Source organism: Lactivibrio alcoholicus, from assembly GCF_055390895.1.
The window spans coordinates 2934395-3048225 of sequence record NZ_AP042471.1 but is presented as its reverse complement, the minus strand read 5'-3'; the positions used below and the strand labels follow the sequence as shown (position 1 = coordinate 3048225).

Genomic DNA, 113831 nt, shown 5'->3' with positions numbered 1-113831 from the left:
TTGCGGAACGCCTCTTCGGGATGTCTGACCGCGGGGTGTGCGCGGTCGTCTGCGAGACGACTCCCGAAAACTACATCGGCCTTGTCAGGAAAAAGATGCCTTCCACGCTGGTCCTTGTCGACGCTATGGACATGGGGCTCGCGCCGGGAGATTTCCGCCGGGTGATACCGGAAGACTGCGCCGGAATCTCCTTTTCCTCGCACGGCATAGCGATTCCGCTTCTTCTCGGTTTCCTGCCGAAAGAGGTTCCCGTCCTCATAATAGGAATTCAACCGGGCGACACCTCGCCCTTCTCGAAGATGACACCGGGAGTCGAGTATGCCGTAAAAGCCGTCTGCACGCACATCAGTGCAGGAAATACCGGAAGCATTCCTCTCTACCACGAAAACCTGTCGCCCAGATAGAATTTCCGGGCGACTTCGCTCTGCGCAACATCGTCGGGCGATCCTTCGATGACAATCTGCCCCTGGTGGATCAGATACGTCCTGTCCGTTATGGCAAGCGTGTCACGGACATTGTGATCCGTCAGAAGGATGCCGAATCCCTTCGCCCTAAGGTTGAGGATGATCTGCTGGATGTCGTAGACCGCGATCGGGTCGATACCGCTAAATGGTTCGTCGAGCAGCAGGAAATTCGGCATGATCGCGAGGCAACGTGCAATCTCCACACGGCGGCGTTCCCCGCCGCTCAGAGCGTATCCATTCGTCGATGCAATCCGGGTCAGACCGAACTCATCGAGAAGGTGCTCGACGACGCTGGAACGTTCTTTCAACTCCGTACCCAATTCCTCAAGAACCAGTTCGAGATTTTCCCGAACCGTCAGACTCCGGAAAACGGAAGACTCCTGCGGGAGATATCCGACTCCGAGTTTCGCCCTTTTGTAGACGGGAAGCTGCGTTACGTCCCGGTCGCGAATGTTCACGGACCCCGAATCGGGAGACACGAGGCCGACAATCATGTAGAACGTCGTCGTCTTGCCCGCTCCGTTCGGACCGAGAAGGCCAACGATCTCCCCCATGTGGACATCGATATCCACCATGGAGACGACAGTGCGTCCTTTGTACGACTTGCAGAGCTTCTTCCCCTGGAGAACGCGGTCCGTCAAGGCTCGGAAGATCCCTTCAGCGGAAAGATGATCTGCGGCTTCCCCACGGCTTCGATTTTTCCCGACGATAAAAAATACACGAGAGATTCAGCTCTCAGGGTTCGATCTCCCTGAACCGCGGTCACTCCGCCTGAAACGACGATACTCCCGCGATCCTTCGAGTAGACGGCGCGCGCCCCCTTTATCGTCGTCGGAAGATCCTTCTTAGGGCTGGACTTGACCACTACTCCGCCACGCGCAGTCACATCCGTGACGGCACCTTTCGCGATATGCCCGTCGATCGACGAGGCTGAGAGAAAAACCCGGAGGTCGTCATCGACGAAGGAACGAACTTTATCGACGGAAAACGCATCTCCGGACAAAACCATGAGATCCGCATCGATCATCCTTTTCCCGAAACGTCCGCGCACACCTCCGGAAAAACGGTAATTCCGCGTCTGTTCGAACCCCGTCGCCACTTCTTCACAGGCCAGTTCGACGACGTCATCGTCCCACTTTCCATCGGCCCGGACATCGCCAATGAACCGCACCCTTTTCCCCTCCATATCGCCCTCGACAAGCCGGGCGACGAGAACAAGCCCAGCGCGCGAAAGACGTACATTGCCCTCTCCGAAAAAAAGCCCTTTCTTCGAGTCGTATCTCATGGAGTCCGCAGTCAGGTTGACCTCGGCCCCGAAGGCGACACCGGCGAGGAGAATGAAAATCACAACGGACGGGACCAATCGAAGCCGCATTTCCAACCCTCCTCGAGGCGCTCTGCTTTGAAGCGTAGATATTGTACCGAAAAGCGTCGTGAACTCAAAGAGAGAACCACTCAGTCTTCATCCGGACCGACGAAGAATTCGGAGAGCGCCCGCACGGCCTCCTCCGCATCTGACGACGCGACCACACACGTTACCTCGCGGGATGATGCTCCGATCATGTCGATGTTGACCCGCCTGTCGGCAAGAACAGAGAACATCCTCGACGCGATCGCGGTTCCTTCGCTGAACTGCTCGCCCGACACGGTAACCTTGGCGATTTCGGTATCGTAGGTGACCCCCTGTGCCTCGATCTCTCCGGCAAATTGCCGCGTAATGTCGATGGCCAGACTGAGGTCTTTCGACCGGACGAGAAAAGCGATGTCGTTTACCTGTCCTCTCATGACGCTCTGGACGATCATATCCGTCGCGACTCCGGAATCGGCCAGTTCGGAAAACAGACGAGAAGCCACTCCGGGAACATCCGGCACTCCCAGAACCGCAATCTTCACGACGCCCCGATCATTCTGAACCGACGTCACGCACGATCCCGCAGGGAAAACCATCCGACGCATTCCTCCAGTCCTGAGGGGATGGTAGAATCCAGCCCCGGAGATGTTTTTCTGAACGGTCGCCCCATGCCTGTCCTCCGAAAGCATGAAGAACCTGGAGCGAACTCCGTTTCTCGTAAAGACGGCGCACATACGCCGTGCCACTTCCTCGGGATTCCGGGAACTGAACGCGATAACACTCGGCCCGGAACCGCTGATCGCGACTCCTGAACACCCCGGAATGCTCCGAACCTCCCGAAGAATCTCCTCCCCTCCCGGGAAGAGCTTCGCACGGAACGGCTGGTGAAGGCGATCTTCCATCGCCCACGGAAGATGCTTCCAGTTGCCGGTCGCCCACGATGCCGCGAGGAGAGCCGAACGACTGAGATTATAGACCGCGTCCTTGAGCGGAACGTATTCCGGAAGGGCCTTGCGGGCTTCGGCCGTACTCACTTCAACGGCCGGAACGGCGACGACCGCCGAAATCGACACAGGCAACCGCGGCATCCGGACATAGCGCAAATCCGTGCCATCCCAACAGCTGACGACCATGCCGCCGATACATGAGGGAACCACATTGTCCGGATGGCCCTCCATGCGAACCATCAGCGTGAGCAATTCATCGAGAGAGAGAGGACGGTCGCGCAAGGCGTTCGCAAGGCAAACGCCGCCGACAACCGCGCTCGAGGAGCTCCCGAGCCCACGACACAGGGGTATCACGTTCAGACAGCGTAACCGCAGCCCCGGAGGCACAAACCCCCATTCGCGACACGCCGTCTCGTAACATTCGATAAAAAGATTTTTCTTCGAACTGCCGAGTTCCCCGCTTCCCTCCCCTACGATCTCGGTTTCGTAGCGACCGGCCGGAAGGAGTTCATCGACATCGAACACGTTGTACAGCGTAAGCGACAATCCGACGGCATCGAATCCCGACCCCAGGTTCGCACTCGACGCAGGCACCCTGATCCGCAGCAGGCTCATCGGGACAGAACCTCCAGGATAGCTTCCCAGCTTCCGGCAACGCTGACCGGCTCGGGGAGATAGTGCATCGGCGCTTCCGGATCCTTCAGACCGTTCCCCGTCAGGACAAGAACGCCTTTCGTACCTCTCTGTATCTTGCGGTTGCGGGCAAGCCTGAGAAAAGCCGCCAGCGTCGCACAGGATGCCGGTTCCGCGAAAATTCCCTCAGTCGAAGCGAGCAGACGCTGCGCATCGAGGATTTCCCGGTCCGAAACGGAGAGAAACATTCCGTTTGTCAGTTCGACGGCGCGTTTCGCCTTGTCCGCGCTCACGGGGTTGCCGATGCGGATCGCCGTGGCAAGGGTTTCCGGCTGAATGACAGGCACTCCTCGAACCATCGGGGCGGCTCCTTCGGCCTGAACTCCGATCAGACGCGGAAGTCTCGTCGATCTCCCCGTTTCCTTGTAAAATTCGAATCCCGCGCAGTACGCGCTGATGTTCCCCGCGTTCCCGACGGGAATCATGAGCCAGTCAGGAGCGTCCGACAAATCGTCGCAGATCTCCCAAGAGGAAGATCGCTGTCCCCAGAGTCGATACGGATTGACGGAATTGACCAGCGTAATACCGAGCTCATCGGCCGCCTTTCTCGCGAACTGAAGGGCGATATCGAAATTCCCTTCGACACAGACAGCTCTGGCACCGAACGCCAAAGCCTGCGAGAGCTTTCCAAGCGCGACCTTTCCCTTGGGCAGAAGCACGGTACACCGGATCCCGGCCGCAGCCGCGTATGCGGCTGCCGATGCAGACGTATTACCGGTCGAGGCACACACGATACCCTTCGCGCCGTCCTCGAGCGCCTTCGCCACCGCGAGGACCATTCCGCGATCCTTGAAGGATCCCGTCGGATTCGCACCCTCAACTTTTGCGTATACCTCGACTCCCGCCTCTTCCCCGACGCGGAGCAGTCGGACAAGCGGCGTCGATCCCTCACATAGGGACAGGTTCGGCGTTTTCGGAGTCACCGGAAGAAAATCACCGTATCGCTGGAGTATTCCTGTTCGCATCCAATCCACCTTCCTGAACGAAAAAACGGCCTCCCTCGACGAAAGCCGGAAGAAGGCCGCTCCTCTCAGGAATCACGATTTCGGAGGGACCCGATCATTCCGTGCGATGTCCGACATCGGGAGGTTCGGATTCAATCCGAATAATCGGCGCCGCTCGTATGTTCCTGCTGAACCATTTCTGGCGAGAACTCGCTTCTCTTGTGCAGAACCTGCCGCTCCGGAGCGGCATTGTCATATCGGCGCCTTCCGATCGTCTCGACAACCTTTTCGGCCGTACCTTCAGCGTGAAACGCCTTCAGGAAGCGCGTCGCCCATTCTTCCGTCTCCGCAACGATGCGATCGATACACGGTTTCGGCTCGTTCATGATCGCCTCGCCAAAAGGCAGATTCGCTTTTTTGTAATCCCCGCTCTTCCGGCTGTATTTCTTTCCGTCGGCCCAATCGACGATCTGGTTCCAAAGGTCCGTGGAAATTCCACGGTCGGTCTCTTTAACGTAGGAGCCGTTCTCGATGACAGCATTCCCGGTATCAAGGTCCATCTTCAGACCGAAAACAATGTTCTGGAAAAGAGTCGCTACGTTCCCTTTGGCGATTCCGTAACGATTGAAACGTGAGACTTTCGCGAGCGGCGTCCCCGAGATGCCATGTTGCGCGATAGACACTCCGTACGGACGAATCGCATTGGCAATCTCAAGCGTACGGTCGAGATCGATCCCCTCATGCTGCCCTGTCGACGTGTCGTACGTTCCGTGCAGACTTCCGTTCGAAATCGCGAGAAGGTCAGGGTTGATCCCCCACGAGTTCAACCCACCGATGAAAAAGAGCGCTTCCCTGACCGTTGACAATTCTCCGGGACCCTTTATTTCTCCAACCTCGACCTCGAGCCCGAGATATGACGGAATGCTCATACAGACATCCCGCGTCGCGCACAGGTTCTCCCAGTCGGCAAGGTGAGATGCGTCCACGGCAAAAGACGTCCAGCCCCTCCGAACGAGATCGGGAATATGCGCAACCGACTTCTGGACATCTTCGGCAGATTTTATGCCATAGTGATCCACGTGAAGCCCGAAAATAACCCCGTGCCCCAGTTCGGCCGAAAATCGGGCGGCATATTCGGGCAGCGACGCGAAGGATCCGTAACAATAAGAATCCTCCGATTTCGCGATTTCGATGTAGACGGCGGCGTTACATGCCTTGGCGGCTTTGAGCACTCCCTTGACCGTCAAAGGACTCCTGGCGTTAGCCGCGAGAACGATCGCTTCATTCTCCCGCGCCGCAGCGACGATATCCCTCCCGCTCACCAGTCCAAGTTTCTCTGACCCCCAAAGCGCCCTGACATTCAGAGGACGCTTCGCGAGCATTTCCCGATATGCGCTTCCTCCCGTATCCATAGAAAAAGCACTTCCCTTCTCCGATAATACGGCGCAATCAGCCGCATTCTGCAACAATAACACGCGAATCGTGTCCGTCAAGAGAACAGGGGAAAAAGTCCGTTCCGCGCCCCTCCGGAATCGAAGGTTGACAGCTTCGTTGAAGGTTATTATAATACCTTCGTTTGCGATCCGGGGCTATAGCTCAGCTGGGAGAGCGCTTGAATGGCATTCAAGAGGTCAGGGGTTCGAATCCCCTTAGCTCCACCATTACGAAAATACTTTCTCTTTTTGATAGCGCCTTCCGACTTTCGCGGAAGGCGCTTTTTTTCTCATCGGAAGCGATCAACGGTATAATTATATTCATTCGTCCAAATCAGCACTCGGAGGAGGGATTTCAATGTCCCCAAAGGGCTTTCATTTCATTGTCGAGGCATCCGGCTGCAGTGCAGTCATCAGTCAGGTCGACCGTCTTCAGGAGATCCTCGTTGAAGCGGCTAAACGGGCAAACGCCCAAGTGTGGTCCGTTTCGTTCCACAAGTTCCCTCCCCACGGCGTGAGCGGTGTAGTCGTCATCAGTGAATCGCATCTTTCCGTACATACGTGGCCCGAAGTGAACTACATGGCGCTCGACATTTACACCTGCGGAGAAAGTAGCCTTCCCGAGGTCGCTGTCAATTACGTTCTTGAGCAAATTGACGCCCAGCACACGCATATCACAGAAATTACAAGAGGGCTCGATGACGGGGACAAAGAGTTCTACCATTCTTTCGTCACGTGGGAAGAGAGAAAGAGATCCTCGTGATAAAGCTCTTCTCCGCAAAAATACGGCAGCGAATAAAAACCACAGATCGGAAATCTGTACGGTGGATGTAGCCGGTCTCGAAACCATAAAAAAAGCGCTCTTCCATCAAGAAGAGCGCCTCTGCTTTTGGTAGCCCCAACGGGATTCGAACCCGTGTTTTAACCTTGAGAGGGTTACGACCTAGGCCACTAGTCGATGGGGCCGCATTTGGCTGGGGAACGTGGATTCGAACCACGATCGCCTGATCCAGAGTCAGGTGTCCTGCCGTTGGACGATTCCCCAGTACCTTCGCAACTGACTTGGGGATATTACCAGACCATAACAGGGATTGCAAGACCAGAGAAATTTTCGGACCTTTCAGTCTTCAATAGACATCTCGGATGGATGCCTCGTGCAAATACGTTACGCCGCAAAAAAAACTTCCTTCATCTTCATTTCTTCGTACATACGGTTGATGATTCCCGAGAAAGACGCTCAAGCAATATCGAGGCGTTTTCAGAAAGAATTCGTTTGAGATCCTCCTCTTCCAAACATGCGCTTTCCCAGAGCGACGCATAACGGTGATACGGAAGTATGGGGAAATCCGAGCCAAAAACGAGTTTTTTCAAGACGCCTGCGCTCCTGATGGTTTTGAGGATCTCGGCTGAATACAGCCAGGGAAAAGCGGCAGTGTCATACCATACATTCGAAAGAATCAGTCGAAGCTCCGGCATCAATTCGTACTGCCACAATCCCCCCCCGAAGTGAGCGAAGACAACGACCGATTCGGGGTGGTTTGTACAGAAAACCGTCGCTTCTTTTGGGCCTACATTCCCTTTCCCGGGATATCCATGTCCAACAGGTTCTGCCGAGTGGAACAAAAGAAACATCCCGGTTTCGTGAGCGACGGAGGCGAGCCTCCACGTCTGTCTCATATCCGTCAGATCGAACCCCTGCCCTTGGGGAAAGAGTTCTCCGATGCCTATCATCCCTGCTTCGCGGCACCTGAAGATCTCGTTCTCACACCCGGTATGAGTTGGCGATACAACAGCGAGTCCCCGGAGCAGATCCGGGAAACGTCTGATCCCTTCGAGAACGTAATCGTTACAGAGACGACATAATCCCTGATCCGCGAACGCAAAACCGAAGATCCACGACTCCGAAATCCCGCTCGTTTTCATGGTACCGACGACATCATCGACCGTCGCCCAACGATGCACCTTGCTTCGAGCGAGCTGCGCGAAATGCTCTTCTCTTTCCGCTATATGCTCCCAGTTGCGGATGATTTCCGGCGGATAGACGTGAACGTGCGTATCACGCATCATCTTTGTTTCTCCTCGAAATGAAAAAGGGCGGCGTGAATCGCCGCCCTGAAGATCGTCTTGCCCGAACCTACTTGACTTCGACTTCCGCACCGGCCTCGACGAGCTTTTTCTTGATCTCCTCGGCCTCTTCCTTGCTGACGCCTTCCTTGACAGCCTTCGGAGGATTGTCGACAAGTTCCTTCGCTTCCTTCAGTCCAAGTCCGGTAAGCTCGCGAACGACTTTGATGACGCCGATCTTGTTGGCGCCGGGAGCCTTGTAAACGACATCGAATTCGGTCTTTTCCTCTTCCGCAGCAGCCGCGGCAGCACCGGGCATCGCCATCATCGGCATCGCCATGGCGGGAGCGGAAGCGGACACGCCGAATTTCTCCTCAAGAGCCTTGACGAGCTCAGAGAGCTCAAGGACTGTCATTCCTTCGATAGCCTGAATCAGTTCATCACGGGTCATGGATGTTCCTCCTTCGAAATATATCCGGTAGCGGTACTATGCCGCTACGCAGCTTTTTCCTTCTGATCCCTGATCTGGGACAGTACCGTTGCCAGAGAACGAATTGGCCCAGAAAGCACGGTAACAAGTCCGGTAAGCGGTGCCGCAATCGTACGAACTGTCATGGCGATCATGACGTCCTTCGACGGCATATCGGCAAGCGCCAGTACCTGAGCCGATGTTAACTGAGCCTTTTCAAGCACACCGGCCTTGATTTCCAGTTCCTTGTTCGCCTTGTCGGAGACGAATTCTTTTAAAGCCTTTGCTACCGCAACGGGGTCACCGTACGCGATCGTGTAAATATTCGGCCCGAGAACGGATTCTTCCTTGAAGGAGGTCATTCCGGCTTCTTTCATCGCGATCTTGAAAAGGGTATTCTTCGCGACTTTCATTTCTCCACCGGCCTGACGGACTTTGGCACGAAGGCTCGTGATCTTTCCCACGGTCATCCCGCGATACTCGGCCACGAAAACCGCCTGAGCCTTCTCAAGCTTTTCACGAAGCTCATCAACCTGTTCGAACTTCACTGTCGCAGGCATTCATTCACCTCCCTTCGCAATAAAAAAACCCGGGCATATGGCCCGGGAGAAAGTACGGCAAGACACCGCTGGTCTTCCCGTAATCTGTCTTCACAGGCCTCGGCGGGGTTTTCACGCCGGAGGCGTCCCGCTGTCTTGAGCCGTGGTGCACAGGAGAAAATATCTGTATACGCTATACAGGCACCGTTACTCTCCGGAAACCTCTTTCGAAGCTGAAGCCGTATCAATCCGGATTCCGGGGCCCATTGTCGGAGCAATCGCCAGACTCTTCACATATGTTCCTTTCACGGAAGCAGGGCGAGCCTTCAGAATGGCGCGGAACAAAGCCTTTGCATTTTCATAGAGTTCATCCGCGCTGAAACGCTTCTTTCCGATGCTGTTGTGAACTATCGCGAACTTATCGACACGAAACTCGACACGACCGGCTTTGATTTCCTTGACCGCGTCGGCGATATCGAACGTGACGGTTCCTGTTTTCGCGCTGGGCATGAGGCCCCGTGGACCGAGCGTTTTTCCGAGACGACCTACTGACTTCATCATATCGGGAGTCGCTATCACGGCATCGAAATCAAGCCATCCCCCCGAGATCCTCTGGACAAGATCCTCTCCGCCCACAAAGTCTGCTCCCGCATCCTCAGCCTCTTTGATCTTCTCTCCCTGAGTGATGACGAGGAGTTTCTTCGAAATACCCGTCCCATAAGGGAGTGCAACGGTGCTCCGCACCTGTTGGTCGGCATGACGAGGATCGACATTCAGCCGGACATGCATCTCCATGCTCTCGTCGAACTTCGCTGTCGCAATCTCCTTGAAAAGATCCACTGCTTCTCTCAAGGTGTAGAGCTTCGCCTTGTCTACCTTGGCTTCAATTTCCTTAAAACGCTTGCTTTTTACGGTCATGTCGCCCTCCTGTGGTCATAGCGAACCGTTTCGGCTCTGCCACGAGTTTTCCGGCTATTCGCCGATTTCAACACCCATCGAACGCGCCGTTCCTTCAACCATTCTCATGGCTGCATCGACATCGTTCGCGTTCAGGTCGACCCGCTTGAGTTCCGCAATCTCCCTGACCTTCGTCCGCGGAAGAGTACCGACCTTTTTCTTGTTCGGTTCGCCCGAAGCATGCTCAAGTCCGAGAGCCTTCTTAATCAGAACGCTCGCCGGCGGAGTTTTCAATACAAACGTAAAACTCCGGTCGGCATATACCGTGATGATTGCAGGAATAATTAGACCTGCCTGATCACTGGTTTTCGCGTTAAACTGCTTGCAGAACTCCATAATATTGACACCATGCTGCCCCAAAGCAGGGCCGACAGGGGGTGCAGGAGTGGCCTTCCCGGCCGGCAACTGCAACTTGATCTGACCCACTACCTTCTTGGCCATACGTCGCTATCTCCTTCCATTTCGTGCGCCTTATAAAAAAGGGTACGGCATATCAGAGCTTTTCCAGCTCTGTGTAGTCTATTTCAACAGAGGTCTCACGACCGAAGACCGTAACGACAAACTTCACCTTGCCCTTGTCGGGATTCACGCCTACGACAGGACCAACCTGCCCTTCGAATGGACCTGTCTTGACTTTGATAACATCCCCCGGCTTGAGACTGATCTCAATCTTCGGCTTTACGTGATCCTTGCCGATCTTCCCCATGATCTCCCTGATTTCGCGGTCAGAGAGAGGGATCGGGTGATTTCCTGCGCCAACAAAACCGGTAACGCCAGGCGTATGGCGAACGACATACCACGACTGGTCGTTCATTTTCATTTCAACGAGAACGTAGCTCGGATACAGTTTCCGGGTAACCTTCTTCGTCTTTCCTTCCTTGACGGAAAGACGCTCTTCCACAGGAACGAGAACGCTGAAGATACATTCGTCCATACCCATCGTGGCAATCCGTTGTTCCAGATTGGCCTTTACGCGATTCTCGTACCCGGAATATGTCTGAACTATATACCAGCGGCGGCTATCATTACCATCCATGCCCAAAAGGGGGTCTTTCGGCCCCCTCACCTCCCAGCCGTTGCAGAGATCGGTGAATCACGCATACAATTCCAACAATGGTATTTCCTATCCAAAGACTCTGGAAAAAACGCCCGTCAGCGCAAGATCTATAAGACCGAGATATGCGGATACAAACAACGAAAAGGCTATGACAACAAGGGTGGAATACCAGACCTGCTTCTTGCCTGGCCACGACACTTTCTTAAGTTCGGCTTTTGCTTCACGAATGAAGCTGAGGATTGACTCCACAATCCAGCCTCCCTTTCATATACAATAAAAAATGGCAGGCCCGGCAGGATTTGAACCTGCAACCCCCGGTTTTGGAGACCAGTGCTCTGCCAATTGAGCTACGGACCTGCGAGCGAGACGTATTCTACACTACTTCGATTCCTTATGCAAGGTGTGTTTTCCACACCACTTGCAGTACTTCTTTAACTCCAGCTTCTTCGACTGCTTCTTCTTATTCACGGTAGTGCTGTAATTCCGTCTTTTGCAGTCCGTACACTGCATTCCAATGATATCGGCCATCCTAAAGCCCCCAATGTATTTTTATTCCAGGATTTTGGTGACGACGCCGGCGCCTACCGTGTGGCCACCCTCACGAACTGCAAAACGCAGCCCCTCTTCCATCGCTATCGGCACTATCAGATCCACCTCGAACGTCGCGTTGTCTCCCGGCATCACCATCTCCACTCCATCCGGAAGCTTGATTCCACCCGTCACGTCCGTCGTCCGGAAGTAAAACTGAGGCTTGTATCCCGCAAAGAACGGCGTGTGCCTTCCGCCCTCTTCCTTCTTCAATACGTACACTTCCGCCTTGAATTTCGTGTGCGGCGTGATCGATCCCGGCTTCGCCAGTACCTGCCCCCGCTCCACTCCCTCCTTGTCGATGCCGCGAAGCAGGATCCCCACGTTGTCTCCTGCCATCGCATCGTCAAGAAGCTTCCGGAACATCTCCAGCGACGTCGCTACCGTCTTGATGATGTCACGCTTCATCCCCACAATCGCCACTTCTTCTCCGGCCTTGACCATCCCTCGCTCGACCCTGCCCGTCACGACCGTCCCTCGTCCCGTGATCGTGAATACGTCCTCTATCGGCATCAGGAACGGCTTGTCGACTTCACGCACAGGCGCCGGGATGTAGCTGTCGCACGCATCCATCAAGTCCCAGATGCACTTGCTCACAGGATCGTCCTTCGTCCCCTTCCCCTCTTCCATGACTTTCAACGCAGATCCGCGTATGATCGGAATGTCGTCTCCGGGGAATTCGTATTTGCTCAGCAGTTCCCGGACTTCCATTTCCACCAAGTCCAGCAACTCCGGATCGTCCACCTGGTCCGTCTTGTTCATGAATACCACGATCGCAGGCACGTTCACCTGACGCGCAAGCAATACGTGCTCCCGCGTCTGCGGCATCGGACCGTCCGCCGCCGATACCACCAGGATCGCTCCGTCCATCTGCGCCGCACCCGTGATCATGTTCTTGATGTAGTCCGCGTGACCAGGGCAGTCGATGTGCGCATAATGCCGGTGCTCCGTCTGATACTCGACGTGCGAAATGTTGATCGTTATCCCCCGCTCACGCTCCTCCGGCGCCTTGTCTATCTGATCGTACGCCGTGAATTGCGCCATGTTCGCCGTCGCCAGACACTTCGTGATCGCCGCCGTCAATGTCGTCTTACCATGGTCGATGTGCCCGATCGTCCCTATGTTCAGATGCGGCTTCGTCCTCTCAAACTTCTCCTTCGCCATTGTTCCGACCTCCCTGCAATGATGAAGTTGGGCCCCTAGGGGGTTGTCTGCCATTCTCGCAGATTGTATCATAATTCACGAATCCATAGAAAAAATCCGGAAGAGTTTCCCCTCCCGGATATTTTCAATAGTCTGGAGCCGACTTCCGGACTCGAACCGGAGACCCCATCCTTACCATGGATGTGCTCTACCTGCTGAGCTAAGTCGGCATCTTTCTTGAAAAATGGTGGAGGGAGAAGGATTTGAACCTTCGTAGGCTGCGCCGGCAGATTTACAGTCTGCTGCCTTTGACCACTCGGCCATCCCTCCACGGGATACTGCGCATTTTCTGGAGCCGGCGAAGCGATTCGAACGCTCGACCTGCTGATTACAAGTCAGCTGCTCTACCTGCTGAGCTACACCGGCTCAACACGGGGATATTATAGCGGCGTTTTCCCGTAAGTCAATAAAGAAATCAGTTCAGCGTCTCCTTCCCCATCGCGAAATTCAGATCGGACCACGACGTCAGAGTGTCGTAGATGGCTTCGACGAGTTGGGTTTTCGCATTGCTCAGTGCAACCCGCGCATCGAGAACGTCAATGTTCGTTCCAAGCTGCGACGCATAGCGTGTCAGTGCCATCCGGTAGTCTTCCTCCGCGCTGGCAACCTGGCTGCGAGCGACTTCGAGCCTCTGCTGCGACGACGTGTAGTTCAAAATAGCGACCGAAACCTCGAGCTGAATCTGTTTTTTCAAGTCTTCGATCTTGTATTTCAGTTCATCCGCCGCAGCCTTCGCCTCGCGGACCTTCGCACGGCTCTCGCCTCCGTCGAAAAAGGCCCAGTTCGCAATGAGCGAGACCCTCCAGTCGTCCATTTTCTCGGGAAAAAAACTGTCGCCGACCTTGTAGGTTTCGCCTTCGAGAACGACATTGGGACCACTGGATGCCGCAGCGGCACGCGACATCGCAAGCGCACAGTGCATGGCCGAATCGAGTGCCTTCATTTCCGGCCGCTGCCGGATCGCCGTCTTCTCGGGATCTGCCGGAAGTTCGACAGGAGAAACGAGCGTTTCCGACGGCGGCAGGCCAAAGACAGCTTTCAGTCGATCGCCGACAGCTCGTTCGAGAGCGCTCCATGCGACATCGACCGCATTGTTCGCGCGTATCCGGTTGAGTTCCGCATCGGAGACCGCAACTTGAACGCGCAGAACTTCGTTTTTTGCGACCACTCCGTTCCTGTAGAAGGCCTCGACCTGCCTCAGATGTTCTTTGGCAAGCCCCAGGGCCTCTTCGACGACAAGGAGCTTCGCACGCGCACGATGAAGATCGTAGTAGGTTTTTCTGACGCCGTTCGCAACCGCCTGACGCGTGCGGAGGCTTTCCGCGCCGACAGACTCGAGCGCGAGCTTTTTCGATACTACCGTGTTCTGAACCGCCCCGCCGCTATAAAGCAGATATGAAAGCTTCAATGCGGCCTTATACGTATCCTGAAATCCGTACTGCGCGAATCCGACCTGATTCCCGCCGATATAGACGGGATACTTCTGTTCCAGATATGAATGCTGGTACAGGATCGTTGCGGCCAGAGTCGGAAGTTCCGCGGCTTTCGCCTGATCGAGGCGTGCCCTTGCCTGTTTTTCCCGTTCCTGTGAGGCCGCAATCGCGGGGTTCTTTTTTTCCGCAAGGAGGAGCGCCTTCTCCACTGTGAGAAGTTCCCCTGCGGCCCACGCATTCCCGATCATCACAAAAACCCCCGCCAAAAGCGAGAAAAACACCGGCATTTTTCGAAGCAACCTCCACCAACTCCAATCTTCAAACTTTTTTCCAAAGAGATGCGCTATAGATTTCCGCCTCGGTTTCGACCGGGGAACGCTGGAAGAGAGAATCTGCACGCATCCCGGAAAGTGTCCCTCGAAGCATTCGGAAACATAACACGGCGCGTCCGTCAGGTCAACAAATACAAAAAAGGCGGGGGCCGTTTCCGGCATCCCGCCTCACCTGCGAAACTCTATCCGCGCCGCGGCAGGTGAATCGCCTCGTTCCGCGAAGCGAGCGCAGCCTCCGCGAGCGCCTCCCCTATCGTCGGATGCGCGTGGACCGTCGTCACGATCTCATCGACGGTCGCCTCGGTTCGTATCGCGAGAGCCCCTTCGACGATGAGATCGGTCGCCCTCGGACCGATGATGTGCAGGCCCAGAATCTCGCCGTATTTCTCGTCGACAATATATTTGACGATTCCGGAGACGTCGTTCATGATAATGCTCTTGCCGTTGGCAGAGAGAGGGAATCGTCCCGTTCGCACGGAAAGTCCCTTCGCGATCGCCTGCTTTTCCGTCATCCCGACCGAAGCAACTTCCGGCGATGTATATATCGCGCTCGGGACCGTCCGGTAATCCATCGCGACATTTCCACCCATAATGTTTTCTGCGGCGACCTCTCCTTCCCGGGAGGCGACGTGCGCCAGCATGATCGGCGACGTGCAGTCCCCGACAGCATAAATCCCGGGGTGCGTCGTTCGCATGTGACTGTCCGTGACGATGCGTCCGCGTTCGACCGCCACTCCGGCCTTTTCGGGAGCGAGGCCGGAGGTGTTCGGGCGTCGTCCGACGCAGACGAGGACTTTCTCGACCGTGATCTCCTTCGGTCCTTCGGGCGTTTCAACCGAGACGACCAGGCCATTCCCCCCCTGTCGCACGCCGCTCACCTTCGACGAGGTGTGGATTTCCACACCTCGCTGGAGAAGCGATCCCTTGAGAATTCCCGTGATTTCCTCGTCGATATTCGGGAGAATCTCCGGAAGCATTTCTATTATCATGAGAGCAGTCCCGAAGCTCGAATAGGCTGAAGCAAACTCGACGCCGATGATGCCGCCTCCGACGATGACCATCGATTTCGGAACCTCCGGAAGCGACAGCGCCTCGGTGCTCGTGATGACGCCCGGAAGATCGAATCCCGGAACCGGCGGGATAAAGACATCCGATCCGGTCGCGATAATCGCCGCATCGTGGCGTACGATCTCTTCCCGCCCTCCGGCGGAACGAACTACGACGTCCTCGGCGGAAAGAAACGATGCCTCTCCTTCGAGAACACGAACTCCATTGGAGCGGAGGAGCGCCGAAACGCCGCCTGTGAGGGTTTCCACCGCCATCTCTCTGCGTTTCTGTACGGCACCCCAGTCGATCGAGGCTTCTGGAACAACGATGCCGAGATCCCCGGAATGTCTGATTTCCGAGAGGAGGTCGGCCGTATGCAGCAGAACCTTCGTCGGAATACACCCGACGTTGAGGCAGGTTCCGCCGAGAGTGCCTTTCTCGACGAGCGTCACTTCAGCGCCGAGCTGCGCCGCCCGGATCGCCGCGACGTACCCGCCCGGGCCGCCTCCTATGACGGTGATGCGCTTCTTCCCGTCGAGACGGTTTCCCGATACTTCGTGCATTTTTTCCGCAGGCGGGACACCCCGCAGAGGTTCCTCGGACTGTTCCCCCTGAGCTCCGAGAAGTGCGATCGGTTCGGAAACCGAAACCGTCCTGCCGGCCGGGACGAGAATCTTCACAAGTACTCCGTCTTCCTGGACCTCGACGTCGAACGTCAGCTTATCGGTTGCGACGACAAGAAGGATCTCCCCTTTGCGGACAGGATCTCCGACCTGTTTCCTCCATTCTGCGACGCTTCCCTCGGTCATCGTCAGGCCGAGTTTCGGCATAAGGATCTGGTGCGGCATGTATTCGCTGAACCTCCTTGATTCGAGAGTCGTCACAAATGAACGAGCGGGCTTACGCCAGAAGCAGGTACGGGTTCTCCATGAGCTCCCTGACGCGGGAGAGGAATCTTGCGGCATCGACGCCGTCGATGATCCTGTGATCCGCAGTGATTCCGATCACCGTCATCGGACGAACGACAATCTGCCCCTCTCTGACGACGGGACGGTCCACAATCGCATTCATGGCCATGATGCACGCCTCCGGGGGATTGATGATCGGCGTGAAGTCGTTGATTCCGAACATCCCGAGGTTCGTGATCGTGAACGTCCCCGCCTGCATATCGGTCATCTGGAGCTTTCCGGAGCGCGCTTTTTCGACGAGAACCTCCGTATCCCTCGCGATTTCCGAGAGCGTCTTCGTCTGGACGCCCTTGAGATTGGGAACCAGAAGGCCCCCCTCGACGGCGACTGCGATCCCTATGTTGACGTCGTCGTGCAGCACGAATTCGTTTCCGTCGATCGAGGCGTTCGCCATTGGCATTTCGGCGAGAACCTGCGCACAGATCTTCATGAGGATATGCGTGAACGACAGGCGAATCCCATTTTTCGAGAACGGATCCCGGAGCGCGTTTCTCAGAGCGGTTATTCCGGTGCAGTCGGTCTCCATGTTGTAGGTCACGACAGGAATCGAACGAGAACTCTCCGACATCCGGTCGGCGATCACACGACGCATCGGAGAAACCGGGATCCGCTTCGTAACGCCTGGAAGCCGCGGCTCTTCTCGCGGAAGCGGCGCGGCTTCCAGGACATCAGCCTTCATGATTCTGTCTTTCCGCGCGAGCGACGCAACATCCACTCCCAGGTCTTCGGCGATCCTCTTCGCCACCGGAGACGTCTTGACGCGCGACGCCGACTGGTGTGCCAGTTCGACGTCCCTGCGGACGACCATCCCATCCGGCCCCGTTCCCTTGATGCCCACGAGCGTCACTCCCGTTTCGCGGGCGACCTTCTTCGCAAGAGGAGAAGCGGAGACCCGTGTCGCCCCCGGGGCAACGCCCTTTGCCGCCCCGTTCGGAAGCTCGTCGCGGAGGACTTCGGTGACCGTTTCAGGAGTGGAATCCGCAACGGATCCCACAAGCTCCCCCTTTTCGCCGAGATACGCAAGAAGTGCACCGACCGCGACTTCCTTCCCCTCGGGAACCAGAACCTGAAGCAGCGTTCCACCTTCCTGGACCTCGACTTCAAACGTGAGTTTATCCGTCGCGACGACAAAGAGAATCTCTCCTTTCGCGACGGTATCCCCTTCCTTTTTGCGCCATTGAGCGACGGTGCCAGCGGACATCGTCAGACCCAGCTTCGGCATCGTGACCGCAAACGCCATGGGAAACCTCCTTCTCGCCTTGAGAATCGTCTTTAGCCGAGCTTTAACAGTGTCGGCAGGAATGTCGTAATTGCCGGAAACACCGTTATGACGCCGAGCGCGATAACAGACGCGATAATCAACGGGATCGCAGGTTTCGCGATCTGTTCCATCGTGAGTCCGCTGATGTTCGCGCCGACATAGAGATTCACCGCTACCGGCGGCGTCACCTGTCCGATCGCGAGGTTGATCGTCATCATGACGCCGAACCAGATCGGATTCCATCCGAAATGCGCGATGATCGGTAGAAGAATCGGAAGGAATACGTAAAAGATCGATATAGCGTCGAGCAACATACCCGCAAAGAGTAAAATGATATTGATCATAAGCAGCACGATCCGGGGATCGGACGAAACGCTCAGGAGTACCTTTGCCGCCTTATCGATGAGGCCGACTGTGGCACCTACCCAGGAATACAGTCCCGCACAGGTCACGACTATCATGACCACGGCAGTCCCGACGACAGTCGAACTGAGTATCTGGTAGAGAACCTTGACTGTTATCGTCCGGTACACGAAGACGCCGACGAACAATCCGTAGAAAACCGCCACAGCGGCCGCCTCTGTTGGTGTGAAGATGCCGCCGTAGATTCCGCCGAGAATGACGACGGGCGTGAAAAGCGCCCAGAGGGCATCCCGAAAAGCCTTCCAGAGAGCTCGGAAGTCGCCCCTTGGCTCTCCCCTGTAGCCTTTTTTCCGGGAATGAAGGTAGACAGCGCCCATGATGAAAAGGGCAACGACAATCCCCGGAATGACTCCCGCCGCGAAGAGCGCCCCGACGGAAACCTGGGCGAGATCGCCATATACTATGAACGCGATGCTCGGAGGAATGACGATGGCGAGTCCGGATGAAACGGAAACCACAGCCGTCGCAAACGGCTTGTCGTACCCTCCCTGAACCATTCCGGGAATCAGAATGAGTCCTATGGCGGCGACCGTCGCGGGCCCCGAACCACTCACCGCGCCCCAGAATGTCGCGACGGCCACTGTCGCGATAGCCAGTCCGCCCGTAACGTCACCGACGATTTCCTTGATGAACGTGATGATTCTCTCTGCAATCCCGGCCTTTTCCATAATGACTCCGGCAAGGATGAAGAATGGAATCGCAAGCAGCTGGAACTTCGCGATACCTGCGAAGAAATTGTATGACACCATCGGGAATCCGAGCCCCCAGTACCACGCGGTGACGAATGACGCACCTCCGAGAGCCACGGCTATCGGGATCTTTATGACAAGAGGGCACAGAAAGAGAATAAGCGTCCAGAATGCCGGATCAGTAAAGAAGTCAGTCATTGCCGGCCCTCCTAATAGTCATTTTTTCGAATCGTCGCTACCGCCGCTTCGAGAATGCGTATGACGATCAGCGCGGAGACGAGCGGGGTCGCAACGGTATAGAAATACACGGGTATGCCGAGAGACTCGGTAATGACCCCAAGGGCGACTTCATCCGCGACCTCGAGATATCCCATGTATGCCAACACACCAAAGAAAATAATCGAGGCGACTGTTGAAAGGATGAAGAGGAGTTTTCTTACGGATTTCGGGCAAAGATCGTAAAACATCGTCAGGCTCAGGTTCGCTCCCTGTTTGAACGCCATGGCGGTACCGAGGAGGACGCACCAGACGAACAGGTTGACTTCGAGTTCTTCGGAGAACGAAAAGGAATATGATGTCAGATACCGGACGACAACGTTCACAAAAGCCACGGAGACCATCACAAACACCATGATCGATCCGATAAGCTCTTCAAGGTGATCCCAGATCTTCTTCAGCATGGCTCAATATCCCCTTCTCCGAAGGCGAGGGATTCCTCCCTCGCCTTCATGCAGTATCGTGCTACTTTACGCTCGCCATATCCTCCTCGGCGGCCTTGATAAGCTCTTCGCCGAGTTCCTTGCGCCACTTCTCGGCAACCGGCTTCGTCTTCTCGGCGAACGCCTTGATCTGTTCGGGCGTCAGCTTCGTGACAGTCATTCCGGCCTTCTCGAGCGCCGCATACGGATTCGTGATCTCGGGAACCTTGCCGATGCTCTGAAGGTACTTGAGGGAAATATCGCCGTCGAGGCCGACCCGTGCGATCGCGATCTGATACTTCGACGCCAGATCAACGCACTCCTGAAGCATCTTCCGATCCTGCTCCGGGAAGGATTTCCAGACATCGGGGTTAACGCAGAGCAGAAGCGGATCGATGACATAGTGCCAATCGGTCACAAATTTGTGGTATTCGTAAATCTTGAGCGGGAAGAAGATGCTGATTGGATTTTCCTGACCGTCGACGACGCCTTGCTGGAAGGCCGTCGTGGCCTCCGCCCAGTTCATGTTGATCGGGTTCGCGCCGAGTGCGTTGTAGATGTCGATGTAGATCGGGCTTCCGACGACCCGGATCTTCAACCCCTGGAGGTCAGCGGGGGAAGTGACGGGGCGTTTGCTGTTCGTGAGTTCGCGGAAACCGTTTTCACCCCAGCCGAGGAACTTGACGCCCTTTTTCTCGATGGCGTCAATAAGCATCTTCCCTGATTTCCCCGCCTTGATCGCATCGACGGCTTTGAAACGATCGGGACGCGATGCGATGAAGAACGGCATAGCGGTCAGGTTGAGTTCCTTAACCTGCGGAGACCAGTTGATGACGGACTGCAGCGCGAAGTCGATCGCTCCGTTCCTGAGAAGGAGGAACGCTGACGTCTGCTTTCCCGCGGAGAGCTGGGAACCGAAATAGACCTTGATGTTGATCTTGCCGCCGGACTTCTCTTTCACGAGATCGGCGAAATACTGCGCTCCCATGCCCCACGCCGTTGCAGGTCCCGGAACAACGTCCATCTTGTACTCGTCCTTGTATCCAGCCGCGACCGCCGGCACTGCGAGCGCGCACAACAGAGCCGTTGCAATAACCAGAGCTATTCCCTTCCGCATAGTGATTCCCCCCTGTGATGAAATAGATGGTGTTCGCCTTGCTTTGCGATTCAACGCATCCTCTTCCCGCGCATCACCTCCGGTTTCCTTTGAAAACGGAGTGCCACCGCCAGGTTTGTTTTTGGACGCACCTGAACGAAATATCCCGAACGCGCTTTACGCAAAAACCTTGCGAACCCCGGCAACGATCGTTTCGGCGGTAACGCGGTATTCCTTTTCCAGAATCCTCGCAAACGGCACCGGAGTGAACGGCGACCCGACGCGGACGATCGGAGCGTCGAGGCAGCCGATCGCCTTCTCGGCGACGATCGCAGCGATCTCGGCACCGACGCCGCACCGCTTCACCGCTTCGTGCGCGATGACAAGCCGCGTCGTCTTCGCCACAGATGTCAGGATCGTCTCTTCGTCGATCGGAGAGACGCTCCTGAGGTCGATCAGTTCGACCGAGATTCCGCCCTTTTCCAGTTCGTCCGCCGCCTTGATCGCGTGGTTCATCATCATCGAGTACGAGACGAGCGTGACGTCCTTTCCCTCCCGAACGACGTTCGCCTTGCCGATCGGCGTGACGTAGTCCCCGTCCGGAACGTCGCCTTTCATCGAGAAGAGTCCCTTGTGTTCGAAGTAGATGACCGGGTTGTCGTCCCGGATCGCAGCCTTGAGCAGTCCTTTCGCGTCCGCCGGGTTGGACGGAATGACGACTTTGAGGCCCGGGATGTGCGCGAAGAACGCCTCGACGGATTGCGAGTGCTGCGCCGCAGCCTGGTTGATCATTCCGTCCGGCGCCCGGAGGACCATCGGGATGCTTTTCTGGCCCCCGAACATGTAGTGGATTTTCGCCATCTGGTTGAAGATTTCGTCGAAGCACACGCCCATGAAGTCCGCGAAGTGCATGTCCGCCACCGGCCGCATTCCCGCGAGCGCCGCCCCTATCGCCGCGCCGACGATGGCCGTTTCGCTGATTGGCGTGTCGATGACCCGCTCTTTGCCGAATTTGTCCGGCAGTCCCTTGAATTGTCCGAAGATGCCTCCCTGCCGCGCGATGTCTTCTCCCATGACGAAGACGCTTCCGTCGCGCGTCATTTCCTCTTCCATCGCTTCGAGCGTCGCCTGTGCGAATGATATCGTTCTCATTGTCGTTGTCTCCGTTTCACCGTGTCTCTGCGCCCGCAGGGGCCGGAACGTAGAGGTCCGTGTAGAGTTCCGACGCGTCGGGTTCCGGGGATTGCCGCGCGTATTCGATGGCTTCGCCGATTGTCCTGACCGCTTCCGCTTTCATCGCGTCGAGGTTTTCCCGCGTCATGACGCCCGCTTCGAGGACTTTCTTTTCGAATGTCGGGATCGGGTCGGTGGCGTCGAAGACGTTCTGCACTTCTTCTTTCGTCCGGTATTTCTCCGGGTCGCCGACGAAGTGTCCCTTGATCCGGTAGGTTTTCGTTTCCAGGATGGCCGGGCCTTCCCCTCGCCTCGCCCGTTCGATGAGGTCGCCCGCCGCTTCGTAGACCGCGAAGACGTCGTTGCCGTCGACGATGACTCCGGGGATGCCGTATCCCTGCGCCCGGTCCGCGATGTCGTCGACCGAGGTGGTGGTCCGGTAGGGCGTCGTGGATGCGAACTGGTTGTTTTCGCAGACGAAGAGCACCGGCAGTTTCCAGACGGCCGCCATGTTGATCGCTTCGTGGAAGGTCCCGCGGTTCGACGCTCCGTCTCCGAAGAAGAAGACCGAGACGCCGTCCGTTTTCTGCATTTTCTGCGCGAGCCCCGCTCCGGTGACCATCGTGAAGCCGCCTCCGACGACGCCGTTCGCCCCGAGCATTCCCACGCTGAAGTCCGCGATGTGCATCGAGCCGCCCTTGCCCTTGCAGTAGCCCGTCTTTTTCCCGAAGATTTCCGCCATCATCCGCTTCGGGTCCGCTCCCTTGGCCAGCGTGTGTCCGTGCCCCCGGTGCGTGCTCTGGATGTAGTCCGTCTTCCGGAGATTCCCCATCACGCCCGTCGCCGTGGCTTCTTCACCGATGTACAGATGCACGAATCCAGGGATCTCCCCCGCAAAGAAGTTCTCTTCGACCTTCAGCTCGAAGTTCCGGATCAGCACCATCGTCTCGTAGAACCACCGCAACTTCTCCGCCCCATACTCCCCGAGCGGAACCTGCGGCCTTCTCCATTCCCCTTTCGCGCACATCGTCGCCCTCTCCTTTCATTTCCGTCGCCCGCCCGAGGCGAAGCGATATCGAAAAAAACCGGCGCCCCCGAAGAGATGAGCTTCAGGAATGCCCCGGAAAATCCTCTCTCAATTGTTCATGTTCCTGCCAGAAAAGAATGTTGGCTTTCCCTGTAAGCAGATGCTGGTGCATCGCGGCGGCAGCCCGGTCCGGGTCACCGCGGCGCAATGCGTCGGCGATGGCGCAATGCTCCTGAAAGGATCTCCGGACCGAACCGCTACACCGGAGAACATTCAGCCCAACAGAAAAGAATCGTTCGCGAATGCGACGGGCGACATTGTTGATGAGGGAATTGGCGTACCTGTCCAGAAAAAGATCGTGGAACGTCCGGTCGTGGACGAGGTACTCCGTCACATCGGAACGTGCCATCGCTCCCTTCTGAAACTCCAGGTTCCTGTCGATACGGTCCATCCATTCGGCCGGAAGGGTTCGGGCTATCTCTCTGACGACGAATTCTTCAAGAGCCATCCTCAAGGCGAATGTTTCGTTCACCTCGCGGATGGATACGTCCGGAATCACGATTCCCCTGTTCGGAAGAATATCGATGAACCCCTCCGCCTGAAGCTGGAGAAGAGCTTCCCGGATCGGGGTTCTGCTCATGTTGAGCTCGACTGACAGAGAATTTTCGGAAAGTCGGGATATATCTATTCCGGGATTCTGCAACAGCCTCTCTTTGATCCACTCGTATGCGAGTTCTTTTTTTCTTTTGATCATGAAAACTTTCATCCTCCCGTGGGGGGTGTATACAAGTAATATACAACCTCCATACAATAAATGTATAAATAGCGCGTCTTTTTGTCAACCGCTTCTTTTGAATCAGAGGTGAGAAATGTGGCGGAGGAGAAACTTCAAGTCAGTTCTATCTGGAGATATCTGCTGCGGTCTTTCCGGAGGCGTCTTTCCTGTTCAGTCGGTTCAGGGTTTTTCCGATTTCCATGGATTTCGCTTCAAGCGCGCGAAAGGCATCGACCTCTTTCTCGTATGAAGCGCGCGGATAGTCTCCTCCGTGGCTTTTGTCCGCAAGTCTGCCGCAGATGTCCGAAAGCGCCAGGATCGCCTCGGAGAGCGAGGAACAATAGGCTCGCAACGATATCAGGAACCGGCCGTTCTCGGTGTCCCCTTCCGGCTTCATGCCCCTGATGCGCGTACGTATCTCCAGCAGTTCTTCCGAGAGTTTCCGTAACGCGTCTCGTCTCTCGTCGTACGGAACGGGACGATAGAAGCCCGGAATTCTGATGATTTTTCGCATCGTAGGCCGAAAGAGCTCATCCTGAATCGACATATGAGTCTTGAGAACATCAAACACGTCACGTGCGCATTTCCGAGTTTCCGGATTCATTTGTGTTCGCCCAGTCCTTCCGTTTTCGGAATATCGCCGCTGGTCGTCTCGCGAAGCACCGCGACGACGTGTTCCGCGGCGACACGTTCGGCAGGACTTCCGACGGCTTTTTCAAGTGCTTCGAGCGCGATTTCGAGGTTTCGCAGCCCTTTCTCGACGGTTCGACGATCGTGCGAGGGAAGTGATTCAAGTGATGATCGTACGGAATTGCAAAGCTCGCGACCGAACGACAAAAGATACTCTGCCTCCGCTGATTTTGGAGCCGGTGAGCGTTCCTCTTCAGGGCGACTCCGGAGCCAGGCAAAAACCAGAATGAGAATGAGAACGGAGAGCGCCGCTCCTGCCGACGCAGTCCGTCCTCTGACGATTCGCAGCCTCACGTCGACTGCTCCGAAAAATTCAGAGACATGGTCGGGCGTCCCCGTTATGCGAAACGGCGGGCAATCTTTCCCCATCCCGGTTCCGTCGTGATCTTTCCGTTCGCGAACACTGTCCTGCCCCGAACGATCGTCCGCTCCGGCTTTCCGAAGACCCTCCATCCGTCGAAGACGCGCGCGCTCGCGCGGCACCGGGTGAACATCTCGTCTTTCGAGATCGTCTCTTCGCGTTCAGGATCGATCAGGACGAAATCCGCATCGGCCCCGAGCGCAATGATACCCTTTTTCGGATAAAGCCCGAATACCTTCGCCGGGTTCGTGCAGATCAGCTCGATCATACGCCGCAGAGATATCTTCCCTTCGCGGACAGCCGTGTACATGAGCGGAAGGCGAGTTCCGAGCCCAGGAAATCCCGCAGGAGGAATGAAGATGTTTCCATCCCCCTTCAGTTTTTCTTCCTCAGTGTACGGCGCATGATCGCTTCCGATGAAGTCGATGCTGCCGTCGCGGACGAATTCCCACATACCCTTGCGCTCTTTCTCGCTCCGGACCGGGGGGTTGCACTTGGCGAACGGACCGAACCGGTCGAGTGCGTCCGTGTTGAGAAACAGATACGACGGACACGTCTCGGCAAACGCGCGGACTCCGCGTGCACGCGCCTCGTTCACAAGCTCGACAGCGCGCGGGGTGGAAATGTGACAGATCTCGACGGTCGCTCCGGTTTCCTCGGCAAAGAGCAGAACCTTCGCCGTGGCTTCGATCTCGCAGATCGGAGGACGGGAACGTTCGTGGTCCTTTGGAGTCGTCTGTCCCGCGGCGGTCATGTTTCGGATGTTGCGCTGGATCATGGCGTTGTTTTCCGCGTGAAAGGCGCCGATACCTCCGGATTCCGCGATTTTCCTCATGACCTCATAGAGATCGGGCGTATCGGGCGCGGTCAGGCCTACGAACTCGGCTTCGCGTCCTTTCGGCGCTTCATGGAGAAAGGTCTTGAAGGCGACGATTCCCGATTTCGAACACGGAACGATCGAATCGATCCGATCCATTCCCGCCGCGCCGAAAAACGCGACATCGACGACGGATTCCGATGCGGCCAGGCGCATACGCGCCTCGACAACTCCCGGCGAATAGGGAGGCGGCGAAGAGATCGGCATCTCCATGATCGTTGTGACGCCGCCAGCGGCGGCATCGCACGTTCCGGAGTGGAACGTCTCTCGTTCATCGTGTCCGGGAGCCCTGATATGAACGTGCGGATCGACGGTTCCGGGAAGAACCATCTTTCCTTCGGCATCGATGATTTCTCTCCCTTCGATGTCGTCGAGCGTAATAGCCGCCACGACACCGTTCCGGATTCCGAGGGAACAGACAACCGGGGCATCTTCGCCCAGACAGACGGCGCCTCTTCTGACAACGAGATCGAACATTCGCAGCCTCCTTCTTCAGGACCGGGTCGAGGGGGACGCCAGTCGTTTCGCTACAGCATAGCAAACCTTCGTTCCGACCGATAGACCTGTCGCTCCCGCCGGGGAATCACTCCCGGACGTCTCCGCCGAGCACAAGACTGAGAAGCGCCATACGGACCGCAACACCGCACGCCACCTGATCGAGAATCAGAGAATCGCCGCAGTCGGCGACATCACCGGAGAGCTCGACGCCCCTGTTTATCGGGCCCGGATGCATGACGAACGTTTTCTTTCCCGTCCGGCGCAGACGGTCCGAAGTAATTCCCCATTGCCGATAATACTCCTCGAACGAAGGAATTTCAGCCTCGCACATGCGCTCTTTCTGGACACGGAGCAAAGAGAGGACATCCATTCCGGGAAGCGCTTCCTCAAGCGTATGGAAGACACCTTCGACACCCCACTCTTCTCTGAATGCTCCGGGAAGAAAAGCGGACGGCCCAGCAAGATACACTCTGGCGCCGAGTTTCCGGAGAATGCACGCCTGTGACGAAGCGACGCGACTGTGAAGGATATCACCGACGATTGCAACCTTGAGGTCCTCGAGCGTTCCGACGCGTTCCTTCAGGGCAAGGGCGTCGAGGAGCGCCTGAGTCGGATGGGCGTGCGTCCCGTCCCCTCCGCTGATCACGGATCCGTCGAAGTACTCCGTCGCTTTCCGGGCGCTTCCGTTGACGGGATGCCGCAGGACAAGGACATCGACGTTCATGGCATTTACCGTTCTGAGAGTGTCCTCGAATGATTCTCCCTTCGAAAGGCTGCTCGCGGGGGCGTTGAAGTCGATGGCGTTCATCCCGAGACGCTTTTCCGCGAGTTCGAACGAGATTCGCGTCCGCGTGCTGTTCTCGAAGAACATGTTGACAGCCGTGAATCCCTTCAGAGTGTCGTGATGCGGGGCCGGTTTGCGGTTCATCGCTTCCCTGCGGTATTCGCCAGCAACACTGAGAACGGTCAGGATTTCTTCCCGCGACATGCTCTCGATCGTGACGACATGCTTCCGGTTCCAGGTCATATGTTCTTTCAGTCTCCTTCGTCAGTTCCATACGCTTCCCTCAGAACGGAAGCGACCACAGTCCCGGGCAGAAAGACGGGACGGGATACGATTCGCGCCACTCGTCTCCTCATCGCGACGGTAAATCCCAGACAGTCGAGGACGACCGCATCGATCCGGCCGCGCAACGACTCTGCGGCTTCGTCAAGAAAAACGGGATCCCCGTAAGGGGATCCCGTCGTGATCAAAAGCTCTCGTCCTTCCCTCTCCCACTCTGTTTTCTTGAGGGCCTCCTGTTCCCTGACTGGGACGATGACCCCGAGACGCCCGGCGGGCAAAAACGCGTCCACGATACCTCTGACGAGTTTCATGGGATGGAGGAGATTCATTCCGGGGAGAGCCGCCTCGCGATACTCTCCCTGACAGAGAATCAACGCCGTCGAGAGGCCCTCGTCACGAATCTTTCCGAGCGTCGACCGCAGCATCGCGACGATGTCGGATTTCACCATCCGTACCGAACGTCCGTCCCGAAGACGCGTCACGTACACCACCGCTTCCCTCGGACATTCCGCCGTCTTCGAGAGATGAGAGAGCCTTTCCTCGGTCGCGTCGTCGAGGAGACCGTACTCCACGAGAGACACTCCCTCTTCGAGGATTTTCCTCATCGGGGTGGTGATCTCGGTTCTGGGAGACTGCCCTATCGTGACAGCGGCGATCCGGATCATGCGCGCGTCTTCCTCGCCCTCGGAAAGAACTACTTTCGCTCTTCCCACGCCGGGGCGGGGTAGATCACGTCGTTCTGCTTCGACTCTTCCGGGTACACCGTAACGAACTTCCCCTTCTGGATCTGGATCGCGGGGTGAATCGTCTTGATGTTCTGCCCCTTCTCGTCGAACTTGACCCCAGGCCACGTCGAAAGTTCGAGATCCATGCCCCTGAGCGCACCTCGAACCTTGTCGGTCTCGATCGACCCGGCCTTCTCAACGGCAAGCTGCAGCAGGCTTCCCGCCGCGCTCGCGCTCGCCGCGTGGTAGCCCGGCGTATACGTCTCGCCGAACATCGCGCGGCATGCTTTGACGTAGTCTTCAGTCGTCCCGAACACGGGATCCTTCAGCTTCATGGCGGGAATCCACCACTCGCCCTCGATCGCGTATTCGGCATCGGCGCCGAGTTCCTTGATGAATCCCTCGACCATGACGCCCACCGAAATCGCGTACATCTTCGGATTGAGCTTGAGCTCCTTGCTCTGCCGCATGAGCATCAGAGAATCGGCAGTATACCCCGCCAACCCGAGAATATCGGGATTCACAGACTTGACCTTCGTCAGGAGACTCGATATATCGGTCGCGCCCGCGGGATACTTTTCGAAAAGCACGACCTTGATTCCGGCCTTTTCGAGCGAATTTTTGAAGCCTTCGGCGCAGCTCAGCGGGAAGAGATCGTTGGCGGAAATGATCGCAGCCGTCTGCGGTTTCGGGGTCACCTTCTTCGCGACCTCGGCGATCGGGTCCATCAGCAGCGTCGCCGGAGGAAGGATCGAGAAGATGTTTTTGTACCCGCGTTCATAGATCTTCGTCGCGTTCGCTTCGGGCGCGATCGTGATAATGCCGTACTTTTCGCCGATGGCGCTCGTCGCGAACGTGACTGCGCTCGAATACGGCCCCATCAGGAACTGCACCTTGTCTTCGGTGATCAGTTTTTCGGTCAACTTCGCGCCGCGCACCGCGTCGCTCTCGTCATCGAGGTAGATCATATGAACCTTGTAGCGCTTCTCTCCGACCTTGATTCCGCCGTTGTCATTGACGTGTTTCTCCCAGACCTGGTACCCCATCTTGACCTGCGTTCCTTCGTATGCAAGCTTCCCGGTCATCGAAACGGCCACGCCGATCCTGATGACATCCTCCGCGAACACCGCCCCGATCGCCACAAAAAGGAACGCGCACACTACAGCCAGAGTCAGAACCTTTCTCATCACACTCTCTCCCTTCTTTTTCCGCGTTGTCCTTCTCTTTCAGGAAGGTCACGCAATACCAAGATATGCGGCCTTGACGTGACCGTTGCACCCGAGGTTTTCGCTGGTGTCTTCGAGCGTGACTCGCCCCGATTCTACGACGTATCCTCGGTCAGAGAGATCGAGCGCGACCTGGACATCCTGTTCGACGAGCAGGATGCCGATTCCGCGTTCCCTCCTGAGCGCCGAGATGATCCGGATCAGGTCGTCGACGATCACGGGCGCCAGCCCGAGCGACAGTTCGTCGATGACGAGAAGTTTCGGGCGCGCCATGAGCGCGCGACCGATCGCGCACATTTGCTGTTCCCCTCCGGAGAGATTTCCCGCAAGCCGGTTTCTGTGGCTGGATACAGCTTCGAACACCGAATAGACATAGTCCAGGTCCTCGCGGACCGAGGAGTCGTTCGGACGCTGGTAGGCTCCCATAAGGAGATTGTCCTCGACCGAGAGACCATAGAAGAGATGTCTCCCTTCCGGAGCGAATCCCATCCCCATCGCGACCCGCTTCGGTCCCGAAAGCCCCGTGATGTCAGTCCCGGCGAACGATATGCTTCCCGACCATGCAGGAACCATCCCGAGAAGCGTGTTGAGCAGCGTGCTCTTTCCCGCGCCGTTCGCGCCGACGACACACACGATTTCTCCTTCGCGGATGTCGAGATTTACATCCCAGAGCACCTGGATCGCCCCGTACCCCGTCGACAGATTCCGGACACTCAGAAGTGTCTCTCCGGTCATATCCCGCATTTTCCCGCGTACCTCTTTCCAAGATAGGCTTCGACGACCCGCTGGTCGGAGACGACCTCCTGCGGCGTTCCCTCGCTGATCTTCTCGCCGTGGTGGAGCACGATGATCCGGTCCGACATGTTCATGACGGCCTTCATGATGTGCTCGATATAGACGATCGTCAGGTTCTTTTCCGTCCTGAGCCGCTTGACGAGCTCTCCCGCATCGCTCACTTCGGCCGGGTTGAGCCCCGCCATGACCTCGTCGAGAAAGACGACTTCCGGCTCCATCGCGAGCACCCGTGCGAATTCCATCCGCTTGAGATCCGGCAGCGTGATGGCGTTGACCGGGAAATCCTTCTTCTTCTCCAGCCCGACGAGCGAGAGAATGTCTTCCGTCCTGGCGACCGCGCTCGCGACATCCCGCTTGCGCCCGTCCCCGCCGAACAGGGCTCCGACGATGACGTTCTCCGCGACCGTCATTCCCTGAAGCGGCTTCACGACTTGGAATGTTCTCGCGAGTCCCTTCCGCGCGATCTGGTACGGCTTCAGACCGGTGATGTCCTCTCCCTTGAGGAAAACACTCCCGGATGTCTTCGGAAGCGCTCCCGTCACCAGATTCGTGATCGTCGTCTTTCCGGCGCCGTTCGGGCCGATCAGACCGACGATTTCCCCTCGCCGCACCTCGAAGCTCACGTTGTTCGTCGCGCGCAGCGCGCCGAAATCCCTGACGAGAGAATCCACCCGAAGAATCACGGAATCCCCGATCACAGCGATCCCCCCTCCGCTTTTCCCTCGAGCCTCTTCCTCCGGAGCTCGGCGAAGCGCCCCACGCATCCGTTCGGGATCAGCGCGACGATGACGATCGTCGCAATCCCGAGGACCGCGAGGTGATAGTGGCCGAAACTGCTCCACGCGACTTCGGAAACGAACTGGAAGAGAATCGCTCCGACTGTGGGACCGAGCACGGTTCCGAGACCGCCGACGAGCAGGATTACGATCGCGTTCACGGCGATCATGACATTGAACATTTCGTCCGGGGAGATGAACGACATCCAGTACGCGTAAATCGACCCCGCGAGGCTCGTGATCGCGGCGCTGATGCCCCAGTTGACGACCTTGCAGAGCGTCGTGTTGATACCCATGGAGTTCGCCGCATCCTCGTTCGCCCTGATCGCCCGGATTCCGAACCCGAAGCGGCTTCGCAGGATCAGGGCCGTTGCGGCGTTCGCAAGCACGAGAAGAACGAGCATCGCGAAGTAGAAAAAGACAGACGCCTGCGCCGGCGTCGCGTTCAGGATCGGCAGCGTCGTCCCCATCGCGCCTCCCGTGAACTCAACGTTCTGCACGACGGACATCAGCGCGCCGGAGACTCCGATCGTCGCCACGGCGAAGTAGTGCCCGCGGAGCCGTAAAACCGGCAGTCCGATGAGAATGCTGATCGCGACGCTGACCGCCGTTGCGATCGGAAGCGTCAGGAAGAACGGAATTCCGGCCCCCATGGCGACAGCCGTGCCATAGCCGCCGACCGCGAAGAACATGGCGTTTCCGAACGGGACGTACCCCATGAACCCGGACATCAGGTTGATGCCCTGGGCGATGACTCCGTACATGAACATGACCGTGAGAACACGGGCCCAATACCCGGAGAGAACCACCGGGAGCGAAACGAGGAGCGCAAGCGCACCGATCAGGACCGGAATGTGCTTTTTCGTCATCGACGTCACCGCCCCGACCTACGCGAAGAACTTCCTGCCCAGAAGACCGTACGGCCTCCAGAGCAGCACCGCGACCATAATGACCATACCGAGGGACTCCTGCCATTCCGCGCCGAAGAACGAGACGCCAGCGGTTTCGGCGATGCCGAGGAGAATTCCGCCGGCCGCGGCTCCCCAGATATTCCCGAGTCCGCCGAGAATCGCGATGATGAACACCTTTCCGACAATCATGCCGACAAGATGCGGCGAGAAGCTGTAGATACTGGCCCACAGCGCCCCCGCCCCGCCTGCGAGCGCGGATCCGAGCGCGAAATTCACGAGATACATCCGCTGGATGTCGATTCCCACGGCCTGCGCCCCGACCCGATCGAGCGCCACCGCCTGGATGCCTTTGCCGGTCTTCGTCCGTTTCATGAACATGTACAGCAGGAAGACCGTAACCATGGCGACGATAAAGGCAAGCAGCCTGACGAGCGGGATGTGGGCACCGAGGAAATCGAAGCTCACGCCTCCGTAGGGAACCCTGATCGTCCGATAGTCGGCCGACCAGAGAACGAGCATGAAATTCTCGAGAACCAACCGGACGGCGAAGGTGAGAATGAGCGTGAACACCATGCCGCCGCGGCTCAGGGGTTGCAGGATCCCTCTATAGATCATCGCCCCGAGGACGAAGAGCACCAGACCGGACAGGGGTATGCCGAGAAACGGATCGACGCCGAACGCGTTGAAGAGAACCATCGAAAGATACGAGCCGAGTATGACCATGGCCCCGTAGGCCAGGTTGATGATGCCGCTGATGCCCCACTGCAGGGAAAAGCCCGCGCCCATGAGCGCATAGACTCCTCCGAGAAGCAGTGCGTTACAGACAAGCTGCAGCTCCACCGGGAGCCACCCCCTTCACCGGGTATCCCGCACGTGTGCGGGTCGCCACGGACCGGTGAACGCCCGTGGCGGTCGAAAGCTGAAACTCGTACTCCGGGAATACGAGATCAATACTTCAGTTGCCTGCTCCCGGGCTTGACGAGCGCCAGTCCCTGCCGGCACAGGGGGCAGTCCGCCGGATCGAAGACCGGGAACGACACCTTGCACAGCGAGATCGGGGGCTCCTTGAGGACGAGCCGTTTCCCGGCGCTTCTGTCGACGATGCAGGCCGTGGCGAGCCACTCCGCCCCCTTCTCCTGAAGCAGGGTGCCGACCTCGAGAACGGAGCCGCCCGTCGTGATGACGTCCTCGACGACGACGGCACGCTTGCCCTCGAAGAACGGGAAACGCCGCAGCTTCATGTGATTGTCCTCCCGCTCGCAGAAGAGAAAGGGGACGTCGAGATACCGCGCCACTTCATGTCCGATGATGACGCCGCCCATCGCGGGCGACACCACGATATCGGGTTTGAACGCCTCGAGACGCCTTGCGATCTGCTCGCCCGTATAGGCCGCGTTCCGCGGATACCGAAGCAGGAGAGCGCACTGGAAGTAAAACGGACTGTGAAGCCCCGAGGTAAAAAGGAAGTGCCCTTCGAGAAGCGCTCCGCTCTCGCGGACGAGTTCCAGCGTCTTTTGCTCTACATCCTTTTCCGACATGAAAATCCCTCCCGTATGTCTTGTGCGATCTTCGCTATCATTTCGTTCCTGTCCGCCGCCCCGAGGATGGGTCGCCCGACGACGAGATAATCGGCGCCGGCGGCGATCGTCTCGCGCGGCGTTCCCGTCCGGGACTGGTCGTCGCCTCCCGTTTCGAAACGAACGCCCGGAACCACCGTTGCGATTCCGTATCCCGCTGCGGCGCGAACGACCGGAAGATCCGACGGCGAGCACACGATCCCGTGCATTCCGGCATCTCTTGCGCACGAGGCGCGCCTCGCGAGCGCGTCGCTCATGGGGCACCCCGGATGAACCTCGCTCCATTCCCCTTCGTCGAGACTCGTGAGGACGGTCACGCCAAGCAGCATCATGTCGACGCCTTTCGCGTCCACGACGTCCCGCGCAGCACGCATCATCGAACGTCCGCCCGAACTGTGCAGCGTCAGAGCCCAGAGCCCCTCGCCGGCAAGGACATCGACGGCCATCCTGACGGTATTGGGGATGTCGTGCAGCTTGAGATCGAGGAAGACGCGATATCCGCGCCGCATGACATCACGGACGAAGGGCAAACCGCCGAGCGCGTAGAGCTGATGTCCGATCTTGATATGGGACAACGCGTCGCCGATTTCGTCCAGAACGCCAAGTGCCGAATCCGGCGTCGCGACATCGAGAGCGAGTATGAGCGGGACACGTTCCGTCATCTGTTCTCCTCCTCTTCAGCGGCCTCCGGGCCGCGCCATTCCCACGATCGAACCGACGTCGTCGAGACCGCGAGAGTCGAGATATTCCTCAATGCCGCGACAGATTGTTTCCGGGGTATCCATCGAACGGAAGATCGCGGCCCCGATCTCGACTGCCTGGGCGCCCGCCTGAAGCATGGCGATGGCGTCATCCGGCGTCGTAACGCCGCCGCATCCGATTATCGGGATTCTGGCATACCCTGCGATCTCCCAAACCAATCGGAGCGCGAGCGGAAATATGGCCGGACCCGAAAGACCGGCAAACACCCTCCGGAAAACCGGCGTTGCCCGCTCGACGTCGATCGCCATACCGAGCCATGTGTTCGCGACGACCAGTGCATCCGCCCCGGCGTCTTCGACAGCTTTCACGATGTCGCGGGGTTCGCGCATCTGCGGCGTCAGCTTGACCCAGAGAGGACCCTGCCAGGACTCGCGGGCGGCTTCGACCGCACGCGACGCGCCGTCGGCGGAAACCCCCCAGCTCATGCCGCCACATGCGACGTTCGGACACGAGATATTGAGCTCGATGCCCGGGATGTCCTCGCGATGGTCGGATAGAAGCCCGAGCGTATGCTTTACCTCGTCTTCCGTCTCCATGGCGACATTGACGAGAAATGGTATTCCACTTTTCGATATCATCGGAAGATACCGGTCGAGAAAGACATCGACGCCGCAGTTCTGCAACCCGATGCTGTTGAGGACGCCGCATGGCGTTTCCCAGACGCGGATCCCCTCGTTGCCCGAACGCGGTCGGGCCGTCACGGCCTTCGTACAGACGCCGCCGACGCCGGAAAGCGTCTCCCGATCCCAGAGCCACGGATCGAACGGCCAGACCCCCGAGCAAATCAGAACCGGCGACGAAAGCCGGACGCCTCCGACGATTCTCTCAATCCTCGTCCCGAGGGACATCCCACTCAACCTCCCCCGCTCGGAAAACCGGGCCGTCGACACAAACACGCTTCCTGCCGTTCCGGGTCGGAACGGCGCACCCGAGACACCCTCCCATGCCGCATGCCATCCGTTGCTCCATGCTCACCAGGATATCTCCCGCCCTGTCCGGGTACTTTTTCACCAGCGCAGCGAGCATTCCTCTCGGGCCGCACGCCCAGACATCCGTATCCCGCGGAAGGACATCGGGCAAGCCGTCGAGCGCGGTTCCTGATCTTCCGAAGTGTCCGTCCTGGGAGAACACCGCGAGCGACGGAATCTCGCCGCTCATCGCATCGGCGAACGCCTGCCACGAAACGTCGGGAACTCCGAGGATGATACCTGCCCTCAGTCCGTCGGGCGTTCCGCGATATGCCGCAAGAATCGACGCGAAACCGGTTGTTCCCGCGACGAAGATCCGTTTTCTGCCGGAATCCATCGGGAATCCGTTCCCAACCGGTCCGCGGATGGAAAGTACCGTTCCGGCCTGAAGCAGCGAGAGCTCCCGCGTCATTCGTCCGACGATGCGGAAGAGAAGACGAATGCGCCCAGGTTCACTCTCCGCGATGGCGAGAGGCCGTCCGAGAAGGGGGTCCATCCGGTCGGGAAAGCGAAGCAGCACAAACTGCCCGGGGATGACGTCGCCCTCGAAGTCCCACTCGAGACGAATGGAGAAGAGACGTTCGTCATATCCCAGAATCGAAAGGACGGCACCACGACGATCCGCAATCGATTCGCTATGCATTCGCATCACTCCGGTCCGAAATGATCACGCGGTCCTGTCCGTCGATCTCCGTGACCTGGACATCCACGGACTCGCTCCGCGATGTCGGAATGCTCTTCCCTATATAGTCCGGCTGGATCGGAAGTTCGCGATGCCCGCGGTCGATCAGGATCACGAGCTGCACGATCTCCGGACGTCCGAGATCCATAATCGCATCGAGCGCCGCCCGCGCCGTCCGCCCAGTATACAGGACGTCGTCGACGAGAATGACGCGCTTCCCCGTCAGGTCAGCAGGGATCGATGTGCTGTGAAGGACGGGCTGATCGCGGAGCATCGCGATATCATCCCGGTAGAGCGTGATGTCGAGTTCCCCCGTCGGAACCCTGGCTTTTTCCGTCTGTCGGAAAATATCGCGAAGCCTGTGGGCAAGCGTCACTCCGCGACGCTGTACTCCGAGCAGGACCACGTCCGAAAGCCCCTTGTTTCTCTCGACGATCTCGATCGCAATCCTTCGGAGGACGCGCTCCATATCGTCGGCTTCCATAATGACCGCCTTCTCGTGGACCGTCACACGACATCCCCTCCGTACAAAAAAACGGCCGGCCCGACAGAGGGCGTGGCCGTTCGACCATCGCGACGAATACGAAGGGAAAGCTTCTCGCGGATGACGCTTTTCATTGCCGCTCTCTCCCTCCCGGAATCTCACGCGGACGAGTGTACCATGGAGAGCATTTTTATGCAAGCGGTTGCATTATCCTGCGACAACGGGACCTGTCCTTCCCGGGTACGCAAGAAGCCCCTGCCGGAGGACATCCATCGCACGGATAAGGTCTTCGTTCTTCAGGACGTACGCCAGCCGGACTTCGTCCTTTCCGAGTCCGGGGGTCGCGTAGAATCCCTCGGCCGGCGCCGCCATAACCGTCTCGCCGTTGACGTCGAACTCCCGCAACATCCAGATGATGAAACGCTCCGCGTCATCCACGGGGAGTTTCACAACCGCATAGAACGCTCCCTTCGGCTCTTCGCAGACGACCCCCGGCATCGACTTCAGCGCATGGTACATCGTGTCCCTGCGCCGCTGGTATTCCGTCCGGACGTCGTCGAGATAGCCCTGTGGCGTTCCGTACAGTGCAACGGCCCCTATCTGGTCCATGGTCGGCGCGCTTGTCCGACCCTGGCACAGCTTCAGGACCTGATGCACGAACTCCGCGTTTCGGCTGATCAGACAGCCTACGCGGGCTCCGCAGGCGCTGTACCTCTTCGAGATGGAGTCCATGATCACGACACGGTCCCCGATCTCTTCGAACGAGGCGAAGCTGCGGTACGGAACCCCGTCATACACGAACTCCCTGTAGACCTCATCGGCGACGATGAAAAAATCGTGCTTTGCCGCGAGCTCCGCGACCATCTCCATCTCTTCGCGCGTGTAGATCGTCCCCGTCGGATTTCCTGGATGACAGAGCACGATCGCCTTTGTCCGGGGCGTGATCTTCGCTTCGATCGCCTGCGCCGGTGGAAGGTGAAACCCCTCCTCGGCCCTCGTCGTGATCGGAACGATCCGCGCACTCACCGACTCCGCGAACGGGTTGTAATTCGCGTAGAACGGCTCGGGGATGAGGATTTCGTCACCGGGATCGCACATCGCCGTAAACGCGAAGACGATCGCCTCACTCGCGCCGTCCGTTACGAGGATGTGGCGTCGTTCGAGCTCGACGTCATACTTTCTGTAATATCCCCTGATCGCATCGATGAGCTCGGGGATCCCTTCAGACGGGGCGTACGCCAGGACGCTGCTCCGGAAATCGCGGAGCGCCTCGAAGAATGAGGGAGGCGTGACGATATCGGGCTGCCCGATGTTCAGATGGTAGACCTTCCGGCCCTTGCGTTTCGCCTCTTCCGCGTATGGAATCAGGCGGCGGATCGGAGAGGCCTGCATATTCAGGATACGCTGTGAAAACTCCATTTCCGGGAACCTCCTCAGGTCGACGTGGTCCGACGTGCCGCGCGGAATCCTGCCGTATCACGTGCGGCACGTTGCGTTACAAAAAGGCGGCAGCCCGGAACCGGACCGCCGCCGGGACACATATGACGTCTTCTAGTCGAACTCCCTGAGCATATGGGCGAAATCCTCTTCCTTGCCCTTCAGGATATGATACACGTGGTCGTCCGTCGGGAACTTCCCCGTCTTGACGTCCTGGACATATTCCTTGAAGGCGTTGACCTCGATTTCCGCCACGTTCGCGTACTTCTTGACGAACTTCGGCGTGAACGCCTGGAACAGCCCGAGCATGTCACCGCAGATCAGGAGCTGACCGTCGCACGGCAACCCCGCTCCGATCGAATAGACTGGAATCGTGAGCTTCTTCGAGATATATTCGGTCAGCTCCGGGGGAACCGCTTCGAGAAGAAGTGCGAATGCCCCGGCCTTCTGGATTGCGATCGCGTCGTGGATCAGCTCGCGCGCGCTATCTGGATCGCGTCCCTGTGCCTTGAACCCGCCGAGCTGCCCGGAACTCTGCGGCGTCAACCCGATGTGCCCCATGACGAGGACGCCGGCGTTGGCAATCGCCTCGATCCGGGAAAGAACCCGTCTGCCGCCCTCGAGTTTCACGGCGTCGGAATCGGCCTCCTTGAGGAAGCGCCCCGCGTTGTACACCGCATCCTCGTCGGAGATCTGATAGGACATGAACGGCATGTCCCCGACGACGAAGGTATTCGGAGCTCCGCGCCGGACAGCCTTGCAATGGCTGATGCAGTCTTCCATCGTGACGGGAATGGTCCCCTGATAGCCGAGGACGACCATTCCGAGAGAGTCCCCGACAAGGATCATATCCATCTCGGCCGCTTCCGCGAAGGTCGCCATGGGGTAGTCGTACGCCGTAACCCAGGCTACCTTGTCTCCATTCTTCTTCATCTCGACGAAGTCCAACCGCGTTCTCTTCTTCGCCACGTCCGTCCCTCCCCTTTCGGGTCGTATTTTGGTTCCGTCCGAAGTGTTTTCTTTCTTCAGGACATTCCGCATGAACACCTTAGCACCTGTTTTTTCGGAACACAAGGAGCGAATGTTGTACTCGCGCATCGGGAGTTGTATCATGACCGCACAGATTATACGCAATTCTCGCGCAAATGCCAGATTGCAAAGGGAGGCGATCGTTGCCGCGACATTGGATCGTTCGCAGGTGCAGCTTTCTTTGATTCGGCATAAGTCCACAAATCGTTTCAGGAGGGTGATATCATGAGAAAAGTTCTGTTCGCCGTCGTCACGGCCCTGTTCCTGGTTCTTTCCCTCGGAAGCGCCTTCGCGGCCGACAAGATCGTCCTCCGGATAGGGCATACGATCGCTCCGGACTCTCATTACCAGAAGGGGCTCGAACACTTCGCGACGCTTCTGAAGGAAAAATCCGGGGAACAGATCGAGATGCAGATCTTCCACTCGTCGCAACTGGGATCCGAGCGGGACGTCATCGAAGGAGTTTCGATGGGAACGATCGAAATGACGCTGGTTTCCTCCGCTCCGCTCGCGAATTTCACGAACAGCTTCCTCGTCTTCGACCTCCCGTTCATCATCGTGGACCGGGAAAAGGCATACGCTTGGATGGACGGCCCGCAGGGGCGGAAGATTCTCGACTCGCTGGCTCCGAAAAACATCATCGGACTCGGAATCTGGGAAAACGGATTCCGGATGCTCACGAACTCGCAGAAACCTGTCGCCACTCCTGAGGATCTGAAAGGTCTCAAGATCCGCCTTATGGAAAACCCGATCCACGTCGGAACGTTCAAAACGCTCGGCGCCTATCCGACTCCGATGCCGTTCGGCGAGCTCTTCACCGCTCTGCAGCAGAAGATCGTCGACGGTCAGGAGAATCCGCTCGTCATCATCTATACGTCGAAATTCTACGAGGTCCAGAAGTACCTCGCCCTGACCGGACACTTCTACGCCCCGGCGATTCTGCTTGTCAACAAGGATTTCTGGGAGAAGAAACTCTCCGACGAACAGCGGAAAATCTTCCAGGAGTGCGAACTGGCGTCCCGAAAGTGGGAGCGACAGTATTGCATCGACATGGAAAAGCGCCTCGTGGACGACCTCAAGACAAAGGGGATGCAGGTCACCGTCCCCGACAAGGCAAAATGGGCTGAAGCCGTCCAGCCGGTCTACAAGGAGTTCGAGGGAAAGGTCGGAAAGGAAATTATCCAGGATCTGATCAACGCCCAGAAATAGTTCGACTCACCGGACGCTGCGGCGGGCATCGTGCTCCGCCGCTTTTCCATACTCTTTTCCGGATTGGGGGAGCACATATGCGTTATTTTGTCGACCATTTCGAGGAGTATGCGCTGCTCTTCCTGTTCCCTGCGATGGTTCTCGTCGTTTTCACCGCGACGCTGGCGCGGTATTTCAACCTCTTTCCGATGTTCTGGGGGGAGGAACTCGCGCGCTACATCATGGTCTTCATGGCGTATATCGGAACCGGGCTCGGAATGAAGACCGGTGCGCATATCGGCGTCTCGACGTTCACCGACCACATCAGGAGCCGCAGGGGGCGCATCGTCGCCGAAGTCTTCCGACTTCTGGTCATTGTCGGGTTCTGTCTCATGATCATGTACTACTATACGGGGATCATAGACCGCCAGATCATGATGGAGCAAACGACCCCCGCGCTCTACCTCCCGATGTGGCTTCCGTATCTCGCCGTCCCGATCGGAATGTTTCTCGTGTGCGCACGGGCCATCGAGGCGTTCTTCAAGTTCACCTGCGGTCAGAAATCGCTGAACGGAGGTGCGTCCTGATGGCGGTCACGATGTTCGGAACGCTCATCCTCCTTCTCGTCCTGAATGTTCCCGTGGCCGTGAGCATCGGAGTCGCGGCCATCCTCGGCGTCGTGACCGGAGGCCTTCCGATCAATCCGGTCGTTGTCGCGCAGCGGATGTTCACATCCGCCGATTCGTTTCCGTTCATGGCGATCCCCTTCTTCATGCTTGCCGGCGGTCTCATGGAGTACGGAGGAATCTCCCGAAGGCTTGTCAACCTCGCCTCGTCGCTCGTCGGCGGTTTCCGGGGCGGGCTCGGCCTCATAACGATTCTCGCGTCCGCCTTTTTCGGCGCCATCAGCGGATCGAACCCGGCGACGGTCGCTGCGATCGGAGGAATCATGGTTCCGGAGATGATCCGCAAGGGGTATCCTCCGGCATACGCCGGCGCGATCGCCGCCGCGGGAGGAACGCTCGGCGTCGTCATTCCGCCGTCTATTCCGATGATCACCTTCGGCGTCGTCGCGGGGGTCTCGATCGGCGATCTCTTCATGGCGGGATTCGGCCCCGGAATTTTCATCGCGCTGACGATCAGCGTTGTCGTCGTCGCCCTGAGCGCTCGGATGGACATCCCCCTCGAACCGAAACGGACATTTTCCGATTTCCTCTCGGCCCTGAAGGATTCCGTTCCCGCCATCGTCATGCCGCTGATCATCCTGGGCGGGATCTACGGAGGAATCTTCACGCCAACGGAAGCCGGCGCGGTCGCCGTCGTCTACAGCTTCGTCGTCAGCGTCTTCATCTATCGGGAGCTCACGCTCCCGAAGCTGAAAACGGTCATTATCCGCGCGGGGATCAGCACATCCGTGGTGTTCTTCGTCATCGCGACCTCCCAGTCGCTGTCGTGGCTCATCACGATCAGCCGCGTCTCCCAGGCCATAGCGGATTCGATCCTTTCGATCACATCCCAACCATTTCTCCTCATCACGCTCGTCAACGTCATTCTTCTCGTTTTCGGCATCTTTCTCGAGACTCAGGCGATCATCCTTCTCCTTGCGCCGCTGTTCCTGCCGATCGTCACCGGCGTCGGAATGGATCCCCTGATGCTCGGCATCATTATGGTCGTCAATACGTCAGTCGGGATGATCACTCCTCCGATGGCCGTCAATCTCTTCGTCGCCGTCTCTCTCGTGAAAGAGCACAATGTCACCATCGAGAAGATCACGCGCTACATTCTTCCCTTCCTGATCGTCGAGATCGTCGATATTTTCATCGTCAGCAACCTTCCCCTCCTCTCCGTGGGAATTCTGAAGCTGGTGAAATAATGTACCGGCTGATCTGCGTCTGCGACGATCTCACAGGCTCTTCCGTACAATCGATACTCCTCCGCAACAAGGGTTTCAAGGTCGACCAGCTCGTCGACGCGGGGGCCGAGTTCGCCCCCACGGGACACGCGGAGGTTCTCTCGATCAACGCAGACACTCGGCGAATCCCCGAAGATCAGGCGAAACGGACGATCGCATCGATCATCCGTCGATATAGCCATGCCGCGAGATACGCGAAGAGGATCGACACGACCCTGCGCGGCCATCTCCGGGCTGAAACCGAGCTCCTGCTCGATCTTCTTCCCGGGAGCGTCGCGATCGTCGTTCCGGCGTACCCCGCTTCGGGCCGGACGACGATCGACGGATATCACCTCCTTGACGGGCAGCCTCTCGAGCGGACGGAACTCAGAAACGACACGCTCTGGCCGGTTCGTTCGAGCTTCGTTCCCTCGTACTTCGCCCCGGGGAGCGGACATATTCCGATCGAAACGATCTCGGAAGGAGCGGAATCCGTCTCACGCGCACTCATCTCCTCGACCGAACGGACACGCACCGTGATCGCCGATGCTCTCACCGATTCGGACATAGACATTATCGCCCAGGGGGCCGTGCGCACCGGACTCAGGATACTCCCCGTCGATCCCGGTCCCTTTACCGCCGCGTATGCCTGGCATCTCCTGTCGACGGGGACGTCTTCGTCGATCCTCGCCATCATCGGGAGTACGTCCGAACTGACGCGAAGACAGCTCGAAGCGCTCCGGAAACACGTCCCCGTACACTGTCTTTCATTGCCCGTGGAACGACTCGTCTCGGCAGCGGCAGACGACATGGACTGGGATCTTCCCCGGAACTTCGCCGGCGGCATACTCGTGCTCCGTCCCGAGGAGGAGCTGAGACGGGGAGCTGAGGAAATGATCGCCGAAGGGCTCGCTGCCGCCGGAGCGTTCTTCATGGAAACGCTCACACCGACCGTATCCGGTGTTATCCTTTCGGGAGGAGACACGGCCATCCACTTTGCCCGGAGGTTGGGAATATCGGTTCTCTCGCCGGAGGCCGAAATCCAGCCGCTTATGATGGGGGGACGCGTCGCTGGCGGGCCGTATTCCGGTCTTTTCGTTGTCACCAAGGGAGGGCTCGTAGGACGCGAAGACGCGCTGGAACGTGCCGCAGACTGGATTTCCAGAGAAATCAGGAGGGAATCATGACAAAACCGGTAATCGCTGTAACTATCGGAGATCCGGCAGGAATCGGCCCGGAAATCGTCCTGAAGAGTCTCATGTCGCGCCACGTATGGGAGCGCGGCGTTCCTCTCATCGTGGGAGATCTATCCGTCCTGAAGGCCGTGCGGGATCGACTCGGACTGAAAATTCGCCTCAATCGCGTCAGAGACGCGGAATCGGCGTTCGGCGACGTCAGGGAATTCCCCGTCTTCGATGTCGCACGGATTAATGACCCCTCGAAACTCGACGTCGGTGCAATCTCCGAACTCGGGGGAGAGGCCTCCGTCGCGTACATCAGGGCGTCCGTCGATTTGTGCAAAAGAGGCGGCGTAGCCGGCATAGCGACGGCACCGATCAACAAGGAAGCTCTGCGCGCAGCGCGATTCCATTACATCGGACACACTGAAATGCTCGCAGAGATGTCTGAAGCGGAGAAAAGCTATACAGTTTTCATCGTCGACAAACTCAGGATTCTCTTCCACAGCCGGCATATCTCGCTGCGGAAGGCAATAGAAACGCTGGACGAGGACGAGATCGTCCGCTCGCTCGAAAGCGCCGACAGGTGTCTCCGTTCGATCGGAATGACGCCGAAATCGATCGCTCTGGCGGCTCTCAACCCGCACGCGTCGGACGGCGGGCTTTTCGGAGACGAGGAAAACCGCATCCTCATTCCGGCTGTCGCGCGCGCCCGACAGAAGGGACTCGCGGTCACGGGGCCCGTCCCGGCGGACAGCGTTTTCGCGCTCGCGCTCCAGGGACGATACGACATTGTCGTGTCTCTGTTCCACGATCAGGGACACATCGCCGCCAAGACCTACGACTTCTACAAAACTGTGAGCATCACCTTCGGGCTTCCCTTTCTCAGGACATCCGTCGACCACGGCACGGCATACGACATCGCGTGGAAGGGGCTGGCGAACCCAGTCAGCATGGAAACGGCGATACTCTCATGCTACGATCTCGCACCGAAGTACCGTTGGAAATAACGTTCTCTGCGGGGATCGGATGTATCCGATCCCCTTTTTATCATATTTCCATATACTTTACATAAATTACGAAAATTATATAATTTACTTTTCTTAGAAATACTATTGCCCTTTCAGCTGAAACCCTTCTCATTGCTTGACAATTCAGGACGCTCAGGATACGCTATGTTGCGAAATGCAACATATGGTTTTATATTGCAAAACCTTTCATGAGGAGGATGTCCCCTCTTGAAGAGCGAAGAGAAGGATCCGCATCTTGTTCAATCCGTTCTGCGAACGTTGCGAATTCTCGAACTCCTGAACGACCGCGGCGAAACCGCTCTCGGCGAGATCGCGTCTTCCCTTTGTCTCGACAAGAGCACGGTTTACAGGCTCCTCGCGACGCTCAAACACCTCGGATATGTCCGCCAAACCGGACAGTACGGCGCGTATGCCAATACCCTCAAACTCTTCGAAATGGGAACAATCGAAGCCGACAGACTCGGATTCAAACGGATGGCGCAACCGTATCTTCAGAGTCTCGCAAGGCAGACGCGGGAAACCATCAACCTCGCGATCCTTTCCGGAGCATACGTGATGTACATCGACAAGATCGAAAGTCCGGAAGCGATACGCGTCGGGTACGGTATCGGGAAACGGGTTCCGGCATATGCCACCGGACTGGGCAAGATTCTTCTCGCCCATCTTCCGGAAGGCGACGTCAGACGGATCTTGGCCGGCGTCCAGTTCGTCCGATTCACGCCCAATACCGTCTCGGATCTGGAAGAACTGTTGCCGCAACTCCGGGTAATACGAAAAAGAGGGTTCGCGACAGACAACGAGGAATATGCGAAAGATCTGTCCTGCGTCGCGGCACCGGTCCTGAATCCGAACGGGGATGTGCTCGCCGCCCTGAGCGTGGCATACCCCCGCTACCGCTACAGGAAAGGGGGAAGCGATGAAAAACGTTTTCAGCATCTCGTCGTGTCCGCCGCAGCATCGCTCTCGGCGGATCTCGGAGTCATGAGGACCTGCACCGGACTTCCGGAAACGTACAGATCCGCGATGATTCCGCACGCATCCGCAAGCAAGGAGGAGGCTATCACATGAAATCCCTGTTTTTCTCCCTCTGGAAGTATCTGGGAAAAATCCAGAGGGGCATCATGATCGTGACATCCGTACTCGTCGTCATTCTGATTCTCGTACAGGTTGCGCTCCGCTATCTCTTCAAGCTGCCGCTGATGGGGGTCGAAGAGCTGGCGTGTATGGTCGGATTCTGGATGTACTTCGTTGGCGCCGCGAACGGCTCCCGCGAACGGAGCCACATCAAGGCCGACCTTTTGCACACATTCATCAGGAACAAGAGCGCGCTCTTCTGGGCGAAATCCATTGGAGCCTTCACGGTGACCATACTCGCGGGAATCATGATTTCGTGGACCTGGAAGTATTTCCAGTGGTCGCTGAAGAGCTGGGAGCGATCTCCGGCGCTGATGATTCCGATGGTGTACGCACAGGCGAGCCTGCTCGTGAGCGCGATCCTTATGTTTTTCTATTTCCTCGTTGAGCTGGTCGACTACGTCAGGCAGGCGTGCGGAGAGCCGCCGTTCGATCTTCCTGCAGACGAAGAGGCCGTCGCCTGCGATTCCGGCGACGTCTCTCTCTCCGAGGCGGTTTCCCCGAAGGGAAAGGGAGCGTAACTCATGCATATCATTATCGACCTCATCATTCTCGTCTCTACCATCGTCTTCGGAATCCCGGTCCCGTTCTGCTTCATGGCGGCCGCACTGTACATGGGCCTCATATTCTTTCCGGATTTCTCGTTCCTCATGACGGTGGGTTTCCGAGGGCTGAATTCCCTGACGCTGCTCTCGATCCCGTTTTTCATCATGGCCGGGGCCCTCATGGGAAGCGCCGGAATCGCAGAGCGTCTGACGGAATTCGCGAACTCGATGCTCGGACGCATCAAGGGCGGCATGGGCGCGGCGACGATCGTCGCATGCGCGATCTTCGGGGCCATTTCCGGAACGTGTTCCTCCGCAGTTGCATGCATCGGGAGCATCATGATCCCGAGACTCGAAGCCCTCGGCTACCCGCGGGGATACAGCACCGGCATGGTCAGCTGCGCGGCCGTTCTCGGACAGCTCATCCCGCCGAGCGTTCCGATGATCCTCTACGGATGGGTCACGCAGCAATCGGTCGCCGCGTGCTTCCTCTCGACCGTGGTTCCCGGACTCCTGACCATGACGCTTTTCTGCATCATCAATTTCTTTATGTGCCGGAATTTCCCGACCATACGCGTCGATCCTCCGCTGCCGCCGAAACAGCGGAACGCCGTTATCCTCACATCGTTCAAGCGCGGTTTCTGGAGCCTCCTGATGCCCGTCATCATCCTCGGCGGTATCTACGGCGGCATCACAACGCCTACGGAATCGGCGGCCGTTGCGGTCGCCTATTCAGTGTTCGTCGGATTCCTGATCCACAAGGAACTCAACATGAAGATCCTCGGCAAGGCCCTGTACTCGTCCGCGACAACCAGCGGCGTCATCACCCTGATGCTCTTCTTCGTGACGATCCTCGGACGACTCTATACGATGAAACAGGTTCCGATGCAGATTTCGACGTTCCTTCTGAGCTTTTCGAGCAACAAATACGTCATCCTCTTCATGGTCAACATATTCCTCATCATCATCGGGATGCTCATGGACGACCTCAGCGGAACGATGCTCTCCGCGCCGCTCCTCATGCCGCTCATGCTCAAGATCGGCGTCCATCCGATCCACTTCGCGGCGATCCTCGGGACGAACCTCGGGCTCGGGAACGTCACCCCTCCCACGGCACCCATTCTCTATCTCGGAGGCCGCATCGGAAACGTCTCGATCGACCAGTACATCAAGCCCGCGCTTATATTCATGATTTTCGGCAATATCCCCATCATTATTCTGACGACCTACTTCCCCGGGTTGTCCATGTGGCTTCCGCGACTGCTGATGGGGGTAAAATAGCAAAGGGGCGTGTCCTTTGAAAGGAGGTGACGGCGGGACCGGAACATTCCGATATCGGCGGTATTCGTGAAGTCCCGAAGCGTCTTTACGTGTGAGTATCGAACGGAGGTGTACGATGAGCACGAAACGATCACTGGCTCTCATATTTACCCTTGTTCTCACGCTCGGAATCGTCGCCATACTCGCCCAGTCTCCGGCACAGGCCGAACCGCAGTACAAGTGGAGGCTCGCGCAGGTGCATCCGGTTGACAGCGATTTCGACATCCGGGCGAAAGCGTTCGCCAAGAAGGTCTTCGACCGGAGCAAGGGGCGCATTCAGATCGACGTATTCTCGGGCGGCGTTCTCGGCGACTGGACCGAAACGTTTGAAATGCTGATGCGCGGCACCATCGAAATGACGATGGCCCAGGCCAACGCCAATTTCGACCCGAAGCTGAACCTGGCCTACTACTTCCCGTACCTCGTCAAGGACATGGACGAGGCCAAGAAGGTCTACGGACAGGATGGATGGGCGTACAAGATCATCCAGGATCTGTGGGCGACACACAACGTCAACGCGCTGGCGGTCTTCCCGGTCGGAATGGCCGGTGTTTCCCTGAAAACAAAGCCCGCGGATTACGCAAATCCGACAGTCTCCAAGGGACTCAAGGTTCGCGTCATGCCCATCAAACCCTGCGAGCTGACTTACGAAGCCCTCGGATACATCGCCACGCCGATCCCGTACGCCGAGGCCTATAGCGCCATTCAGACCGGCATCGCAGACGGCCAGATGGGCGGGCCTCCCTTCCAGGCATGGCAGTTCAAGGACGTCAACAAAGTCTGGATCCAGTACAACGACTTCTTCGAGTCCTGGTGGTTCGCCATCAACATGGACCTCTGGAAGAAGCTTTCCAAGGAAGATCAGGATATCGTCCGCACCGCGGCGAACGAAGAATCCCTGATCCGCTGGGACAACGTAGCGAAGGAAGACGAAGAATACCGTCAGAAACTGAAGGCGGAGTACGGCTGGGAAATCGTCATTCTGACCGCCGATCAGCTGAAGACCTGTGCCGATCACGTCCGCAAGGTCGTGTGGCCGAAGATGGAAGAGCTCGTCGGCAAGGAACTGATGGACAAGATCTACAAGGAATCCGGCATCGAGAAAGCGAAGTAAGCGAGACCCAACGGGCGGGGGGCTTCGGCCTCCCGCTTTTTTTAGGAACCCCGAAAGGAGATGTCATACGGTGACTCGGAATCTCAGCAACTGTCTGCGACTCGTCGAAGAAGACAGGGCAATCACTTCCCCCGGAGCAAAAGTTCCCTACTATCCTCTGGTCGTCCGGAAAGGATCGGGAGCGGTCATCGAGGATGCGGACGGGAACTCGTATATAGATCTTCTCGCAAGCGCCGGAGCCGTCAACACAGGTCACTGTCACCCGCGGGTCGTGGAAGCGATTCAGAGGCAGGCGGAGAACCTCATCCTCTACACACACGTCTACATGTACCACGAACCAATCATCGACCTGACGAAGGAACTCATCGCGATCACGCCGGGGGATTACCGAAAACGGATCTTCTACGGACTCTGTGGTTCGGATTCGAACGACGGAGCGATCAAGATGGCCCGATGGGCGACGGGACGCAGCAAGATCGTCGCCTTCATCCGCGCGTACCATGGGAGCACCTTCGGCGCGCTGAGCCTGAGCGGTGTCAGTCTCCCGATGGTACGCGGCATGGGGCCGCTCGTTCCGGAGATCTATCACGTTCCGTATCCCGATCCGTACAGGACTCCGTTCCCCGATATGTCGCCGGATCAGGTTTCGGATTTCTGCATCGAGCAGATCCGGATCGCATTCTCGAGTTACCTTCCGCCCGATGAAGTTGCAGCCATATTCATCGAACCGATTCAGGGCGACGCGGGATTGGTCGTTCCGCCCCTGAAGTTCATGAAGGATCTTCGCGCCCTGTGCGACGAATACGGCATCCTGCTGATCTCGGAGGAGGTCCAGCAGGGATTCGGCAGAACCGGCAAATGGTTCGGCATCGAGAACTTCGGTGTCGTCCCGGACGCGATCGTCATGGGAAAGGGGATCGCTTCCGGGCTGCCGCTCGGCGGCGTCGTCGCGAGGGCCGAGTACATGGACAACTGGCAGGCTCCTGCCCACCTCTTCACCGCCGCAGGAAACCCGGTCTGCTGCGCGGCTGCCCTTGCAACGATCGGCGTGATCCGCGACGAAGGACTTCTCGAACATACGACAAAGCTCGGCGAACACGTCATGGCTCGTTTCAGGAAAATGCAGGAGCGGTTCGAGATCATCGGTGACGTTCGCGGCATCGGTCTGTCCGTCGGAGTCGACCTCGTTACCGATCGCACGACGAAAGAGCGCAACCGGATTGCGGCCGCGAAAATCTGCTACCGCGCGTGGGAAAAGGGGTTGCTTCTTTCCTTCTTCAGCGGGTCGGTCTTCCGCATCCAGCCGCCTCTCGTGATCAGCCGGGAGCAGATGGACATCGCACTCGACTCGATCGAAGAGTCTTTTGAGGATTTCACCGCGGGCCGCATTCCGGATTCCGTCCTCGATACCGTCAAAGGCTGGTAAAAATTCGAAAGGAGAGACGTTCAATGCAGGAAACAGTGCTCCGGGGATCGTGGGTTCAGATCGAACGGGTCGTTTTGCGGCCCGAGCAACGGGCGCCCCACATCCCGGAAGAGACGCGGAAGGTCCCCCTGAAACTCTGGGCGAAAGGATTTCTCGAACAGGACGCGAATATCGGAGACACCGTCGCGATCCGGACATCGATCGGGCGGTGCCTCACGGGAAAACTCCTCGCAGTCAATCCTCCGTACGTTCACGGGTTCGGGCGGCCGATCCCCGAGCTTCTCGAAGTGGGAGAGGAACTTCGGAGCCTTATCGCGAAGGAGGAATCCAGATGACGGGGACAAGCTATCAGGAGGTCATGTCCCGAAAGGTCGAAATCATGAAGCGCGCGCTCGGGCTCGACTACGGAGAATTCGAGCGCGGCGGCATCGTGTTCGACTACGAGGAAATGATGCGGAAGGCGGGGTACTCTCTCGAAGAGGTCCGCGCGATTCAGGCGGAGACGAACGTGGGGAATACGCCTCTCATCGAGCTGAAGAACCTGACGGCCGCGGCACGGGCGCTCGCTCCGAAGGGAAAGGGAGCCCGGATTTTCCTCAAGGACGAAGCCTGCAATCCTTCGGGAAGCTTCAAGGATCGTCGCGCGTCCGTATCGTGCTATTACGCAAAAAAGCGTGGCTACGAAGGCGTCATCGCCGCAACGAGCGGGAATTACGGCGCAGCCGTCGCGTCGCAGGCGAACATGCGCAACCTCAAGTGCATCATTCTCCAGGAGCTCTTCGACAGCCGTTTCGTCGGCCAGCCGGAGATCCTCGAGAAGGGACGGAAGTGCGAGGCGTACGGCGCGGAAGTGCTCCAGATGACCGTCGGACCGGAGCTCTTCTACAACTTCCTTCTCGTCCTGGAAGAGACGGGCTTTTTCAACGCGTCGCTGTACACGCCGTTCGGCATCGCGGGAATCGAGACCCTGGGATCGGAAATCGTCGATCAGTTCATGCAGCGCGAGAGGCGCCACCCAGACGCGGTCGTCGTGACGAACGCGGGAGGCGGCAATCTCACCGGAACGGCACGCGGACTTCGGAAAGCGGGGGCCAAAGACACCATCGTCATCGGTGCGAGCGTCGATCTCTCGGGACTTCACATGGCGAGCGACCGCGACTTCAACCGAAAATCCTTCACGACGGGGCACACGGGATTCGGCATTCCGTTCACAACATGGCCCGACAGGTCGGACGTACCCCGGAACGCGGCGCGACCGCTGCGCTACATGGACCGGTACGTCACCATCACACAGGGCGAAGTCTTCTACATGACGGAGGCGCTCTCCGTCATCGAAGGGCTCGACAGGGGGCCGGCGGGGAACACCTCGCTGACGGCGGCCTTCGCGATCGCGCAGGAGATGGACCGCGACAAAACGATTGTCGTTCAGGAGACGGAATACACGGGTGCCGGAAAGCACGTGACCGCCCAACTGACTTTCGCACGGGAGAACGGCATCGAGATCCGGAGGGGAGACCCGAAGGAACAGATCCCCGGAAAGAATATCGTCATCCCGGTCGATCCGTCGATGATCCGGGCGAAGGATCTGTCGCTCGACGATCTCAGGGTCTCGTACCTTCACAATGCAATGAAAAATCGGCCGGCCGCCTCGCCGGAGCAGCTCAGCGACATCGAGACTCGATATCTCGCCGAAGAACTCGGCATTGCGACGTCAGCGCTCGAGCCGCTTCTCTTGCGGGCGCGACGAGCGTAGCATATAACCGGACCGAACGAGACGGTGAATGGCTAAGCGGGGGAGAGCGATACGCTCTCTTTCGCTTTCTTTATGGATGTACTGAGATCGAACCCAGCCTACAGATCGAAGCTCGCGATGACCGGGGTATGGTCCGACGGTCGCTCCCACCCCCGCGGAACCCTGTCGATGAAAGCGTCGATCGACCTTTCGGCGACGTCAGGCGACGCGAGAATGTGATCGATGCGCCATCCGATGTTCCGCTCGAGCGCTCCTTTCACCCTGTAATCGAAAAACGAAAACTCCCCCGCGTCGGGCCGGTGCTTCCTGAACACGTCGACGAATCCCCGGTCGAGAACCGCGCGATACGCCGCCTGGGCATCCTCGTGAAAACAGACGTGGTTCCGCTTGTTCTCCGGATGCGTGACGTCGGCATCCGTCGGAGCGATATTCAGGTCTCCCGTCCAGACGAGCGGCTTGCCGATGTACTCCCGGTCGAACAGGGCCCGAAGACGGGCAAAGAAACGAAGCTTCACCGCGTAGTCGGGGAGCGAAATATCCTTTCCCTGTGGAACGTAGGTATTCACGACGGAGACGCCGCGACAGACGCATCGGAGAACGCGCGTCTCGCCGTCGGGAAGCTCGCCGTCGCCGAGTCCGAACGAGACGTCTCCAAGCGCTTCCCTGCTCACGGCCGCGACGCCGTTGTACGATTTTTCTCCGCGGAACGCGGCGTGGTACCCCATCTCTTCGAAGTCTCCGAGCGGAAAATCCGCGTCGACGGCTTTCGTTTCCTGAATGCAGAGAAGGTCCACCGGCTGCTTCGCAAGCCACCGGCGAAGGATCGGAAGGCGACTGCGGACGGAGTTTACATTGAACGATGCGATGCGAAATTCCGACATGGAACGATCACTCCCCTTTCGAAGCCCGTACGGAACCAAGAGACATGCTGAGCAGCCCCATCAGGAGGAGCACGATGCCAGACATGCTCATGAAGGTCAGGGACTCCCCGAGGAGCAGAACTCCAAGGAGAAACGCCGTCAGCGGTTCGGTCAACGTCAGGGTATACGCCGTACTCATCGGAGTCGTCAGAAGCCCCCTGCTGAAAAGCGTATACGGGAGCGCCGTCGCGAGCGCCCCGAGATGCAACGCGACTCCCGTGCCCCGCACCGATACGATCCACGACATATCGGACAGCAGCAGAAACGGTGTCAGAACGAGCGCACCGAGACACAGCGCCGCAACCGCCGCATCCTCCGAAGGACGGACGCGGCCAATCCCCTTGATGCCGATCCCGCAGAACGCGTAACAGACTGATGCGATTGCCGCCAGCGACACCCCCGCCGCGTTTGCGGTCATTTCACTTCCACCGCGCGAGAGCAGGCAACACCCGGTGATCGCGAGAAACGTCGCGATACCCCAGCGAAACGTCAGTCGTTCCCCGTAGACAACCCTGCCGAGAACGCCGGCCGCAACGGGAGCACTTCCAACCGCGACCATCGTTCCGACCGCGACGCCGGTCAGGCGTAATGAGCTGAAGAAGCAGATCTGGAACAACGCCATGCCAAGCGCAGCTGGAATGCATGCCCTCCAGGGCCATGCTCCCCGGAAGAGAGCGAATCCTCGGCGCGCCATCGAGAAAAGAAGGAGCAACATCCCCGCGATACCGATGCGAACCGCCCCCACGACAAGCGGAGAAACCTCCATCGGAGAAAGAAGCGCCTGTGCCGTCCCGGACGTCCCCCAGAAGATGCCCGCCGCGATGATCGCGAAGGTACCTGCGGAATCGCCTTTCAGCTTCCTCACTCCCCTTTCCGGTTCAACCCGGCACCGACTCCGAGTAATCGTCGCGGTTCACGCGTCCCGAACAGATCTCGCCCCGCAGAAAACGGGCGACATTGCCGGCTGCGACAACGGCCGCATCGGCGAATCCTTCTTCGGCGCTGTTTGAGTTGTGAGGTGATCCAAGGACATTCGGAAGATCGAGAAATGGGAACCGAAGCGAAAAATCCCCTCCGCCCCAAGTCGGTTCCCGCCACCAGACATCGATCCCGGCGCAAAAGTCGGGATGCGTCATGCAATGCTCGTAGAGTGCCTCTTCGTCGACGAGATGCGCCCGGGCGACGTTCACGAAGATCGCGTCGGACTTCATTGCCGCGAGTTCGGCGCGGCCGATGACGTTCTTCGTCCGCCGCATCAGAGGAAGAGACATCACGACGATATCCGACAATCGAAGCCCCTCGTGGAGGTCGTCGAGCGTCCCGCAGAAAACGACGTCATCCGATGTCTTCCCCGAAGAGTTGACGGCCGCGATCTTCACCCCGAACGCCCTGAGGAGGTTCGCGACCCTCTTGCCAATGCCGCCGTACCCGATGATCCCGGCGGTCTTGCCGCGGAGAGTTCTGAGGACCGGCTCCTCCTTGTGGAAGCACCCTCTTCTCAATTCTTCGTGCAATGGCAGCAATTTTCTGGAAAGCGACAGAATCATCGCCAGAGTGTGCTCCGCAATCTGGGATGACCATCCCCCGGCGTTGCACGCAATCGGAAGAGACTCGGGAATGGAAGAAAACGGAAGGAAATCCACGCCCGTCGATATCGTCTGAAGGAATCGGACGCTTCCGAGGAGAGCGTATTCCTCCGGGCGAATTTCCCTATTGAAAAAGAAACACAGAATCGCGTCGCTGTTTCGGATCGTTCCGGATCTCGAGCTGTCCGGTTCGTCGGACAGGAAAGAAAGCGAGACGTCCGGTCCGAGAACTGAACGGATACGTTCCCTGAGCGCCTCCTCCATCGGACACGCCACCACAACCCGTTTCGCCACAGTCATACGGCATACCTCCCTGTAACCAGTATCGGAAGTATTATCACACAGTCGGGCGACAGACGCATCGCGGTTTTCCCCCCGGATGGTGACGTGTATAATATTTTCCTGAAGTCTCACTATTCTTCTTGCGAACGGGAGGGAAGAACATGACGTCACAGTGTTTCGAAATGAAAGATGCTCTGAGATACGGGATCCATGCGGAAATCGAGGCGAAGGAATTCTATCGCGTCTGGGCGGAAAGCGTGTCGGAACCGCATCTGAGGAAGGAGCTCATGGAGCTCTCGGATTGGGAGAACGAACACGAGGAAAGCCTCAGGAGCATGTACGAGAAAATGTACGGCGAAACATGCCCCATCGATCCTGCGATCGTCGTCTCTCCGGAACTCAAGGTTCAGACGAAGGACTTCGGAGATGTCACGTCACTCCTGCGGATCGCCTCCGCCGCGTATCTCTCGGAAATGCGGGCGGTGGAATTCTACGAGAAGCTCGCAAAGGAATCGAGCGGCGAGGCGTCCGTCATGTTCGGCAAACTCATGGAGATGGAAAAGGGGCACATGGATATCACCAAGAAGCAGTATCTCAGGATACGCGAGGACGTGGTCGGATTCCGGGCTTTCTGACCGGCGCGGACGTTCGCGAAAGAGGCGGTTCCGTTTTTCCGGAACCGCCTCTTTTTTAGAACGCCTTCTGCCGGAGCATCCTCCGGAGTACCTTTCCCGTGCTTGAAAGAGGAAACGTATCGATGAACTCGACCTTTCGCGGAACTTTGAAATGCGCGAGCTGGCTCTTGCAGTATTCAACGATCTCGCGCTGAGTGACCTCCGCCCCGTACTTCTTCCTGACGTATGCCATCGGAACTTCGCCGTTTACGGGGTGCGGCATTCCGACGACGATCGCCTGGGCGATCGCGGGATGCGCATGGAGCGTCGCCTCGACCTCCTGCGGATAGACGTTGAATCCTCCGACGATGATGATGTCGGTGACGCGATCGAGAATCGTCACGTTTCCTTCTCCATCGATCCGAACGTAATCGCCCGTATTGAACCATCCGTCGCTGAAGCGTTCCGCGGTCATGACGGAATCCCGGAAGTAGCGGTCCGTCACCGATGGTCCGCGGACCCACAGGACCCCCTCGTTGCCGTCCGCGGGCTCGCCGTTTTCCTTCAGGAGCTTCCATGTGTATCCCGCGATGAACGGCCCGACGGTGCCGAGTTTTCGCGTCGCGTAGGAGCGGTTGACGCACACGACGGGAGAACATTCCGTCAGGCCGTATCCCTCGAGCGGCCCGACGCCCATAACGCCCCTGACGCGTTCGTCGAGCTGGACGTTGAGCCGGTCTCCGCCGGTCACGATGAGACGGAGCTTTCCCGGAACCGTCGCTCCGTGTTCGATGGCGCTCAACGCCAGCGACAGCATCGTCGGCACCACGATCATCGCGCTGATTTCCGAATCGTTCATCGCCTTCAGGGCTCCGTTCAGCGGAAGAAAGGACGGAAGGATCGTCTGTTTCATGTTGCAGAGCAGCGGCATGAGTCCCGCAACCGTGTACCCGAATGAATGGAAGTTCGGAAGAACGTTGAGGAGCGTATCGCCTTCATGGAGTTCCGTGAGGTGGCGGAAGACCGTCGTCGCGTTGTCGTAAAGATTTCCGTGCGTCAGGGGAACTGCCTTCGGCAGTCCCGTCGTGCCCGATGTCGCGAAGATGACCGCGAGATCCTCGGATTCGGGTGTTCCATCCCGTCGAGTGAGGATGGGAAGCGGGTCATCCGCCCCGGTGAAGACCGACGGGATCCCTTTTTCCGCCAGCGCCGCGGCGAGATCGTCGAGTCCGTGGGCGAGGACGACGCAGAAGGGATCGACCAGCTCGAGCGTCCCCACGGCCGACGGAATTCCGGACTTCGCGTTGAGCGGCGAGATCGCCCCTCCGAGTCTCCAGGCGGCGATCGAAAGGGCCAGGACCTTCGGGGAGTTCGGGAGCAATGCGGCGACGCGCTGACCTTTGCCGAATCCCGACGATCGCAGTTTCTCCGTGCAGTCGTCGATGAAGGCGAGGAAGCGATCTGTCCTCCACCATTCCCCGTTCCACCAGAGAATGCGTTCTTCCGGCGACGGCGAGAGTCGCCCGAGAATCGCTCGTTCCAGTCGTTCCGTCATTCAGAGTCCACCTCTTCTCTCGATTCTCTTTTCAAAGTGGAGTTATGGTACCATATCCTCCGCACAGGGAGGAAGAGATCATGAACGAATACGAACATCATTCACGGAATGCTGACACCGCCATCCGCTCCTGCATTCCCGAAGCGGTCGCACTCAACCTCGCGATCGCGGCCAATCCGGAAACCGGAGGAAACGAGCGTTTCGCGTGTGCTGCCCATTCGGAATTCCTGCGTCACGCGGGCTTTTCCGTCGAAACTCCGTTTTGCGGCATACCGACGGCCTTCTGCGCGACGGGGGGAACCGGCGCTCCTGTCGTCGCCCTTCTCGTCGAGTACGACGCCCTTCCGGAAATCGGACACGGATGCGGACACTGTCTCCACGGCGCAATGTCTTCGCTTGCGGGAGCGGCACTGCTGCCGTTCGTAAACTGGACGGGCGGAACCCTGCGCGTCATCGGAACCCCGGCCGAGGAGACGAACGGGGCGAAGGTCACAATGGCGAAATCGGGCGTCTTCGACGACGTGACGCTCGCGATGATGATCCACTGCAACGACGTGACGAACTTCGTCCGATACCGGTCGCTCGCGATGGACGCGCCGGAATTCACGTTCACGGGACAGACGGCCCACGCGGCGGGCGCTCCCTGGGAGGGGCGAAACGCCCTGAACGGCGCGACGCTCTTTCTGCATGCGGTCGACATGCTGCGCCAGCACGTCCGTCCCGATGTCAGGATGCACGGCGTCATCACCGAAGGGGGGACGGCTCCGAACATCGTCCCGGACCGTGCGGTCGTTCGCTGCTACGCTCGCGCCCCGGAGCGGACCGCACTCGATGCACTCATGGACCGTATCGGGCGATGCGCCGCCGGAGCCGCAACGGCGACGGAAACGGATGTCTCCAGGCGGCTCGTGGAATACAGCTTCGACGATACGAAAGCGAACGAGAGCGCCGAAACGATGATGGAGTCGGTCTTCTCCGAACTCGGGCTTCCGCTCTCTCCCGCTCCCGGCCCCATCGGATCGAGCGACGTCGGCAACGTCAGCCACAGGTGCCCCTCGCTCCAGCCGCACCTTGCTATCACCGACACGCCGACTCCCCATCACACGAGGGAGTTCGCGCAAGCCGCATCGGGACCGCTCGCAGCGAAGGCGCTGGAAGTTGGAGCGCAAGCTCTCTCGCGGGCCGCGATTCGAGTCTTTCTCGACGGCGCTCTGCGGGACAGGATGCTCCGCGACTATGGAGCTTCCCGCAGCCGGACTCCGAGAACGCCGTAAGGCAGGGGGCGGAACGGACACTCCGCCACGATCCTGTTTTCGAGATCCTCCATGCATCGGAGCGGGCGGATGATGCGACCGTTTTCATCCCGGCAGTCGAGCGGAAACGCGACGGGCCTTGCCTCGATCGTGAGAGTATCGCGGCCGGTGAAGGCTGCGACGAGAAAATTCCATTCGGAAAGACCGAAATACTCGTCGACGAATCCTTTCGCAAGGGACTGCTCGCTTGCGGAAAGCGCGTCGAAATCCGGGATGAGGACGGCATACGGCGCGACGCGGATTCGCTCGGCCCTCAGGGGAATCCATCTGATGTTTTCTCCGGTTCCGGAAAGAAGAGGCCGGGACCACGCTTCGAACAGCTGATACACGGATGTCACCTCCGTGCGTTTCATTATAACTCTCCGACGCCCGACGTCCGCTCGGGAGTCAGGAATACGGAAAGGAACGATAATGAACGAAGCCGCCGTTCGCGCTCTCATACAGGGTCTTCGGGACGGGACCGTAACGGATGACGCATTTCTCAGGAAGATCCGCGCCCTCCCGTTCGAGGATCTCGGGGACGTCAAATTCGACACGCACCGTTCCCTGAGAAAGGGATTCTCCGAGATCGTCTATTGTCCCGGAAAAACCGACGACCATCTCAGGAAGATCGCCGGAACGTTCGCCGACCGCAATGAGCCCGTCCTATTTTCGCGTGCCGCGCCGGCGCAATACGACGTCGTCCGGGACATCATACCGGACGCCGTTCACTACCCGAAGGCCCGAATGATCGGCCTTCGTCCGCCGGTCGCCCCGGGTGTTCCGGGCCTCACCGTCGTCACGGCCGGAAGCAGCGATATCCCGGTAGCAGAGGAGGCCGCCGTGACTGCGGAGTACATGGGCTGCGCGGTCGAACGTCTTTTCGACGTCGGTGTCGCCGGAATCCACCGGCTGCTCTCGCATCTCCCGCTGCTCCAATCCTCGAAGGCCATCGTCGCCGTCGCAGGAATGGAGGGCGCGCTTCCGGGAGTTCTCGCCGGACTCGTAGCCTGCCCGGTCATCGCGGTTCCAACGAGCACGGGGTACGGCGCAAATCTCGGAGGCATCGCGCCGCTTCTGACGATGCTCAATTCGTGCGCCTCGGGCGTTTCGGTCGTCAATATCGACAACGGACTCGGGGGGGGGTATACCGGCGCGATCATCGCGCTCCAGGGAAGACGCGATGCCGCAGGCCATGAACGCGAGTAACGCAACGTCTCCGACAACGCAACGATACGGCGAGGGGGAGCGGATCTGCGATCCGCTCCCCCTCGCCGCTTCTCCAGTCGCTTCAGCCTTCAGGGCATTACGCGACGTCGATTGCCCCTCTATTCGGCAAGATACGCGATCAGGAGCTTCGTCGATTCCTCGAGCGCCCGAAGGTGCGTTCGCTCGTAATGGTGCGAGGCGTCCACCCCCGGACCGAAGCACGCGAAGTTCGCGTTGAATCCCTGCGTCATTCCGACGGACGCGTCCGAGCCGTATCGATAGTAGACATCGACGCGATAGTCGATCTCATGCTTCTTCGCGAGGTCGACGAGGCGTTTCCGGAATTCGAGATCGTACGGGGTCCGACTGTCCCTTGCGGCGATCGAAACGCACTTTTCAGAGGAGTTCGTTCCGGGAGCGACGATGCCGACATCGAGTGCGACGATTTCCGCCGCCTCTTCGGGAAGCCACGAGACGCCGTGCCCGACTTCCTCGTAGTTGCTGATGTAGAAGTGCGTGGTCGCGGCGAGACTCTTTCTGCTCGCTTTCATTGCCCTGATCGCGGCAAAGACCATCGCGATGCATGCCTTGTCGTCGAGGAAACGCGATTTGACGAAACCATTCTCGGTAACGACGGCTCTCGGCTGAAAGAAGACAAAGTCGCCGACTTCGATTCCGAGCGCGCGTACATCCGCAACGGTCGCGACATCCTCATCGAGACGAACCTCGATGGTGTCGTCCGTCCGCAGCGTTTCGCGGACAACCTCGGAAAACGCGTGGATGGAGGCCTTCTCGGGAAGAATGACGCCCGAGTATTCACGCCCATCCATCGTTCGGACGAGGATATTCTCCCCTTCCACCGACGACCACGCAAACCCTCCGATCTGCAGCAGCGACAGGCGACCGGTATCCTTTATTCTGCGGACGACTGCGCCGAGCGTATCGACGTGCGCGGTCACGACGCGGTGATTCTTTTTGTCCTTTCCCGGAATCGTTCCGATCAGCGCACCCTTTTTGGTCGTCGTGACCGTGACGCCGAGATCCGCGAATTCGGAGGCGACCATCTTCATCGCCTCGTCGCAATCTCCACCTACGGACGGGATGACCAGCAGATCGAGAAGGATCTTCCGGAGATACGTCATGTCGATATCGGGCATATCAGTGAGTTCCTCCATTCTTCAGATCGCGCGCGAAGTGGCAGGCGACGAAGCGGTTCGGTTCGATCTCTCTGAGTTCCGGAGTCTCAGACACGCACCTGTCTTGTCTGTAGCGGCAGCGCCCCGCGAAACGACACCCGTCCGGGGGTTCTATCGGACTCGGGACGTCCCCTTCGAGAATGATCCGATCGCGTTTCGATCCGACCTTGGCGAGCGGGATGGCCGAAAGCAGCGCCTGCGTGTACGGATGCAGAGGATCCGTGAAAATCACTTTATAGTCGGAGAGTTCGACGATCTTTCCGAGATACATGACGGCGATCCGGTCGGAAACGTGTTTGACGACGCTCAGGTTATGCGAGATGAAAACGTACGTATAGCCGAACTCCTTCTTCAGGTGGTCGAGGAGGTTGAGGATCTGCGCCTGGATACAGACATCGAGCGCCGAAACGGGCTCGTCCAGGACGATGAACTCGGGTTTGAGCGCAAGCGAGCGGGCGATACCGATCCGCTGCCGCCGTCCTCCGTCGAGTTCGTGCGGATAGACCGTCTCGAGTCGCGCAGCGAGTCCGACTGTATCCATGAGTTCCCGGATCCGGACATTCATCGATGCCTTGTCCCTGAACACCTTGTTGACGATAAGCGGCTCGGCGATGAGTTCGGCGACGCTCAGCCTCGGATTGAGACAGGAATACGGATCCTGGAAGACGATCTGAACGCGTTTGCGGAGATTCTTCATTTTCCCCGCGCTGTACTTGAGAATATCCTCCCCTTCGAATCGGACCTCTCCGGCTGTCGCCTCGAGCAGCCGGATCATTACGCGGCCGAGCGTACTCTTGCCGCACCCGGACTCTCCGACGAGCCCGAGCGTTTCCCCCTTCGTTATCCGGAAGCTCACGTCATCCACGGCGTGGAGGAGTCCCCGTTTCGTGTTGAAGTACTTCTTGAGGTTTTTGACTTCGACGAGTGCGCCGTTCTTCGTCATGAGGTCCGCTCCTTCCCGTTCTTTTCAGCCGCCGCGCGGACGGGGCAGGCAACTCTGTGCCCGGGTTCGATCTCGACGAAAGCCGGGGTTTCGCGAGAACACGATTCGACCGCGTACGGGCACCTCGGATGAAAGGAACAACCGGTCGGCAGGTTCGTGGGGTCCGGCATCAGTCCCATGATCGTCTTCAGCTCATCCCGATCCTCTTCGAGATCGGGTATCGAATTGAACAGACCTTCCGTATAGGGATGGACGTGTCGTTCGAAAAGCGTCTTCGTGTCGGCGTATTCGACGACGCGCCCGGCGTACATGATCGCGACCCTGTCGCAGATTTCGGCGACGATGCCGAGGTCGTGGGTGATCATGATCATCGATGTGTTGTATTGTCTCTTGAGGTCCTTCATGAGCTCGAGAACCTGCGCCTGAATCGTGACGTCGAGCGCCGTGGTCGGTTCGTCCGCTATGAGAAGCGCCGGATCGCAGGCAAGCGCTATGGCGATCACGACGCGCTGCTTCATACCGCCGCTGAACTGGTGCGGATAGTCCTTCGCGCGTTCCGGGCGGATCCCGACGACTTCGAGCATCCTGACGGCCTGCTCGAGAGCCTCCGTCTCGTTCACGTCGCGATGCAGCGATATCATTTCGGCGATCTGCCTGTCGACGGTCATGACGGGGTTGAGACTCGTCATGGGGTCCTGGAAGATCATCGCGATCCTGCCGCCGCGGATCGAACGCATTTCCGCCTCGCTCTTCGCCAGGAGGTCTTCGCCCCTGAAAATGATTTTCCCACCCTTGTACGCTCCGGGAGGACTCGGGATCAGGCGCATGATGCCGAGCGCTGTCGTCGTCTTGCCGGCACCGGTTTCGCCGACGAAGCCGAGCGTTTCTCCATACCCCAGTTCGAGGTACAAGTGCTCAACGGCGCGGACGCGTCCGGCCTCCGTTTCGTAGTGGATCGTGAGATCCTGTATATCGAGAAGCAATTCCCGTTCGTTCATCGCCCAGTCTTCACTCCTATCGCTTCAGCTTCGGGTCCAGCGCGTCGCGCAGGCCGTCACCCACGAAGTTGAGCGCCAGAATCGTAATCATGATCGCAAGTCCGGGGAACAGCGTCATGTAAGGATAATCCCGGATGTAACTGCGTCCGCCGGAGAGCATCGCTCCCCATTCCGGAATCGGCGGCTGGATGCCGAGGCCGATGAAGGAAAGTCCCGCCGCCGTGAGGATCGCCGTCGCGACGCCGAGTGTGGCCTGAACGATGATCGGAGCGAGGCAGTTGGGGATGATATGTTTGAAGATAATCCTGAGATCGGAAGAGCCGACGGCTTTCGCGGCCTCGACGAACTCCTGTCCTCGGATCGAGAGCACCGATCCCCGGACGATTCTCGCGTAGTTCGGAATCGCGGAGATTCCGACCGCTATCATGAGGTTGAAGAGGCCGGGGCCAAGCGACGCGGCGATGGCTATGGCAAGAAGGATCGACGGGATCGAGAGGAGAATGTCCATGACCCTCATCAGGGTGTTGTCGATCTTGCCGCCGTAGTACCCGGCGACAGCCCCGAGGAATCCTCCGATGAACATCGAGATTCCGACAGCGATGAACCCGACCTGGAGCGAGATGCGCGCTCCGTAGACGATCCGGCTGAAGATGTCGCGTCCGAACTCGTCCGTGCCGAAGATGTACGCCGACGACGGAGACTCGAACGCGTGCATGAGATTCTGCTTGGAATACGTGAAGGGAGCGATGACATTCGCGAAGATCGCCATGATGAACAGAACCGCGATCAAGATAAGCCCGACGACCGCCATGGGGCTCTTCTTGAGGCGATGCCAGACCTCCATGATGCCGCTCCGTCGTTTCTGAACAGTCTGCGTACTCATTTCGTCTCCTCCCGAACCTAGCGGTACTGCGCCTTGATGCGTGGGTCGACGAAGGCGTACAGAAGGTCGACAAGCAGATTCACGATGCTGAACGCCACCGCGACGTAGAGAACGCCGCCCTGGACCAGCGGATAATCGCGCATCTTGATGGCTTCGACCATGAGCCGGCCGACGCCGGGGATCGAGAAGATCGACTCGGTCAGGATGGCTCCGCCGAGAAGATGACCGAACTGCAATCCCACGATCGTGACGATTGGAATCAGCGCGTTTCCGAGCGCGTGGCGCCAGATGACCTTCCCTTCCGTTTGCCCTTTGGCTCGCGCGGTACGGATATAGTCTGACCGGATGACCTCGAGCATGCTCGACCGCGTCATCCGCGTCACGATCGCGATGACCTGCGCGGACAGGGCCACGGAGGGAAGCACCATCGCCGAGAACGTGTCGAATCCCGAGGAGGGGAACCAGCCGAGCCTGACGGAGAAGAGCAGGATCAGCAGAAGCCCCAGCCAGAAGACCGGCATCGAGAGACCGACCAGGGCGAAGAACATCGTGATCGAATCGAAAAGGGAGTATTGCTTTATGGCCGATATAATGCCGAAGGGAATGCCGAGGCAGATCGCGATGATGACCGAAAAGGCGGCCAGTTTGATCGTCGACGGGAACGCCGAGAGGATTTCATCGGAAACCGGACGTTTCGTCACATACGACCTTCCGATATCCCCCTTGAATGCGGCCTTGCCGACATAACGCACGAACTGGACGATAAAGGGATCGTCAAGCCCCTCCTTGACCCGGAACTGCTGTACCGCTTCTTCCGTTGCCTGATCTCCGAGAACCATACGCGCGGGATCACCCGGCGTCAGGTACAGGAGACTGAACACGATGAAGGTCACGCCGATGAGAACGGGAATCAGCGAGAGGACCCTTCGGAAAATGTATTTGAGCATCCGTTTCCACCCTTCCTCAAAAAATGCAGGAGCATAGAATAGTCCCCATGCTCCTGCTCCCGTACGTTTTCAGTGCCTGTGTCGCCGCGGAAAAATCCGCGACGAAACGTCACGTTCCTATTCGAAGGAAACGTTCGTCAGGACGTGATACCCGCGCGGGCTGGGCTGGAAGCCCTTGACATTCTTCTGGGTTCCGCAGATCTGCTCGTCGTTGTGAAGGTAAATCCACGGCTTCAGGGAATCGATTTTCTCCTGAAGATCCTTATAGAGTTTCTCGCGCTCCGGACCATTCGGCAACGCTTTGCCCTGTTCCATCATTTTGTCGACTTCGGGGTTCGAGAAGTAGGAGAAGTTCGTGCTCCCCGCCATCGAGGAGTGGAATACTCCGGAGACGGCGAACTCGGGATCCGGAACCGAGGCAACCCAACCAAGGATGAACATGTCGTGTGTCTTCTGCTTGAGTCCGTCGAGATATGCTCCCCACTCGAGAACCTTGATTTCAGCCTTTATACCGACTTCCTCAAGCTGGCTCTGGATGATCGTCGCCATATCGATGCGTTCCTTGCGCTCATTTGTCCAGATCTGGACGTTCAGGGGCAGTTTGACACCGGCTTCCGCAAGGAGCTTCTTTGCCTTCTCGACATCCTGAACATGCGGCTTCGCGTCCTTTATGGCATACAGGATGTTCGGAGCGATCGGTGCCACAGGGGCCTTGCCGACTCCACGCCAGACGGCTTTCTGGATTCCCACCGTGTCAAGTGCAAGACTGACGGCTTCGCGAACCTTTACGTTGTCGAAAGGCGGTTTCGAGCAGTTCAGTCCCATATAGGTCGTCGAGTTATCAACGACGCGCATCAGAGAAAGCTTGGGGTTTTCCTGAACTCTCTTGATATCGTTCGTCGTAATCTGGTAAGCGATGTCTATCGCGCCGCTTTCGAGCTCGATCGTGCGGTTCGTCGCCTCCGGAATGGAGCGCATGACAAGCGTCTTGTAAGCCGGCTTCTTGCCCCAGTATTCTTCATTCCTCTCAAGCGTGATCCTGTCGCCCTTCGCCCAGCTCTTGAACTTGAAGGGACCCGTTCCGACAGGATTCATGCCGTAACTGTCACCCGCAGCCTCGACGGCTTTCTTGTTGAGAATGCTGCCGCACGTGTGCGTCAGAGCCATCAAAAACGGCGTGAAGGGGCGTTTCATCTTGAAGACGACCGTATAATCGTCAATGGCCTCGATCGTATCGATATCGTCGACGTACTGGCGGATGGAGGCGCCTGCCGGGGTTTTTGCACGTTCAAAGGTGTACTTGACGTCGGCCGCCTTCATTTCCTCGCCGTTATGAAACTTGACACCCTTGCGAAGGGAAAATTTATACGTCAGGTTATCGACGATCTCGTACTTTTCAGCAAGTTGCGGAACCGGCTTGCCATCTGGTCCGAGAGCAAGAAGATTGTCATAGACATGGAGGCACATTCCGGAAGTCGCAACATCATTCGTCGCGATCGGATCAAGAGTCTTTGCATCGTAGATGTTCGCGACGATCAACGTATCCTTCGCGAGCGCGACGCCCGCGAACGCGCCGGCGAAGATTGCCGCCGCTGCCGCAAGAAGTGCCAGTTTCGTGAAACGCTTCATCCTTCCATCTCCTTTTCTTGTGTGAAATTGAGTTCCCTCTTGGTGATGTTTCCCGCTGAAGCTAACTGCATTTCACTTACCCGGGTAAAAAGAAACTGCCAGAACCCAGCAGAGGACTGGGTCCATTTGCCGATACTGGATTATGAAGGTTCCCGTCGTTTCAGTCAACTCAGTTTTGCGCTTATACTGTATTCTGCGTCATTGCTTCGCGTCCCCCGATATCCAACTTACAAGCGAGGTGTTTCGTGTGCGTTCTCCAATCATCGGCATTCCATCCGGCGTTCTCCGTTCGGCGGATCCCCTTTCACCGGTTCCCGAACGATGTTGCGTTCCGAAGGACTACATCGACGCACTCAGAAGATGCAACGCATGCCCTCTCATCGTTCCCACGGGAAAGGCGGACGGCTTCCCCGGCGATCTTTTCGAAATCGTCGACGGGATCCTTCTTCCTGGCGGTGCGGACGTCGACCCCGCCCTTTACGGCGAGGAGCCTCATCCGGCGATCGAGTATTTCGATCCGGAACAGGACGTTTTTCACATCGCGACGGCACTGGAAGCCATATCGAGAGATCTTCCACTCCTCGGCATATGCCGTGGAGAACAGATCCTCAACGTGGCTCTCGGAGGGACGCTCCATCAGGACCTTCCCTCGCTGCGGCAGAATCTCGTATGCCACGATCAGAAAGCCGACCGCCGCAACGCGACGCACAGCGTTCTCGCGGAAGAGAACTCGCTCGTCGCTTCCCTTTTCGGGGCGCGATTCAGGACCAACAGCTTCCACCATCAGGCCGTGAAAACTCTTGGCGACGGGCTCGTCGTCACCGCCAGGGCCTCAGACGGAATCATCGAAGCGGTGGAGATGAAGGAAAAAACCTTCGTCATCGGCGTCCAGTGGCATCCTGAGATGCTCGTCGCAGGAGGGGACGGGATGCTTCCGCTCTTTCGCCGCTTCCTCGAAGCGGCTTCCTCTCGAAGAAGCGAACGTCCCGTACGCGAAGGGTGGTGAGTTTCACCCCACCGCCCGGAACTCCCGAACCATGTCTATAATGAGTCACCGGAACGTGAAGGAAGCGAATGGAGGGGATTGCCACGATTACGAGATCACTTATTGAACGCGTTTTTTCTGCGGCCAGCATCGAGAGATGGAACGATCACCCCCATCCATCTTCCTTTTCCGAACTCGGCAAGCAGGCGCACAAGATGGTCATCGCATACGTTCTCGCGCGGAGAGAAATCGACCTTGGGCACGGCCCCATCGATTGGACGGAGCTCATTGAAGGAGGGATTTTCGAGTTCCTTCACAGGGTGCTCCTCACGGACATCAAGCCCCCGGTCTTTCACAGATTCATGGAAGACCGGGAACAGAGGCGAAAGCTCAACGTCTGGGTGGCATCGCAGTACCGTCCCGACCTCGAGTACCTCCCGGGAGGCCTCTCCGGGCGTTTCGAGCGATATATCCTTTCCGATGCGACGTCACCGGAGCGGCGTATCCTGCGGGCCGCACACTACCTCGCGACGAAATGGGAGTTCGATTTCGTGTACGAGTGGAGCCGGAGGATGTACCGCATCGAGGAGACCCGCAAGGAAATCTACAGCCAGGTCGAGGATCTCGCGGACATCCCTTCGGTCCGGGAGATCCTCACGGCTTGGGAGGCGCCCGATGACCAGAAGGGAGTTCTCGGGTTCGTTTCCCTCGTCGGCCAGCTCGGATTCCAGAAGAGATGGGCGCAGACGCCGCGCATCCCGCAGACATCCGTCCTCGGACACCTGCTTTTCGTGGCGATCCTGTCGTATCTCGTCGCACTCGAGATCGGGGCCTGTCCCCGCCGCGCGTACAACGACTTTTTCGGCGGACTCTTCCATGACCTCCCGGAGGTTCTCACGCGCGATATCATCTCGCCGGTCAAGAATTCGGTCGAAGGGTTCGACGACATGATCCGGCGTTACGAGCGCAAGGCGATGGAGGGAAAGATCTATCCGCTGCTTCCGGAATCGTGGATCGCCGAGATCGCGTATTTCACCGAAGACGAGTTCCGGAACAAGATATGGCCCGAAAGCGACGCCATGCCGACTGTTTTCGCGGACGCGGATATGTCGGGGGACCACAACAATCCGGAATCGAACCCGCTTGACGGACGCGTCATAGAGGCCTGCGACAAACTCGCCGCGTATATCGAGGCGTCGCTCTCGATCCGGCTCGGGATTACATCCTCCGCACTCGTCGAGGGACGCGAGAAGGTCTATCAGCGTTTCAACAGGTATACCCTGTCTGGGTTCCACATGGGGACGCTGTTCGATTACTTTCGATGACCCTCCCGGAGAAAACGAAGGCACGCTCCGGCGCAGACCGAGGAAGCAACCGCGATCGATCCTTCGTCCGGAGCGAATTCCGGTGAGTGGAGCGGGGCGGCATTCGCCTGCGAGGCCGTTCCGAGAAGGAAGTACGTTCCGGGAACGCGCTCGAGAAAGTACGCGAAGTCGTCCACTCCCATGCTCGGTTCCGTGATCTCGCGGACGTTCTCCCGCCCGAGGGCATCCGCCGCGCAGTTCCCGACGAACGCCGTGATTGCCGGGTCGTTGACGAGACATGGATATCCTTCGTGTCTCGTCAACGAGCATTCCGCTCCGAAAGCGGCCGCGACATCCGTCACGATCTCCCGGATTTTCCCGAGGAGACGTGAGCGCGAATCGCCGGAAAGGGTCCGCAAAATGCCTTTCATCGAAACGGAGTCGGCCACGACGTTCCGCGCTCTTCCTCCGGAAATCTCACCGATCGTGAGGACGGCGTGATCGCGGGGGTCGGTCATTCTCGCGACAGTGTGCTGCAATGCACAGACGATATGCGCCGCGACGACGACGGCATCGATCCCCCGCTGTGGTTCCGCGCCGTGACACCCTCGTCCGGAAATTCTAAAATCGAGCATATCCGACGCGGCACGGAAACGTCCGGGAGCCATTCCGACGCTGCCGACCGGCAGTTCCGGCGAACAGTGAAACGAGAAGATCGCATCAAGAGTCGGATCGTCGATCGCTCCATCGAGAATCATCGGAAGCGCCCCACCGGACGTTTCCTCCGCCGGCTGGAAAAGAAAGACGACATTTCCTCGAAGGCGTTCGCGACGCCTCGAAAGAAGGCGGGCCGCCCCGAGGACTCCCGCAATATGGATATCGTGCCCGCAGGCGTGCATGATTCCGGGATTCCGCGACGCGAACGGGGCTCCGGAACTTTCAGTGATCGGCAACGCGTCCATATCCGCGCGGAGGCCCGCCGTCCGGCCGGGAGCGACGCCGCGAAGCACGCCGACGATCCCCGTCCCGGCGCACCGCCTCGTCCGGACTCCGATTCGCACCAACTCGGCCTCGATCATTCCGGCAGTCCGTCCAAGGTCGAAATCCAGTTCCGGAAATTGATGGATCGCGCGCCGCACGGAAATCGGAACCCCGGCGTCATTACGCGCCTCGTCGAAAAGGGCGACCGCCTCGCCGGCGGTATCGTGAAGAGCTATACCCATCTCCGTATTTCTCCTCTCTTGACGGGGTCCCTGACGCCGATATACTGATACCGTCATTTTCCAGAAAATGAAAATGAACTCTCACTGACCGTACGAACGGAGGAGATCGCCATGTCCCCAAAGACCCGGAATGTAGTGATTATAGCGCTGGTTCTCGTTGCGGCCGCAGGAATCTTCGTAATGCGCAGACCGGAAGATACGACCGCGAAGGAACGGCCCGCAGTCCCCGGGAAGCTCCCGCTCGTCATGATCCTTCAGTCCCAGAGCTGCCCCGCGTGCAAGCAGATGTCGATCGTGCTGAAGCAGTTCTCCGAAAAATACGGGAAACAGGTTCTCGTCGAAGAGGTCGACATCATGCGGAATCCGCAGCTGGCGCAGGAATTCAAGGTCCGGTACATTCCGATGCTCGTCTTCAGGGACGGGCAGGGAAAGCTCCTCGGAACGCACGTCGGATACCTCCCCCTCGATTCTTTCATGAAAAAGCTCGGCGAGGTCGGGATCAGGGTCGACGAAGGGAAGTAGGCGGATGCTCCACTCCCTTTTCGAAAACATCTACGGCATTCTCCACAGCGCGACCTGGGTCGCACCCATGGCCGCATTTGCGTGGGGAATCCTGAGCATACTCCTGAGTCCCTGCAATCTTATGACGATCCCGCTCGTCGTCGGATATATCGAAAACGACGAGGATCCAAGCCCGAAACGTGCGTTTTTCGCATCGCTCGCATTTTCGTCGGGTATTTTCGTGAACCTCGCCGTCGTCGGAATGGTTCTCACATCGAGCGGCATCCTCATGACGGATATCGGAAGAGTGACCAATTACGTCGTCGCCGTCGTCTTCATCGCGATCGGCCTCCATCTCGCCGGCGTCGTCCGGATCCCGTGGTTCATCGGACGGGGTCTGTCTGTCGGAAAAAGCGGAGGACTGAAGGGCGCCCTGATGCTCGGGCTCTTTTCCGGTCTCGCGCTGGGACCGTGCAGCTTCGCCTACGTCGCCCCGCTGCTCGCCCTCACGATGAAGACCGCAACGGCCAACCTGCCTCTCGCTCTCGCGCTCGTACTGCTGTACGCGCTCGGGCACTGTTCGGTCATTCTCGCGGCTGGAACGTTCACGTCCGTCGTCTCGCGGTATCTGCGCTGGGGCGAGTCCGACCGTCTCGACGTCGTCAACAGGATTCTCGGTTCCGTTATCGTCCTGATCGGTCTTTACTTCATTTACTCGGCGCCGCGGTGACGGTCATGGAGTCGCTTCTCGAAACGTTGAAGGCGCTTTCCGACAAGACGCGGCTCCGGATCCTTCTCCTGCTGCCCGGACACGAACTCTGTCTCGGACAGATCATGGCAACCCTCGAACTCAGTCCTTCGACCGTTTCGAAGCACGTTTCGGTCCTGAAGTCGACAGGACTCGTAACCGACAGGAAAAGCGGGAAGTGGGTCTACTGCTCGCTCTCCGGGAATCCCGAAGGGACACCGCAGGAATTGTTTTCCCTGATCGCCCGGGAGATCTCGAAGTCGCCGGAAGTTATCGAAGACCGGCGAAAACTCCAGAAGATACTCGAAATTCCGCCGGAAACGCTCTGTGAACGTTTCCGGACGCGAAACCGCATCGGCCGAACTATAATATGAAGACGGTCGATTCTATCAGAATCTCAGGGAGGGAACTCTATGAACGCGCTGTACGTCATTCTCGGAATTCTCGTCGTGATCGTCCTGTGGGGAATATCGATATACAACGGCCTCGTCCGCCTGTTCAACCTGAAGGACGAGGCGTGGAGCGGCATCGACGTCCAGCTCAAGCGACGCGTCGACCTGATCCCGAACCTCGTCGAAACGGTCAAGGGGTATGCGGCGCACGAAAAGGAAGTTTTTCAGAAGGTGACAGAAGCCCGTTCCGCGATCATGAAATCGTCGTCGGTCGAGGAGAGGGTTCAGTCCGAGAACATGCTTACGCAATCGCTCCGATCCCTTTTCGCCGTCGCCGAAAACTACCCTGAACTCAAGGCGAACGAGAACTTCCTCGACCTCCAGAAACAGCTCGCCGCCGTCGAGGACGATATCCAGATGTCACGAAGGTACTACAATGGCGCGGCGCGGGAGTACAACGTGGGCATCGCGAAGTTCCCCCACATTCTCGTCGCGAGGAACCTCGGCTATGTGAAGGCGCCCTACTTCGAAGCCGAAGAACAGGATCGGGTCGTTCCGAAGGTCACCTTCTAGCCTTCCGGGGAAAATCTCGCTTCTTTTTCAGGATCGTCGCCGCGCTCGAGGTCGGGAAGGATATATCCCCTCACAGTACGCCGGTGATTTTCGGGAAGCACATTCAGCGCGGGTCTCTTTTTCTTCTTGTGTCCGACTTTTCGGGATTCGTCGTGTCGACCCGGACCGCTCCGGAGTCGGCACCGGGGAGCGACGGTTCTTCCGGCGGCTGTGGCGGGGTTAAAAAACGGGGAGTGGGATGTCCGTCAATCCCGCTCCCCATGCCTCACTACTCTCGTTTCCATTCCGGAAACTTTTGCGGACCACGCTGCCGGTCCGTTGCACGTGTTCCTATTGAGTTGGAATTCCCTGAGGTTTGATCAGCCGCATTCGTTTCATTCCCGCAGATCCCCCCTCGCAATCGGGTTGATGCCCGTTCTTTACGACTGAATTATACCTCTGTTCTGTTAATTTGGCAAGTTCTGTGCCGCCTCAGTCTCCGCCCGCAGGACCAGAAACATTCTCCGCTCCTCGTCCGGATTCGCCGAAGTCGAGATGTCCCTGCAAATCGAGCGGATCGCGGCACTCTCCACCGAGAAGACATCGCATCGTCGCCGCGTTTCGCACCGCATAGTCCCGAAAGCAGTTGTTGAACATGACGAAGAGTCGTTCGACCCGGTCCGAAAGAGAGAGAAGTTCCCTGCCCCATGCCGTGAGTTCCGTCGAGTCGTAGGCATATCGGAATTTTTCCGCGACGGGAACCGCTCCCTTCTGCCACGCCACGCGGTTTCGTCCATGAAAGCGGATTACGGCCCCCCAATCCGCAGTGACATGGATCTGCGGAGGGACCGTCCAGCGGAGCTGTGGCTCGTCGACTACGACATACGCGAGATTTCCCTCCCGCAGGGTTTCGAGGAATCTCTCCCGAACCCCGGGTTCGAGCCATGAGCGATGACGGACTTCAAAAGCGGCACGGAAGGGAGGCGTCACTTCGGCGACGCGGCGGACATAGCGCAGGGCGTCTTCAGAATAGCGAATCCACGGTGGAAGCTGAAAAAGGAGATACCCCATACGCTTCGCCTGATGCAGCGGTTCAAGCACCTGGGCGAAGGAGTTCCACACTTCGCCCCGGACATCCTTCGGAACATCCTTCAACGTCACCCGGTCGGAGTCCGTACCGGACACCATGGCGCGAAACTGTTCCGGAATACTCGAACGGCGGACGTCGTGGTACGTGAAAAGCCCCCACACCTTCACGTTGAAGAGAAAACCGGGAGGTGTCCGGGCAATCCAGCGGAATATCCGGGTGCGGTCAGGGAATGCATAGAACGTACTGTCGACCTCGACCGTCGTGAAGTTCGAGGCGTAATATCGCAGCAACGCGGCCGAGGTCTTCGTTCCGCGCGGATACCATCCGCTCCGCAGCAACGTCGCGTCCGTCCACGAACACGTTCCGACCCGGACGTCTCCCATAGGCGTCGTCCTCAGACCAGGGATGGAAGGATCCCCTCGAGGAATCTTCCGACCGACGCGATCCAGCGACTGAAGGACATGGCGGAAAAGAGATTCGCGATCGAGTCGTATTCATCCCGTGCCCCGCCGAAAGAGTCCGCGTCGCAGATTCTTTCGTAGGTTTCAGACGGCATTTCGAGGACAATGTCGCCATCGTGACGGTTTGTGAGTTTTTCGGGAACCGCGACAACCGCGAATCGTCCGTCCTCCTCGCGCGAGCAAAGCGTCACCTTGTATTCGACTGGTCCGAGAGCCCCCTCGGAGAACGGAATGCGTCGGGTCCTGACGTACCCCCGCTCCCGGAGAACATCGTATCCGTCGCGAAGGAACGACTGCGAAATATCCCCGAGGAACGACAGATGACGGGTATAGACGACGATGTGGCGGATCATGCGGTCTGTTTCGGGGTTCCCGGCCGCCAGCACGAGATCGCGCCCGCGTATCTGTCCTTCCTGAACCATGCCCCAGAGAGTCGCGGCAGTCTCCGACAGGTCCTCGAAATTCACCGAGAATCCGCATAAAAGGGCGCCCGAGGCCAGGAGGATCGGACGGTACCAACGGGAGGGATTCGCGACGACGAGCCGACGCGTGACGCCTGTCGCCTTCAGGTGAGTCGCACCCTTTCCGTTCGTGATGGAAAGGTGGGGGGGATCGGGGAGAGCGCCGCATTCTTCGTCGGTCATCGGAAAATACGGGCGGAAAACTCCTTTCCCCTGAGATTGCGTCAGATCGGCGATCCAGAGAGTACATCGCTTGGTTTCCGGAAGGAGCGACAGTTCTCCGGGATCGAAAATCGGTTTCGGCGTGTGGATGGCGTCGGAGAGGAGAATCGTCGTTCTCCAGAGAAGCGCCTTGAAGACGGGGCGGGCAATGAACGCCGCGAGAAGTTTCCGGACGGAGGGAACGAGGTCTTCGGAAGTGAAATCGTGCGTCATTCCGTTCTCGCCCTTCATCGTCAGCTTCCGGCTCTCTTTCTCGAGCCAGGAGAGCGGACTCATCCTCTTCGTGCCGCTGATCCTGTTCTGTATGACGAGTCTGGGCAGTGCCCTGTTGCACCACAGCCCCAGTTGCAGCACGTCGTCGACAGTTTCGCTCGCGACGATGCTCCCTTTCGTGTCTTCCACCGCGGATCCTCCTCTGCGGGCATGTTCGTTCCGGCATGTATTATACTCGCCCGATACAATGGGAGTGTATTTCTGTCAGACGGCATAACTTTCCTCAAATCGCCGCGAAGGGGAATGCCAGGTCCGGATGACGTTGCGTCTTCCGAGGCATCATGATGTCACTTGTATTCTGACGTATATGGAGATATGATTGACTGTCTTTGATTCTACGAAACGGGGAGTTTGAGAACATATGCAGGACACGAGCAAGATCCGAAACATCGCCATTATCGCACATATCGACCACGGCAAGACGACGCTCATCGATTCCGTCTTCCGCGCCGCGCAGGTCTTCAGGTCGAACGCGCGCGTCGAGGAACGGATCATGGATAACAACGAAATCGAGCGCGAGCGGGGAATCACGATTCGCGCAAAACATTGCACCGTCACATGGGGAAATTATCAAATCAACATCATCGACACACCGGGACACGCGGATTTCTCGGGCGAAGTGGAACGCGTCCTTTCGACGGTCGACTCGGTGCTCCTTCTCGTCGACGCGAACGAAGGACCGATGCCCCAGACACGTTACGTTCTCATGCACGCGCTGCGCATAGGGCTGAAGCCGATCGTCTTCGTGAACAAGGTCGACCGCCCCTCTGCCGACCCTGTCGGCGCGCTCGAAAAGACCTTCGACCTGTTCATCGAACTCGGCGCGACGGATGAACAGACGGACTTTCCCGTCCTGTACGGATCCGGACTCGACGGGTGGGCGGTTCGCGACCTCGAAAAGGACAATCGCGGAGAGGGGATGAAGGCGCTCTTCGAAACAATCGTCGGCTACGTCCCTGCGCCCGAGGTTTCGCTCGACGCCCCATTCCTCATGCAGGTCAGCACGATCGCGTGGAGCGACTACACGGGAAGGATCGGATGCGGCAAAGTGCTTCAGGGAACGATTCACAAGGGGGAATCCTTTGTCCGGACGTCGACGCGCTGGATGAATGGCGACCGCTCCTCCGAAACCTTCGAGGTCACGGGAAAGGAAGACGCAAAGGCAAACCAGATCTGGGTCACGCGCGGTCTCGACCGTGTCGAGGTCGAGGAGGTATTCGCGGGAGACATCGTCTGGATCACCGGTCCGAAGGATATCAGCATCGGCGACACGTTTTCGGCGGCTTGTGAGGAGAAAATCCTTCCTCCGCTCGACATCGAGGAGCCGACCGTTTCAATGTTTTTCCTCGTCAATACGGGCCCATTCGCGGGACAGGAGGGCCAGGCCGCAACCCTGCGACAGATCAAGGCGCGACTGGAACGCGAGGCACAGGCCAACGTCGCGCTTCGCGTCGAGGATCTCGGACGCCCTGATGGCATCAAGGTTTCGGGACGAGGAGAACTTCACCTCGCGATCCTCATCGAAGAGATGCGCCGCGAAGGCCTCGAATTCTGTGTATCGAAGCCCGAAGTCATCACAGAGGAACGCGACGGCCGCGTCTATGAGCCGTTCGAACAGCTGATTCTCGATATTCCCGAGGATTGTCAGGGGGTCATCTTCGAGAAACTCTCCCGCCGCAAGGCCCGCATCCGGACGATGACGAACCTTCAGACCGGACTGATCCGGCTTGAATTCGAAATCCCGACCCGCGGCCTGATCGGCTACAGAGGGGATTTCCTGACCGACACGAGGGGACTCGGAATCATGTCATCCTGCCTGACCGGATATGCTCCATGGGCCGGAGACATCACCGGACGCGGCCGGGGAGCGATGGTAAGCATGGAAACCGGCGACGCGACCAGCTACCAGCTCGAAAACCTCCAGGAACGCGGTATGCTCTTCCTGTCCTCCACAGACCCCGTCTATGCGGGGATGATCGTCGGCGAACACTGTCGTCCCGGGGATCTCCCCTGCAATCCGACAAAGAAGAAGCACGTCACGAACCACCGGGCATCGACGAAAGAAATGGCCGTCAAGCTGGATGTCCCGCTGAAGATGTCGCTCGAGAGGGCTCTCGAGTGGATCGAGGACGACGAACTCGTCGAGGTGACTCCGAAGTCAGTGCGGCTGCGAAAGGCAATTCTCGATTACGAGGAACGCAGAAAAGCGGGCCGAAAAACGGCCTAGTCGAGACCGTCCTTCGGCGTGTCCCGGAGGGGAATGACAAGCGAAACGACCGTTCCGCGCCCGGAAGAGCTGGCCACCGAAAGCGTGCCGCCCGCGATCCGGGCGCGTTCTTCCATGGTTCTGAGTCCGTAGGACCCTCGCGATTCGGCCTCGCGTCTGGCCTGTTCGACATCGAAGCCGAGACCGTCGTCTGATATTCTTGCCCGGAGAGCTTCCACCCCGACCGAAAGGGCGAGACGGACTTCCCTGGCCTTTCCGTTCTTCACCGCGTTGACGACCGCCTGGTGAATGATACGGAAGACGTTGACCCGCAGTAAATCGGAGAGAATGTTTTCCTTTCCTTCGACCGCAAACCGCAACTTCGCTCCCGTCATCTGCTCGACCTGGGACGCGAGCCGTGCGAGTGCACCATGGAATCCTTCCCTGAGTCCGGACGGATTCAGACGGAAAAGAAACGACCGGACGTCGCTTTCCGTTTCCCGCAGCTCTTCCTTGAGATGATCGAGTTCCTTCCCGAGATTCGGATACTGTTCGGCATCCACGTGCTGGCGCACGAGATCCGTCACGAGACAGGAAGAAGCGATTCGCTGCGCCAGCCCGTCGTGGAGATCCCGCGCGAGCGAGAGGCTTTCCTGCTCGGCGATCCGGAGTGCAGCGGTCATCATCGTCTGACCGGAATAATCCCCCATGAATTGCTCGATACTGGTACTCATTAAATTCAGCGCGAGACGAAAGCGGTTCGCCATCTCCTCGCTCATCGCGATGAGTTTTTCGATGCGGCGCTCCTCGCGCGCGAGATCGTCGCGGGTGCGGGAAAGCATTCGCTCGCGTTCCTCGAATGTTCCCCGAACCTTCATCAGGTGCGCGGCCTTCTCGTAGGATTCCTTTTCCAGCGCCTCGTCCCCGGAACGGGTCGCATCGAGAAGCTGCTGGCGGGAGCGCCGGTATTCCCGCTCCGCCCTGTCCACGGCGACGATGACATCCTGCAGTTCCTGCTGGATTTCCTCGCGCCTCGAACGGACCTCGAAGAGGCGGGTCATCTCCTCTTCCCGCAGCTGTCCGACGCTGTCGATGCTCGACTGAAGGGACTCGCTCACCTCTTCCTGGATCTTCAGAATCTTCTCCGCTACGTCATCCATATGCCATCGCGCCTCATCTCTCAGAGTTCCGCCGCTTTCCTCTTTTTTCGCTCCTCTTTCTGCTCATACATTCGTTCATCGGCGATCCGGAGCGCTTCCTGAATCGTCGACACCTCATCCGGAAGGACCGTGAATCCGAAATCCGCCAGCAGAGGCAAACCGCCCATTCCGATCGGGTGAATCTTTTCGAGCGAACGGCGTATCCGTCCGATGAACCCCCTCGCTTCGTCAGCCCCGGCTCCGGGAAGAATGACCAGAAATTCGTCCCCTCCATACCGTCCGACGATGTCGGACGATCTTGCGGCCGAACGCAGACATTCGGAAAACTGCCGCAGGACGGCGTCCCCGACGATATGCCCCAGCCTGTCGTTGACCGTCTTGAAATCCGCCATATCGATCATGACGACTGCGAATCGCCCCCCTCTGCGTTCCACGGAACCCTGCTGACGTTCCAGCACTCCGAAGAGATAGCGCCGGTTCCAGAGATGCGTCAGTTCGTCTTCGAGGGCCATCCGCTCGTTCGACCTGATCAGTTCGTGCAGGGCCATGATCGCCCCGAGATGCCCTGAAAGGATCGTGAAGAAATCGACATCTCCCCTCGAAAATCGTTGCGACGATTCGACCGAAAGAACTCCGAAACACCGTTCGTTGTAGCGGATCGGAGCGTCCAGCTGAGCGACCGGGGAGAACCAGGCATCGCCGCGGGTGTACTTCGGATGCGTCTCGACGTTTTCGAAAACCGACACGCCGCTGTTCCTCATCTGAAGCGACACGAGACCTCCGTCTGCGTTCCTGAGCCATTCCGTCAGGGTTTCAAGGTGAGCGTCGTCATAGACATTCGATGCGACAGCCGTCAGTCCCGGCTCTTCGACAAGGTATGCCGTTATCTCCTCGTATCCGAACTTTTCCGCGACGCTGTTCACGAGGGTTTTCAGGAGCATTCGTTCGTCGCGTCTCTCCATGGAGATGACCTTCATGATCTCGTGGAGCACCTTGAGTCGCGAGACCTCTTCGTTCAGGTCACGGAGAACATCCTTGCTTTCGAGTTCCAGAGCGAGATGAGCGACGATAATCGAAAGCAGTTCCTCATCCTGAGACGAGATACCGTCCTCGACCTCGCTGTCCGCCGCGAGCACGCCCCACGTCGTCGTCTGCGACCGGATCGGAAGGACGAGTTCCGAACGAACGGCGGGATCGTGGCATACGTAATACGGGTCTTTCGAGACGTCCGAAAGACGGTACGGCACTCCGGTTTCGATGACGCGCCCCGTCGTTCCCTTTCCGTCCCGGATGAGGCCCCTGCGCATTTCCTCGGGTAACGTCACGCCGTGCGACGATTGCGTCTCTATGGGTCCGGTGCGCGTCAGCCGCGCGTGAACGTAGATGTTCCGGTACGAAAAACGCTTCGCCAGCGCCTCCGTCAGGTTCCGGAACATTTCCCCCGAATTCCGGGATGCCGAGAGCATCGCAATGATCGAGAAAAGATCGCGAAGCCGCCGGTTGAGCGTCTCGGCCTCCTGCTTTCCGCGACGCACGGCATCGAGGGACTCGCGTAGGGCCGTTTGGGTTTCGGAAAGCTCCCTGTTCGTCGTCTCGAGACTCTCGATGTTCCTTCCGAGGGCACGGGAGGCTTCGATATGCGAGAAAACCTCACCCAGGATCGCCGCAAGAAAGGAAACGTTCCGCACATCCTCGGGACGAAATCTCGCAAGAGTCGTCGACTCGACGTTGAGAACGCCGAATCTGGACCCTTTCCAGAAAATCGGGACCGACATCTCCGAACGCGCGCCGGGAATTCCTTCGACATACCCCGGGTCCGCGAGAACGTTGTCGACGACCTGGGCTTCGCCCGTCCTGTAGGCTCTCCAGGAAATGCTGTTGTTCCGCGGGAACGCGCCGTTCGCGAATCGCACGTACCCTACCGACGAAATGACCCGGAAGGACTCTTTTTCAGGGTCATAGAGCGCCACGGCCGGAAATGCGTCCGGAATGTACTCGCGGATGAGCTTCACCGCTGGTTCGGAGGCATCCTCAAACGTGTCCGCCGCTCCGACGCGATTGATGTACTCGAGGAAGACGGACATCTCGCGGACCGAGGCCTTCTTGAGATACTCCATCACGACGCAGAGGCAGAGGATGAGCGCGTACTCCGGAACCGCGTACCGGATATCCACGTCCGCCACCGCGAGAATCGACGGCACAATTACAGAGGCCGCGAGGAGGACGATTCCCATTGCACGCTTCGAGAAGAAAAACGCGCACAACGTGAAGATCCCGATCAGAATGGCGGGAAAGAAAAACGTGAAAAACATCGGCCCGCATTCGAGGGTACAGCCAAAAAAAGTCAGAACAACCAGAGCTGTCGCGCACCACCAGTCTCTCACAAGGCGCACCTCCGCGGAGGTCTTTGCAGTGCATTGTATCACTCTTGCCCGCCTTCGTCGCACGAACGGCCACCAGCTGTATGTTTACTCTTCGTCCGGGTTGCCCTACACTATGACGCATTCGTCCCGTTGCGGGACACGACCGTCAGGAGGATGACGATGCTCTATTCCCTTATGCTCGGCTGGGCCCTGCTCTACGCCGACAGAACGTCGATGTACCCGCTGCTTTCCGTCATCGGAAACAGGCTCGGAATTTCTTCGGCCCTCGCGGGTTCCATCACGAGCGCCTATTTTCTCACGTACGTCCTCATGCAGATACCGAGCGGGTTCGCAGGTGACAGATGGGGGCTCAGGCGCGTCCTGCTCGTCATGTTCGGCGTCGCCGGCATCGGAATTATCGGTCTCGGTCTTTTCGGAACGAGTTACGCGTCCCTTCTCGTCTTTTCGGCCCTTCACGGCCTCGGAGCGGGAGCCTACTACCCGGCCTGCTACGGAACGATGCTTTCGGTCGTTCCGCCTGAAAGACGCGGTTTCAGTTCCGGCCTGATCGGCGTCGGGATGGCGTTCGGCATTCTCGGCGGCATGACTGTCAGCGGTCCCGTGTTCGAATGGTCGGGATCGTTCCGGACGCCGTTCCTTCTCCTGGGCATCCCGACGCTGTGCATGCTCCCCGTCTTCTTCAGATACATTCCCGGGACAAAAGCAGGCGTCCAACCGTCGAGACTCGAATATCTGCGGCTCTTCAGGGATCCGGATATCTGGAAGATCAACCTTGCGACCTTCGCGTCCCTCTACGGTTTCTGGGTCGCCGTCACCTGGGGACCGACGTTCCTGAAGGCCGAACGCAACTTCAGTCTCTCGCAGGCCGGGCTCTATACGGGACTTGTCGCGCTCTCGGCAATTCCGGCAGGCATCCTCTGGGGGCGCCTCTCCGACCGCATCGGCCGCAGGCGCGTCGCCGTATTCGTCCTTCCGGCGAGCGCGGTCGCCCTGTTTCTCATCACGGTGGTGAGCTCCACGCCTGCGATTATCGCCTCTTTTCTGCTCTTCGGCGTGTTCGCGAACTCGGCCTTCGTTCCGACGATGGTTTCATGGATCGGCGATATCGTCAGCGCACGCTACCCCGGCTCAATGGGAGCCGCAATCGGATTCTTCAACGGCTTCGTCATGTCGTCGGCGATCTTCGCCCCGATAGTGTCGGGGGTGCTTCGCGATATCACATCCTCTCTGGTTCCCGCAATTCATACGGGATGCGGTATCATTCTCCTCGGAACGGTATTGCTGTTCCTGATTCCAGATGACCGAAAGGATGACACCGCATGAAGACGGTCAGCGTTTTCGGAGCCGGCAGCTGGGGGACGGCGCTCGCGGATCTCCTCGCGCGAAACGGGCACGACGTGGTGCTCTGGTGCAGAAGGTCCGAACAAGCACATGCGATCACCGCGACGGGAATCAACCCGGGGTATCTTTCCTCCGCGAGAATCCATCCGGCCGTCGCTCCGACATCGGACATCCGGGATGCGGCGGAGCACTCGGATCTCTGGGTGCTTGCCGTCCCGACCCAGGCCGTCCGCGGACTTCTCTCGAATCTCGCCCCGTTGCGCAACCAGGTCGCAATCTGCAACGCGGCAAAGGGCTTCGAGATCGGGACGATGCTTCGCATCAGCGAAATCGTCAAACTCATCCTGCCCGAAGCGTCGTACACGGTCCTTTCAGGACCCAGCTTCGCCGAGGAAGTGATTGCGGGACTTCCCACAGCGGCCGTCGCAGCCTCTGTGGACGAACCCGTCGCGGCGGACTGGCAGCGCCGTTTCTCGACGCTGTACTTCAGAGTGTACTCCGGTGCCGACGTGATCGGTGTCGAGGTCGGCGGCGCGGTCAAAAACGTCGTCGCGATCGCCGTCGGTGCCGCGCGTGGACTGCGCCTCGGCGACAATGCCGTCGCGGCACTGATCACGAGAGGACTCGCCGAGATATCCCGGCTTGGCACGGCGATGGGAGCGCAGCCGAAGACATTCTCGGGGCTGACCGGAATCGGAGATCTCATTCTGACATGCTATAGTTCGAAATCGAGGAACTTCCGCCTCGGTCTCGAGATCGGTTCCGGCAAGTCGCTCGACGAAGCCCGCTCTTCCGTGGGTCAGGTCGCGGAGGGAGCCTTCACCGTAAAGGCCGTCGTTTCGATGGCGGAACGGTACTCAGTCGAAATGCCCATAGCGGGAGCGGTCTGGAATATCCTCTACGGAGGCAAGAGGCTTTCCGACGTTATGACGTCGCTCCTGACGCGGGACCTGAAGCCCGAGGACATCGTTCCCGGTTGCCCACCGAAGTATGGTGCGTTATAATCCGGTAGGTTCCAAATGAATTATGAAATAATACACATATCAATAAAGGGAGGTGTATGTAATGGCGAAGGCGAAAGTTGATTCCGATGCGTGCGTGGGATGTGAGACGTGTGTCGGGAATTGCCCGGTGGAGGCGATCAGCATGGTCGACGGCAAGGCGAAGGTTGACCAGGAAACCTGCATCGAGTGTGGCAGTTGCGTTTCCGTGTGTCCCGTGAGTGCGATCTCCCAGTAGGAGCCATCCTGCTCGGAAAGGGACGACTCATCGAGGGAGACCGGATTTCCCGGTTTCCCTCTTTTGATTGGATACATTCCGGGGAGGCAAAGCCATGTTTCTCAAAAGCCCATCCCGTTCCGTCGTTACCGGCGTGATCCCGGGCGCGTCCACTTCCGAAGATGGCATGGACGCGATGCGGGACGAGGCGATGCGGATCGACGTCATCGCTGAAGACTTCGAAACACTTGTCGACGACAGCATCCTCGCCATCGACACGATCGCCTCGAATTCGGATGCCGTTTCGCGTTCCGCCGCTGATCTCGGAGCGCTTTCCGGAGAATCGGAAGCACGCCTTGAAAAGCTGTCGGCATCCGGCAGAAAGACAACAGCCCTTGTCATCCAGATCACGGAGGAGGGAGGACGCCTCCGTGAGAACACAAAATCCAGCCTCGAAACGACCGAACGCGCCGAAGCGGCGATCGGAAAGGTCGTTTCATCCACCGCTTCCGTTGCGGAAGCCATTTCGACCATGCGAGGCGTCAGCTCGGATATCGGACAGATCGTGACCGCCATAGCGGGCGTCGCCGATCAGACCAACCTTCTCGCGCTCAACGCGGCGATAGAGGCGGCAAGAGCGGGAGACGCGGGACGCGGATTCGCGGTCGTCGCTGACGAAGTCAGAAAGCTCGCCGAGCAGTCGCGGCACGCCGCAGAGAAGATCGGGAAACTCGCGACGGACATCAGGAAGCTTGCCGAGGACGGTTCAGAGCGCATACGCTTCGCGGAAGAGACCGTCGGCGAAGCAACCCTGCAATCCGAAATCGTCAGAAAGACCCTCGAGGAAATGGCCTCGGGCGTATCCGTGGTTCTCGGAAAACTTTCGGAAACATCGGGGCTCGTTCAGGAACAGGCAGCGGGGATCGAAGACGTCGTCGATTCCGTAAACAGAACGAACTCCCTCGTCAAGGACCAGTCAGGACGCCTCGCCGCCGTCTCGGAGTCCATCCAGGAATACCGGACCTCGGCCGAAGCCCTTCGCACACGAATCCCGAAGTTGCGCGACGGATCGAAGCGGCTCGGAAACCTGACGGCAGGCTCAGGACGCGACGGGGTTCGCACACTTGCGACCATCGTAAAGTCCGGCGTGCTTCGCGTCGGAATGGACGATTCCAACTGGGGACTCTTCCATTTCTGGAAGTCCGGGAAACCGGAGGGAATGGACGTCGATATGGCGCAGGCCATCGCCGCCTCCGCGGGAATCCCTCTGCGGATCGTGCCTCTCCGCTGGGGGAACGGGGAAAACGGAACGATCAGCGGGATGTGGAACACCGGCTCATGGCCGGAGTGCGACCTCATCGTCTCTCCCCTGACGAAGACTCCGGAACGCGCATCCAGAGTCACGTTCTCGCGGTCTTACTTCGCGAGCGGACAGACTCTCGTCGCGCTGCAGAATAGGAAAGACGCCACGTCGCCTCTTTCGAAGGGACGAATCGGGACTCTGGAGGGAAAAACGGGAACCGCCGTTGCTCAGGAGAGGTTCGGCGCCTCACGGCTCGTGCTTTTCCCGAGCTGGGATTCGATACTCGGGGAACTCACGGCGGGGAGGATCGACGCCGCAGTTCTCGAGACCCCCGTCTTCCGGGAGTATTCACGCAGGATGCCCGGGCTCGTACAGATCGGGGCGCATCTCGCACGAGAACATTTCGGCATCGTCCTCCCCCGGAGAACGGATCCCGAGCTGAAAGGACTCGTCGATGCCGTCGTCATGAAGGAACGGGAAAGACTCTCCGGGAAATGGTTCGGATCGAAGTAGACGGCCCGGAAAAGCCCCGGGAATGCAGGAGTCGGAATAACGAAGGTCCGATCCTCCATTTGTTGTGCTCTTTGACCGTCGTCTGGTTTTTCATCATGACCATCGTGGATCTCGGCGTCGGATTTCGGCTGCTTTCGCTGCTCGACGGTTTTCTCGCGTGCGAGTTTCTATTCCTGTGCATGAAGGGCAGAAACGTTTCAATTCCGAGGATCCGCGCACTCCTCACCCCAAATCTCATCGTTCTGAACCTGTTGCCTTTCGCCTATCCATTCTTCGATGCCCCCGCATCCGTCTTTCTCGTCCGTCACCTCGTCACGCTTCTGGCGACCGGGATCGCGTCGGCGATCCGCGGACGACGCCCGTTCCTCTTCTTCCTTTCCCTCAATGGAACCGGGTTCGCCGGAACGTTCCTTCTCGTGCCGCGTCCCGAAGACGCGATCATCTACTTCGCGATCAGCTATGTCTTTACGCTGTCGAGCATGGTGTTCTTCTTCGAGCTTCAGGACCGCAGCAGAAAAACCATTGCAACGCTCACAACGGACAACAGGATCGTCCGCAATATGGCGAACAGGGATCCGCTCACCGGACTCGCAAACCGGCGCGTCTTCGAACAGGCGCTCGACGATCTCGTTGACGGGGAAAAGCACGGAGCGCTTCTGCTCGTCGACGTCGACGATTTCAAGAAGGTCAACGACACGCTCGGGCACCAGGAAGGCGATCGCATTCTCCGTCTGATCGCGGGCGTCCTGCAACGATGTGTGCGGACAAGCGACATATCCGCACGTATCGGCGGCGACGAGTTCGCCCTGTTGCTCCCGGACTGCGACGTGAAGACGGCGGGCAGAATCGCGGAACGGATCTGTTCCGACGTGATGCGCGCTACGAAAGGGGTCGGGGTTTCCGTCGGCGTATCCCTCTGCTCTCCGCCTACGGACAGGCAGACATTCATGGCGTCCGCAGACCGGGAGCTGTACCGGGCGAAGCTCGCCGGGAAGGGAAGGGCTTTCATGCCCCCTCCTTCTCCTCCGGCTATCCGGCGATGACAGCGAAGAAACGGAGCGGATCGACTCCCGTATTCAGCAGTGCGTGTTTCTGCCCCCTCATCGTGAGCATGACGTCGCCCGGCTCGACGGAATGCCGGCTTCCGTCATCGTCCTCGAAGACACCTCTTCCCGAAAGGATGACGTAGCATTCTTCGTCGTTCTCGTGCGAATGCAGACCGACGGACGATCCAACTGCCAGCTCCATCATTCCGGCCATCGTGAACCGGCTCCCCTTCGGGCCTTCTCCCTTCGGAATCGCGTACAGGCAACGAAGTTCTCCCTCGCCGCCCGCCGGATTCTTCCTGACGGCATTCTTCTGATTCTGGACGCGAATCAACATATCACTCTCTCCTTCCGTTGTGTTCCATCCCCCTCTGGGAGAAATACCCCGATGATGATAGAGTATCGGGGTTCTCGTCAAGGAGGAACCGATACGTGCATGCGTTGATCCCGTTTCTGTTCATGGCGAATTTCGCCGTATACGCGTTTTCGAATACGTTCTTCTTTCTCGCCCCGTATCTTCAATCGCAGGGGATGTCGTCCTCGGATGCGGGACTTATCGTAAGCGTTTTCTATGCCGCGACGACCTTCGCACGTCCTGTCGGAGGGTGGATCGTCGAACGGTGCGGCGTGCGCCGCTCCATGATCGCATCTTCATTCGGGTGCGCCGTCGCGTCGGCGGCCTTCGCATTCCTCGGGAGCGATCCCGTTCCGCTCGTCACCGTCCGTGTTTTGACGGGGGGCTGCTTCAGCGTCTTTGTCGTCGCGATGACGACATACCAGGCGATTTCGGTCCCGGAGGAAATCCGCGGCGCGTCGTTCGCGCTCGTTACAATCGGAAGCGTCTTTCCGCTCTTCACGGTCGTCCCGTTTTCCGATTTCCTGCTTCGTACGGGGTCGTCAGTCCTGTTCCTGAGCATGCCTCCCATCGCGGCAGCCGCCTGTCTTCTGCTTTCGGTACGACTCCGGCCCATCGCCCTGCCGACGACCGGAAACGACCGGAGATCCTGGGGGACGTACGGGGATCTGTTCCAAACAACGCCCGCAGTCCGCATGGCGACATCCTGCCTTCTTTTCGGCCTGTGCGACGCGTCCATCGTCTATCTTTCGAGCTTCGCGCTCGGAAAGGGTCTGGTTCCATCCGCCTTCATGATACCGAATGCCATCGGCGCGACGCTCATCCGTTTCTTCGGACGAGACCTGTTCAACCGTCTTCCACGCACGCGGCTCGCAGGGCCATCCTTCGCCCTGATGGCCGTGTGCCTCGTCGCGACATCCTACGCATCCTCGAATCTCCTCTTCGCGTTCTGCGGCCTCGTCTACGGAATGGGAATGGGATACGCCTTCCCGGCGCACCTTTCTTTCACAGGAGACCTCGTCCCGGCGAACCTTCGCGCGAAGGCGTCATCACTCGTGTTTTTCTCGATGGACTTCAGCTGGTTCCTGTTGCCGCTCTACATGGGCTATGCGGCTGAGGCCTTCGGAATCGTGCCGTCGTTTCGCGCGTTCGCTTTCTTCTGCGTCGCCGCATCGCTTTTCATTACATGGATATGGATTCCCCCGAACAAAACACGACAAACGCGACCGCGCCCTTCCGGTGACTGAAGGCACCGACGAAAAAACCGCCACCCCATGGATCGGACCGCAACGGCAGTACGGCGGAACCGCCACTCTCCGCCACATGATCGAGCGCTTCCGCGAGCGTCGGGTCCATTTCCCGGATGGCACGTCCCGCAGGGTCGGAAAATCCGCGTTCCAGAAGAAACTTCCCCCCCTGCCCATTCCATTCGGACAAGCGGATATCGCCCGCTCCCCCCCTCCGTTCCCTGTGAACCGAACACAGGAAAAACGGAAAAGGAAATTCCATGAAAACCGAATGATATCGGTTTCTCACCTCTGAAAGAGCCGATTTCGAAAGGTTCCGTTCGGCCATGCCGCTGAAGAGATCGGAGAGGAAACGCATGAATCCGATTTCTTCCGAGTCCCAGGTTTTTTTTCTGTCGATGCACTCAAGCACAAAAACGCCGAGGACCGTCCCGCGCAGGACAACCGGAGCGGCGAAAAACCCCCCGATCTTTCGCTCCCGGAGACGCTCCATGGCCATACTTCCCCTCTCGGCGACGACCCCGAGATCCTCGAGAACCACAAAACGATCCATGCGAAGGCGGTTCCACATCCATCCCTCGTGCCGAAGCGCATGGGCATTTCCGTCGTCTTCGACATCGGGAATCCCGCGACGCGTCCAGGCTGCAGGATCACCGAAGGGTCCAGCCTCGAGAGAAACGAAACACGCGCGGTCGCAGTCCGAAAAGAGCCCCGCGTGCTGCAGAGCTTCCGTAACAACCGGCTCGAGATAGGATGACAACATCACGGAAAGGGCGATCTGCGAAGAGAGCTTCTCGCGCCGGAGCTGTCTTCGAAGGCGATTTTCGTTTTCCTTGCGATCGGTGATATCCCAGTAGGCACAGTAAATCCCCGTGGCGCCCGACGGAAGCCTGACCGGAGCATGGACCAGCGCGACGTCGATCTCGGTACCGTCCCGACGTTTCCGCTTCGTGTCGACGCTCACACGCTTTCCTTGCAGAACGAGCTGCTCGAGTGCGAGGGACTGAAGTCCGACAGGCCCTCCCGCGATCTTCTCCCGAAGAAACTTTCCGCATAGTTCCGCCGGAGAGGGGAATCCGAACAGACGAAGAAACGCGTCATTGACATCCAGAACGGTCCCCGAGGAGTCCAGAAGCGCGATTCCCAACGGAGCGGCGTTGAAGAGTGTTTCATAATGACGGCACTTCGACTCGAAGGATGTTTCCCCGGAACGTCCCCGCGAAAGATCCGTTATCGACAGCAGGATTGTGTCACCCGGCGGTTCGCCTCTTCCGGCGAACGACCATCCGATCCGTGCTGGAAAGACTCGTCCGACTGCGGTATGAACGTCCCGTTCCCGTTCCGGCGGACAGGCTCCGGAGATAAGTGCGCACAGATCGCCGGCCGAAAGGACATTGTCGTTTCCGAAGAGCAGTTTTTGCAGGAGTTCACGATCGTCCGTTCCGAAGAGATTCGTAAACGGTCTGTTTGCGCAGACGAGGGAGAGTGTGAGGCAGGGCGTTTCATCGTTCCCGAATGCCGAGGCGGCGTCCGGAAGATCGATCTGCGCAAGAGGAAGCGGGTTCGCATTCAGAAGCCGGGAATATCCCGTCGCGATGGCGATGTCGAGTGCGCGGCGAACCTGAATGTCATCGAAGGGTGGGGAAAGAAGCGCCGTCGCTCCTGCCCCGGCCGCCGTACGGGAATTCTCGGGACGCGCATCCCGGGACAGAATGCACCCGGCACCGAGGGGACATTCCGCCGCAAGCGACGACAGGACGGGTGAAAAAAGGGAAGAACCGACCACCGCGGTATCGACAAGCGCGTAATCGGCTCTTCCCTTCTCCTTCGCTTCTTCGACCGAGTGAAACACTCCACCAACCCGGAATCCGCAACTTCGGAGAACTTCCGGCAACGTATCTCCGCAGTCGCTTCCCGGGTGAAGAACGAGCAGGATCGTTTCGCGCATGCGCCCACTCTCCCTGTCGAAAGACGGAGTCGGTGTCTAGTCGAGGAAATCCCTGAGCTTTCTGCTTCTGCTCGGATGCCGGAGTTTTCTGAGCGCCTTCGCTTCGATCTGACGGATACGCTCCCGCGTAACGCCGAATTTCTTGCCGACCTCTTCAAGAGTGTACGAACGGCCGTCCTCGAGGCCGAAACGGAAGTGAAGGACCTCCCGCTCCCGCTCCGAGAGGTTGTCGAGCATCTCTTCGATCTGTTCACGAAGCAGATGGCTCGCGGCGGACTCCTCCGGGCTCGGGAGATCCCGATCCTCGATGAAGTCTCCGAGCTGGCTGTCCTCTTCCTCTCCGATCGGGGTTTCCAGAGACACCGGGAGCTGCGCGATGCGGCGGATTTCCTCCACCTTTCCGGGTTCGATGTCCATCTCCCTGGAAATCTCCTCGTCCGTCGGTTCCCTGCCGAGCCGCTGCACGAGCTGCCGAGACACGCGCACCATCTTGTTGATCGTCTCGACCATGTGGACGGGGACGCGGATCGTCCGGGCCTGGTCCGCGATTGCGCGCGTGATCGCCTGCCGGATCCACCACGTCGCGTAGGTGCTGAACTTGAACCCCTTCCGGTAGTCGAATTTCTCAACGGCGCGTATCAGTCCGAGATTCCCTTCCTGAATGAGATCAAGGAAGAGCATGCCTCTTCCGATGTACTTCTTCGCGATGCTCACGACAAGGCGCAGGTTCGCGTCGATGATCTTCTGTTTCGCGACGGGGTCGCCTGCCTCGACGCGCTTTGCAAGCTCGACCTCTTCCTCGGGCCCGAGAAGGGGGACCTTGCCGATCTCCCTGAGATACATCCTGACCGGGTCGGTGAGCGGGATGTCGTCGAGCTTTCCCGGTTCTCCGTCGAACGACGGCTGAATAAGGGTGTCTTCATCCGTTCCCCTTGCCGTCGTTTCCTTCGGTTCCTCTTCGGTCTCGACTTCGCTTTCCGGCTCGGCCTCTATCTCGTCTTCCTGAACCTTGAGCCCGTGATCGAGCAGAGCCGTGTAGACGCTGTCCAGCAGATCGGCATTCCACATGTCGTCGTGGAACACCTTCTCGATGTCTTCCTGCGTGACGCTCGCCTTTCCATGGTCTTGCGCTTCGCGAATCAGTTCATGAATCTTCCCCTGATTCTCCGGGGACATATCGCTCGTCATGCCGTCCTTCAGGATGCTGCCCTCCACCGGTTTCGTTTCCTTCATTATCGATGCGGTCCCTCCTGCCGACGGTTCGGCGTTTTCGAGTGTGAATTTGTATTATACCCCCGGATCGATTTTCCCGCGAAGAATCCGGATCATCGTTCGATACGGATTCCGGGGAGCCTCGGGAATCGTATTTCCGGCGACGGCCCCACCGAACGGCGTGTCTCCTCGATTTCCATGTCGTTGAGCAGACGACTGATCTGCAGGTCCCGCAGGTTGTCGGTTTCGAAGGGGATGAAGAATCGGAGATAGCCGAAATGCTCCGCGTAGAAGGGGATCTCCTTCATCCTCGGGGCCGCTTCGAGAAGTTCAGAGAACGAAATCAGGAAGGCATCCTCATCGAAAAACGGATCCGGGCTGACGAAGATGATCGCCTTGAACTCCTCGCGGGGAATGTCGCGATCCCAGACACGACACGAAGACACCCCGGCCGAAATACTCCGGCAAAGCCCCGACGCATCCTCCGCGACGCGCTCCATTTCCGCGGAATACCCGAACACCATCGTGAATCCTAGGTCCAGTCTGATGTCGCGCTCCGGAAGGAACATGCTGTCGCGCAGGAGGTTGCCGACATTGCCGCTCCTGAGACTGCTCATGCAGTAGAACTCGCTTCCCAGGGAGAGCGCGCGTGCCGCGACCCTTTCAAGGTCGGCGCTGAACAACAGATTGACCGACACGGGATTGTAGTCGACACCCAGGGGGAACCACGGCGCGACTTCCATGTCCACACTCGAATCCCAGTATGGAAGGGACAGGGAGATCCCTCCTACGCGCTCTTCGGGTGTTCCCGAAGGAGACGGCAGACGTGCGAGACGAGGTCGTTGATCTCCGGCTTCGTGATCTGAGCCTCGGCACCGACGCTCGCAGCCTTGATCTTGATGTCTTTCGCCATGATCGACGAGAAGACGACGATCGGGATGGACTTCATCGCGGCGTTTTCCTTGACGCGCCTCGTGAGGGCGAGTCCGTCGAGACGAGGCATTTCCACATCCGTCACGAGAAGCGAATACCCGTCCGGCGTTTCCGAGAGACGGTCCCACGCATCCTTGCCGTCCCCGACGAGCACGACGTTATTGAATCCTCCCTGGGAGAGGACGTTCTGCAGCTGTTTTCGGATCAGCGGCGAGTCCTCGGCGACGAGTATCCTGTACGCGTCGAGATCGCCGAGCTCCTCCGTGAGCGTCCTCGCTCTGGCGGGGTCAAGGGCGTAACGCTCGGAAAGCGAAGGGTTGATCGACTGCACGATGGCTTCGTAGTCGAGGAGCAGAACGTTCCTGTGATCGCGCTTGATGACGTACAGGACGTATTCCCCGAGGAACGTCCCCGTCAGCGATGAGTCCAGCTCCTCGGAGTTGATCCTGTAAATCCGTTCGACGGAGTCGACGACGAACCCGAGTTTGATCTCGTTGAACTCCGCGATGATGATCTTGCTCGACTCGAGCGGAACCTTCGAAGCGATACCGAGATGCTTCCGGAGATCCATCAGGGGAAGAACCTCTCCACGAACGGACGTGATTCCGATCATGGACGACGGTGCGTCGGGAATCGAGCGGCACCCCGTCCACCGAAGAATCTCACGGGTTTTGTCCACATTGATTGCGAAGGTCTGTTCCCCGAGAAAGAAAACGACAACCTGCCATTCGTTCGTACCGACTTCAGTGATGACCTTCCTGACTTCTTCCATGGCCCGGGCCCCCCTTCAGCGTTTTCCGGCGTTTATTCACAGAACTATAGCTCATGAGAAACCCCGCAACAAGGGCGGAAAGATTCTGCTATACTGTTGAGTCCGAAGAAAATCATAACGGACTCCAAGGAGAATGTCATGTTATCACATATCGTCACGTGGCTGGTTCAGACAATCGGTTCCATGGGGTATACGGGAGTCGTGGCCCTCATGTTCCTCGAATCCTCGTTCTTCCCCTTTCCGAGTGAAGTCGTCGTTCCCCCGGCCGGCTATCTCGCCTCGAAGGGCGAGATGAATCTCGGCATCGTGATCGCCGCCGGAATTCTCGGCAGTATCCTCGGAGCCCTTTTCAATTACTGGATAGCGGTTCGCTTCGGTCGGTCGTTTTTCAGGAAATACGGAAAGTACTTCTTCGTCAGCGAGGCGTCGCTCGACAAGGCTGACGCTTTCTTCGCCCGGCACGGCCACATCAGCACTTTCATCGGACGCCTCCTTCCGGTAATCCGCCAGTACATCTCCCTGCCCGCCGGCATAGCCCGAATGAACATCATGGTGTTTTGCGTTTTCACGGCCATCGGATCCGGGATCTGGGTCGTCGTCCTCGCGATCGCCGGATACTGGATTGGCAACAACGAGGCTCTCGTCGGTCGTTTTCTGCACCAGGCAACCATCGTTGCGATCATCTTCTGTGCCGTTCTGGCGGGTGCGTACATCTTCTGGTACAAAAAGCGAAGGAAGGCTTCCGCCTAACCGCCACCCGCATCGATCACCGCCATGAGAAGATGTGAATGCGCCTCGGGCGACGCATGGATGGAATCGGCGAATGTCGACGCCGTTCTTCGCGCGAGACGGAGGTATTCTTTTTCTTTTGTCGCCCCGTACGCCAAGACAAGCGCGCGGGCCATTGCGGCGTTGCCTGACGGGATCGCCCCGTCGTACGCGTCCCGGATCGGAAGAAACAGCCGCGGATCGTTCCTGACGCTCATATCGAACCCACCGTGCCTTTCGTCCCAGAAACGACGCACCGCGTGCGTGACAAGCGCCTCCCCCTCCCTGAGCCAGCGGGCGTCCTTCGTGGATTCGTGGAGTTCAAGGAAGCCGCAGGCAAGAGCGGCGTAGTCCTGAAGCATCCCCGAAACCGCCGTTTCTCCGCCGATGAACCGGTGTCGCAGCTCTCCCTTCCCGTCCCAGAGGGTTTTGTGAATGAAATTCGCGGCATGGACAGCGCCGTCGATATATTCCTTCTTTCCGAGAAGACGACCTGCGCAGGCGAGCGCCGAGATCGCGAGTCCGTTCCAGTCCGTCAGGATCTTTTCGTCGCGGAATGGGCGGCTTCTGGTGTCGCGCGCGGCGAGAAGGGCCTTCGACGCCCCCGAAATCCGACGCTCGATCTCCGACAGGGAGAGTTTCATCATCGACGCGAGTTCCTCCGTCGTCATCGCGCGTCTGAGAACATTCATCCCGAGCGTATTCACGCCGCCGTGACGTCCGAGATTCCCTTCCCGTCGCACGGAATACGCCGCGACGAGAAGGGGAATGTCCTCTTCCGTCATACGCGCGCGAAATTCCTCGTCGGACCAGAGGTAATACTTCCCTTCGACCCCTTCGGAATCCGCGTCTATCGCCGCAACGAACGCCCCCTCCGGAGAGCGGAGTTCCCTGTACAGGAAGCTGACGATATCCCTGCAGTACTCGACGTAGAAAGGATCGTTCAGGATCCGGAACGCCTCCGCCGCGGTCTGAAGAAGCAGTGCCTGGTCGTAGAGCATCTTCTCGAAGTGCGGCACGCTCCACTGGTCGTCGACGGAATATCGGAAGAAGCCACCACCGAGGTGATCGTGGATTCCGCCGTTCCACATACGCCGGAGCGTGATGGCGACCATGTTCAGCGCCTCCGGATCCCTGTATTCCTCTCCGTATCGCAGGAGGAACGACAGTCTGTGCGGCACGGGGAACTTCGGCGCCCCGAAAAAGCCGCCCCACGTCGCGTCGAACGCATCCCTGAGTTTTCCGTACGCACGTACCGTCTCGGAACGTCCGGGGCATCCGCCACCCCTCGGAATGGCGTCCTTTCGGAGCGCTTCCACGATGGAATCGGCCGACTTCTCGATCGCCTCCCGCTGTGTCGCCCAGAGCCAGCGGACGCGCGGAATCATGTCCACAAGCCCCGGCTGGGCTTCGCTTCCCCTCTTCGGAAGGTAGGTCGCCGCGAAAAAAGGTTTCCCCTCGGGGGTCATGAAGACATTGAGAGGCCAGCCGCCGCTCTTGTTGAGAACCCGGCAGGCCGCCATATACGTCATGTCGATGTCGGGGCGCTCCTCCCGGTCCACCTTGACGGGGATGAACGCCGCATTCAGAAGAGACGCTACCTCCGTGTCGCTGAAGCTCTCGCGTTCCATCACATGGCACCAGTGACACGTGGAATACCCGCATGAAAGAAAGACGGGTTTATCCTCCTTCTTCGCTCGCTCGAATGCCTCGTCGCCCCACGGGAGCCAGGCGACGGGATTTTCTGCATGCTGCCGGAGGTAGGGGCTTTTTTCCTTCGCAAGTCCGTTCGGAGTCATGGAATCATCGTCCCCCGTTCATCCTTCTACGTGAAATGTCGGGAATCCCGCCTCCGGCAGGGTCGGAAGATCGGCGACCGAGGGAATCGTCCGCCACGCCCCAACCTCGAGCAGATCGACCTTCCGGAAGTTCCCGGACTCGACTCCGATGCCGCGCACGCCCGCAGCGACGGCACTCCGCATATCGTCACACGTGTCGCCGACGTACCAGGTTTCAGTGCGATCAACGCCGAGGAATTCCATACTCCTCAGGAGAACATCGGGGCTCGGTTTCGGCATCGCGACATCCTGGAGACCGACAACCGAATCGAAAAGGTCCGCAATGCCGGTGGCCTGGAGTGCCGGCATCGCGTTCCGCCGGTTCGACGCGACTCCAAGCATGATCCCCCGCTCCCGCAGCGACTCGAGAACCACTTTCGTCCCCGGGAAGAGCCGCAACCCGTCATACTCCTTCGAAACGAACATCCGCCTGTATTCCTCGAGCCACGATTCGTCGAAGGCGCCCCAGAGAGCCACCCAGGATTCCGCGATCGGCAAACCGATGACCCCGAGGACTTCCTGTCTCGAAACCCGGCGCAGCCCCCGGCTTTCCGCGATCATGTTCAGGGAATCCGTAATGGCGTAACTGCTGTCAGCCAGTGTCATGTCAAAATCGAAAAGAACACACCTCAAACGCGTCACCATCCCGAAAGTTTTTCTCACCGCATCGTACCCGATATCACCGATAAACGCAAAGGACCGGCATACATCTGCGAACGTCCGGCATATCATATCGGGGGGTATAATTATCGTAAAAAGAACGCTTGGGAGGGATGACTTGATGCTCGGAGCGATTTCCGGCGATATCATCGGTTCCGCATACGAGTGGCACCCTGTGAAGCGCACTTCGTTCTCCATTTTCGTCGCCGAGTCGACGTTCACCGACGATACCGTCCTCACTGTCGCTGTCGCCGACAGCCTCCTGAGCGGCATTCCATACGCGGAGTCGTTCCGGAAGTGGGGACGCCGCTACCCGGACGCAGGGTACGGAGGTCATTTCCGGGAGTGGCTCGCATCCCCTTCCCCGGAACCCTACGGCAGCTTCGGAAACGGAAGCGCGATGCGCGTCAGTCCGGTTGCTTATGCGTTCGAGACTCTCGACGACGTTATGGAAGAGGCGGAACGTTCAGCGGCGCCGACTCACAATCACCCGGAGGGAGTCAAAGGAGCCCAGGCTGTCGCCGCAGCCGTCTTCCTCGCAAGGAGCGGCAGAAGCAGGGACGTCATCAGGAAATTCGTGGAAACGACGTTCGATTACAATCTCCGACTCTCCCTCGCCCAGATACGCGAGGACTACGAATTCGACGAAACCTGCCAGGGGAGCGTTCCCGAGGCGCTCACCGCATTCCTCGAATCGGAATCGTTCGAGGATGCCGTCAGGAAGGCCGTCTCGCTCGGCGGAGACGCGGATACCCAGGCGTGTATCGCGGGAGCCGTAGCGGAAGCGTTTTACGGAGGGGTTCCCGCGAAGATCGCGGCGCAGGCGCGACAGATCCTTCCGGCCGATCTGACGGCCGTCCTAGACGCCTTTTCGGCGAAATACGCCACGCATCGTCCGCGGGAGGGTATGTGACCTTCGCGGCAACGTACCATTTGACGATTTCTTCCCCTTGAAATAAACTGAAGTCCATCGTCAGGAGCCATACCGTTTCAGGGGGAGTGACGTTTCATGAAAAGCGCCAAGCTGGAAGAACTGCTCCGCTCCAAGATGGATACACTGCCCACGAAGGCGCGGAGAGTTGTCGAGTATCTCCTCGCAAATACGAGGGAGGCCGCCTTTCTTTCCATCGGGGAGGTGGCGGCGAAGCTTGACGTTTCGAAGGCTCAGCTCGTCAGGGTATCCCGGGTCCTCGGATTCGCCGGATATTCGGACCTCAAGGACGCATTGAAGGATGCCGTCCTCGAACAGGTCAACCCCTCCGCGACCCTCTCGAGATCGATCTCCGGCTTTTCGAACCTTCCCGTCGAAATTCACCGATTGGAACACGCCAACCTCGACGACACATGGAACCAGCTTCGCGCCGAATCCATTCCGCAATTCTGCGACATCCTCAGGGGGTCGGGAACCATTTATTGCGTCGGATGGGGAATCTCCTCGCTCGTCGCCGAATTTCTCTATACGCGCCTTCTCGAGATGGGGCTCAAAGGCGTACTCATCAAGCGCGGTTCCCTCGCGCTCATCGAGCAGGCACGAGCCGTCACAGCCGAAGACACTGTCGTCGTATGCGAGCTCCCGAGCTACGTCATAGAAGTCACTGAGGCTATGCAACGGGCCTCCGAAACCGGAGCCGCGGTCGTCACGATCACGGACAGTCCGGCGGCTCCGGTCTGCCGGTTCGCGAAACTCTCATTCTATGTCAGCGACGCGAGTCCGACGTTCGGAAGCAGCCTTATCGGTCCGTTTTTCCTCGTTCACGTCCTCACGTCGGCGCTCGTCGCCACCCTCGGCGAAAAGGCCCGCGAAGCCCTCAGGGATCAGGAAAAGGGGCTTCACGACGAGCGGATCTACTACCCAACGTTCGGACTGCGCTACTGACCCCGGCAGAGGGGCTGGAGTTCGACGCAGTCGCCCGGCTTCAGGACCACGACCGACGTGCCTTCCGGGGGGGACGACCGGAAGGCTTCAGGATCCGCCCGGATGACGTCGAATGTGTCGTAGTGCATCGGAACCGCCATCGCCGGACGAATGAACCCGAGAGCGCGGAGCGCGTCCCGGACATCCATCACGAAATTCCCCCCGATCGGCAGCATCGCGAGATCGATGCGCTCGTCGCGAAGGAGGTGCATCTCCATCGAGAGCCCGGTATCTCCCGCATGGTAGATCTTCCTGCCTTCGAGCTCGAGGAGAAAGCCACCCGCGGCTCCTCCGGGGACGGTATCTTTTCCCACGAGATCCGAGCCGTGAAGCGCCGGCGTCATCTTGACGCGCCCGAACGGAAAAGCGAATGCGCCTCCGATGTGCATCGAATGACAGGAGACGCTCTGTTTCTGGAGCCAGGTACAGATTTCGAAGTTCGCAATGACCTGCGCGCCCGTCCGCCTCGCGATCTCGACCGTATCTCCGAGGTGGTCGCCATGGCCGTGCGTCACGAGGATCGCGTCGCTTCGGACGATGTCTTCAGGCGTGATCGCGGCCTTCGGATTTCCCCTTAGGAACGGATCGATCAGCAATTCATGCGTTCCGGTCGAGAGCTGGAACGCGGAATGTCCGAGAAAGCGAATTCGTACCATCCGAGAGTCCTCCTCGTTTCGGGGGGGTGAGAAGGCGGGGTGCGGAAAAGCTCCCCGCCTTCGTTTTTTTCAGGATCCCGCGACCTCTCTTTCCGAAGCGTCCGCTATCGTCACGGCAATCGAAAGTTCTTCAGTTATACGGCGTCATTGTCTCTGCCCGCATCGACTCTCATTACGACAATCGAGAGTTCCTTCAGTTGCTTGTCCGCGACATCGGACGGAGCCCCCGACATGAGGCACTGCGCCCGCTGCGTCTTGGGGAATGCCATGACGTCGCGTATCGACGAGGCGCCGCTGAGCAGCATCACAAGGCGATCCATGCCGAACGCGAGACCGCCGTGCGGCGGCGTCCCGTAGGAAAGCGCGTCGAGGAGGAATCCGAAGCGGTTCCTCGCGTCTTCCCTGGTGAACGCGAGACAGGAAAAGACCTTTTCCTGCACCTCCGGGTCGTGGATCCGTATGGATCCCCCGCCGACCTCGCTCCCGTTCAGAACACAGTCGTACGCGCGGGAGCGGACTTCTCCCGCTTTCGTCTCCATGAGCGGAATATCTTCGGGCAGCGGCGCCGTGAAGGGGTGATGGACGGCCGTCCAGCGACGCTCTTCCTCGTCCCACTCGAAAAGAGGAAACTGCACGACCCAGAGGAATTCCCACGTTCCTTTCGATACGAGGCCGTGTTCGCGCGCGAGCTCAAGACGAAGCGTGCCGAGGATATCCGCGATTTTCTTTCTGCTCTTCTCAGCGACGACGAAAAGCGCGTCTCCGTCACCGACCCCTGCGGCGCGAAGCAGCGCTTCCTGCTTGTCCGGCGACAGGAACTTCACGAGCGGCCCCCTGAGAGCTCCGTCCTTGAACTGGAAAGCCGCACACCCGGTTCCGCCGAGTTTCTTCACCCGTTCCTCGACATCGGAGAGCCCTTTACGCGAGAGCGACGCCCCTCCGGGCAACGGGACGCCGCGGACATAGCCGCCGTTCGCGAGAATTTCCCGGAAGAGGGCGAACTCCGTATCAGAGAAGACAGGCGCCAGGTCCGCGATTTCGAACGGGATTCTCAGGTCGGGTTTATCGCTTCCGTAACGGTCCATCGCGTCCCAGTACGCCATTCGGCGGAACGGCGTCGGAATATCGATATTGAGAATTGTCTTGAAAAGCTCCTTCATATACCCTTCGATGAGCTCATAGATCGTTTCCTCGGTGACGAAGCTCAGCTCCATGTCGATCTGAGTGAACTCCGGTTGGCGGTCCGCCCGGAGGTCCTCGTCCCGGAAACACTTGACGATCTGATAGTAGCGGTCGAAACCGCTGATCATCAGGATCTGCTTGAAGATCTGCGGCGACTGCGGCAGGGCGAAGAAATTCCCTGGACTCACGCGGCTCGGGACAAGGTAGTCCCTGGCCCCTTCGGGCGTGGACTTCGTCAACATCGGCGTTTCGATGTCGATGAAACCATTTCGCGAAAGGTATTCGCGCGTGAACATGGCGACCCTGTTCCGCATACGGAGGTTTCTTTGCATTTTCTCGCGCCGGAGGTCGAGATAGCGGTGTTTCAGGCGAAGATTTTCGTCGACTTTGTCAGTGGCGTCGGAAACTTCGAACGGGAGCGGGGCAGACGGAGAAAGCGGGAGCAATTCCTCCGCCGTGACCTCGAAATCTCCGGTCGTCATCGCCGGATTGCACGTCCCCGCGGGTCTGTTTCCCACGACGCCGGAGACGGCGATGACATACTCGCTCCTCAGATCTCCGGCAAGCGCGTGCGCGCCGGGGCGCAGCTCAGGGTTGAAGACGACCTGAATGCAGCCGGTATGATCCCAGAGGTCGATGAAGATGATGCCGCCGAGATCGCGACGCTTTCGCACCCATCCGTTGAGAACGACCTTCCTGCCGAGCTGTTCCCTTCCCACCGTTCCGCAATACACGGTCCGCTGCCACGTTCCGTCGAAAAACGCACTTCGTCCGCTCATCATCTGTTTTTTTTCTCCTTCAATCCGACGCGCATAGTTCGCGAATTTTGCCGGCGACGAGGTCCTGCGGGATCTCGACCTGTTCTCCGCTTTCGAGATTCTTCAGGGACACGGTCCCATTTTCCATCTCGGATTCCCCGAGGATCGCGGCGAAACGCGCCGCGATCGAAGAAGCTACCTTGAACTGCGACTTCATCGTACGGTCCGTGTAATCCATCTCGGCGGCGACTCCCGCACGACGCAACGTCGTGGCAAGAAGCTGCGCTCCGTCCCGCGACGCCGGGGTCTGGGCGATCACGTACACTACAGGGCGCGGTCTGCGTCCGAAGGAACATCCCTGCTCCTCCATCACGAGGATGATCCTGTCGAGTCCCGTCGCGAAACCGACGCTCGGAAGCGCCGGACCTCCTATGGCCTCCGAGAGGTTGTCATACCGACCGCCGCCGCAGACTGCGTTCTGGGCTCCGAGTTGTCCGGAGAGGACTTCGTACGCGGTCTTCGTATAGTAATCGAGTCCCCGGACAAGGCGCTTGTCGATGTGATACACGGCTCCGAGTCGCGTCAGGCCCGATGTCACGGCTTCGAAATGCGTCCGGCAATCGTCGCAGAGGCTGTCGTGGATTCCCGGGGCGTTCTCCGTGACCGCGCGGCACTCCTCCCTCTTGCAATCCAGAATCCGCAACGGATTCCGGGAATACCGCGAGACGCAGGACTCACAAAGCGTCCCCAGATGGGGGGCGAAATACGCCATAAGGCGTTCCTTGTACACTGGACGGCACTTCGGGCATCCGACCGAATTGACCATGACCTCGAGATTCGTGAGTCCGAGTCGTCTGAAGAGTTCGAGAGAGAGTTCGATGATCTCGACGTCGACCATCGGGTTCGACGATCCGAGCGCCTCGAAATCGATCTGCCAGAACTGGCGGTATCGCCCCTTCTGGGGACGTTCGTACCGGAACATAGGTCCGGCACACCAGAGCTTGACCGGCTGCATTCCCTTTCCCATGTCGTGCTCGACGTAGCTCCGCACCATCGACGCCGTCGCTTCGGGACGCAGCGTCAGACTGCGCTCCCCCCGGTCGGTAAACGTATACATCTCTTTTTCTACTACATCCGTCGTTTCTCCGATTCCACGCGAAAAAAGTTCGGTATGCTCGAAAATCGGAAGATGGACTTCCGCATACCCGAAGTCCTCTGCGACGGCATGCGCCTGATTCAGGACGTATGTCCATTTCCATGATTCGTCGGGAAGAATGTCGCGGACGCCGCGAGGAGCCTTGATTTCCGCCATACCGTGAACCTCCTGTCACCGTCCTTGTCGGAGGACGGAAAATACAATATGCAGGTAAGTATATACCACGCCCGACAAAGAAAAAAGCGCGCCTCCTCTTCGGAGTCGCGCCTCTTTTTTGCCGCATCCGGTTCGTTTTCCGGGCTATCGTGATTCGAGCTGGAATTTTATCGCAGTTCGTTCCTCGTCGTCGATCGCTATCTTCGCAAAAGCGGGAATGCATACGAGGTCGATTCCGTTCGGAGCGACATACCCTCTGGCAATGGCGATGGATTTCACCGTCTGGTTCACCGCACCGGCACCGACAGCCTGGACCTCCACCGCACCTTTCTCGCGCAGCACCGCAGCGATCGCTCCGGCGACCGATTTCGGTTGCGACTTAGCAGAGACCTTAAGTACCTCCATGCCAAGACCTCCTTTGTCTATCGAGAGCTCAACGAAAGCAACGAAGCCCGGATGCTGCACGGAAAGTCAGGAATGAGTATACCTGTATTGTCGAGTTTTTGGCAAGAGTGCGTTACTTTTGTTTTTGAAAACCTGTCCGACTATTTTGTTTTCGTCTCCTGAAGAGCAGCCAGCATGTCGCTGTCCCGATGATTCCCACGCCGGTGATCCAGAGATTCGCGGCAAAACACGCAAACCCGAAGGCGAAAAAGAGAGCACGTTGCCATAGCGCGATCGGTGTATGGATGAACCCCATCAGCGCATACGCGAACGCGAATATGGCGGCGATCCCGCCCGCTATCGCCTCGAGATTCCCCCAGAGCGAGGAATTGAGGAGAATGCCCTTGTCGTAGCAGAACGCGAACGGCACGATGAACGCGAGGAACCCGAGACGCATCGCCATGAATCCCGTCTTGTTGGGATCCGACCCCGCGATCGAACTCGCCGCATACGCCGCGAGGGCGACGGGCGGCGTGATGTTCGAGATGATCGCGAAGTAGAAGACGAACATATGCGCCGCGAGGGCGGAAAACCCGAGCTTGACGAGTACCGGAACACCGAGCGCAGCAGCGAGGATATACGCTCCGGTCGTCGGAAGTCCCATTCCGAGAATCAGTGAGACGAGCATGATCAGGAAGAGCGCGAGGAACGGAATGTCCCGCGCGAACGAGAACACGAATCCGACGAACTTGAATCCGAACCCAGTGAGACTCACGGCGCCGACGACGATGCCCGCGCAGGCGCAGGCGACGCAGACGATGGGGATGTTCTTCACGCCGATGTAGATCGCGTCGATGATTTCCTTCGGCCCCATCCGGTATCCCGGATGGATCAGGGAGACGAGCCATGCGAGCAGGATTCCGATGACGGCTGCGTACATCGGCGTATAGCCCGTAAGAAGGAGGTAGACGAGGCCGATCACGGGGAGCAGGAGATACAGCTTGCGGACGGTCGCCTTTTTGTCGGGGAGTTCTTCCGGGCTCAGACCACGAAGGCCGTTCTTCAGCGCGCCGACATGGACCATGACGAGAATCGCTCCGTAGTAGAGGAATGCCGGAAAGATCGCCGCGATCATGATCTCCTTGTATGGAACGCCGAGAAACGACGCCATGATGAACGCTCCAGCCCCCATGACGGGAGGCATGATCTGTCCTCCGGAACTTGCGACGGCCTCGACCGCCCCGGCAAAGTACGGCGGATAGCCGATTTTCTTCATGAGCGGGATCGTGAAGCTTCCTGTTCCGTAGACGTTCGCGACGGCGGACCCGGAGATCGAGCCGAACAGACAGGAGCTCACGACCGCGATCTTCGCGGGGCCACCGGCCGCCGTCCCCGTAAAGGCTTGGGCGATATCCATGAAGAACGCGCCTGCTCCGCTCTTTTCGAGGAATCCGCCGAAGATGAGAAAGACCATGACGTACGCCGCGGAAACGCCGAGCGGCATCGAGAAGATCCCCTCGTCGGTCAGGTAGATGTGCTCGATGACCTCGGGCAGGGAAAACGACAGCCCTTTGAGCAGCCCCGGCATGTAATGGCCCCAGTACATATATGCTGCGAAGACCGCGGCGATGAGCGACAGCGGCCAGCCGACGACCCGGCGCGTCGCGTCGAGCAGCAGGAAGAGCAGCAGCGCCCCGAGAATCAGCTGCGATGTCGTTACGGGATCGACTTGGACAATCCGCGACGCGATCTCCGAATAGTGATACATCGCGTAGAGCCCCGGCAACGTGGCGAGAAGCGCAAGGAGCCCGTCGTACCAAGGGACGCTGTCCTTCGGGTCGGAACTCTTGAACGGAAAGAGAACGAAGGTCATCGGCAACACGAGCGTCAGATGGATGACGCGCTGAAGATACGCCTCATAGTTTCCGAACAGGGCCGTATAGATGTGAAACAGTCCCACTCCGACGATATACCAGTACATGAACGTTTTTGTCGTGCCCTTGAGCGCCCGCACGGGCATCACTCCTTTTCGTTTGCGGCTGAAAAAACACGGTGCGGGGGCCTCGCGGCCACCCGCACCGGATACTTCCCCCGTACGGGAAGAATAATCTGCCCTATTTCGCTTCCTTCCAGAATTTTCCGGCGCCAGGATGAACGGCGACGCCCGCGGGAACGGCAACCTTCGGATCGAGCTCGTCCATGTCCTTGACCGCCATGGCGAGCGTCTTCTTGTTCTCCCACATGGCCTTCGTGAGTTCATAGACGAGTGTTTCGGGGAGATCCTTCCGGATCACGACGCACGTGTAGTCTCCGACTGTATTCGTCGGTTTCGTCACGCTCTTGTAGACACCCGGCTCGATCGTGAACGTCACCGTTCCGTAGGCATCTGCGAGCGCCTTGAGCGAGGCATCCTCGACGGGGAGGATCACCACGGGAACCTGGCTCTCGATATTCATGACGATAGACGCAACCCGACCCACCGAAAACGCAAAGCAGTCGAGGTGATTATCGGCAAGGAGATTCGCGCCGTCCTCGTAGGAGGAGAACTCGACGGAACCGCCCCAACCCTTGATATTGTCGTACGTCGCGCCGTACGCCTTCTTGAAGAGCGCCTTCACGACGAATTCCGACGCCGTTCCAGGCTTCAGCGTCGCGAAACGGAGCGGAAGCTTCTTCGTGAAAATATCACCGAGCGTCGTGATTCCGTTCTTTTCGGCGAAATCCTTGCGCATAATGAAGTAGGTGTACTGCGTGTAGAGGTTCGCCATGACCACGGCGTTGTCGGCCGCTTTCTTGAAGGGATCGTCTCCCTTGATCGCGGCCCCGACCATCGAAGTCACGGAGAAACCCATGTCGCCTTTTTTCAGGTCGGAATTGACGATATTCGACACTCCGCCCCCCGAGCTGCTCGTCGTCTGGAGGACCGCCTTCGTCCACATCTCCGAGAGGGCGCCGCCGAGCGCGAACCAATTGCCCCCGGGAGGTCCGGCCATGAACTTGAGCTGATCGGGCCATCCGGCTTTGTCGGCTGCAGCAGCGATTCCGACTCCCGCCGCGAGAACGGCGACTGCGAGAAGAAGAGCACACATCCGTTTCATCGTATACAGATCCTCCTCCGGCTACCAAGAATGACGTGCTTTTACGCTTGAATTATTATACACTTTCAGTTGGACTCGTGTCGGCGCATTTCCCGAAACGAGAATCTGTTTCCGAAGGGAAGGGATTTCATGGCATCCGGAATGTCGCATCTCGGAGGGAAGCTGTCCGATCTGCCGCTTTCGCCGCAATCGACGCCCCAGGTGGATAAACGCATCGTCTTCGGCCCTGATCGTTTCTGGCCGGAGTATACGGCGCGCCACTTCACTGCAAAGGTCGGAAGCGTCATCACGACGCACGCGCACGACTGGCCCCATTATATCCTTGTCTTCTCTGGAACGGTCGAAGCCAGAATCGGCGACGATATCGTCCGCGCGGACGAGAAATCGTGGATCCACGTTCCGGCGAACGTACCGCACTCATTCACCGTCGTCGGCGACGTGCCGTTCGAGTTCGTCTGCATCGTTCCGGCCCGGGGAGACGTTCCGCCGCCCCAGAAATGACGCCCGAGACGAAACGGGGCGGCCGGGGTCATCCGGCCGCCCCGTTTCGTCATTCTCCCACCGTCACGCCAGGCGAGGCTTCGGACAGGTCGCACACCCTGACGTTCCCGCCGCAGTGGACGCGGACGAGTTCCGCCGTCTCTCCGGCGGCTTTCCTGGCCAGCTCCGGCGTCGCGGGAGGCAGCGCGTCGACATTGATCGCGACGTTCCGGGTCTCGGGCCGGATCTTGCTCCGCTCCCCGTTTCTCCAGCACCACCCGCGGCAGAAGACGTCCCCCGAACGGGAATCCTTGTACACGACCTCCCCGTCCCTTGGATGCTCTTCCGCTCCTCCGCCCAGCGGGAGATACGTTTCCGTTCCGTCGGCGAAGCAGAGCTCGAGGTCTCCGGTCACGGTGTCGAGGTCGTCTCCGCCGAGGGGCACGAGGTATCGGAGACTCTGAATGTTGAAGATCGTCACGAGCGGCGAGATGAAGGGAAGCGTCTTTCCTCCGATGACGCGCTTGACGAGCCCCTCGACGGACGGAGGGTTCGGGTTCGGATTGAGACCGAACGATGTGAACGCGTTTCTCCATGCCGCGATGGACGGATTCGACCGGTGCTCCCTGAGCGTGGGGTTCGAACGGACACTTTCCTCCGCATCGCGGAGCATCGCGGTCAGGACGTCGGATTCCCCGGTATTCGATACGCCTTCGGCGATAACGACGCAGCGATGGTAACCGGGAAACAACCGGAATATTCGAGGATGGACGGATATCTTCATGACTCGGTTCTCACTTCCGTTCCTTTCGGATTCTTTTTCCGCGCGGCTATTTCGTTTTCGGCGTCACGCAGCCGGTTCCATTCCGCAGGAATGAGCCGCGACGCCAGATCCTCTCGGAGCATGTTTCCAAGGGTCCGCCTGTTTCCCACCTGTTCCCTCGGGATGTCTCCCCAACCGATCTTCCTTTTGTTCAAATACACGTCGAGGTCGACGAAGCGTTCTCCGTCGGAATCGTATTCGAGGCCCATCATGATCCGCTTCAGTTCCGGGGCCGTGAGGAACGTCAGGATACGGATCCGGTACACGCGGACCGGCATGAGGATGTGCGCGTAGTCCTTCCCCCACCCCTCGCCGAGGATCAGTCCGATCTCGAGCGCATTCATCGCGATCCGCATCCGCCTGACGTGGAGGTCGTAAAACCCATCCATATCGTACATACGGATCTCGATGTCGTTCCAGTCCTTCCGCTCCAACCCTTCGTTGAAATAGTCGAGCCCCCTGCTCCGAAGGGTAGCATGGATCGCCTCGAAGGGCTGTCGGATATACAGGACGTCGTCCTCGATATCGGATCGTCTCAGAGGACGGTTCAGCGACTTTTTCGTGAAAACGACCGCCACGCCGAGATCGCTGCTTTTTCTGAGGACGTGGCGCAGTTTGCCCTGTGTCGCGTCGAAGTCGAGCCGGATCTGGTCGAAGACCCGGCGATAATCCCCGAAATACCGGAACGAGAGAATCCGCGGGATCGGAATGATCCGATGCACGAGCGCCCGATCCTCGTTCATGACATGACAGAGGAGTTCGTCTGCAGGGGCCTGGCAGACGTATGCACGGAAATGGCGGACCATTCCTTCCCCCCCAGTACAGAGAAAAATCGTCTGTCCCTCCATCGCGACATCGATCGCGTCGCGCGCGGAATACGGAATGGCCCCGAAACGGTCCTTCAGAAACTCGTCCCACGCGGCGCTTCTCGCGCGGACCATGAGAATCCGCGGCCCTCCTCGAACGATCGTCAGCATGCCGTCACCTCCCCGAATATCGACACGACTCCTGTCACAACCCGCACTTCCGCATCCTGCTCCTGTCCCTGTCGACGTAAGATGGATACGGGATGGAATACGCATCCCCCGTTGCGACGTCGATGCAATTCACTCCGAGGACTCCGTTCAGAAAGAACCGCTCAGGTCCGTCCGAATCCCCTCGCGAGGCGTCGTGTCCAAACAGGTTGAACCGCGCCGGGGGGACGGGCAACCCCGTTATCTCGTGGCTCATAGCGATTTCGAGTCCGTCAAGGCGCACGGTCGTTCCCCGCTCGAACACGCTCGATCCAGGGAACGCGACGAGCATCGAGGGCACGTGATCGTGATTTCCCGCGACGAAAAAGACGCGTTCCGGCGGAAGCGAACGAATCGCGGCGGAGAGGACCGCCAGTTTCCCGACGTACCACGGCAGCAGTCTGGGACAGAGTCCGATCTTGACATCGTCCGCGACGTCACCCGTATGGATCAGCGCGACGGGAGATACCCGCGCGATGAATCCCTTCAGATCCCGGTAGAAGGTCGAGGGTGTGTCCGAAACGTGGACGACAAGCCTCCCCCTCAGCGGAAGGAGATCTTCGGGGATATACAGCGAGTCCGTTATCCGCGAGAGCAACCGTTTCCAGATCATGATCCCCTCCCCGTTGCGCCCATTCTATCACCGCCGCGCATCGTGTCGGGAGTGATGATATGATACTGTGTCCGAGCAGATGGAATCACACGGAAGGAATGGTTGCCATGGAATCGACTGAACTCAGGGACGCTTCGCGCCGGACGCTGGCGGTGATCGGGGCTGGCCCGGCGGGACTTCTCGCGGCGGGACGCGCCGCGGAACTCGGAGCTAGAGTGCTTCTTTTCGACAAGAATCCCGAGGCGGGAGTCAAGCTCCTCATCTCGGGAAAAGGACGATGCAACTTCACGAACGCCGAGCCGGACATCCAACGTTTCATCGCGACCTACGGAAAGTCGGGACGCTTCCTCTTCAGCGCCATCAGCTCATTCGGCCCGGAGGATATTCGCAGTTTCTTCGCCGCAAGAGGCGTCCCTTCGGTCGTCGAGCGCGGAAAGCGCGTCTTCCCGGGGTCGCGGATCGCCTCCGACATACGCGACGCCCTCGTCGGGTATGCCCGGGATACCGGAGTTCTGTTCCGCTTCGGCGAAGAGGTCAGGGATCTCTCCACCGACGGGGAAACGCGGAGAATCCGCAGGATCGTCCTCAGAAGCAGCGGAGAACCCGTCGACGCCGTGATCCTCGCAACCGGGGGAGCATCCTATCCGAGAACTGGCTCGACCGGAGACGGGTACCGGATGGCGCAGAAAATCGGGCATACGATTACGACGCCGAGACCGTCGATCGCGCCGATCCGGATCCGACAGTCGCCGCTCTTCGCAGCCCAGGGACTCGACCTGAAGAATGTCTCCGTTTCGGCATGGATCGACGGGAAGAAACGCGACGAACGCTTCGGCGACCTGTCCGTCACGCACTTCGGACTCAGCGGTCCCATCGCGATGGACCTCAGCCGGGAGATCCATGAACTCATGCAGGAGGGGGATCTCGTCCTCAGGATCGACTTCAAGCCCGCCCTGACATACGAGATGCTCGACGCCCGTTTTCAGAGGGAGTTTCTCAAGCGGGGCCGGGAGGAGATCCGGAGCGTCCTGCGGGCGGTTCTGCCGGAACCGATGGTAGGCGTTATCCTCGAGGTCTGCCGGATCTACCCTCCGACCCCCGCCTCCGAAATCACGAAGGAAGAACGGCGTTCCCTCTGCTCTCACATGAAGGACTTCCCGGTTATTCCCGAAGGATTGCTCGGATTCAACTGGGCGATCGTCACCTCGGGCGGCATCGCGCTCAAAGAGGTCGAACCGAAGACGATGCGCTCGAAACTCGTTCCGAACCTCTTCTTCGCGGGGGAGATCCTCGACATCGACGGACCGACGGGAGGATTCAACCTCCAGGTCTGCTGGAGCACGGGGTGGGTCGCCGGAGAACAGGCGGCGCAGGCTCTGTCGGAGGGGTAAAAAAATCGGCGGGTCCGACCGGACCCGCCGATTCGGAACATTATTCCCTTTCGATCATGAGATCCGCGAGATCGAGAAGGCGCCGCGCATAGCCGTACTCGTTGTCGTACCACACCATGACCTTTGCGACCCGGTCGAGGATGACCTTCGTGCAGGTCGAATCGACGATTCCCGAATGCGCGTCGGTGACGATATCGGCAGAGACGATCTCGTCCTCCGCGAAATCCGTGATTCCTTTCAGGCGTCCCTGCGACGCCTCCTTCAGGACACCGTTGATCGTCTCGGCACTGACATCCGAGGTGAAACGGATGCAGAGGTCCGACAGCGACCCATCGGGAACCGGCGCGCGAACCGCCATGATGTCCATCTTCCCCTTGAGGTGCGGGAAGAGCGGAACCATCGCCTTGGCCGCTCCCGACGTGCTCGGGATCAGCGAGATGGCCGCCGCCCGTCCGCGGCGCTTGTCCCCGACGGGGGTGTCGACGATCGTTTGCGTCGCCGTGTAGGCGTGTATCGTGGTCGCCATGAAGTAGTCGACGCCGAAGGCCTCGTCGAGAACCTTGATGACCGGGGCGATCGAGTTGGTCGTGCACGAGGCGTTCGAGACGACGACGTGCTTCGCGGGGTCGTATTCCGCGTCGTTGACGCCGAGGACGATCGTGATGTCCGCATCGCCGGCCGGGGCGCTGATGATGACGCGTTTCGCGCCGGCCTCGATATGTTTCGAGGCGGCCTCCTTCTTCGTGAAACGGCCCGTGCATTCGATGACGTAGTCGACGCCGAGACTCTTCCAGGGAAGTTTCGAGGGATCTTTCTCCGCAGAGAGCTTCACCGACGCATCTCCAAAAGAGAGGACGCCGTCGCCCGCAGCCACCGGGAACGGGGCCCTTCCGTGGACGGAATCGTACCGGATGAGATAAGCCATCTCGTCGGCCGGGGTCAGGTCGTTCGCGGCGACGATCTCGAAATGCCTGGGACGCTCGAGCAGGTAGTGGCGGAGAGCCAGTCTTCCGATTCGGCCGAGGCCGTTGATCGCAACTTTCTTCATGCAAAACACCTCCGTGGGATATCCGTCTTTCCCGGATGATTGGTCTTCAACCGGATATTGACGCTCTTGTTGTACCACAAGCGGCGACCGTTGTGAACCTTCCCCCGCCGGAGCCGTATAATACCGACGGAAGGAGGGTGACTCAATGGCCATCATGACGCTCAGCGAGTTCCGGAACGTAACGCACGCCGTCGTCGAACGTCTTCCGAAGGATCTTTTCACGAATCTGAACGGAGGAATCACGGTCCAGCCGAATCGCGCCGGGGATGCGCGCAACGACCGGCTTACCCTCGGAGAGTACATCGAAGACGCCGTCATGGGTCGGTCGATCGTTCTCTATTACGGCTCCTTCCGGGAACTCTTCCGGGACGATTCTCTTTCCGTCTGGTCGGAGGAAATAGAAGAAACCGTCCTTCACGAACTTCGACACCACGTGGAAGCACTCGCCGGGCTCGACGATCTTTCGAGGGAAGAGGAACTGGACCCCGACGCCTATTGAGACGACAGACGAGCCGGCCCCGAGGGGCTGGCTCGTCTGTCGTTCGAGGCATCTCCCTATTTCTTTACCGCGGATTTTTTCGCGGGCGCCTTCTTTTGCGCGGGTTTTTTCCCGGCGACCGCCGGTTTCCTGTCAGCTCCCGCCTTCCCGGCGACGTACTGGTAGCTCTTGTACGGGACGGTATCCTTCGACAGCTTGTCGAGTTCGATGGTCCCCTCGCCGAACGTCGTCGACTTGATCTCGTTGCCGAGCATGTCGTAATGCGTGATGTATGTCATTCCGAATTTCTTCCCGTCCTCCGAGTACGTATAGCCGTACTCGGTGAAGTAAATTTCCGATGCCCTCTCCTTCGCGATTCCAAACTTGGATACGATCAGGTCGATCGTCTTCGTCTTCTCGTCGGGGTTCGTATAGTACTTGCGTACGATCGCGAAGCCCTTGTTATCCTTTGTCCCGTAATCGAGAAGATACCAGTGCATCTTGTTTTTGTCCTTCCCGAAATCCACGGGCTTCTTCTCCGCCGCCGTTACCGCGGATGCGACCGAAAACAAGAAGAGCACGCCCAGAACAACCGGTACAACACGCCTGGAGCTTTTTCCGAACACGCAAATCCCTCCTGCTGCCGTAATTGTGCGGCCTTACCGCACGAAGTTCCGCCTCGTCCCAGTTCGGATGCCGCGTGATTGTACCACACCCTCCGTCGGACGCGGCATCCTCATTTCGACGGATTTCCGTCGGGAAAAGAAAAGAAGACGTCCCTATGCCGCAAATCAGCGGAGATTCTCCCGATTTCTCGTTCGTTTTCCTTCTTCCTCCGGTTTGCACGGAATGATGTTCTCAATCGCCCGGCGAGGGCTCTCCGACGAGCGTCAGTCCCGTGATCCGGTCGCTCAGGAGTCCGTCTCTTTCCGGAAGTTCCATTCCGGGTGCGAGCGTCGTGATGACCGATTTCCCTACGATGCGCCGTCCCGAACGCCCATGTTCGATGGTCCGAACTCCCCACATGTTGTGGAGCACCAGAGGGCGTCCGTGCTGTTCCCCGATATACAGCATGATGTGCCCCGGCATCGCGACGAGCGTCCGAAACGGAATGCCCTCTTCCGCAAGCGTCCGTTCCTTTTCCTCGAAGGACTTCCCCGCCAGATCGATCCGACGACCGCTCCCCGCCTGTTCCCGCGAGTTTCGGGGCATCCATATCCCGAACGGAATGAAGAAGTCCATCACGAGGGCGCTGCAATCCCGACGACCGTTCAGACCACCCCATCCGTATGGCTCGGCAAGGAAAGCCGCTGCGACAACGGCTCCGTTCCATTGCGTCAGCGGCAGTGGCGCACACACGGCGTCGGACATCGGTAGCCCGGCGCTCCCGATTCGGAGCGTTCCGTCATGATGACGCAACGGAACCCTGACGCGCAGTCGGCCGCGCAAAAGATCCGTCCCGAGAAGCGGCAGTTGCGTTCCGGTCTTTCCCCGCCCGAGGTACGCGCCATCCTCGCCCGTGAGGGGAAGGCCATCGGTCAGAACGATCGCTCTTCGGGAAACCATGAACATCCCGACGTCGGCCGATGTCATGAGAGCGATCCGGCGGATGTCGATCCAGCCGTACGCATTCGGAGTATCGACGAAGGCCCATGCACCGTCGGACGAACGATGGGAGACGAAAAGCGGTTCCCCAGGTTTGACCGAACTGTTCTGGACATAATCGAAGGGATACCCCTCACCCGGGATGCCGAAATCGTAGAACAAAGGATCCGATGTCGGAAACACTCTCAGGTCCGCTTCGCACACTGCGATCGCGCGGCGATCCTCGGTGCCGAACGACGATTCGTTCGAGTTCCCGCGTTGTTTTTCGAACCATCCGGACGCTCTTGGCCGCCGGTTTTCTCCAAAAATCTTCTTCTTTTCGTACGCCCCGAACCCCCAGAGCACGGATTCAATTCCATGCTTCGGACGCGTTTGTCTCCACGGAGAGAAGTACGCGAGGTCATACCGACGTTGCATGTCGAGCTGGGTATCTTCCGGGATGAGACGCGCATCGACGTCTCCGCGAATACAGAAAAAAGGATCCTGCCGAAAGGTCACAAGGTCCGCGATCGTATCGTCCGGTGCGTCCGTACCTTCGGAACAGACGGAAGTCCCGCACGCGAAAATCACGAGAAGTGCGAATAGCACACGTTTCCTGCCTGAAATCATGAGATACCTCTCCATTCCGCATTGAACGAAGCATTTGAAAATTCCTCGGGGAGGACCGGAGGAACGGTCGATATTTTCCGGCTCCGCGCATCGGGCATAAAAAAGGAGGCCCGATGCCGCCGGCCTCCACGCATTGAGATCGTTCCGAGCGGTCTACTCCGGAGTTTTCATGACCTTTTTCTGCGGTTTGCGGCCGCGCGGCTTCCCCGTATACTCGCGAACCGGAGGAAGATTGTGACGTTCTCTGTACTTTTTGACCGCGAACATCACCTGCATCGGTTTCAGGGGAACGGTCGTCGTCTCCGAAAGCTTCACAGCGATGTTGGAATAACTGACTCCTTCGCGGTTCAGCTTTTCCATGTACTGCAGAATCTCCTCGTCCAGAATCCGAGAAAGCGCACCACGCCCCGTCTTTCCTTCCAAAGATTTGAGAGACTCCATGATTGTCTCCTTTTCCGTCATTGCGAATGACCTCCATCCTCTCCAGATTATCATCTTGAGAAAAACAGATCCGAACACTTATCTCAATAGAGAAACTCTGAAGCAATCCGATACGAATGGACTATATCACAATATTCAACGATGTTCAAGAGATTATTCGGAGCATATTCCTGATAGAAAGTATGGTCTCGAAGAGAACTTTTCATGGACCACATAAACGATATCTTCGCCGGTTCACGTTTCTGAGATCATATTGTTTCGAAGCATGAAACATTGAATTCAATCTGAATTCTCATTTTTTCCTTGTAAGTCCCATGTTCGGATCCGATATCGCTGTGAACGCGTATTCTTTCCGCACGAACAGAAAAAATCGCAACATATCCTATCTTCCGAACTTGAAATAGCAGTTAAAGAGAGCAACGAACCCCATTCCCAGAATAAACGTCGCAACGATGATCAAAAGTATCCGTACTCTTTCTATGACTTTTTCGCCACGATTATCCTCCATAAAACCTGTCTTGATGATTTTCTTGAATACGCGGAATCCGAAAACGGCGAGAGCGCTCCATACAACGAGCCCGAGAAGAATATTATCCGCCATCGAAATCGCCTTCCCACTCAATCGATTTTCTGCAGATTCCGCATATTGTACTCTACACGTTCGGATCCGCAACTTTCATTTCGCCCGGGTAACATTTCTTCTGCTCCGTTCACTCGGCACAATACATTTTCGTCTTCCAATGTGCGGTTTTCAGAAGCTCTTTTCTCGTGTAGGATTATCTTTCGAGGATCCTGATCGTATGTTCCATATCGAAACAATACTGGAAAAGAAGCTGAGAAAGTCGATGGAAGACATCATTGAAATCGTCATCTGCCTCGGGAGTTCCTGCTTCGCCAGGGGGAATTCCGGCGTTCTCGTGGAGATCGAACGCTTCGTCGGAGAACACGGATTGCAGGATCGCGTTCTCATTCGCGGAAGCCGTTGCGAGGGGGCGTGCACCGAAGGGCCGAACCTCAGAATCGCTGGCATCCCGTATCGCAACGTCCGAGCAGCAGACATCGTGCCCCTGCTGAGTCGTACGCTTCTCCAGGTCGGACACCCCGATGAATAACGAAAACGCCATCGGGAACGACTCCCGGGACGAAGACCGCGACACCGCGAACGAAATCTTCCTCGAAGTCGATTTCGATCAACGGTGCAAGGACGGGCAGTACATCTGCGGCGACACCTTCCTGTCGAGAAAGAGCCCGTCGGGAAAACGCGTGATATCGGTCCTCTCGGACGGACTCGGCAGCGGCGTCAAGGCGAACATCCTGTCGTCCATGACCGCAACGATGGCTTCGCGCTTCGCGGAGAGCAACATGGAGTTCCTCCATTCCGCGGAGATCATGATGGACGCGCTTCCGGTCTGCAGGATCCGGCAGATCAGCTATGCCACATTCACGATCGTCGACTCCGCGCTCCACGGATGGACACGAATCATCGAGATGGACAATCCGGAATGCTTTCTGATCAGAAATGGAGATATCGTCCCGCAGATTCGAAGGGAGATTTCCTCCGAACGCTGGAAAGACCGGAAGATTCGCATGGGCGAAGTTTACACCATTCCGGAAGATCGCCTCATCCTCCTCAGCGATGGGGTCACGCAGGCAGGAATGGGTTCGCGCCCGCACCCACTTGGATGGAGAGACTCCGGGGTTCGGGAATTCGTCCTCCGCACCGTCCGCTCATCTCCTGACATTTCCGCCCGGCAGCTTTCCCACAGGGTCATCGAGGAAA

115 protein-coding genes and 7 tRNA genes (2 of these 122 running past the window's edge) are annotated in these 113831 nt (G+C 58.5%); 39 read left to right on the top strand and 83 right to left on the bottom strand.

The window, feature by feature from the left end; all coding sequences use genetic code 11:
• Positions 1-404, top strand: partial view of a hydrogenase maturation protease gene (locus ACZ5IU_RS14005; protein ID WP_464418373.1) — the 3' portion only. 61 nt of this gene lie to the left of the window's left edge; the window shows 404 of its 465 coding nt (coding positions 62-465); the start codon falls outside the window, past its left edge; the stop codon is at positions 402-404.
• Here ACZ5IU_RS14005 and lptB read toward each other — a convergent pair.
• From lptB to ACZ5IU_RS13980, 5 genes are all read right to left on the bottom strand, one after another.
• Positions 377-1105 (bottom strand): LPS export ABC transporter ATP-binding protein, encoded by a 729-nt coding sequence (gene lptB / locus ACZ5IU_RS14000; RefSeq protein WP_464418371.1) that lies wholly within the window; start codon positions 1103-1105, stop codon positions 377-379. The two genes, ACZ5IU_RS14005 and lptB, sit on opposite strands and share 28 nt — an antisense overlap.
• A complete protein-coding gene (locus tag ACZ5IU_RS13995; protein ID WP_464418369.1) occupies positions 1102-1839 on the bottom strand; it encodes a hypothetical protein in 738 nt (245 codons plus the stop codon). The genes lptB and ACZ5IU_RS13995 overlap by 4 nt, the downstream gene beginning before the upstream one ends.
• Positions 1840-1919: 80 nt before the next feature.
• Positions 1920-3377, bottom strand: a complete 1458-nt coding sequence (thrB, locus tag ACZ5IU_RS13990; RefSeq protein ID WP_464418367.1) for a homoserine kinase — start codon at positions 3375-3377, stop codon at positions 1920-1922.
• Positions 3374-4420 (bottom strand): threonine synthase, encoded by a 1047-nt coding sequence (gene thrC, locus ACZ5IU_RS13985; RefSeq protein WP_464418365.1) that lies wholly within the window; start codon positions 4418-4420, stop codon positions 3374-3376. Before thrC ends, thrB begins: the two co-directional genes overlap by 4 nt.
• 131 nt (positions 4421-4551) lie before the next feature.
• On the bottom strand, positions 4552-5811 hold the full coding sequence (locus ACZ5IU_RS13980) for a class II fructose-bisphosphate aldolase (RefSeq protein WP_464418363.1): 1260 nt from the start codon (positions 5809-5811) through the stop codon (positions 4552-4554).
• 173 nt (positions 5812-5984) lie between these two features.
• Here ACZ5IU_RS13980 and ACZ5IU_RS13975 point away from each other — a divergent pair.
• A tRNA-Ala gene (locus tag ACZ5IU_RS13975) sits at positions 5985-6060 on the top strand.
• A gap of 130 nt (positions 6061-6190) precedes the next feature.
• Positions 6191-6595, top strand: coding sequence for an adenosylmethionine decarboxylase (speD, locus tag ACZ5IU_RS13970; RefSeq protein WP_464418361.1), 405 nt, complete (start codon positions 6191-6193; stop codon positions 6593-6595).
• 127 nt (positions 6596-6722) lie between these two features.
• Here speD and ACZ5IU_RS13965 read toward each other — a convergent pair.
• The 41 genes from ACZ5IU_RS13965 to panB form a co-directional block, all read right to left on the bottom strand.
• A tRNA-Glu gene (locus ACZ5IU_RS13965) sits at positions 6723-6798 on the bottom strand.
• A 5-nt stretch (positions 6799-6803) separates the two neighbouring features.
• Positions 6804-6877: transfer RNA gene (locus ACZ5IU_RS13960), tRNA-Gln, on the bottom strand.
• 149 nt (positions 6878-7026) lie between these two features.
• Positions 7027-7989, bottom strand: coding sequence for an amidohydrolase family protein (locus ACZ5IU_RS13955; RefSeq protein ID WP_464418359.1), 963 nt, complete (start codon positions 7987-7989; stop codon positions 7027-7029).
• The gene (gene rplL / locus ACZ5IU_RS13950) at positions 7967-8347 is read right to left on the bottom strand and encodes a 50S ribosomal protein L7/L12 (RefSeq protein WP_464418357.1); all 381 of its coding nucleotides are present in this window, start codon (positions 8345-8347) and stop codon (positions 7967-7969) included. The genes ACZ5IU_RS13955 and rplL overlap by 23 nt, the downstream gene beginning before the upstream one ends.
• Before the next feature lie 44 nt (positions 8348-8391).
• Positions 8392-8925, bottom strand: coding sequence for a 50S ribosomal protein L10 (gene rplJ / locus ACZ5IU_RS13945; RefSeq protein ID WP_464418355.1), 534 nt, complete (start codon positions 8923-8925; stop codon positions 8392-8394).
• A 186-nt stretch (positions 8926-9111) separates the two neighbouring features.
• Positions 9112-9822, bottom strand: a complete 711-nt coding sequence (rplA, locus tag ACZ5IU_RS13940; protein ID WP_464418353.1) for a 50S ribosomal protein L1 — start codon at positions 9820-9822, stop codon at positions 9112-9114.
• Between the two features lie 54 nt (positions 9823-9876).
• Positions 9877-10302 carry a 50S ribosomal protein L11 gene (rplK, locus tag ACZ5IU_RS13935; protein ID WP_464418351.1) on the bottom strand — a complete coding sequence of 142 codons (426 nt, stop codon included), beginning with the start codon at positions 10300-10302 and terminating at the stop codon, positions 9877-9879.
• A 52-nt stretch (positions 10303-10354) separates the two neighbouring features.
• Entirely contained in the window at positions 10355-10897 is a 543-nt protein-coding gene (nusG, locus tag ACZ5IU_RS13930) for a transcription termination/antitermination protein NusG (RefSeq protein ID WP_464418349.1), read from the bottom strand.
• An 87-nt stretch (positions 10898-10984) separates the two neighbouring features.
• The gene (gene secE / locus ACZ5IU_RS13925) at positions 10985-11167 is read right to left on the bottom strand and encodes a preprotein translocase subunit SecE (protein ID WP_464418347.1); all 183 of its coding nucleotides are present in this window, start codon (positions 11165-11167) and stop codon (positions 10985-10987) included.
• 32 nt (positions 11168-11199) lie between these two features.
• Positions 11200-11275: transfer RNA gene (locus ACZ5IU_RS13920), tRNA-Trp, on the bottom strand.
• 21 nt (positions 11276-11296) lie between these two features.
• Positions 11297-11446: a 50S ribosomal protein L33 gene (gene rpmG, locus ACZ5IU_RS13915; protein WP_464418345.1), complete on the bottom strand. Its 150-nt coding sequence runs from the start codon at positions 11444-11446 to the stop codon at positions 11297-11299.
• A gap of 21 nt (positions 11447-11467) precedes the next feature.
• Positions 11468-12670 carry an elongation factor Tu gene (tuf, locus tag ACZ5IU_RS13910; RefSeq protein ID WP_464418343.1) on the bottom strand — a complete coding sequence of 401 codons (1203 nt, stop codon included), beginning with the start codon at positions 12668-12670 and terminating at the stop codon, positions 11468-11470.
• Between the two features lie 133 nt (positions 12671-12803).
• Positions 12804-12879 (bottom strand) — tRNA-Thr (locus ACZ5IU_RS13905).
• Positions 12880-12894: 15 nt separating this feature from the next.
• Positions 12895-12979, bottom strand: a tRNA-Tyr gene (locus ACZ5IU_RS13900).
• 20 nt (positions 12980-12999) lie between these two features.
• Positions 13000-13075 (bottom strand) — tRNA-Thr (locus ACZ5IU_RS13895).
• 49 nt (positions 13076-13124) lie between these two features.
• Positions 13125-14390, bottom strand: coding sequence for a TolC family protein (locus ACZ5IU_RS13890; protein ID WP_464418341.1), 1266 nt, complete (start codon positions 14388-14390; stop codon positions 13125-13127).
• A 266-nt stretch (positions 14391-14656) separates the two neighbouring features.
• Complete coding sequence (gene lpdA, locus ACZ5IU_RS13885; protein WP_464418339.1) at positions 14657-16369, bottom strand: dihydrolipoyl dehydrogenase; 1713 nt, start codon at positions 16367-16369, stop codon at positions 14657-14659.
• Between the two features lie 52 nt (positions 16370-16421).
• A complete protein-coding gene (locus ACZ5IU_RS13880) occupies positions 16422-17729 on the bottom strand; it encodes a dihydrolipoamide acetyltransferase family protein (protein WP_464418337.1) in 1308 nt (435 codons plus the stop codon).
• Positions 17730-17761: 32 nt separating this feature from the next.
• Positions 17762-19060 carry a TRAP transporter large permease gene (locus ACZ5IU_RS13875; RefSeq protein WP_464418335.1) on the bottom strand — a complete coding sequence of 433 codons (1299 nt, stop codon included), beginning with the start codon at positions 19058-19060 and terminating at the stop codon, positions 17762-17764.
• Positions 19061-19071: 11 nt separating this feature from the next.
• On the bottom strand, positions 19072-19542 hold the full coding sequence (locus ACZ5IU_RS13870; protein WP_464418333.1) for a TRAP transporter small permease: 471 nt from the start codon (positions 19540-19542) through the stop codon (positions 19072-19074).
• A gap of 61 nt (positions 19543-19603) precedes the next feature.
• Positions 19604-20677 carry a DctP family TRAP transporter solute-binding subunit gene (locus tag ACZ5IU_RS13865; RefSeq protein WP_464418331.1) on the bottom strand — a complete coding sequence of 358 codons (1074 nt, stop codon included), beginning with the start codon at positions 20675-20677 and terminating at the stop codon, positions 19604-19606.
• A gap of 156 nt (positions 20678-20833) precedes the next feature.
• Complete coding sequence (locus ACZ5IU_RS13860) at positions 20834-21808, bottom strand: alpha-ketoacid dehydrogenase subunit beta (protein ID WP_464418329.1); 975 nt, start codon at positions 21806-21808, stop codon at positions 20834-20836.
• Positions 21809-21824: 16 nt separating this feature from the next.
• Positions 21825-22856, bottom strand: a complete 1032-nt coding sequence (locus ACZ5IU_RS13855) for a thiamine pyrophosphate-dependent dehydrogenase E1 component subunit alpha (RefSeq protein WP_464418327.1) — start codon at positions 22854-22856, stop codon at positions 21825-21827.
• A gap of 82 nt (positions 22857-22938) precedes the next feature.
• Positions 22939-23610, bottom strand: a complete 672-nt coding sequence (locus ACZ5IU_RS13850; RefSeq protein ID WP_464418325.1) for a GntR family transcriptional regulator — start codon at positions 23608-23610, stop codon at positions 22939-22941.
• A 145-nt stretch (positions 23611-23755) separates the two neighbouring features.
• Positions 23756-24145 (bottom strand): hypothetical protein, encoded by a 390-nt coding sequence (locus ACZ5IU_RS13845; protein ID WP_464418323.1) that lies wholly within the window; start codon positions 24143-24145, stop codon positions 23756-23758.
• 86 nt (positions 24146-24231) lie between these two features.
• Positions 24232-24615 (bottom strand): hypothetical protein, encoded by a 384-nt coding sequence (locus ACZ5IU_RS13840; RefSeq protein ID WP_464418321.1) that lies wholly within the window; start codon positions 24613-24615, stop codon positions 24232-24234.
• 44 nt (positions 24616-24659) lie between these two features.
• Positions 24660-26036 carry an allantoinase AllB gene (gene allB, locus ACZ5IU_RS13835; protein ID WP_464418319.1) on the bottom strand — a complete coding sequence of 459 codons (1377 nt, stop codon included), beginning with the start codon at positions 26034-26036 and terminating at the stop codon, positions 24660-24662.
• A gap of 106 nt (positions 26037-26142) precedes the next feature.
• Positions 26143-27084, bottom strand: coding sequence for an aspartate carbamoyltransferase catalytic subunit (locus ACZ5IU_RS13830; protein WP_464418317.1), 942 nt, complete (start codon positions 27082-27084; stop codon positions 26143-26145).
• A gap of 8 nt (positions 27085-27092) precedes the next feature.
• Entirely contained in the window at positions 27093-27788 is a 696-nt protein-coding gene (locus ACZ5IU_RS13825; protein ID WP_464418315.1) for an AroM family protein, read from the bottom strand.
• A gap of 29 nt (positions 27789-27817) precedes the next feature.
• The gene (locus tag ACZ5IU_RS13820; RefSeq protein WP_464418313.1) at positions 27818-29035 is read right to left on the bottom strand and encodes an amino acid ABC transporter substrate-binding protein; all 1218 of its coding nucleotides are present in this window, start codon (positions 29033-29035) and stop codon (positions 27818-27820) included.
• Between the two features lie 48 nt (positions 29036-29083).
• Positions 29084-29809: an ABC transporter ATP-binding protein gene (locus tag ACZ5IU_RS13815; RefSeq protein WP_464418311.1), complete on the bottom strand. Its 726-nt coding sequence runs from the start codon at positions 29807-29809 to the stop codon at positions 29084-29086.
• Positions 29806-30567 carry an ABC transporter ATP-binding protein gene (locus ACZ5IU_RS13810; protein WP_464418309.1) on the bottom strand — a complete coding sequence of 254 codons (762 nt, stop codon included), beginning with the start codon at positions 30565-30567 and terminating at the stop codon, positions 29806-29808. The genes ACZ5IU_RS13815 and ACZ5IU_RS13810 overlap by 4 nt, the downstream gene beginning before the upstream one ends.
• Positions 30564-31514, bottom strand: coding sequence for a branched-chain amino acid ABC transporter permease (locus ACZ5IU_RS13805; RefSeq protein WP_464418307.1), 951 nt, complete (start codon positions 31512-31514; stop codon positions 30564-30566). Before ACZ5IU_RS13805 ends, ACZ5IU_RS13810 begins: the two co-directional genes overlap by 4 nt.
• 18 nt (positions 31515-31532) lie before the next feature.
• On the bottom strand, positions 31533-32396 hold the full coding sequence (locus tag ACZ5IU_RS13800) for a branched-chain amino acid ABC transporter permease (protein WP_464418305.1): 864 nt from the start codon (positions 32394-32396) through the stop codon (positions 31533-31535).
• 107 nt (positions 32397-32503) lie between these two features.
• Positions 32504-33094, bottom strand: coding sequence for an orotate phosphoribosyltransferase (gene pyrE / locus ACZ5IU_RS13795; RefSeq protein WP_464418303.1), 591 nt, complete (start codon positions 33092-33094; stop codon positions 32504-32506).
• Complete coding sequence (gene pyrF, locus ACZ5IU_RS13790; RefSeq protein WP_464418301.1) at positions 33076-33795, bottom strand: orotidine-5'-phosphate decarboxylase; 720 nt, start codon at positions 33793-33795, stop codon at positions 33076-33078. Before pyrF ends, pyrE begins: the two co-directional genes overlap by 19 nt.
• A gap of 15 nt (positions 33796-33810) precedes the next feature.
• On the bottom strand, positions 33811-34743 hold the full coding sequence (locus ACZ5IU_RS13785; RefSeq protein ID WP_464418299.1) for a dihydroorotate dehydrogenase: 933 nt from the start codon (positions 34741-34743) through the stop codon (positions 33811-33813).
• Positions 34721-35506 (bottom strand): iron-sulfur cluster-binding protein, encoded by a 786-nt coding sequence (locus ACZ5IU_RS13780; RefSeq protein ID WP_464418297.1) that lies wholly within the window; start codon positions 35504-35506, stop codon positions 34721-34723. The genes ACZ5IU_RS13785 and ACZ5IU_RS13780 overlap by 23 nt, the downstream gene beginning before the upstream one ends.
• A complete protein-coding gene (gene pyrR / locus ACZ5IU_RS13775) occupies positions 35499-36056 on the bottom strand; it encodes a bifunctional pyr operon transcriptional regulator/uracil phosphoribosyltransferase PyrR (protein ID WP_464418295.1) in 558 nt (185 codons plus the stop codon). Before pyrR ends, ACZ5IU_RS13780 begins: the two co-directional genes overlap by 8 nt.
• 180 nt (positions 36057-36236) lie before the next feature.
• Entirely contained in the window at positions 36237-37448 is a 1212-nt protein-coding gene (locus tag ACZ5IU_RS13770; protein WP_464418293.1) for a pyridoxal phosphate-dependent aminotransferase, read from the bottom strand.
• Positions 37449-37580: 132 nt separating this feature from the next.
• Positions 37581-38435 (bottom strand): 3-methyl-2-oxobutanoate hydroxymethyltransferase, encoded by an 855-nt coding sequence (gene panB / locus ACZ5IU_RS13765; protein ID WP_464418291.1) that lies wholly within the window; start codon positions 38433-38435, stop codon positions 37581-37583.
• A gap of 285 nt (positions 38436-38720) precedes the next feature.
• Here panB and ACZ5IU_RS13760 point away from each other — a divergent pair, with 285 nt between their 5' ends.
• The 12 genes from ACZ5IU_RS13760 (at position 38721) to ortB (ending at position 51075) form a co-directional block, all read left to right on the top strand.
• Positions 38721-39704: a TRAP transporter substrate-binding protein gene (locus tag ACZ5IU_RS13760; protein ID WP_464418289.1), complete on the top strand. Its 984-nt coding sequence runs from the start codon at positions 38721-38723 to the stop codon at positions 39702-39704.
• A 77-nt stretch (positions 39705-39781) separates the two neighbouring features.
• Positions 39782-40270, top strand: a complete 489-nt coding sequence (locus ACZ5IU_RS13755) for a TRAP transporter small permease (protein WP_464418287.1) — start codon at positions 39782-39784, stop codon at positions 40268-40270.
• Positions 40270-41556 carry a TRAP transporter large permease gene (locus ACZ5IU_RS13750; protein ID WP_464418285.1) on the top strand — a complete coding sequence of 429 codons (1287 nt, stop codon included), beginning with the start codon at positions 40270-40272 and terminating at the stop codon, positions 41554-41556. The genes ACZ5IU_RS13755 and ACZ5IU_RS13750 overlap by 1 nt, the downstream gene beginning before the upstream one ends.
• Positions 41556-42761: a four-carbon acid sugar kinase family protein gene (locus ACZ5IU_RS13745; protein ID WP_464418283.1), complete on the top strand. Its 1206-nt coding sequence runs from the start codon at positions 41556-41558 to the stop codon at positions 42759-42761. The genes ACZ5IU_RS13750 and ACZ5IU_RS13745 overlap by 1 nt, the downstream gene beginning before the upstream one ends.
• Complete coding sequence (pdxA, locus tag ACZ5IU_RS13740; RefSeq protein WP_464418281.1) at positions 42758-43762, top strand: 4-hydroxythreonine-4-phosphate dehydrogenase PdxA; 1005 nt, start codon at positions 42758-42760, stop codon at positions 43760-43762. Before ACZ5IU_RS13745 ends, pdxA begins: the two co-directional genes overlap by 4 nt.
• A gap of 228 nt (positions 43763-43990) precedes the next feature.
• Positions 43991-44851: an IclR family transcriptional regulator gene (locus ACZ5IU_RS13735; RefSeq protein WP_464418279.1), complete on the top strand. Its 861-nt coding sequence runs from the start codon at positions 43991-43993 to the stop codon at positions 44849-44851.
• Positions 44848-45438, top strand: coding sequence for a TRAP transporter small permease (locus ACZ5IU_RS13730; protein ID WP_464418277.1), 591 nt, complete (start codon positions 44848-44850; stop codon positions 45436-45438). Before ACZ5IU_RS13735 ends, ACZ5IU_RS13730 begins: the two co-directional genes overlap by 4 nt.
• 3 nt (positions 45439-45441) lie before the next feature.
• A complete protein-coding gene (locus ACZ5IU_RS13725; protein WP_464418275.1) occupies positions 45442-46743 on the top strand; it encodes a TRAP transporter large permease in 1302 nt (433 codons plus the stop codon).
• 115 nt (positions 46744-46858) lie between these two features.
• A complete protein-coding gene (gene dctP, locus ACZ5IU_RS13720) occupies positions 46859-47896 on the top strand; it encodes a TRAP transporter substrate-binding protein DctP (RefSeq protein WP_464418273.1) in 1038 nt (345 codons plus the stop codon).
• Between the two features lie 70 nt (positions 47897-47966).
• Positions 47967-49322, top strand: coding sequence for an aspartate aminotransferase family protein (locus ACZ5IU_RS13715; RefSeq protein WP_464418271.1), 1356 nt, complete (start codon positions 47967-47969; stop codon positions 49320-49322).
• Between the two features lie 23 nt (positions 49323-49345).
• Entirely contained in the window at positions 49346-49657 is a 312-nt protein-coding gene (gene ortA / locus ACZ5IU_RS13710; protein WP_464418269.1) for a 2-amino-4-oxopentanoate thiolase subunit OrtA, read from the top strand.
• A complete protein-coding gene (gene ortB / locus ACZ5IU_RS13705; protein WP_464418267.1) occupies positions 49654-51075 on the top strand; it encodes a 2-amino-4-oxopentanoate thiolase subunit OrtB in 1422 nt (473 codons plus the stop codon). Before ortA ends, ortB begins: the two co-directional genes overlap by 4 nt.
• Positions 51076-51173: 98 nt before the next feature.
• Here ortB and xth read toward each other — a convergent pair whose 3' ends face one another.
• The 3 genes from xth to ACZ5IU_RS13690 are packed head-to-tail and all read right to left on the bottom strand — an operon-like array spanning position 51174 to position 53881.
• Positions 51174-51956 (bottom strand): exodeoxyribonuclease III, encoded by a 783-nt coding sequence (gene xth / locus ACZ5IU_RS13700; protein WP_464418265.1) that lies wholly within the window; start codon positions 51954-51956, stop codon positions 51174-51176.
• Positions 51957-51963: 7 nt separating this feature from the next.
• Positions 51964-52860 carry a DMT family transporter gene (locus ACZ5IU_RS13695; protein WP_464418263.1) on the bottom strand — a complete coding sequence of 299 codons (897 nt, stop codon included), beginning with the start codon at positions 52858-52860 and terminating at the stop codon, positions 51964-51966.
• 13 nt (positions 52861-52873) lie between these two features.
• The gene (locus ACZ5IU_RS13690; protein WP_464418261.1) at positions 52874-53881 is read right to left on the bottom strand and encodes a 2-hydroxyacid dehydrogenase; all 1008 of its coding nucleotides are present in this window, start codon (positions 53879-53881) and stop codon (positions 52874-52876) included.
• A gap of 143 nt (positions 53882-54024) precedes the next feature.
• Here ACZ5IU_RS13690 and ACZ5IU_RS13685 point away from each other — a divergent pair, with 143 nt between their 5' ends.
• Positions 54025-54498, top strand: a complete 474-nt coding sequence (locus ACZ5IU_RS13685; RefSeq protein ID WP_464418259.1) for a ferritin family protein — start codon at positions 54025-54027, stop codon at positions 54496-54498.
• A 55-nt stretch (positions 54499-54553) separates the two neighbouring features.
• Here the strand turns inward: ACZ5IU_RS13685 and ACZ5IU_RS13680 are convergent, their stop codons facing one another.
• A complete protein-coding gene (locus ACZ5IU_RS13680; protein ID WP_464418257.1) occupies positions 54554-56032 on the bottom strand; it encodes an AMP-binding protein in 1479 nt (492 codons plus the stop codon).
• Between the two features lie 80 nt (positions 56033-56112).
• Here ACZ5IU_RS13680 and ACZ5IU_RS13675 point away from each other — a divergent pair, with 80 nt between their 5' ends.
• On the top strand, positions 56113-57306 hold the full coding sequence (locus tag ACZ5IU_RS13675; protein ID WP_464418255.1) for a M20 family metallopeptidase: 1194 nt from the start codon (positions 56113-56115) through the stop codon (positions 57304-57306).
• Here ACZ5IU_RS13675 and ACZ5IU_RS13670 read toward each other — a convergent pair.
• On the bottom strand, positions 57267-57698 hold the full coding sequence (locus tag ACZ5IU_RS13670) for a hypothetical protein (protein WP_464418253.1): 432 nt from the start codon (positions 57696-57698) through the stop codon (positions 57267-57269). The genes ACZ5IU_RS13675 and ACZ5IU_RS13670 overlap by 40 nt on opposite strands.
• A 58-nt stretch (positions 57699-57756) precedes the next feature.
• Here ACZ5IU_RS13670 and larB point away from each other — a divergent pair, with 58 nt between their 5' ends.
• Positions 57757-58533, top strand: a complete 777-nt coding sequence (gene larB / locus ACZ5IU_RS13665) for a nickel pincer cofactor biosynthesis protein LarB (protein WP_464418251.1) — start codon at positions 57757-57759, stop codon at positions 58531-58533.
• Between the two features lie 119 nt (positions 58534-58652).
• Here the strand turns inward: larB and ACZ5IU_RS13660 are convergent, their stop codons facing one another.
• The 6 genes from ACZ5IU_RS13660 to ACZ5IU_RS13635 all read right to left on the bottom strand — a co-directional run bounded on the left by ACZ5IU_RS13660 (position 58653) and on the right by ACZ5IU_RS13635 (position 65129).
• On the bottom strand, positions 58653-59690 hold the full coding sequence (locus tag ACZ5IU_RS13660) for a M42 family metallopeptidase (RefSeq protein ID WP_464418249.1): 1038 nt from the start codon (positions 59688-59690) through the stop codon (positions 58653-58655).
• A gap of 1 nt (position 59691) precedes the next feature.
• Positions 59692-60672 (bottom strand): ABC transporter ATP-binding protein, encoded by a 981-nt coding sequence (locus ACZ5IU_RS13655; RefSeq protein ID WP_464418247.1) that lies wholly within the window; start codon positions 60670-60672, stop codon positions 59692-59694.
• Positions 60669-61670: an ABC transporter ATP-binding protein gene (locus tag ACZ5IU_RS13650; RefSeq protein ID WP_464418245.1), complete on the bottom strand. Its 1002-nt coding sequence runs from the start codon at positions 61668-61670 to the stop codon at positions 60669-60671. Before ACZ5IU_RS13650 ends, ACZ5IU_RS13655 begins: the two co-directional genes overlap by 4 nt.
• A gap of 16 nt (positions 61671-61686) precedes the next feature.
• Positions 61687-62553 carry a nickel transporter permease gene (nikC, locus tag ACZ5IU_RS13645; protein ID WP_464418243.1) on the bottom strand — a complete coding sequence of 289 codons (867 nt, stop codon included), beginning with the start codon at positions 62551-62553 and terminating at the stop codon, positions 61687-61689.
• Positions 62554-62570: 17 nt separating this feature from the next.
• Positions 62571-63500 (bottom strand): nickel ABC transporter permease, encoded by a 930-nt coding sequence (gene nikB / locus ACZ5IU_RS13640; RefSeq protein ID WP_464418241.1) that lies wholly within the window; start codon positions 63498-63500, stop codon positions 62571-62573.
• Between the two features lie 117 nt (positions 63501-63617).
• The gene (locus ACZ5IU_RS13635) at positions 63618-65129 is read right to left on the bottom strand and encodes an ABC transporter substrate-binding protein (RefSeq protein WP_464418239.1); all 1512 of its coding nucleotides are present in this window, start codon (positions 65127-65129) and stop codon (positions 63618-63620) included.
• A 247-nt stretch (positions 65130-65376) separates the two neighbouring features.
• On the opposite strand from ACZ5IU_RS13635, the gene ACZ5IU_RS13630 reads away from it, so the two are divergent.
• Entirely contained in the window at positions 65377-66135 is a 759-nt protein-coding gene (locus ACZ5IU_RS13630) for a gamma-glutamyl-gamma-aminobutyrate hydrolase family protein (RefSeq protein ID WP_464418237.1), read from the top strand.
• 68 nt (positions 66136-66203) lie between these two features.
• The gene (locus ACZ5IU_RS13625; protein ID WP_464418235.1) at positions 66204-67439 is read left to right on the top strand and encodes an HD domain-containing protein; all 1236 of its coding nucleotides are present in this window, start codon (positions 66204-66206) and stop codon (positions 67437-67439) included.
• On the opposite strand, the gene ACZ5IU_RS13620 is transcribed toward ACZ5IU_RS13625, so the two are convergent.
• Positions 67427-68641 carry a M20 metallopeptidase family protein gene (locus ACZ5IU_RS13620; RefSeq protein ID WP_464418233.1) on the bottom strand — a complete coding sequence of 405 codons (1215 nt, stop codon included), beginning with the start codon at positions 68639-68641 and terminating at the stop codon, positions 67427-67429. The two genes, ACZ5IU_RS13625 and ACZ5IU_RS13620, sit on opposite strands and share 13 nt — an antisense overlap.
• 111 nt (positions 68642-68752) lie before the next feature.
• Between ACZ5IU_RS13620 and ACZ5IU_RS13615 the strand changes: the two genes are divergently transcribed.
• Genes ACZ5IU_RS13615 through ACZ5IU_RS13600 form a run of 4 tightly spaced genes read left to right on the top strand, consistent with a single transcriptional unit; the run spans position 68753 to position 70855 of the window.
• Positions 68753-69163, top strand: a complete 411-nt coding sequence (locus ACZ5IU_RS13615; protein ID WP_464418231.1) for a thioredoxin family protein — start codon at positions 68753-68755, stop codon at positions 69161-69163.
• A gap of 4 nt (positions 69164-69167) precedes the next feature.
• On the top strand, positions 69168-69872 hold the full coding sequence (locus ACZ5IU_RS13610; RefSeq protein ID WP_464418229.1) for a cytochrome c biogenesis CcdA family protein: 705 nt from the start codon (positions 69168-69170) through the stop codon (positions 69870-69872).
• Between the two features lie 5 nt (positions 69873-69877).
• Positions 69878-70264 carry an ArsR/SmtB family transcription factor gene (locus ACZ5IU_RS13605; protein ID WP_464418227.1) on the top strand — a complete coding sequence of 129 codons (387 nt, stop codon included), beginning with the start codon at positions 69878-69880 and terminating at the stop codon, positions 70262-70264.
• Between the two features lie 39 nt (positions 70265-70303).
• Positions 70304-70855, top strand: a complete 552-nt coding sequence (locus ACZ5IU_RS13600; protein ID WP_464418225.1) for a LemA family protein — start codon at positions 70304-70306, stop codon at positions 70853-70855.
• Positions 70856-71326: 471 nt separating this feature from the next.
• On the opposite strand, the gene ACZ5IU_RS13595 is transcribed toward ACZ5IU_RS13600, so the two are convergent.
• Together ACZ5IU_RS13595 and ACZ5IU_RS13590 are read right to left on the bottom strand one after the other, a co-directional pair.
• Positions 71327-72307, bottom strand: coding sequence for a DUF72 domain-containing protein (locus ACZ5IU_RS13595; RefSeq protein ID WP_464418223.1), 981 nt, complete (start codon positions 72305-72307; stop codon positions 71327-71329).
• 11 nt (positions 72308-72318) lie between these two features.
• Complete coding sequence (locus ACZ5IU_RS13590; RefSeq protein WP_464418221.1) at positions 72319-73470, bottom strand: hypothetical protein; 1152 nt, start codon at positions 73468-73470, stop codon at positions 72319-72321.
• 232 nt (positions 73471-73702) lie between these two features.
• On the opposite strand from ACZ5IU_RS13590, the gene typA reads away from it, so the two are divergent.
• Positions 73703-75568 carry a translational GTPase TypA gene (typA, locus tag ACZ5IU_RS13585; RefSeq protein ID WP_464418217.1) on the top strand — a complete coding sequence of 622 codons (1866 nt, stop codon included), beginning with the start codon at positions 73703-73705 and terminating at the stop codon, positions 75566-75568.
• Here the strand turns inward: typA and ACZ5IU_RS13580 are convergent.
• The gene (locus ACZ5IU_RS13580; RefSeq protein WP_464418215.1) at positions 75565-76707 is read right to left on the bottom strand and encodes a sensor histidine kinase; all 1143 of its coding nucleotides are present in this window, start codon (positions 76705-76707) and stop codon (positions 75565-75567) included. The genes typA and ACZ5IU_RS13580 overlap by 4 nt on opposite strands.
• 20 nt (positions 76708-76727) lie before the next feature.
• Entirely contained in the window at positions 76728-79019 is a 2292-nt protein-coding gene (locus ACZ5IU_RS13575; RefSeq protein WP_464418213.1) for a diguanylate cyclase, read from the bottom strand.
• Between the two features lie 231 nt (positions 79020-79250).
• On the opposite strand from ACZ5IU_RS13575, the gene ACZ5IU_RS13570 reads away from it, so the two are divergent.
• From ACZ5IU_RS13570 to ACZ5IU_RS13550, 5 genes are all read left to right on the top strand, one after another.
• On the top strand, positions 79251-80414 hold the full coding sequence (locus ACZ5IU_RS13570) for an MFS transporter (RefSeq protein WP_464418211.1): 1164 nt from the start codon (positions 79251-79253) through the stop codon (positions 80412-80414).
• A complete protein-coding gene (locus tag ACZ5IU_RS13565; protein ID WP_464418209.1) occupies positions 80411-81436 on the top strand; it encodes an NAD(P)H-dependent glycerol-3-phosphate dehydrogenase in 1026 nt (341 codons plus the stop codon). The genes ACZ5IU_RS13570 and ACZ5IU_RS13565 overlap by 4 nt, the downstream gene beginning before the upstream one ends.
• A gap of 61 nt (positions 81437-81497) precedes the next feature.
• Positions 81498-81671, top strand: a complete 174-nt coding sequence (locus ACZ5IU_RS13560) for a DUF362 domain-containing protein (RefSeq protein WP_464418207.1) — start codon at positions 81498-81500, stop codon at positions 81669-81671.
• A 94-nt stretch (positions 81672-81765) separates the two neighbouring features.
• Complete coding sequence (locus ACZ5IU_RS13555; protein ID WP_464418205.1) at positions 81766-83466, top strand: methyl-accepting chemotaxis protein; 1701 nt, start codon at positions 81766-81768, stop codon at positions 83464-83466.
• A 95-nt stretch (positions 83467-83561) separates the two neighbouring features.
• Positions 83562-84509 carry a GGDEF domain-containing protein gene (locus ACZ5IU_RS13550; RefSeq protein ID WP_464418203.1) on the top strand — a complete coding sequence of 316 codons (948 nt, stop codon included), beginning with the start codon at positions 83562-83564 and terminating at the stop codon, positions 84507-84509.
• Here ACZ5IU_RS13550 and ACZ5IU_RS13545 read toward each other — a convergent pair.
• Positions 84496-84849: a cupin domain-containing protein gene (locus ACZ5IU_RS13545; RefSeq protein WP_464418201.1), complete on the bottom strand. Its 354-nt coding sequence runs from the start codon at positions 84847-84849 to the stop codon at positions 84496-84498. The genes ACZ5IU_RS13550 and ACZ5IU_RS13545 overlap by 14 nt on opposite strands.
• 95 nt (positions 84850-84944) lie before the next feature.
• Between ACZ5IU_RS13545 and ACZ5IU_RS13540 the strand changes: the two genes are divergently transcribed.
• Positions 84945-86114, top strand: coding sequence for an MFS transporter (locus ACZ5IU_RS13540; protein WP_464418199.1), 1170 nt, complete (start codon positions 84945-84947; stop codon positions 86112-86114).
• On the opposite strand, the gene ACZ5IU_RS13535 is transcribed toward ACZ5IU_RS13540, so the two are convergent.
• The 4 genes from ACZ5IU_RS13535 to ACZ5IU_RS13520 all read right to left on the bottom strand — a co-directional run bounded on the left by ACZ5IU_RS13535 (position 86050) and on the right by ACZ5IU_RS13520 (position 90979).
• Positions 86050-88062: a PAS domain S-box protein gene (locus ACZ5IU_RS13535; RefSeq protein WP_464418197.1), complete on the bottom strand. Its 2013-nt coding sequence runs from the start codon at positions 88060-88062 to the stop codon at positions 86050-86052. The two genes, ACZ5IU_RS13540 and ACZ5IU_RS13535, sit on opposite strands and share 65 nt — an antisense overlap.
• A 36-nt stretch (positions 88063-88098) precedes the next feature.
• Complete coding sequence (gene rpoD, locus ACZ5IU_RS13530) at positions 88099-89295, bottom strand: RNA polymerase sigma factor RpoD (RefSeq protein ID WP_464418195.1); 1197 nt, start codon at positions 89293-89295, stop codon at positions 88099-88101.
• A gap of 92 nt (positions 89296-89387) precedes the next feature.
• The gene (locus tag ACZ5IU_RS13525; RefSeq protein ID WP_464418193.1) at positions 89388-90017 is read right to left on the bottom strand and encodes a hypothetical protein; all 630 of its coding nucleotides are present in this window, start codon (positions 90015-90017) and stop codon (positions 89388-89390) included.
• 44 nt (positions 90018-90061) lie between these two features.
• The gene (locus ACZ5IU_RS13520; protein WP_464418191.1) at positions 90062-90979 is read right to left on the bottom strand and encodes a chemotaxis protein CheW; all 918 of its coding nucleotides are present in this window, start codon (positions 90977-90979) and stop codon (positions 90062-90064) included.
• Between the two features lie 138 nt (positions 90980-91117).
• Here ACZ5IU_RS13520 and ACZ5IU_RS13515 point away from each other — a divergent pair, with 138 nt between their 5' ends.
• Positions 91118-91729: a DedA family protein gene (locus ACZ5IU_RS13515; protein WP_464418189.1), complete on the top strand. Its 612-nt coding sequence runs from the start codon at positions 91118-91120 to the stop codon at positions 91727-91729.
• On the opposite strand, the gene ACZ5IU_RS13510 is transcribed toward ACZ5IU_RS13515, so the two are convergent.
• A complete protein-coding gene (locus ACZ5IU_RS13510) occupies positions 91726-93546 on the bottom strand; it encodes a thioredoxin domain-containing protein (RefSeq protein ID WP_464418187.1) in 1821 nt (606 codons plus the stop codon). The two genes, ACZ5IU_RS13515 and ACZ5IU_RS13510, sit on opposite strands and share 4 nt — an antisense overlap.
• Before the next feature lie 18 nt (positions 93547-93564).
• The gene (locus ACZ5IU_RS13505) at positions 93565-94218 is read right to left on the bottom strand and encodes an HAD family hydrolase (RefSeq protein ID WP_464418185.1); all 654 of its coding nucleotides are present in this window, start codon (positions 94216-94218) and stop codon (positions 93565-93567) included.
• Between the two features lie 148 nt (positions 94219-94366).
• On the opposite strand from ACZ5IU_RS13505, the gene ACZ5IU_RS13500 reads away from it, so the two are divergent.
• Positions 94367-95158, top strand: coding sequence for an ADP-ribosylglycohydrolase family protein (locus ACZ5IU_RS13500; RefSeq protein ID WP_464418183.1), 792 nt, complete (start codon positions 94367-94369; stop codon positions 95156-95158).
• A gap of 96 nt (positions 95159-95254) precedes the next feature.
• Positions 95255-96121, top strand: a complete 867-nt coding sequence (locus ACZ5IU_RS13495) for a MurR/RpiR family transcriptional regulator (RefSeq protein ID WP_464418181.1) — start codon at positions 95255-95257, stop codon at positions 96119-96121.
• Here the strand turns inward: ACZ5IU_RS13495 and ACZ5IU_RS13490 are convergent.
• The 6 genes from ACZ5IU_RS13490 to ACZ5IU_RS13465 form a co-directional block, all read right to left on the bottom strand.
• A complete protein-coding gene (locus ACZ5IU_RS13490) occupies positions 96115-96816 on the bottom strand; it encodes a metal-dependent hydrolase (RefSeq protein ID WP_464418179.1) in 702 nt (233 codons plus the stop codon). The genes ACZ5IU_RS13495 and ACZ5IU_RS13490 overlap by 7 nt on opposite strands.
• Positions 96817-96950: 134 nt before the next feature.
• The gene (gene aspS / locus ACZ5IU_RS13485; protein WP_464421928.1) at positions 96951-98777 is read right to left on the bottom strand and encodes an aspartate--tRNA ligase; all 1827 of its coding nucleotides are present in this window, start codon (positions 98775-98777) and stop codon (positions 96951-96953) included.
• 19 nt (positions 98778-98796) lie between these two features.
• Complete coding sequence (gene hisS / locus ACZ5IU_RS13480) at positions 98797-100068, bottom strand: histidine--tRNA ligase (RefSeq protein WP_464418177.1); 1272 nt, start codon at positions 100066-100068, stop codon at positions 98797-98799.
• A 144-nt stretch (positions 100069-100212) separates the two neighbouring features.
• Positions 100213-100473: a stage V sporulation protein S gene (locus ACZ5IU_RS13475; protein WP_464418175.1), complete on the bottom strand. Its 261-nt coding sequence runs from the start codon at positions 100471-100473 to the stop codon at positions 100213-100215.
• Between the two features lie 112 nt (positions 100474-100585).
• A complete protein-coding gene (locus tag ACZ5IU_RS13470) occupies positions 100586-102466 on the bottom strand; it encodes a TRAP transporter permease (protein ID WP_464418173.1) in 1881 nt (626 codons plus the stop codon).
• A 100-nt stretch (positions 102467-102566) separates the two neighbouring features.
• Entirely contained in the window at positions 102567-103550 is a 984-nt protein-coding gene (locus tag ACZ5IU_RS13465; protein ID WP_464418171.1) for a TAXI family TRAP transporter solute-binding subunit, read from the bottom strand.
• Between the two features lie 129 nt (positions 103551-103679).
• On the opposite strand from ACZ5IU_RS13465, the gene ACZ5IU_RS13460 reads away from it, so the two are divergent.
• Positions 103680-104051: a cupin domain-containing protein gene (locus tag ACZ5IU_RS13460; RefSeq protein ID WP_464418169.1), complete on the top strand. Its 372-nt coding sequence runs from the start codon at positions 103680-103682 to the stop codon at positions 104049-104051.
• A gap of 49 nt (positions 104052-104100) precedes the next feature.
• On the opposite strand, the gene ACZ5IU_RS13455 is transcribed toward ACZ5IU_RS13460, so the two are convergent.
• The 3 genes from ACZ5IU_RS13455 to ACZ5IU_RS13445 are packed head-to-tail and all read right to left on the bottom strand — an operon-like array spanning position 104101 to position 106479.
• Positions 104101-104814, bottom strand: coding sequence for a B3/B4 domain-containing protein (locus tag ACZ5IU_RS13455; RefSeq protein WP_464418167.1), 714 nt, complete (start codon positions 104812-104814; stop codon positions 104101-104103).
• Complete coding sequence (locus ACZ5IU_RS13450) at positions 104811-105830, bottom strand: hypothetical protein (protein ID WP_464418165.1); 1020 nt, start codon at positions 105828-105830, stop codon at positions 104811-104813. The genes ACZ5IU_RS13455 and ACZ5IU_RS13450 overlap by 4 nt, the downstream gene beginning before the upstream one ends.
• Positions 105831-105864: 34 nt before the next feature.
• Complete coding sequence (locus ACZ5IU_RS13445) at positions 105865-106479, bottom strand: metallophosphoesterase (protein ID WP_464418163.1); 615 nt, start codon at positions 106477-106479, stop codon at positions 105865-105867.
• Positions 106480-106586: 107 nt separating this feature from the next.
• On the opposite strand from ACZ5IU_RS13445, the gene ACZ5IU_RS13440 reads away from it, so the two are divergent.
• Positions 106587-107870: a BaiN/RdsA family NAD(P)/FAD-dependent oxidoreductase gene (locus ACZ5IU_RS13440; RefSeq protein WP_464418161.1), complete on the top strand. Its 1284-nt coding sequence runs from the start codon at positions 106587-106589 to the stop codon at positions 107868-107870.
• A 40-nt stretch (positions 107871-107910) separates the two neighbouring features.
• On the opposite strand, the gene gap is transcribed toward ACZ5IU_RS13440, so the two are convergent.
• Positions 107911-108918 carry a type I glyceraldehyde-3-phosphate dehydrogenase gene (gene gap, locus ACZ5IU_RS13435; protein WP_464418159.1) on the bottom strand — a complete coding sequence of 336 codons (1008 nt, stop codon included), beginning with the start codon at positions 108916-108918 and terminating at the stop codon, positions 107911-107913.
• 145 nt (positions 108919-109063) lie between these two features.
• On the opposite strand from gap, the gene ACZ5IU_RS13430 reads away from it, so the two are divergent.
• Positions 109064-109417: a metallopeptidase family protein gene (locus ACZ5IU_RS13430; RefSeq protein ID WP_464418157.1), complete on the top strand. Its 354-nt coding sequence runs from the start codon at positions 109064-109066 to the stop codon at positions 109415-109417.
• Between the two features lie 56 nt (positions 109418-109473).
• On the opposite strand, the gene ACZ5IU_RS13425 is transcribed toward ACZ5IU_RS13430, so the two are convergent.
• The 4 genes from ACZ5IU_RS13425 to ACZ5IU_RS13410 all read right to left on the bottom strand — a co-directional run bounded on the left by ACZ5IU_RS13425 (position 109474) and on the right by ACZ5IU_RS13410 (position 112652).
• Positions 109474-110022, bottom strand: a complete 549-nt coding sequence (locus tag ACZ5IU_RS13425) for a hypothetical protein (protein ID WP_464418155.1) — start codon at positions 110020-110022, stop codon at positions 109474-109476.
• A gap of 232 nt (positions 110023-110254) precedes the next feature.
• A complete protein-coding gene (locus ACZ5IU_RS13420; protein ID WP_464418153.1) occupies positions 110255-111589 on the bottom strand; it encodes an SH3 domain-containing protein in 1335 nt (444 codons plus the stop codon).
• Positions 111590-111763: 174 nt separating this feature from the next.
• Positions 111764-112072: a hypothetical protein gene (locus ACZ5IU_RS13415; RefSeq protein WP_464418151.1), complete on the bottom strand. Its 309-nt coding sequence runs from the start codon at positions 112070-112072 to the stop codon at positions 111764-111766.
• A gap of 361 nt (positions 112073-112433) precedes the next feature.
• Positions 112434-112652, bottom strand: coding sequence for a hypothetical protein (locus ACZ5IU_RS13410; RefSeq protein ID WP_464418149.1), 219 nt, complete (start codon positions 112650-112652; stop codon positions 112434-112436).
• A gap of 199 nt (positions 112653-112851) precedes the next feature.
• Here ACZ5IU_RS13410 and ACZ5IU_RS13405 point away from each other — a divergent pair, with 199 nt between their 5' ends.
• Positions 112852-113163, top strand: a complete 312-nt coding sequence (locus tag ACZ5IU_RS13405) for a (2Fe-2S) ferredoxin domain-containing protein (RefSeq protein WP_464418147.1) — start codon at positions 112852-112854, stop codon at positions 113161-113163.
• A protein-coding gene (locus tag ACZ5IU_RS13400) for a SpoIIE family protein phosphatase (protein ID WP_464418145.1) crosses the window boundary here: on the top strand, positions 113156-113831 show its 5' portion. The gene runs 551 nt beyond the window's last position; 676 of the gene's 1227 nt are visible here — the first part of the coding sequence; it begins with the start codon at positions 113156-113158; its stop codon lies off the right edge, out of view. The genes ACZ5IU_RS13405 and ACZ5IU_RS13400 overlap by 8 nt, the downstream gene beginning before the upstream one ends.

Bases quoted from the DNA above. Each gene is read 5' to 3' on its own strand.
- ACZ5IU_RS13995 (WP_464418369.1), bottom strand. From the start codon at position 1,839: ATGCGGCTTCGATTGGTCCCGTCCGTTGTGATTTTCATTCTCCTCGCC.
- thrB (WP_464418367.1), bottom strand. From the start codon at position 3,377: ATGAGCCTGCTGCGGATCAGGGTGCCTGCGTCGAGTGCGAACCTGGGG.
- thrC (WP_464418365.1), bottom strand. From the start codon at position 4,420: ATGCGAACAGGAATACTCCAGCGATACGGTGATTTTCTTCCGGTGACT.
- ACZ5IU_RS13980 (WP_464418363.1), bottom strand. From the start codon at position 5,811: ATGGATACGGGAGGAAGCGCATATCGGGAAATGCTCGCGAAGCGTCCT.
- speD (WP_464418361.1), top strand. From the start codon at position 6,191: ATGTCCCCAAAGGGCTTTCATTTCATTGTCGAGGCATCCGGCTGCAGT.
- rplL (WP_464418357.1), bottom strand. From the start codon at position 8,347: ATGACCCGTGATGAACTGATTCAGGCTATCGAAGGAATGACAGTCCTT.
- rplJ (WP_464418355.1), bottom strand. From the start codon at position 8,925: ATGCCTGCGACAGTGAAGTTCGAACAGGTTGATGAGCTTCGTGAAAAG.
- rplA (WP_464418353.1), bottom strand. From the start codon at position 9,822: ATGACCGTAAAAAGCAAGCGTTTTAAGGAAATTGAAGCCAAGGTAGAC.
- rplK (WP_464418351.1), bottom strand. From the start codon at position 10,302: ATGGCCAAGAAGGTAGTGGGTCAGATCAAGTTGCAGTTGCCGGCCGGG.
- nusG (WP_464418349.1), bottom strand. From the start codon at position 10,897: ATGGATGGTAATGATAGCCGCCGCTGGTATATAGTTCAGACATATTCC.
- rpmG (WP_464418345.1), bottom strand. From the start codon at position 11,446: ATGGCCGATATCATTGGAATGCAGTGTACGGACTGCAAAAGACGGAAT.
- tuf (WP_464418343.1), bottom strand. From the start codon at position 12,670: ATGGCGAAGGAGAAGTTTGAGAGGACGAAGCCGCATCTGAACATAGGG.
- ACZ5IU_RS13890 (WP_464418341.1), bottom strand. From the start codon at position 14,390: ATGATCGGGAATGCGTGGGCCGCAGGGGAACTTCTCACAGTGGAGAAG.
- lpdA (WP_464418339.1), bottom strand. From the start codon at position 16,369: ATGCCGCACCAGATCCTTATGCCGAAACTCGGCCTGACGATGACCGAG.
- ACZ5IU_RS13880 (WP_464418337.1), bottom strand. From the start codon at position 17,729: ATGGCGTTTGCGGTCACGATGCCGAAGCTGGGTCTGACGATGTCCGCT.
- ACZ5IU_RS13875 (WP_464418335.1), bottom strand. From the start codon at position 19,060: ATGACTGACTTCTTTACTGATCCGGCATTCTGGACGCTTATTCTCTTT.
- ACZ5IU_RS13870 (WP_464418333.1), bottom strand. From the start codon at position 19,542: ATGCTGAAGAAGATCTGGGATCACCTTGAAGAGCTTATCGGATCGATC.
- ACZ5IU_RS13865 (WP_464418331.1), bottom strand. From the start codon at position 20,677: ATGCGGAAGGGAATAGCTCTGGTTATTGCAACGGCTCTGTTGTGCGCG.
- ACZ5IU_RS13860 (WP_464418329.1), bottom strand. From the start codon at position 21,808: ATGAGAACGATATCATTCGCACAGGCGACGCTCGAAGCGATGGAAGAG.
- ACZ5IU_RS13855 (WP_464418327.1), bottom strand. From the start codon at position 22,856: ATGTGCGCGAAAGGGGAATGGAGAAGGCCGCAGGTTCCGCTCGGGGAG.
- ACZ5IU_RS13850 (WP_464418325.1), bottom strand. From the start codon at position 23,610: ATGATCAAAAGAAAAAAAGAACTCGCATACGAGTGGATCAAAGAGAGG.
- ACZ5IU_RS13845 (WP_464418323.1), bottom strand. From the start codon at position 24,145: ATGCGAAAAATCATCAGAATTCCGGGCTTCTATCGTCCCGTTCCGTAC.
- allB (WP_464418319.1), bottom strand. From the start codon at position 26,036: ATGTTCGATCTCGTTGTCAGAAGAGGCGCCGTCTGTCTGGGCGAAGAT.
- ACZ5IU_RS13830 (WP_464418317.1), bottom strand. From the start codon at position 27,084: ATGACCTGGAACCGGAAGCATGTCGTCACGATCGAGAGCATGTCGCGG.
- ACZ5IU_RS13825 (WP_464418315.1), bottom strand. From the start codon at position 27,788: ATGATCCGGATCGCCGCTGTCACGATAGGGCAGTCTCCCAGAACCGAG.
- ACZ5IU_RS13820 (WP_464418313.1), bottom strand. From the start codon at position 29,035: ATGAGAAAGGTTCTGACTCTGGCTGTAGTGTGCGCGTTCCTTTTTGTG.
- ACZ5IU_RS13815 (WP_464418311.1), bottom strand. From the start codon at position 29,809: ATGACCGGAGAGACACTTCTGAGTGTCCGGAATCTGTCGACGGGGTAC.
- ACZ5IU_RS13805 (WP_464418307.1), bottom strand. From the start codon at position 31,514: ATGACGAAAAAGCACATTCCGGTCCTGATCGGTGCGCTTGCGCTCCTC.
- pyrE (WP_464418303.1), bottom strand. From the start codon at position 33,094: ATGTCGGAAAAGGATGTAGAGCAAAAGACGCTGGAACTCGTCCGCGAG.
- pyrF (WP_464418301.1), bottom strand. From the start codon at position 33,795: ATGACGGAACGTGTCCCGCTCATACTCGCTCTCGATGTCGCGACGCCG.
- ACZ5IU_RS13785 (WP_464418299.1), bottom strand. From the start codon at position 34,743: ATGTCCCTCGGGACGAGGATTGAGAGAATCGTCGGAGGCGTCCGGCTT.
- ACZ5IU_RS13780 (WP_464418297.1), bottom strand. From the start codon at position 35,506: ATGCATAGCGAATCGATTGCGGATCGTCGTGGTGCCGTCCTTTCGATT.
- ACZ5IU_RS13770 (WP_464418293.1), bottom strand. From the start codon at position 37,448: ATGGAGTTTTCACAGCGTATCCTGAATATGCAGGCCTCTCCGATCCGC.
- ACZ5IU_RS13760 (WP_464418289.1), top strand. From the start codon at position 38,721: ATGAGAAAAGTTCTGTTCGCCGTCGTCACGGCCCTGTTCCTGGTTCTT.
- ACZ5IU_RS13755 (WP_464418287.1), top strand. From the start codon at position 39,782: ATGCGTTATTTTGTCGACCATTTCGAGGAGTATGCGCTGCTCTTCCTG.
- ACZ5IU_RS13750 (WP_464418285.1), top strand. From the start codon at position 40,270: ATGGCGGTCACGATGTTCGGAACGCTCATCCTCCTTCTCGTCCTGAAT.
- ACZ5IU_RS13745 (WP_464418283.1), top strand. From the start codon at position 41,556: ATGTACCGGCTGATCTGCGTCTGCGACGATCTCACAGGCTCTTCCGTA.
- pdxA (WP_464418281.1), top strand. From the start codon at position 42,758: ATGACAAAACCGGTAATCGCTGTAACTATCGGAGATCCGGCAGGAATC.
- ACZ5IU_RS13730 (WP_464418277.1), top strand. From the start codon at position 44,848: ATGAAATCCCTGTTTTTCTCCCTCTGGAAGTATCTGGGAAAAATCCAG.
- ACZ5IU_RS13725 (WP_464418275.1), top strand. From the start codon at position 45,442: ATGCATATCATTATCGACCTCATCATTCTCGTCTCTACCATCGTCTTC.
- dctP (WP_464418273.1), top strand. From the start codon at position 46,859: ATGAGCACGAAACGATCACTGGCTCTCATATTTACCCTTGTTCTCACG.
- ortA (WP_464418269.1), top strand. From the start codon at position 49,346: ATGCAGGAAACAGTGCTCCGGGGATCGTGGGTTCAGATCGAACGGGTC.
- ortB (WP_464418267.1), top strand. From the start codon at position 49,654: ATGACGGGGACAAGCTATCAGGAGGTCATGTCCCGAAAGGTCGAAATC.
- xth (WP_464418265.1), bottom strand. From the start codon at position 51,956: ATGTCGGAATTTCGCATCGCATCGTTCAATGTAAACTCCGTCCGCAGT.
- ACZ5IU_RS13690 (WP_464418261.1), bottom strand. From the start codon at position 53,881: ATGACTGTGGCGAAACGGGTTGTGGTGGCGTGTCCGATGGAGGAGGCG.
- ACZ5IU_RS13685 (WP_464418259.1), top strand. From the start codon at position 54,025: ATGACGTCACAGTGTTTCGAAATGAAAGATGCTCTGAGATACGGGATC.
- ACZ5IU_RS13680 (WP_464418257.1), bottom strand. From the start codon at position 56,032: ATGACGGAACGACTGGAACGAGCGATTCTCGGGCGACTCTCGCCGTCG.
- ACZ5IU_RS13675 (WP_464418255.1), top strand. From the start codon at position 56,113: ATGAACGAATACGAACATCATTCACGGAATGCTGACACCGCCATCCGC.
- ACZ5IU_RS13670 (WP_464418253.1), bottom strand. From the start codon at position 57,698: ATGAAACGCACGGAGGTGACATCCGTGTATCAGCTGTTCGAAGCGTGG.
- larB (WP_464418251.1), top strand. From the start codon at position 57,757: ATGAACGAAGCCGCCGTTCGCGCTCTCATACAGGGTCTTCGGGACGGG.
- ACZ5IU_RS13660 (WP_464418249.1), bottom strand. From the start codon at position 59,690: ATGCCCGATATCGACATGACGTATCTCCGGAAGATCCTTCTCGATCTG.
- ACZ5IU_RS13655 (WP_464418247.1), bottom strand. From the start codon at position 60,672: ATGACGAAGAACGGCGCACTCGTCGAAGTCAAAAACCTCAAGAAGTAC.
- ACZ5IU_RS13650 (WP_464418245.1), bottom strand. From the start codon at position 61,670: ATGAACGAACGGGAATTGCTTCTCGATATACAGGATCTCACGATCCAC.
- nikC (WP_464418243.1), bottom strand. From the start codon at position 62,553: ATGAGTACGCAGACTGTTCAGAAACGACGGAGCGGCATCATGGAGGTC.
- nikB (WP_464418241.1), bottom strand. From the start codon at position 63,500: ATGCTCAAATACATTTTCCGAAGGGTCCTCTCGCTGATTCCCGTTCTC.
- ACZ5IU_RS13635 (WP_464418239.1), bottom strand. From the start codon at position 65,129: ATGAAGCGTTTCACGAAACTGGCACTTCTTGCGGCAGCGGCGGCAATC.
- ACZ5IU_RS13625 (WP_464418235.1), top strand. From the start codon at position 66,204: ATGGAGGGGATTGCCACGATTACGAGATCACTTATTGAACGCGTTTTT.
- ACZ5IU_RS13620 (WP_464418233.1), bottom strand. From the start codon at position 68,641: ATGGGTATAGCTCTTCACGATACCGCCGGCGAGGCGGTCGCCCTTTTC.
- ACZ5IU_RS13615 (WP_464418231.1), top strand. From the start codon at position 68,753: ATGTCCCCAAAGACCCGGAATGTAGTGATTATAGCGCTGGTTCTCGTT.
- ACZ5IU_RS13610 (WP_464418229.1), top strand. From the start codon at position 69,168: ATGCTCCACTCCCTTTTCGAAAACATCTACGGCATTCTCCACAGCGCG.
- ACZ5IU_RS13605 (WP_464418227.1), top strand. From the start codon at position 69,878: ATGGAGTCGCTTCTCGAAACGTTGAAGGCGCTTTCCGACAAGACGCGG.
- ACZ5IU_RS13600 (WP_464418225.1), top strand. From the start codon at position 70,304: ATGAACGCGCTGTACGTCATTCTCGGAATTCTCGTCGTGATCGTCCTG.
- ACZ5IU_RS13595 (WP_464418223.1), bottom strand. From the start codon at position 72,307: ATGGGAGACGTCCGGGTCGGAACGTGTTCGTGGACGGACGCGACGTTG.
- typA (WP_464418217.1), top strand. From the start codon at position 73,703: ATGCAGGACACGAGCAAGATCCGAAACATCGCCATTATCGCACATATC.
- ACZ5IU_RS13580 (WP_464418215.1), bottom strand. From the start codon at position 76,707: ATGGATGACGTAGCGGAGAAGATTCTGAAGATCCAGGAAGAGGTGAGC.
- ACZ5IU_RS13575 (WP_464418213.1), bottom strand. From the start codon at position 79,019: ATGTTTTTCACGTTTTTCTTTCCCGCCATTCTGATCGGGATCTTCACG.
- ACZ5IU_RS13570 (WP_464418211.1), top strand. From the start codon at position 79,251: ATGCTCTATTCCCTTATGCTCGGCTGGGCCCTGCTCTACGCCGACAGA.
- ACZ5IU_RS13565 (WP_464418209.1), top strand. From the start codon at position 80,411: ATGAAGACGGTCAGCGTTTTCGGAGCCGGCAGCTGGGGGACGGCGCTC.
- ACZ5IU_RS13560 (WP_464418207.1), top strand. From the start codon at position 81,498: ATGGCGAAGGCGAAAGTTGATTCCGATGCGTGCGTGGGATGTGAGACG.
- ACZ5IU_RS13555 (WP_464418205.1), top strand. From the start codon at position 81,766: ATGTTTCTCAAAAGCCCATCCCGTTCCGTCGTTACCGGCGTGATCCCG.
- ACZ5IU_RS13550 (WP_464418203.1), top strand. From the start codon at position 83,562: ATGACCATCGTGGATCTCGGCGTCGGATTTCGGCTGCTTTCGCTGCTC.
- ACZ5IU_RS13545 (WP_464418201.1), bottom strand. From the start codon at position 84,849: ATGTTGATTCGCGTCCAGAATCAGAAGAATGCCGTCAGGAAGAATCCG.
- ACZ5IU_RS13535 (WP_464418197.1), bottom strand. From the start codon at position 88,062: ATGCGCGAAACGATCCTGCTCGTTCTTCACCCGGGAAGCGACTGCGGA.
- rpoD (WP_464418195.1), bottom strand. From the start codon at position 89,295: ATGAAGGAAACGAAACCGGTGGAGGGCAGCATCCTGAAGGACGGCATG.
- ACZ5IU_RS13525 (WP_464418193.1), bottom strand. From the start codon at position 90,017: ATGGAAGTCGCGCCGTGGTTCCCCCTGGGTGTCGACTACAATCCCGTG.
- ACZ5IU_RS13520 (WP_464418191.1), bottom strand. From the start codon at position 90,979: ATGGAAGAAGTCAGGAAGGTCATCACTGAAGTCGGTACGAACGAATGG.
- ACZ5IU_RS13515 (WP_464418189.1), top strand. From the start codon at position 91,118: ATGTTATCACATATCGTCACGTGGCTGGTTCAGACAATCGGTTCCATG.
- ACZ5IU_RS13510 (WP_464418187.1), bottom strand. From the start codon at position 93,546: ATGACTCCGAACGGACTTGCGAAGGAAAAAAGCCCCTACCTCCGGCAG.
- ACZ5IU_RS13500 (WP_464418183.1), top strand. From the start codon at position 94,367: ATGCTCGGAGCGATTTCCGGCGATATCATCGGTTCCGCATACGAGTGG.
- ACZ5IU_RS13495 (WP_464418181.1), top strand. From the start codon at position 95,255: ATGAAAAGCGCCAAGCTGGAAGAACTGCTCCGCTCCAAGATGGATACA.
- ACZ5IU_RS13490 (WP_464418179.1), bottom strand. From the start codon at position 96,816: ATGGTACGAATTCGCTTTCTCGGACATTCCGCGTTCCAGCTCTCGACC.
- aspS (WP_464421928.1), bottom strand. From the start codon at position 98,777: ATGAGCGGACGAAGTGCGTTTTTCGACGGAACGTGGCAGCGGACCGTG.
- hisS (WP_464418177.1), bottom strand. From the start codon at position 100,068: ATGGCGGAAATCAAGGCTCCTCGCGGCGTCCGCGACATTCTTCCCGAC.
- ACZ5IU_RS13475 (WP_464418175.1), bottom strand. From the start codon at position 100,473: ATGGAGGTACTTAAGGTCTCTGCTAAGTCGCAACCGAAATCGGTCGCC.
- ACZ5IU_RS13465 (WP_464418171.1), bottom strand. From the start codon at position 103,550: ATGAAACGGATGTGTGCTCTTCTTCTCGCAGTCGCCGTTCTCGCGGCG.
- ACZ5IU_RS13460 (WP_464418169.1), top strand. From the start codon at position 103,680: ATGGCATCCGGAATGTCGCATCTCGGAGGGAAGCTGTCCGATCTGCCG.
- ACZ5IU_RS13455 (WP_464418167.1), bottom strand. From the start codon at position 104,814: ATGAAGATATCCGTCCATCCTCGAATATTCCGGTTGTTTCCCGGTTAC.
- ACZ5IU_RS13450 (WP_464418165.1), bottom strand. From the start codon at position 105,830: ATGCTGACGATCGTTCGAGGAGGGCCGCGGATTCTCATGGTCCGCGCG.
- ACZ5IU_RS13445 (WP_464418163.1), bottom strand. From the start codon at position 106,479: ATGATCTGGAAACGGTTGCTCTCGCGGATAACGGACTCGCTGTATATC.
- ACZ5IU_RS13440 (WP_464418161.1), top strand. From the start codon at position 106,587: ATGGAATCGACTGAACTCAGGGACGCTTCGCGCCGGACGCTGGCGGTG.
- gap (WP_464418159.1), bottom strand. From the start codon at position 108,918: ATGAAGAAAGTTGCGATCAACGGCCTCGGCCGAATCGGAAGACTGGCT.
- ACZ5IU_RS13430 (WP_464418157.1), top strand. From the start codon at position 109,064: ATGGCCATCATGACGCTCAGCGAGTTCCGGAACGTAACGCACGCCGTC.
- ACZ5IU_RS13415 (WP_464418151.1), bottom strand. From the start codon at position 112,072: ATGACGGAAAAGGAGACAATCATGGAGTCTCTCAAATCTTTGGAAGGA.
- ACZ5IU_RS13410 (WP_464418149.1), bottom strand. From the start codon at position 112,652: ATGGCGGATAATATTCTTCTCGGGCTCGTTGTATGGAGCGCTCTCGCC.
- ACZ5IU_RS13405 (WP_464418147.1), top strand. From the start codon at position 112,852: ATGTTCCATATCGAAACAATACTGGAAAAGAAGCTGAGAAAGTCGATG.